The sequence below is a fragment of the Pseudomonas sp. MWU13-3659 genome (assembly GCF_023757525.1).
GTDB classification, from domain to species: Bacteria; Pseudomonadota; Gammaproteobacteria; order Pseudomonadales; family Pseudomonadaceae; genus Aquipseudomonas; species Aquipseudomonas entomophila_E.
Genome location: NZ_JAMSHW010000004.1, coordinates 230686 through 313209 on the forward strand (window position 1 = coordinate 230686; position 82524 = coordinate 313209).

The window sequence follows — 82524 nt, forward strand, 5'->3', positions numbered from 1 at the left end:
CTTCGTCAGCAACCGCGATGCCGGCACCCTGAGCGTGATCGACATCACCGAGATGCGCCTGGCCAAGACCCTCGAGGTGGGCCCGCAGCCCTTGTCGGTGGCTTACTCGCCACTGTCCCAGGCGGTGTACGTGATCGATGGCCAGGAAGGCACGGTGCGGGTGATCGACGCCCGCAGCCACCAGCCACGGCACACGGTCAAGGCCGAGCAGGGCCTGGGGCCGATGCGCTTCAGCGGCGACGGGCGCTTCGGCGTGGTGCTCAACACCCTGGAAAACCAGGCACTGGTGATCGATGCCAGCACCGACCGGTTGATCCACCGTATCCCGGTGGCCGCCGAGCCGTACCAGCTGACCTTCACCAAGGCCTATGCCTATGTGCGCGGCCTGGCTTCGCCGAAGGTGAGCATGATCAACCTGGCCAGCCTCGGCCAGGGCCGCACGCCGATCGTGCAGGGTTTCGAGGCCGGCCCCGCCGCGCCGCGCCAGGCGGGTGACTTGCCGCTGGCCCAGGGGCTGAGCGTGTCCCGGGACGACAATGCGGTGTTCGTGGTCAACCCGGTGGACAACACCACCTACTTCTACGCCGAGGGCATGAACGCGCCGATGTCCGGCTACAACAACCGTGGCCACCAGGCCCGCGCGGCGATCGTCATCGACCGCAGCCTGCGCGAGGTGGCGCCCGGGGTGTATGGCTCGACGGTGAGGCTGCCGGCGGCTGGCACCTTCGACGTGGCGTTCCTGCTCAACCAGCCGCAGATCATCCATTGCTTCAGCACCGTGGTGGCGGCACTGCCCCAGGCCAGCGGGCACAAGGCCGTGCGCGCCGAGTTCATCGGTATCGACCGGCCGTTGCTGCAGCACAGCCCGTTCATGGCGCGGGTGCGCATCCTGGGTGAGGACGGCAAGCCGCGCACCGGGCTCGGCGACTTGAGCCTGCGCTACTTCCTGGCGCCCTCGTCGCTGCCGCGCAACCTGCCGCTCGACGAAGTGGGCGAGGGCGAGTACCAGGCCGCGTTGACACTGCCCGAGGCCGGCGCCTGGTACCTGCATGTGCAGTCGCCGAGCCTGGGGCGCAAGTTCGCCGAAGAAAACTACACCAGCCTGCGGGTCCTGCCGGCCACCGCGGCGCCTACCGCTTCCCAAGGGGAACCCAGGAGTGTGCGATGAATACCCAGCTGATTGCCCTGAGCCTGCTGCTGGCCAGCCAGTTGACCCTGGCCCACGGTGGGCACGATCACGGTGGACAGCCCGCGCCACCGCCAGCAGCCCACCAGGAAAAGGCCAGCGTGCGCTTTGCCGATGTGTCGCTGCTCGACCAGGACGGCATGCCGGTGCGCCTGGAGAAGGACCTGGTGGGCGACCGCCTGGTGGTGATGGGCTTCATCTACACCAGTTGCACCACGGTGTGCCCGGTAGTCTCCTCGATCATGGGCAAGGTCCAGCAGCAGTTGGGCGGGCGGGTGGGCGAGGAAATCCGCCTGGTGTCGATCAGCGTCGACCCGCAGCGTGACGACACCAAGCGCCTGGCCAGCTATGCCCGGGCCTTCCAGCACGGGCCGGGCTGGAGCTGGCTGACTGGCTCGCCCTATGCGATCAGCGAGACGCTCAAGGGCCTGGGCAGCTTCAGCGCCAACCTCAGCGAGCACCCGCCGCTGATCCTGGTGGGTGATGGCCGCACTGGGCACTGGACGCGCTATTACGGCTTTACCGACCCCAATGTGCTGATCACCGAGCTCAACCGCCTCAGTGCACGGCGGGTGCACGCCAAGACCACGGCCATCGCCGGCCAGGAGGTGCAGCCATGAGCAGCTTGAGCCCACGCCCTGCGGGCATGCGCAGCTTCGACTGGGTGGTGCTGGTGGCCTGTCTGTGGATCCTCGCCTCGGTGGCCTATGCCCACGAAGGCCATGCCCCGACGCCGCAACCCGCGCCCCAGGCCATGGTCAGCGGCGGCGGTACGCGTGATGCGCAGGCCTGGTTCACCGACACCGTGCTCAAGGACCAGAACGGCCGCGAGCTGCGCTTCTACAGCGATGTGCTCAAGGACAAGGTGGTGATGCTCAATGTGATGTTCACCCACTGCAACGATGCCTGCCCGCTGATCACCCGCAAGTTGCGTGAAGTGCGCGAGGCCATGGGCGCGGAACTGGCGGCGCAGGTGACCTTCGTCTCGGTGAGCAGCGACCCGCTCAACGACACCCCCGAAGCGCTCAAGGCCTTTGCCGTGAAGCAGGGCGTGGACGGGCCCAACTGGGTGTTCCTGACCGGCGACAAGGCCAGCGTCGACCTGGTACTGGGGCGCCTGGGGCAGTTCCTGCCCAGCCCGGAGCAGCACTCGACGCAACTGATTGCCGGGGATGTGGCGGGCAAGCGCTGGAGCAAGATTCGCCCCGACGCGCCGCCTGCGGCCATTGCCCAGCGCATGCAACTTCTGACGCAACCCCTGGCCGGGCGGTAGCTTCGTCATGAACGCACATCTCCTTGTAGGAGCGGGCTTGTCCCGCGATCGGCCGCAAGGCGGCCGCAAACCAGGCGACACCGACCCGTCAGCGGGAACGCACGTGCCGCCTTCGCGGGGCAAGCCCGCTCCTACAGGGGGCTTGTGTGGGCTGCTGATAGGGTTGTGCCTGTGCTTCCCGGCACTGGCACTGGAACTGACCGAACAGGAACAGGCCGGCAAACGCCTCTATCGCGAAGGCGTGTCCAGCAGCGACGCCCAATTGCTGGCCCGGGTCGGTGCCAGCGGCATGACGGTGCCCGCCAGCGTGCTGCCTTGTTCCAGTTGCCATGGCAACGACGGGCGTGGCCGCAGCGAAGGCGGGGTGCGACCGCCGAGCCTTGACTGGCAGCGCCTAGCCCTCGGGCCTGGCGTGCGCGAAACCAACAGCCGACGTTACCCGGCCTACACCGAGGCCAGCCTGGCACGGGTCATCCACAGTGGCATCGACCCCGCCGGCAACCGCCTGGACCCGGCCATGCCGCGCTTCGACCTGAGCATGGCCGACCAGCGCAACCTCACCGCCTATCTCAAACGTCTGGGTGAGGAGCGCGACCCTGGCGTGGAAGAGGGCGTCCTGCGCTTGGGCACGCTACTGCCCGAAAGCGGCCCCCTGGCCGAGGCTGGTCGGGTGGTACGGGCGGTGCTGGAAGATGGTGTCGCGCAGATCAACCAGCAGGGTGGCGTGCATGGGCGGCGCTTGCAGCTGGTTGCGCTGGACCCGGGGTACGATCCGGCCAGCACCGGGCAGGCCTTGAACACGCTGTTGCGCCAGGAGCAGGTGTTCGCCTTGATCGCGCCACTGGCACCTCAGCTCGACAGTGCCACGCTGGCCCGGGAAGGCATGCCCCTGGTGGGCAGCACGCCGCGTGACGGCGGTGGTGCGCAGGTGTTCGACCCGCTGCCTTCGCTGCCCGAGCAGTTGCTCAGCCTGGCGGTGCATGCCCGTGATGGGCTCGGCATGCCCACCGATGCCTTGCAGGTGGTCTATGCCGGTGAGGACCAGGCGGCGGCTGCCACTGCGTTGCTGATGCGCTTGCGCAGCCTGGGTTTTGCCGTGCCTGAGGCGCAAGTATTCAACGGTCAGGCACCGAGCGGTGAGGGCATTCTTTTCCTCGGTCGTGCTGCGGCTTTTGCCGAACTGGCCGAGGCCCTACAAAAGCAGGGGCGAACACCGTACTTGTTCGCCGCTTCCAGCCAGGTGGCCAGTGTTGTGCCGACGTTTTCGGTGCAGTGGTCGCAGCAGCTGTTGCTGGCGTATCCGTTCGTCCCAGGTGATTGGACGGACACCGGCCGGGCGACGCTGGCCGGCGTTCGGCAACGCCAAGGGCTGGATGCCAGGCAGGCATCGTTGCAGGTCGGCACTCTGTGTGCCTGGCGGTTGCTGACCGAAGCGTTGAAGCGCATCGGGCGGGACGCCAGCCGTGAGCAATTGATCGCCGCCCTGGAGCAATTGCACACGGTCGAAACCGGCCTCACGCCACCCCTGGGCTTTGGCCCGGGGCGGCGCCAGGGCATGGCCGGTGCCCATGTGGTGGCGGTGAGTTTGCCGGGGCCCGGGTTCACCGAGGTTGCGCCATATCGTCCTGTGCCGGAGGCGCCATGAATGGGGCCTGTAGGAGCGGCTTCAGCCGCGATGAATCCAACACGGTGCAGGGCACCCGCTGCGCGGGTGATCGCGGCTGAAGCCGCTCCTACAAGGGCCGTACAGATCAATGGGTTGAGAGGAGGCTGCCATGCGTATCCTGCTGCTGTGCCTGCTGTTGGGCGTCACCCCGGCCATTCTCGCCGACGTCCCTGTGGCCCGGGTGAATGGCGTGGAGATCGGCGCGCTGCGCCTGGAGCGCTATTTCACCGAATACCTGCAAGCCCAGGGGCGGGCGGTGGCGAGCATCCGCAACCCCAACCTGTACCAGCGCCTGCGCGAGCAGGCCCTGGACGAGTTGATCGACAAGGAACTGCTGTGGCAGGAAGCGCGCCGGCAAGGCATCGTCATCGACGATGAGCAGGTGAGGGCGCGGCTCGCCGAAGTCGAGACTGCTTTCGGCAGCCCGGCGGTGTTCGCCCGCCGCCTGGAAGACGCAGGCTTCGATCGCGACAGCTTCGCTGACTACACTCGACATGAGATGGCCGCCCAGGAAGCGTTCGCACGGCTGACCGTGGTCGACGAGCCCAGTGCCGCCGAGATCGATGCCTTCCAGCAAAGACTGCAAGGGACGCAGAACCAAAGTGATAATACTTCTGTCTTACCGGAACAGGGCCAGCGCCAGGCCAGGGACGCGCTCGTCGCGCAACTGCAGGCCCAGGCCCGCCAGGCCGTGCGCCAACGTTTGCGCGAATCCGCTACAGTGGAGCGCGCTGACTGAGCGATCTGCCAAGGCGTTGCCCCAACAGTGGGGAAAGCGGGCTTGGCCAAATGCCATCACTTCCCCGGTTATGGGGGAGTGCGCGCCCGCAGGCCTTGGGCGATATAAAAATTTCGATAAGAAACAGTTAGTTGGATGTGGTGCGCATTAACCCTTCATGCCTGGCACGAAGCCTGCTCAAGCCTCTACAAGGCCGCACTTCGCAGACCGGGAGACCGGGCAGTTCATGGGAGTGGACCTTGGTGAACAGAGTATTGGTAGTCGATGACGAACAGACCCTTGCGCAGAACCTGCAGGCGTATCTGCAAGCGCAAGGCCTGGAAGTCCACGTCGCCCACGACGGTGCCAGTGGTATCGGCCAGGCTGAAACCCTGGCACCGGATGTGATCGTGCTGGACTATCGCTTGCCCGACATGGAGGGGTTTCAGGTCCTGGAGACCGTGCGCAGGAACAGGCCGTGCCATTTCGTGCTGATCACCGCCCACCCGACCGTCGAGGTCCGTGAGCGGGCCGCCGAGCTGGGTGTAAGCCACGTCCTGTTCAAGCCGTTCCCGCTGATGGAACTGGCCCGCGCGATCTTCGACCTGATGGGCATCGAGCGCCAGCGCAGGGCCACGGACCGCCCGGCCGAGGGTTTCGTCGAACGACGCCAGAACAGGAACGAGTCGTTCCCCTTGCAGTTGTACGATGGCAGCTGGGTCCTGGCCGACCGCCGACGCAACGGTGGCCAGCCCCCCGAACCTGACGACGACCAACTGCTCACCGGGGAATAGCGGCGCCCGCGGCCACTCCCCCGGCCTGCGACGCGCCCCTGAGCGGAGTCGCAGGCCATGTCCCAGGCATTCGATACAGAGGCACAGCAAGCGCAGGGCTACGCCCGCGATCTCCTGAACCAGGCCCGCGCCCAGGCAGGTGAAGACCGCCTGCTGACCCACCTCGAACGCCTTGCCGGCGAACCGCCCGCCACCTTCACCCAACGCCTGGCCGCCACCCTGCATTACCCGGTACTCGACACCCAGGCCCTGTTCGCCAGCAAGCCAGCCTTTGATCGGGTCAGCCTGGCCCAGTGCCTGAAACACGAATGCGCTCTGGTCGAACACGAAGGGCAACTGGTCGGTGTGTTCGCCGACCCCTTCGACAGTGCCCGCCTGGCCTGGATCGACGACTGCCTGCAGGGCGCGCCGCTGTACCTGGCCCATGCCGCCGACCTGGCGGCGTTCCTGGCGCGTCACGAAGAGAGCTTCCACGCCGTCGATACCCTCGACAGCAACGCTGAGGCCGGCACTGACGCCGACCCGCTGCAACGCCTGTCGCTGACCAGCATCAGCGAAGACCAGAGCCGGGTGGTCAAGCTGGTCAACGCGACCCTCTACGACGCCCTCAAGCAGCACGCCAGCGACATCCACCTGGGCATGACCGGCCAGGGCCTGACCATCAAGTACCGCATCGACGGCGTGCTCAACGGCGCCGGCAAGGCCAGCGGCAGCGCCTTCGCCGAGCAGGTGATCTCGCGGATCAAGGTGATGGCCGAGCTGGATATCGGCGAGAAGCGCATCCCCCAGGACGGCCGCTTCAAGGTGGCCATCGGCGAGCGCCAGATCGACTTCCGCGTGTCGATCATGCCGAGCATCTTCGGCGAGGACGCGGTGCTGCGGGTGCTCGACAAGCAGGACCTTTCGGACAAGGTCAGCGGCGTGCAGTTGCAGGCCCTGGGCTTCGAGGAACACACCTTGCGCGCGCTGCGCCGCCTGGCCAGCGAGCCCTACGGCATGATCCTGGTCACCGGCCCCACCGGCAGCGGCAAGACCACCACGCTGTACGCCATGCTCAGCGAGATCAACCGCGGCGTCGACAAGATCATCACCATCGAGGACCCGGTCGAGTACCAGTTACCCGGGGTGCTGCAGATCCCGGTCAACGAGAAGAAGGGCCTGACCTTCGCCCGCGGCCTGCGCTCGATCCTGCGCCACGACCCGGACAAGATCCTGGTCGGCGAGATCCGCGACCCGGACACCGCGCAGATTGCCGTGCAGTCGGCGCTCACCGGGCACCTGGTGTTCACCACCATCCACGCCAACAACGTGTTCGACGTGATCGGCCGCTTCAGCCAGATGCAGGTCGACCCCTACAGCTTCGTCTCGGCGCTCAACGCCGTGCTGGCCCAGCGCCTGGTGCGCCTGGCCTGCCCGCACTGCGCGGTGGCCTGCGTGCCGGACGACGAACTGCTCGCGGCCTCGGGGCTGAGCCGTGACGCGGTGGAGGGTTGGCGGTTCATGCGCGCCCAGGGCTGCGGCCAGTGCCGCGGCAGCGGTTACCGTGGGCGCAGCGCCATCGCCGAACTGCTGCACCTGGACGACGACCTGCGGCAGACGATCGTCGAACGCCGACCCCTGGCGCAGATCCGCCAGCTGGCCTGCCAGCGCGGCCTGCGCCTGCTGCGGGCCTCGGCCCTGGACCTGGTCCGTGCGGGCCGCACCACGCTTGAGGAGATCAACCGTGTCACATTCATTGCCTGATCACTATTGCGCCGTGCTCGGCGCCGAGGGTGTCGGCCTGGGCGGCTGGCACGGTCGCCATCATCACTGGCTGGGCAGCCGCCCGTTCGACTGCCAGGCGGCGCAACCGGCCTGGGGTGCGGCGCTCGCCGCCCTCGACGAACTGCTCGCCGCGCACCCGGTAAAAGGGGGGCAACTGCGGGTGTTGCTGTCGGCGCGCTTCAGCCGCTTCTGCCTGGTGCCCTGGAGCGCTGCCATCGCCACGCCCCGTGAGCTGGACACCTATGCCAGGGCTTGTTTCGAACAGCTCTACGGGCAGCCACTGGATGACTGGCGCATCGTGCTGTCGCCGGAGCCTGCCGGTGCCGCACGGATCGCCACGGCACTGCCTGAGGCGCTGTTGCAGGGCTTGCGCGAACTGGGCCGGGAGCGCCGCTTGAGCGTGCGTTCGGTACAGCCTTACCTGATGGCCGCCTACAACCGCTGCGCGGCACAGATGGCGCAGGGGGATTTCCTCTTCGTGCTCGCCGAGCCACGCCGCAGCGTGCTGTTGCTGGCCGCCGACGGCGTCTGGCAACAGGTGCTGGCCCAGGGCTGCGCCGACACCGACCAGGCCCTGCAAGCGTTGATCGCGCGTACCTGCGAGCTGTACGGCGGGCAACCGCCACGGGTCTACCTGCATGCGCCCGGGCGGCAGGCGGTCGCGGATATCGGTGCGGTGCAGCTGTGCCCGCCGGCCGCCGAGGCCGATCCGCTGTGCGCCATGTGGCGGGCGGTGGCCTGACATGCGCCGCCTCGACCTGGAATTCCAACCCCGGCGCAACGGTTCGCTGGCCTGGGCGCTGCTGGCCCTGGGGGGCGCCGCGCTGGCGGTACTGGTGCTGGCCCAGCAACAGCTGGTGAGCGAGCAGACGGGCCTGGAAGCCCGTGTGCACCAGCTGGAACTGCAACTCGGCCGCCGCCCGGCCAGCGCCGCGCCACACAGCAGCGCGGTGGTCCGCGAGCAGGCCGAGCGCCTGGCGCAGATGCGCAGCGTATCGCAGCAGCTGCAACGGCCCTGGCAGCAGCTGTTCGCCATGCTCGAGGCGATGCCTCAGGAGGATGTGGCGTTGCTCAGCCTCACCCCCGATGCGCGCAAGGGGCAGGTGCGTATCACCGCCGAGGCCCGCGACCTGGAGGCCATGTTGCAGTACCACCAGCGCCTGGAGCGCAGCGAAGAGCTGTCGGATGTGTCGCTGCTCAACCACGAGATCGTCGCCGGCCAGGCCGAGCATCCGGTGCGTTTCAACCTTACCGCCACCTGGGAGACCGGCCATGCGCGTCCCTAGCCTGATCCTGCATGAGGCCGTCCAGCGCCTGGGGCGCGTGGGGCTGGCCGCGATCTTGATGGCCCTGCTGGTCGTGGCAGTGGCCCTGGCCTGGGTGCTGCCGCTGTGGCAGCAGGTGCGCGAGCTGCGCGCCAGTGAGGCGGACGCCAGCGTCCAGGTGCTGCGCCTGGCGCGTGGCGAGCTGAAGGTCCAGGTGCAGCCTGAGCAACAGGCGCTGGACGATCTGCGCCAGCAACTGCCTGGCCAGCCCCAGGCCAGCGAGTTGATCGAACGCCTGTACCGGCTGGCCGAGGCCGAGCGCATCAGCCTGGCGCGTGGTGAATACGCTTTGGGCGTCGACCCCAAGACCCAGCTGGCGCGTTACCAGATCGTCCTGCCGGTGCGCGGCAGCTACCCGCAGATCCGCGGGTTTCTCAAGGCGTTGCTGGGCCAGTTGCCGACCCTGGTGCTGGAAGACCTGGAGCTGCAACGCAAGCGGATCGGCGAGCGTGAACTCACTGGCCGGGTACGCATGACCCTTTACCTGTCGAGGTCGTGATGAACATTCAGCGCGTGGTGTCGTGGGGTGGGTTTCTTGGCTTGAGCGCGGTATTGGCTTGGGCGCCGGGGCATTGGTTCGATCTTGAGGGCGAGGTGGCGCCGTTCGCCGGCAAGCCGGCTCCTACAGGGAGCATGCAGCCTCTTGTAGGAGCCGGCTTGCCGGCGAACAAACCTCAACCCCCTTCGAAAGACCTGTTCCCGGCCCAGCAATGGACCCCTCCGCAAACCCTGGCCACCGTCACCGAACAACCCGTGGTCACCGCCCCCGTGGTAGCCGCCCCCACGGCGCCTGCGCTGCCGTTCCAGTTCGTCGGCCGCCTGGGCGACCGCGACGACCTGCAGGTGTTTCTGCAGAACGGCGAGAAGCTCTACGTCGTGCGCCAGGGCGACGTGATCGAAGACACCTACCGCCTCGACCGGGTCTCGGCCAGCGAGCTGAGCCTGGTCTACCTGCCACTGCACCAGCCACAGACCTTGTCTGTAGGGAGCGCACCATGAAGCCTTCGAAGTCTCCGTTCCTGCTGCTGGCCCTGTGCGTGGCCATCGGCGGATGTGGCTCCAGCGCCGTGCGCAAGGACAGCGCGGAACTGATGAAGGAGGGCCAGTACGAAGCCGGCATCGCCCGGCTCGAAGAGGCCCTGCGCGAGAACCCGCGCGACACCGAGCTGAACATCGCCCTGGCCCATGGCCGCCAGGCGGCGGTCGAGGCGCTGCTGGGCCAGGCTGACAGTGACCGTATCCGCCATGACTTCGCCGCGGCGCGCATGGGCTATGGGCGGGTGCTGACGATCGAGCCGAACAACCGCCGCGCGCAGGAGGGCATCCGCCAGTTGGAGCTGATCCGCACCCTCGACGAGCGTGTCGCCCTGGGCCAGGCGGCGTTGCGCCAGGGCGACCTGTTCGGCGCCGAGCGCTACATGCGCGAAGTGCTGCGCCTGGACCCGCAGAACCAGAAGGGGATCATGCTGCGCAGCGACATCGAAAACGTCCAGGCCCGCACCGCCCAGCCGTTCCCGCAGTTGCGCAGCAAACTGGAGCGCCCGGTCACCCTGGAGTTTCGCGACGCCAACCTGAAGACCATCTTCGAGGTGCTGGCCCAGGTCGCCGGGATCAACTTCATCTTCGACCGCGACCTGCGCCCGGACATGAAGGCCACCATCTTCGTGCGCGAAGTGCGCATCGAGGACGCTGTGGCGCTGCTGCTGGAGCAGAACCAGCTGCGCCAGAAGATCGTCAACGACAACACCCTGCTGGTCTACCCGGATTCGCCGCAGAAGACCAAGGACTACCAGGAACTGGTCATGCGCACCTTCTACCTGACCAGCATCGACGCCAACACCGCGATGAACATGCTCAAGACCATGCTCAAGACCCGTGATGTGTTCGTCGACGAGCGCCTCAACACCCTGACCATGCGCGACACCCCCGACGCGGTGCACATGGCCGAGAAGCTGCTGCAGTCCCAGGACCAGTCCAACCCCGAGGTGGTGCTGGAGGTGGAGGTGATGGAGGTGGCCACCTCGCGCATACTCGACCTGGGCCTGCAATGGCCCAACACCTTCGGCGTGCTGACCAGCGACGGCAAGTCGGTCAGCGTGCTCGACCAGTTGCGCGGCATCGACTCCAGCCGCATCAGCATCTCGCCGGCGCCGCAAGCCAAGATCAACGCCCAGGACAAGGACATCAACACCCTGGCCAGCCCGGTGATCCGGGTCAGCAACCGCGAGCAGGCGCGCATCCACATCGGCCAGCGGGTGCCGATCATCAGCGCAACCTCCGTGCCTTCCACCCAAGGGCCGGTGATCACCGAAAGCGTCACCTACCTCGATGTCGGCCTGAAGCTCGAAGTGCAGCCCACCGTGCACCTGAACAACGAGGTGGCGATCAAGGTGGCGCTGGAGGTGAGCAATGCCACGCCGCTGGAGGCCACCCGCCAGGGCACCATCCCGGTCCAGGTCGACACCCGCAACGCCCAGACCAGCCTGCGCCTGCACGACGGCGAGACCCAGGTGCTGGCCGGGCTGGTGCGCAACGACCACAACGCCAGCGGCAACAAGATCCCGGGGCTGGGGGACATTCCCGGCCTGGGCCGGCTGTTCGGCAGCAACAAGGACGACATGAGCAAGTCCGAGCTGGTGCTGGCGATCACCCCGCGCATCGTGCGCAACCTGCCGTACCAGAGCCCATCGGACATGGAGTTCGGCACCGGCACCGAGTCGAGCATGCAGGTCCGGCAGATGGCCCGGCCGTTGCCCGCGAGCGATGGCGATGCCCAACCGGGTAGCGTGCCCATGGTCGAGGGCCAGATGGCCGTGGTACCGCGGCCATGAAACGCCAGCAGGGCTTCAGCCTGATCGAGGTGGTGCTCACCCTGGCGCTGCTGGGCTTGCTCGCCAGCATGGCCGCGCCACTGACTGAGACCGTGGTGCGCCGCGGCAAGGAACAGCAGTTGCGCGAGGCCCTGTACCAGATCCGCGACGCCATCGACGCCTACAAGCGCGCCTTCGACGCCGGCTACATCGAGAAGCGCCTGAACGCCAGCGGCTATCCGCCGAGCCTGCAGGTGCTGGTCGAGGGCGTGCGCGACGTGCGCAGCGCCAAGGGCGCGCGGTTCTACTTCCTGCGGCGCATCCCCCACGACCCGCTGCGCCCGGCCAAGGCCGACGACCAGGGCGCCTGGGGGCTGCGCGCCTATGACAGCAGCGCCGACAACCCGCGCCAAGGCGAGGACGTGTTCGACGTGTATTCCACGGCCACGGGCAAAGGCCTGAATGGCATCCCCTACGGGCAATGGTGACAGTGATGAAACGCAACCAAGGTTTCACCCTGATCGAGCTGCTGGTGGTGATGGCGATCATCGCGACCCTGATGACCATCGCCTTGCCGCGCTACTTCAACAGCCTGGAGGCGTCCCGCGAGGCCACCTTGCGCCAGAGCCTGGCGGTGCTGCGCGAGGCCCTGGACCACTACTACGGCGACACCGGGCATTACCCCGATTCCCTCGAGCAACTGGTGGAGCAGCGCTACCTGCGCAACACCCCGGTCGATCCGATCAGCGAACGCCGCGATGGCTGGCAACTGGTGCCGCCGCCCGAAGGCGTGGCGGGCGGCGTGGCCGACATCAAGAGCGGAGCCAGCGGGAGGGCGCGCGATGGCAGCCTCTATGCCGAATGGTGAAGCCGGCTTCACCTACCTGGGCGTGCTGCTGCTGATCGCGGTCAGCAGCGTGGCCCTGGCCGCCACCGGCACGCTGTGGGCCACCAGCGCCCAGCGTGAGCACGAGCGCCAGCTGCTGTGGGTGGGCGGCCAGTACGCCCAGGCCCTGCGCAGCTACTACCGCGCCTCGCCGGGGCTGGCCCAGTACCCGCAGGACCTGGGCGAACTGGTCGAGGACAACCGCTTCCCGACGCCACGCCGGCATATCCGCAGGCTGTACCCCGACCCGCTGACCGGCAGCAACGACTGGGGCCTGCTGCGCGCGGTCGATGGCCGCATCACTGGTGTGCACAGCCGCTCCGATGCACTGCCGCTCAAGCGCAGCGGTTTCGATACCCAATGGAGCGGCTTCGAGGGGCTGGAGCACTACAGCGACTGGCAGTTCGTCGCCGAGCAAGCCTTCGCCGAAGGCGCCGGTGGCGCGCGCCGGCACAACGGCCCGGGAGACGCGCCATGAGCCGCCTGGCCATCGCGCTGTGCCTGTGCCTGTTGTTGCAGGGCCATGCACGCGCCGGCGACGAGGACGAGATGATGGGGTTCATCGTCGACAACACCATCTCGCACATCGGCCACGACTTCTACTACGCCTTCAGCGACCGGCTGCGCGCCACCAGCCGGCTGGATTTCAACCTGGTGGTGCGTGAGCGCCCGGATGCCCGCTGGGGCAGCCTGGTGACGGTGGAATACGAACGCGAGGTGGTGTACCGGCGCTTCCTGCCACCCAACACCACGCAACTGCACGACGAGGCCATCGAGGCCGCGGACCTGGTCCGCCAGCAGATCGTCCAGCGCAAGCTGCAACGGCTGTTGCAGGACACAACCGACCTGGAGAGGGACGAGCTATGAGCACCCACACCCCCCTGCGTATCGCCGCCTGCCTGCTGGCTGCCAGCCTCGCCGGCCAGGCCCTGGCCACGGAGCTGGTGTACACACCGGTCAACCCGGCGTTCGGCGGCAACCCGCTGAACGGCACCTGGCTGCTCAACAATGCCCAGGCGCAGAACGACCACGACGACCCGGACCTCAAGGACCGCGCCTCGGCGTTCAGCGGCACCAGCGCCCTGGAGCGTTTCAGCAACCAGCTGGAGTCGCGGTTGCTGGGGCAGTTGCTGGACAACATCGGCAATGGCCAGGGCGGCAGCATGGCCACCGACGCCTTCCTCATCGATGTGCTCGATGACTCGGGGGCCCTGAGCATCAGGGTCACCGACCGGGCCACGGGAGAAGTCTCGATCATCGACGTGAGCGGCCTGAACCCCTGAGAGGGACAGGATCATTACCGGGGAGAGAACACCATGAAACGCCTGCTGAGCACGTTGCTGATCCTCGCCGCCCTGCAAGGTTGCGGCCTGCGCGAACCGATGCCCGCCGAACAGGACGCCGAGACCCCGACCCTGACGCCACGGGCCTCGACCTACTACGACCTGATCAACATGCCCCGGCCGCGCGGGCGGCTGATGGCGGTGGTGTACGGTTTCCGCGACCAGACCGGGCAGTACAAGCCGACCCCGGCCAGCTCGTTCTCCACCAGTGTCACCCAGGGCGCGGCGAGCATGCTGATGGACGCGCTCAACGCCAGCGGCTGGTTCGTGGTGCTCGAACGCGAGGGCCTGCAGAACTTGCTGACCGAGCGCAAGATCATCCGCGCCTCGCAGAAGAAGCCCGATGTGGCCGAGAACATCCAGGGCGAATTGCCGCCGTTGCAGGCCGCCAACCTGATGCTCGAAGGCGGCATCATCGCCTACGACACCAACGTGCGCAGCGGCGGCGAGGGCGCCCGCTACCTGGGTATCGACATCTCCCGCGAGTACCGGGTCGACCAGGTGACGGTGAACCTGCGCGCGGTGGACGTGCGCACCGGGCAGGTGCTGGCCAACGTGATGACCAGCAAGACCATCTATTCGGTCGGGCGCAGTGCCGGGGTGTTCAAGTTCATCGAGTTCAAGAAGCTGCTCGAGGCCGAAGTGGGCTACACCACCAACGAGCCGGCGCAGCTGTGCGTGTTGTCGGCGATCGAGGCGGCAGTGGGGCATTTGCTGGCGCAGGGCATCGAGCGGCGGTTGTGGCAGGTGGCAGGGGACGGGGCAGGGGACAAGGCGGTGCTGGACAAGTACCTGAGCCAGTATCAGCAGCCGTAGGCGGCATGGCCGGTAACCGGGTTTCGCGCCGGACCTGTCATTTCTGCCAGTGGCGCCTGGCTTGGGTGTATGGGCAAATACCCCAGACATTCCAATGCCAGGGGTATCCCCATGTACAAGCTGTGCTTGCTGCTGGTGATGGTCATCAGTGGTTGTGCCACCTATCCACCACCGCACATCAGCCTGGACAGGCGCGGGCAGCTGGCGGTCTTCGAGCTCAGGCAATGGTATGAAAGCACGGTCCAGGATTGCGGGGGCGCGGACAGCCCAAGCTATCGGTGCAGCGGCGTCGCGCTGCGTACCACCGCCAGCAACCCTGGTATCCAGCCTTGGGAACCGAGCGCCGGGCAGCTTGAAAAAGGTAGCGTCGCGTTCTCGTGGTTACGCCACGACAGCACGTTCGGCAAACCCTTCGGCAACCTCAACGGGTTGATCCTGTACCCGCCCCTGAAGGCGCCGGAGGGCAAGCTAGATGATCTCGACGTGCTGTGCACCTTTCCGATCAACGCCAACACCAATCAACGGCCGACCTTGCAGGGCTGTGGCCCGATCACCGGTTATGAAACCACCACCGATACCTGCCAGGCACTCGGTGTGGACTCGGCACGGCACTGGTTGGACAAGTATCCCGAGGCGGGCAACTACCGAGTATGTGGCTGGGACCTGCGCGCGGAGCCTGTGATTTCGGCCAGCGCCTTCCATTCGGCGGTGGAGGCGCGTGGGGGGCTGTCGGACGCACTCTGGCCCATCAACAACGAAGTGCTGCTGCGTGTCTGGGAACCGGGGCAGGGTGGGCGGTTACCCTTGCACTCGTTCTTCTACGTCGAAGGGGAGCGGGACGCGCTGGCGAAGGCGCAGTTCGACCAGATTCGCTATGCGTACCAGTACGGCCCGCCGATACCCGTGATGCGGGTGAAGTTTCCCAGCGACAGGACTGAGCGCGTGGCCTTCAGCTATGAGCCGGGTGACCAGGCGCTGGGCCAGCCGACGCCCACACCGACAGTGGATTTCGAGGAGCAGGATGTAGGGGCGTACGCCAGGGTCGAGTCGAAGGGTGTCGAGTTCATCTTGAACCGTGAAAACCGGGGGGTGAGCGACAAACCCCACGGGGGGATCAACTGCAAGATCGAGGGCAAGCACATCGAGGCGAATTCAACGGTGCGGTTCGTCCTGACGGGTGCCGGGCCTCGGGTGGTGAGTTTTTCATGGGGGTGCAGCAGCTATTGCGGGGTGCAAACGGTGATAGCGGGCAAATACTACGACTTGCGTGAGGATGAGGAGCCTGCCGGCATGCAATACGGCACCCATACATTCACTATCGATGGCCCGGAGGTGGTGATCGTCACGGTCGACACGGAGGAAGACGACAGCCAGTTGGTGCTGGACAACCTGGTCGTGCGGGCGTTGCCTTGACGAGAATGTCGCCAGAGAACGCCGCATACCTGTAGGAGCCAGCCTTGCTGGCGAAGCAGCCAACGCCGATACCACCCCGAGCCACGGTCTGCCCAGCGTCAGCATGGCCGTGTTCGCAAGGTACTGCGTTGAGGTACTATCGCCACCTCGCAATGGCGCCCGAAAGCGCCAGACAAAGGACTGTATGCCCGCCACCTTTTCCCTGCGCCGCCTGTTTGCCTGTGTCGTCCTCGGGGCACTCGCCGGCTGCCAGCCCGAACCCACGTCGCCCCTCGACCAGCAGCTCTACATCTGGCAGCGCCAATGGCGGCCTGCCCATGCGCAGGCCCTGGCCGAAAGCCGGGCGGATTTCTCGACCTTGCGGGTATTGGCATTGCAGGCCCAGCCGAAGGCCGGGTGGAGCAGGGCGCTGGTCGACCTGGAGCAATTGAAGGCCGATGGCCGGCCGGTGATCGCGGTCGTGCGCCTGGACGGCCAACTCCCTGCGTTGGACCTGGAGGCAGCACGCACCCAGGTCGCGCAACTGCTGGCCGACTGGCAGGCTGTCGGCGTGCCCCTGAGTGGGCTCGAAATCGACCACGACAGTGGCAACGCCCGCCTGCCGGGCTACACCGACTTTCTCTTGAACCTGCGTGAACAGCTGCCGCCCGGCCTGAAACTGAGCATCACCGCATTGCCCGCCTGGCTAGACAGCCCGCAGCTGCCTGCGCTGCTGCAGGCCGTGGACAGCAGTGTGCTGCAGGTGCATGCGGTGAGCGACCCACGGCGGGGCCTGTTCGATCCGCTCCTGGCCAGACAATGGGCCGAACGATGGAGCCGTGTCAGCGAAAAGCCGTTCTACCTTGCCTTGCCCGCCTATGGCGTCGCACTGCTGGCAGATGCCGGCGGTGCACCCGTGGTGGAAAGCGAAGTGCCCTTGGGCCTTGCCGGCGAGCGTCGAGAGCTGCTGGCCGATCCGCAACAACTGCTGGACCTTGGGCGGCAACTGCGCAACCAGCCGCCCGCGCACCTGGCCGGGCTGATCTGGTTCCGCCTGCCGTTGCCCGGCGACCGCCGCGCCTGGAGCCTGACCACCCTGAAGGCGGTGGCGCGCGGCGAAGCGCTGGCCAGCCAGTGGCAGGTCGAGACGACTGGGCGCGAGGGGCTCTACGACATCACGTTGGCCAACGTCGGCAATCTTGACCTGCCACTACCTGCGCGCGTGGAACTGAAGACCGGCGCGTGCGACGCAGCGGACGGTCTCAACGGTTACCGCTTGCAGCAATCACTTCAACATCTCGTCTTCAACCGCCAGTCCAGCGCGCGTGTCGCGGCTGGCGGCCGGCGCGTGCTCGGCTGGGCACGCTGTCCTGGAATCGACCAAGGAGCATGGAATGTCTACCCGTAACTGGCCTCGGCACCTGTTGTGCCTGTCGCTGAGCGTGCCCTTTGGCCCGGCGCTGGCCTGTGGCCCCGATTTCCCGATGCAGTTGCTCAGGGACCGGGCACAGGCACTGGCCGAGCTGCCGGAAGGTAATTTCGCTTTCGAAGTGAACCGCCTCGGCCAGCAACTGGCAGGCCTGAAGCCCACCACGGAGGCCACCCTGACGCCTTACTGGGACGGTGACGACAACGACCGCCCTTACCGTGCGCAGCGCAGCCAGGTCGAAGCCAGCGAGCTGCCGCAAAACCTGCGGGAGAAGGTCGCGCGGCTGCGCACCTTGCAGGATCCGCAACAGGTGGAGGCGCAGGGCGTCGACCTGCCGGATGAACTGCGCCTCTACATCGCCGGTGCGGTGGCATTCGAGGCCGGCGACAATGCCCAGGCGGTGGATTACTTCAACCAGGTGCTGGCGCTGCCCGCCGAACAACGCAAGCTGCGCAGCACCTGGGCGGCCTATTCCCTGGGGCGGGCCCTGGCGGCCCAGAGCCTTGAAGCCGGCGACACTTCGCAGCCAGCACCCGAACCGTTGCGGGCCCAGGCACGACAGGCTTTCCAGCAGGCCCGTGCCCTCAGCGCCGAAGGCTTCAGCGACCCGCTCGAGCTGGGCGTGGCCAGCCTTGGCGAGGAGGCCCGCCTGGCCAAGCTCGCCGGCGACTGGGACAGCGCCGTACAGCTGTACGCCAGCCAGAGCCGCCTGGGCTCGGGCAATGGCTACAGCTCGCTCAGGCAGCTCGCCGACGAACTGGTGGCCATGCCGGACGAGCCACTGAAAACCCTGTTGCAGCAACCCATGGCACGCAAGCTGCTCACCGCCTACCTGCTGAGCCATATCGGCTGGGACTACGACAGGCAGCAGCCGGCTGAAGAACGGCGCCTGCCCCGGCTGCTGCAGGCCAGTGTCGGCGACCAGCTCGATGATGCCGACCGGCTGGCTGCGCTGAGCTATCAAGCGGGCGACTTCGCCACTGCCCAAGGGTATCTGCGCCATGCCGGCGATACCGGCCTTGCCTGGTGGCTGCACGCCAAGCTGGCCCTGCGCGAGGGGGACAAGGCCCAGGCGGCGACTGCCTACGCCAAGGCTGCCGCCGCGTTTCCCCGTGACGAATCCTGGGGTTCGCGGCAAACGCCCGACTGGGACTACGAAAGCGTGAAACCCGGCTGCCGGGTCGAAGGCGAGGGCGCGATCCTGGCCCTGGAGCGCGGCGATTACCTGCAGGCGTTCGACCAGCTGTACCGTAGCCAGGAAGTCTACTGGCAGGATGCGGCGAACGTGGCCGAGCGGGTACTGACCCTCGATGAACTCAAGGGCTATGTCGATGCCCACGTGCCGGCGCCGCCGGCCGCCAAGGCAGAGGAAGGCAGCTACGTGCCGCGACCGGTGGCGACGCAGTTGCGTGAACTGCTCGGCCGTCGCCTGCTACGTGAAGGGCGTTACGACGAGGCCCCCAGCTATTTCGACACGCCACAACTGCAAGTCGATGCCAAGGCCTACGTACAGAACCGCAAGGACGCCGTCTCGCGCTGGACGGCCACCGGTCGGGCCGAGGCACTGTATGCCGCGGCGACATTGGCGCGCACGTCCGGCATGGAGATCCTGGGCTACGAGATGGCGCCGGACTATGCCTGGCTGGGCGGCGGCTTCAGCCTGGGAAGCGCCGAAGTACAGCCAGGGCCGTTGATCGGTGCCGGCGAGCTGCAGCGTCAGCAAGCCACCGAAGCCAAGCCCGACCTGCGCTATCACTATCGCTATGTCGCCGCCGACCTGGCCAACCAGGCCGCGGACAACCTGCCGCACAGCAGCCAGGCCTTCGCCGCAGTGTTGTGCACGGCGGCCGGCTGGGTGCCCGGTAGCGATCAGGAAAGTGCCCTGTACAAACGCTATGTCGAGCAAGGGCCTTTCGTCGAGTGGGCGGAGGATTTCGGCAAACAGTGCGAAGCGCCACGGTTCGACCAAGCCAACAAGCGCTATGTGACTGAGGCGTTGGATACCGCGCGTGACGTGCTGCGGCCGTATAAAGCGCAAATCTTGCCGCTGGGGTTGGCGGCATTGGCTGGCGTTGCCTGGCTGTGGATCAGACGGCGCAAGACGAAGGCCTGAACGAGGGGTAATGTGTTGTCAAATGACTGTCGTCGAGGCCTCTATCATGCGTAGCTTGACGTTGTTGTTGGCAATCACCACCCTCGCGGGTTGCCAGGCCCCCATGCCGGCCGCCAACCCGCAGATGGCCTGGGTCGATTTCTCGATGCCATTCCCCAATGACCGTGTGCTGCTGGCCGAGCGCCTGGACAAACAGCGCCTGAGCGACGGCCGGTTCTTCCAGGTCAACCCCGGCAGCCATGAGCTGGTGGTCCGGTTCGACTATGAAGTGAATGGGGGTGGAGGGATGAGCATGATGGGTGGCCCCACTGTGCGGCAGTGCTATCTGACTGTGAGCTACGCGCACTTCAAGGCGGGGCAACGCTATGTGCTCGAGGCGCGCTCCATGGCCATGACACCGGAGGCGAGGCTGTATGATGCTGGAGGGAAGATCGTGGCAGAGGTCAGTGAGTTCTACTGCCTGATGTAACGACGCCACCTCCGTGCCAAAACTGTAACTGTAGGAGCGGCTTCAGCCGCGATCACCCGCGAAGCGGGTGCCTGCCACTTCATCGCGGCTGAAGCCGCTCCTACAGAGGCCTCACACATCAATGAGTTGTCTGAAACATGAATCGTTCGCTGTTCATTTCCCTTGACGGGCCCAAGGGTACCGGCAAGACCACGTTACTGGAGTCCGTCACCAAAGCCCTCAGGGCCGACAACCAGAAGGTGGTGCGGATTTCCGAGAAGAAGAGCGATCCCTACCGGGGTGAAACCATGGCCCTGGTCAACCAGTTCGTCAGGAACCCCTGCCGGGATCTCGAATGGCGGGTGTGTGAGCGCTTTGCCGAAAGCCGCAAGTGGATGTCGCAGCATGTACTGGCCAAGCAGCCAGCGGACAGCATCATCCTGATTGATCGCTGGTACCCCTCCGACGCCGCGTTTCGTCGGCTGGTGTCGTTTGCAGAGATTCTGCGCTTGAATATCGAGCGTAACGTGCGGGTACCAGACCTGCACATCGGGGTAGTCACCAAGCCTGAGATTTCCTGGGCGAGGGCAGCGGCACGCTCGCGCGGGCTGAGCAGTACGGTGATGCATGAACTGGAAGAGCATGTCGCAAGCACCGAGGCATTCCAACGGGCAGTTGCAGACAACGGCTGGGTCATGTGCCGAAATGAAGGAACGCTCGAAGAGGCGACGAATCAGTTGGTATCAGAGATCCATGGTTTGCTCTGATGCACGCTGACGGCTGATCGACGTCTCATTTTCACTCCTGAAGTGAAAGTGTTCGCGGGTGCAGCCCGTTTTTCCCAGGCGTCAGGCACGCCAGACTGAATGGCGAACCAACCCCTTCAGCAGCGAGCAACCATGAAAGCCATCGGTTTCATCCACAACGCCTTGCCCATCGAAGACCCAGCGTCTCTTCAGGACATCGAAATCCCCAGGCCTAGCCCAGGGCTCAAGGACCTTCTGGTCGAGGTCAAGGCCGTGTCGGTCAACCCCGTCGACACCAAGGTGCGCGCCGGCACTGTCACGCGTGAGCCGAAAGTACTCGGCTGGGACGCGGCCGGCATTGTCCGTGAAGTCGGGCCCCAGGTGACCCTGTTCAAGCCAGGTGACCAGGTGTATTACGCCGGCTCCATCGCCAGGCCCGGCAGCAACAGCGAGTACCACCTGGTGGACGAGCGCATCGTCGGGCACCAGCCTCGCAGCCTGGGAGCGGCCCAGGCCGCAGCGCTGCCGCTGACGGCCATTACCGCCTGGGAACTGTTGTTCGACCGCTTAGGTTTAGTCGAAGGCGGCGGGGAGGGCGACACCTTGCTGATCGTCGGCGCCGCCGGTGGCGTCGGTTCGATGCTGGTGCAGCTGGCCCGACAACTGACCCGCCTGACGGTCATCGGCACCGCCTCCCGCGCTGAAACCGCCAACTGGGTGCGCGAGCTGGGGGCTCATCATGTCATCGATCACAGCGCGCCGTTGCAAGGGCAACTTCAGGCCCTGGGGATCGAGTCGGTCAGCCATGTCGCCAGCCTTACCCACACCGAGCAGCACTTCTCGCAACTGGTCGAGGTGCTGCGGCCACAAGGTCGCCTGGGAGTAATCGATGATCCGCAGACACTGGATGTCATGCCGCTCAAGCGCAAGTCGCTGTCATTGCACTGGGAACTGATGTTCACCCGCTCGCTGTACGAAACCTGCGACATGATCCAGCAGCATCGTTTGCTCGAGCGGGTGGCCGGGCTGATCGACCAGGGCATCCTGCGCACCACCCTGGGCGAGCATTTCGGTGCCATCAATGCCGCCAACCTGCGTCGCGCCCATGCGTTGGTGGAAAGCGGCAAGGCGCGCGGCAAGATTGTCCTGGAAGGCTTCTAAAACCCATTACCCCTCTGGGACAGGCGGTACCGCGCCTGCCTCAGGCCTCTGAGCAGGAGTCAGATATGAACCGACAGGATAACCCCCTCGTTTCCCTTGCAATCCTCAAGGCCAAGCCCGGCCAGGCACAGGCGCTGAAAGCAGCCTTGATGGCCTTGATCGAACCGACCCGGGCGGAGCCCGGCAACCGCGACTACATGCTGTTCGAGCGCAGCGACGAGCCCGGCACGTTCTACATGCGGGAGGCGTTCGACCATCAACAGGCCCTGGACACCCACCTGGCCACTGCACACTTCCGACACTTTGCCGAGCAGGCCGACAAGCTGTTGGCGGAGCCCTTGCAACTGATCTTCCTCGACCCGGTGTCCACCGCCGTTGCTCCTCACCCCTGATGAGCGCCCGCGGCTCACCAGGAAATAAACTTTTTTGCCGTTTTGGCTGCAGGAAGGCCAATGTGTGAAAAGGTGGTAGGCTTCAGCCGTGTTCAACAAGCGTGTGGCCGCTTCAAGCGTCCACTCAAGCGCCGGGAAACAGCGTCGCAGATCAATATCAACCAAGGAGGGTAGTGGATGAAACTTGTTGGCATGCTGGATTCGCCTTATGTGCGCCGGGTGGCGATTTCCCTGGACCTGTTGGGCGTCGAGTTCGAGCACGATCCGTTGTCGGTCTTCCGCACGTTCGAGGCGTTCTCCCGGATCAACCCGGTGGTCAAGGCGCCGACGCTGGTGCTGGATGATGGTTCGGTGCTCATGGACTCGACGCTGATCATCGATTACTTCGAGACCTTCAGCGCCCCCGACCGCAAGTTGTTGCCGCAGCAGCCACAGGCCCTGGCCAAGGCTTTGCGTACGTTGGGCCTGGCGCTGGCAGCCTGCGAGAAGGCCGTCCAGATCGTCTATGAGCGTAACCTGCGGCCGGAGGAAAAGCGCCATTCGCCCTGGGTCGAGCGCGTCAGCCACCAGTTGTTGGCTGCGTGCACCGAGCTGGACGGGCTGTGCGCCGCGCAACCGTCGCCAGGCGAACGGCCAGATCAGGCCGCGCTCACCACTGCCGTAGCCTGGTCGTTCATGCAACTGATGTTGCCCGACGTGGTCAAGGCCGACGACTTCCCGGCCCTCCAGGCCCATGCAGTGCGCCTGGAGCAGACTGACCTGTTCAAGCGTTATCCGATCACCTGATGCCGGGTGCGGCTCGAGCGTTGCTCGACCGCACCCGTTTACTGAATAACCAGGTTGAATAGGGGAGAGGTGCAGTCCCTATTCGTTCAACTCACGGGCGAACGCGTCAGGGTCCGAGAAAATAGCACTGGCATGCAGCAAGCGCGGGGCAGCGTTCGCTTGTTGCAGGACGAATGTCGGCACACCTCGGGCGCCAAACCTGTGCATCATGGTGCGGCCCTCGGCGACACGGTCTCGGTTGGACTGGAACAGGGCATCGTCCGGATGCGCGAGACGCTCGGCGGCGGCATCCAGGCCGAGGTGACCCAGCACCTGTAACAGGGTGTCCAGCTGGGTCACATCCAGGCCATCTACATAACGCGCCGCCTGGATCGCCTTGAGCGCGTCGAACTCGCGCTCGGGTGCCGTCAGGTTCACGGCGGACAGCGCCAGGGTAAAGGGGCCGCTATCAAACGCCTGGCTCCGGTCGGCGAGCACATGATCACGGTACCGTTCGCTGAAAACCTGCCCAGTCAAACGCGCAATACGTTGGTCGTTGCTCCAGGCATACGCCGCGAAGCCATCGTCCATGGGGCGGGCGCCGTCGCCTGCGAACAACCCGGTCGGTAGCAAGTGCAAGGGGATACCTGTGGACGCCAGGATCCGCGGCAAAGGTCCACCAGCGCCATAGCACCATCCGCACAGCGGATCGAAGAGGTAAACGAGGGTCTTGCTCATGAAGGAACTCCGTCAGCGATATGGCTGAAATTCTATCGTGCGCTTATTGATGTTTAAATGAATACAAAACAAACGTATTGTGTTCTAAAAGCATACAATCAAGAGGCCAGGATGACGGGCACTTCCAACCTCAACCGGCTTGCCTACTTTACGGCGGTGGTCGAGACCGGCTCTTTCACCGCGGCCGCCGAGCGGCTCGGTATCACCAAGGCCGTGGTCAGCCAGCAGGTCGCACGCCTGGAGCGAGAGTTTCGCACCACGTTGCTGGTGCGCAGCACGCGGCGAGTCCGCACCACCGAGGCAGGCCAATCGTTCTACTACCGCTGCGCATCGATCCTCAAGGAGGCCGAAGAGGCCTTTGAGGAACTGTCGGCATCGGCCAGCGAGCCAACGGGAACCCTGCGCCTGACCGCGCCCTTCGATTACGGCATCGGTGTCGTGGTCCCTGTGATAACCGAGTTCTCACAGCGCTATCCGCAGTGCAAGGTCGAAGCGCATTTCAGCGATCAGACATTGGATCTGGGTACTCACGACCTGGACCTTTCCATTCGTGTGGGGTGGATCACCGAGCAACATCTGCAAGCCCGTCGAATCGGCCACTTCGAGCAGCGGCTGGTGGCCGGGCCACAGTGGCGAGCGCATGTAGAGGCGCTGCAGGCCCCCACGGACCTGGCTGAACTGCCGCTGGTGGCGAACACCGCGCTGCGGGAACCGACCCGATGGGCGTTTTCCAGACGCGAGTCAGAGCGGGTGGTGGTCGAGATGAAATCCAGCGTGTCGCTCGATGCGACTTTGGCGGTACGTGAGGCGACTCTTCAGGGGGCCGGGTTGTCTGTACTGCCTGACTATGTGGCGGCGCCCGACCTGGAGGCGGGTCGGCTGATCGAGGTGTTGCCGGGATGGGCGTTGCCACGCGGGGAAATTCATGTGGTGTTTCCGACGGCGCGCTTTCGGCCGGTCAAGGTAAGGGTGTTTACCGAGTTGTTGGCGAGGAAAACCCTTCAGGCATGATCCGTCACCAGGGCACCGACTGGCCATCCCAGGCCCAGAACGTACCGGTCTGCAACGGCCCATGCCGGCCGACCAGTTCGAGGATGCAGTCGGCGGCGAACGCAGGTGAGAACAGCTTGCCAACTGGCACGTTGCCCTGGAAGGGGCGTGAAAGCCGGGTATCGGTGGTGCCGGGGTGCAAGGCAAGGACTGTCGAGGCGGGGTTGAGCCGCTTGAGTTCGATGCTGGCCGTTCGCAACAGCTGGTTGAGCGCGGCCTTGCTGGCACGATAGCTGTACCAGCCGCCCAGGTGGTTGTCGGCGATCGACCCGACCCGTGCCGACAACGCAGCGAAGCTGACGGGCTGCTGGCGCAGCAACGGCAACAGGTGTTTGAGCAGCAGGACAGGGGCGAAGCAGTTGGTGGCGAAACTCGCCTGCAATCCCGCCAGGTCCAGTTGCATCAGCGACTTCTCGGCACGCGCTGGCGCTTCTTGCAGAACGCCGAGGGTACACAAGACCAAATTCAGCTGATCGCAGCAGGCACGGGCCTTGCCTGCCAGAGCCTGGAGTGCCTGTTCGTCCCGGGCGTCGCAGTCGAGGCAAATCAGCCGGTGGCCGTGCTCCCGGGCCAAGGCATCCAGAACCGGGCTGCTGGTTGCCCGTCGCGAGACAGCAAGCAACAGCCCGACGTCATCGCGTGCCAGCAGCTGCGAGCACAGGGCAAGACCGATCCCCTGGCTGGCGCCACAGACCAACACGTTGGCGGGTGTGTGAAGGTTGGGGATGAGGCTCATCGGACGATCCTCCTGTTTTTGCAGGATTTGATTAAACCTGTACAAAAATCTAGTCTTGTACAAGTTATAGCTTCCTGCAGATTCGTCATGGCACTCCTTGCTCGCTGGGTCTGTTTCTGCCTGCTGCTGCTGACGCCACCAGCGGTCGTTGCGGACTGGCGTGTGGCGCTGCCAGCGGTCCACCCGTTGGGCGGTGGCGACTTCACCTGGTTCGGCCTGCGGTTGTATACCGCACGCTTGTGGACCGAAGGCCCGCGTCATGACTGGAACCAGCCTTTCGCTCTGGAACTGACCTACCACCGCGCCTTGTCCCGGGACACGCTGGTGCAAGCCAGCCTCGAGGAAATGCATCGCCTGGGTGCCGACCGCGTGACGCCGCAACAACTCGAAGCCTGGGCCAAGGTACTGCAGGAGGCGTTCGTGGATGTGCGCCCCGGCATGCGCATCACCGGGGTGTACCTGCCGCAGCAGGGCTGTCGCTTCTACGTCGATGGCAAGCCCAGCCGTGACATAGCCGACCCGGCCTTTGCCCGGGCGTTCTTTGCCATCTGGCTGGACCCACGGGCCCGGGATCCGCAGTTGCGCCAGCAGCTGCTCGGCCTGGCCGACAAGCACCGAGGAGGCACATGACCATGTACAGAGTGCTGTTGCTGGCGGCCTTCCTGGTTCTGGGCAGTTGTGGCAATGTTGAAGTCGGGCGGTACGCCGCGGAGCAACCCCGTTTCGACCTGGTGGCCTTCTTCTCGCGCCCGGTTCAGGCCTGGGGCATGTTCCAGAAACGTTCCGGAGAAGTGGTGAAGCGCTTCCACGTTCGCATCGACAGCCGTCGGGACGGCGAGCGGCTGATCCTCGACGAGCATTTTCTCTACAGCGACGGCACACGGCAGCGGCGCACCTGGACGCTGGTGCCGGACGGGCCCGGCCACTGGCGGGGCACCGCCGGGGATGTGATCGGCGAGGCTCGCGGTGAACTGGCCGGGAATGCGCTGCGCTGGCGCTACCAGTTGGATCTGCCTGTGGACGGGCGCCACTGGCAGGTGGATCTGGACGACTGGATGTACCTGATGGATGACGACACCCTGATCAACCGCTCGAAAATGACCAAGCTGGGCGTGGAGGTTGGTCAGATCACTCTGTTCTTCCGCCGCCTTCCGGAGCGGGCGCCATGACCCTGAACACAGCGCCGGAGCTGTTGTCGGTAGCCCGCCAATGGTAGCTCGAGCGATGCGCCTGGGCTTGGTGCTGGGCGACCAGTTAGCGTTCGACCTGGCAAGCCTCGCGGCACTGGACCCTGCCCACGACGCGATCCTGATGGCGGAAGTGGAGGGCGAGGCCCGCTACGTGCCGCATCATCCGCAAAAGATCGTGCTCATCTTCAGCGCCATGCGCCATTTCGCCCGCGCACTGCGTGAGCGAGGCTGGACGGTGCACTATGTCCAGCTTGATGAGGACGGCAACAGCGGCAGCATTGCCGGTGAGCTGCGGCGCTGGCGGCAGGCACTGGGCGCCAGTGAGATCCACCTCACCGAGTGCGGCGAGTGGCGCCTGGAGCAGGCGCTGCGCGATGCCGGCCTGCCGCTGGTGTGGCACCGCGACACACGTTTCCTGTGCTCACGCGAGGCGTTCGCCCGCTGGGCACAAGGGCGCGGCCACCTGCGCATGGAGCACTTCTACCGCGGCATGCGCAAGCGTTGTGGCTTGCTGCTCGAGCCCGACGGCAGCCTGGCTGGGGGCGCCTGGAATTTCGACAGCGACAACCGCAAACCCTTGCCACGCGGCCTGCGCGGGCCGTTTCCCGCACACTTCGAGCAGGACACGCTCACGGCGACAGTGGTGGCGCTGGTGCGTCAGCGCTTCAGCGACCACTACGGGGACATTGACGGTTTCGACTACCCCGTGACCCATGCCGAGGCGCAACAGCTGTGGCAGCATTTTCTCGACTTCGGCCTGGCGGCGTTCGGTGACTACCAGGACGCCATGGCCGAAGGCGAGCCGTACCTGTTCCATGCGCGCATCAGCGCGGCGCTGAACATCGGGCTGCTGGATGTGCGGCGCCTGTGCGAGGACGTGGACACGGCCTGGCGCGAGGGGCGGGTGCCGCTCAACGCCGCCGAGGGTTTCATCCGCCAATTGATCGGCTGGCGCGAGTATGTGCGCGGCATCTACTGGCTGCGCATGCCCGAGTACGCCGGGCTCAACCATCTGGGCAACCACCGCGCCCTGCCAGGGTTCTACTGGACCGGGCAGACCCGCATGCGCTGCATGGCGCAGGCCATCGGGCAGACCCTGCGCCTGGGCTACGCGCACCATATCCAGCGCCTGATGGTCACGGGCAACTTTGCCCTGCTGGCCGGCATCGCGCCTGCGGCGATCTGCGAGTGGTACCTGGCGGTCTACATCGACGCGTTCGACTGGGTCGAGCTGCCCAATACCCTGGGCATGGTGATGCATGCCGACGGCGGCTACCTGGGGTCGAAACCTTACTGTGCCAGCGGCCGCTACATCCAGCGCATGTCCGACCATTGCAAGGCCTGCAGCTACAGGGTCGACAGGGTGGTCGAGGACGATGCCTGCCCATTCAATGCGCTGTACTGGCACTTTCTCATCCGCCATCGCGCCGCGCTGTCGGGCAACCCGCGGCTGGCATTGGTGTATCGCAGCCTGGATGGGATGGCGCCGGAGCGGCGTGATGCGGTATGGCGGCGTGGCCAGGCACTGTTGGCGCGGCTCGATGCCGAGCAGGATTTATGAAGAAGGGCCAGTTGCCGTGCAAGATCTGCGCGGTTTGCGCAAGGCCGTTCACCTGGCGCAAGCGCTGGGCGCGGTGTTGGGAGCAGGTGAAATATTGTTCGCAGCGCTGCCGCCGCCTGGCGGCACGGCGCGGGGCACAGGCTCGCGGATGATTTGAGGTCCGCGCGCAACGCTCCCGAAAAGCCATGCAGTCCGATGGCCGCATCCCCTGATGCAGATGTGGCTCATTCGATGGAAGAAGTCGGGCAGGGGGGGCAAGGCTGGCGATTGCGGTGTGCCGGATGCATCTTGTCATTTGCAATCGCTTAGGGCAGGGTCGATGCCATGGACATCTCTGCCAAAGGAGCCACATCATGTCGAAGATATATCCCGGTATCGATCCCGAGGGGCTGGTCGAGTACTCGGTGGTCTACACGGACCGCTCGCTCAACCACATGTCCCAGTCGTTTCAAGGTGTGATGAGGAACATTTCAACCACCCTGAAACAGGTCTATAACGCCCAGGCGGTTGCGGTGGTCCCGGGCAGTGGCACGTTCGGCATGGAAGCGGTGGCCCGGCAGTTTGCCACCGGCCAGCAATGCCTGGTGATCCGCAACGGCTGGTTCAGTTATCGCTGGAGCCAGATCCTCGAGATGGGCAACATCCCGGCGGCCACGACGGTGCTCAAAGCCCGGCCGGTTGAAACGGGGCGCCAGGCGGCCTACGCCCCGGCCCCTCTGGACGAAGTGTTGGCAGCCATTGCGGCGCAGAAGCCACAGATTGTCTTCGCCCCCCACGTCGAAACGTCATCAGGGATCATGCTGCCCGACGAGTACCTGCGGGCCGTGGGTGACGCCGTGCATGCGGTGGGTGGCCTGTTCGTGCTGGACTGCATCGCCTCAGGCGCGATTTGGGTCGATATGCACAAATGCGCAGTCGACCTGCTGATCAGCGCACCGCAGAAAGGCTGGAGCGCCTCACCTTGCTGCGCCCTGGTGATGCTCAGCGCGTTGGCCCTCGAGCGCATCGAATCGACGCAAAGCACCAGCTTCGCCTGCGACTTGAAGAAGTGGCTGCAGATCATGCAGGCCTATGAGCAAGGGGGCCACGCCTACCATGCGACCATGCCCAGCGATGCCCTCGCGCGGTTCAACGAAGTGATGAAAGAGACACAAGCCTACGGTTTCGACAAGGTCTGCGACGAACAACAGGCCCTGGGTGATCGGGTGCGCGCAATGATGGCCCGCAAAGGTATCAAGAGCGTTGCCGCAGTGGGCTTTCAGGCCCCTGGCGTAGTAGTGAGCTACACCGATGATGCCGATATCAAGAGTGGCAAGAAGTTTGTCAGCCACGGCCTGCAGATTGCCGCCGGGGTGCCGTTGCAATGCGACGAGCCGGCCGACTTCCAGACCTTCCGCATCGGCCTGTTCGGGCTCGAAAAGCTGCACAATCTCGAGCGCACGGTCAGCACCCTGGAGCAGGCACTGGACGAGGTGATGGTTAACTGAACGGTCGGTTGGAGGACTTGCAATGGCAACGAACGATGCGAGGTCACGATTTGAAGCCAAGCTTCTTCGTCCGGCAAAGCCCGGTGATGACGGGCCGTGGGCGTTTGCAGTTCTTCCAAGGGAGGCGAGTGAACGGCTTCCAAGGCGGGGAAGGACGACCGTTGAAGGCACAATCAATGGGCATCCTTTCCAGGCAACCCTGGAACCCGATGGTCAGCTGAGCCATTGGCTGAAGGTCGGTCGCGATTTACTCGACGCAGCAGGTGTGGCCGTTGGCGATATCGTTACCCTCGAACTCATGCCGGTGAAGCAGGAGCCCGAACCTGAAATCCCTGCAGATTTCGAGGAAGCCCTGGCAGCCACGCCTGAGGCTCAAGAGGTTTGGAACAGTACGACGACCCTCGCACGGGTGGACTGGATCCACTGGATTACTTCAGCGAAGCAACTCAAGACGCGCGAAAAGCGAATGGCTGATGCCTGCGATATGCTTGCAACCGGCAAGAAGCAGGTTTGCTGTTTCGACCCGTCGGGCTATTACAGCAAAGCCTTCCGGGCGCCCGAGGCAGAAAATTAACTTTGGGCTGACCATATCCAGCGCCTGATGGTCGCGGGCAGCTTTGTCCTGCTGGTCGGCATCGTGCCTGCGACATGTCGCTGCTATTGCCGCGAACAGTTGCACGCCAATGCGTTCCTCCAGCTCCCGGAACGGGTGCAAAAACGCCGACTGTGTCAGGTGCAGGCGCTCGGCGGCTTCATGCAGGCTGTGCGTTTCGCGCAGGCATGGATCGTGCGCAGGTGTCTCAGGTCGATCATGAAAAAAACTAAATTTGCGTGCAAAAAAAATGAGTTTGTCTCATTGTTGCCTGGTCCCTGACAATCCCTTTCATTGAACTCTCCGGTAGGGCAAGGCACTTGGCACGGGTACATCATCTACCTCGCGCTGGGTGACATTCAGTCAGGTATTTTGGCGGCCGCTAGGGAACGTGAGCCCAGCGTTAGCCTCGGGATTAAGGGTGCCAGAGCAAAATGAGTAAAGATTTCACGTTCGCCATCAAACGTGTTCGCTTCGCTGAACATTATCACCCAGCAGACAACACGCGGATCACCACCAACTTTGCCAACCTGGCCAGGGGCGAAAGCCGTCAGCAGAACCTGCGTAACACGCTGGCGATGATCGACAATCGCTTCAATGCCCTGGCGCATTGGGACAACCCCAAGGGTGACCGTTATTCCGTAGAGCTCGATATCATTTCCGTCGAGATGAGTATCGTCGGTGAACAGGCGGGGGATGCCCTGCCGTTAATTGAAATTCTGAAAACCAACATTGTCGATCGCCAAACCAACGAGCGCATTGAGGGCATTGTCGGGAACAACTTCTCCTCGTATGTCCGGGACTATGACTTCAGCGTGCTGTTGCTGGAGCACAATAAAGGACAGTCGGGTTTCAGCACGCCGAAAGCGTTTGGCGAACTGCATGGGAAACTGTTCAAGTGCTTCGTCAACTCAAGCGCGTTCAAGGCGCACTTCGGCAAGCCGCCGGTCATCTGCCTGAGCGTTTCGAGCAGCAAGACCTACCACCGCACTGAAAACCAGCACCCGGTCCTCGGTCACGAATACCAGCAGGATGAATACTCATTGACCGATGAGTACTTCGCCAAGATGGGCCTGAAGGTGCGCTATTTCATGCCGTCGAACAGTGTCGCGCCGCTGGCCTTCTACTTTGCCGGCGACTTGCTGGGCGACTACACCAACCTCGAGCTGATCAGCACCATCAGCACCATGGACACCTTCCAGAAGATTTACCGGCCCGAGATCTACAACGCGAACTCCGCGGCAGGCAAATCCTATCAACCAAGCCTGAAGCACCAGGATTACTCGCTGACTCGAATTGTCTACGACCGCGAAGAACGCAGCCGTCTAGCCATTGAACAGGGCAAGTATGCAGAAGCGCAATTCATCAAACCGTTCCACGCTGTGCTGCAGCAGTGGTCCGCTAATTACGCTGTTTGATTGACCGAATACACAAGGCCTTGCGTGATGAAAAAACTACTCCCCACTTCGACTGCCGGCAGCCTGCCCAAACCTTCCTGGCTGGCACAGCCGGAAACCCTCTGGTCGCCCTGGAAGCTGCAAGACGAGACGCTGATCGAAGGCAAGCAGGATGCGTTGCGTCTGTCGTTGCACGAGCAACAACTGGCCGGTATCGATATCGTCAGTGACGGTGAACAGACCCGTCAGCATTTTGTGACGACCTTCATCGAACACCTGAGAGGCGTTGATTTTGAAAAGCGCGAAACCGTGCGGATTCGCGACCGCTACGATGCCAGCGTGCCAACGGTGGTCGGTGCGGTTTCTCGTCAGAGGCCCGTGTTCGTCGAAGATGCCAAATTCCTGCGCCAGCAGACCCGGCAGCCGATCAAATGGGCGCTGCCAGGCCCCATGACCATGATCGACACCCTGTACGACAGCCACTACAAGAGCCGCGAAAAGCTGGCCTGGGAATTCGCCAGGATCCTCAACGAGGAAGCCCGCGAGCTTGAGGCTGCCGGCGTTGACATCATCCAGTTCGATGAACCGGCCTTCAACGTGTTCTTCGACGAGGTGAACGACTGGGGCGTTGCCACCCTGGAGCGGGCCATCGAAGGCCTCAAGTGTGAAACGGCGGTGCACATCTGCTACGGCTATGGCATCAAGGCCAATACCGACTGGAAAAAGACCCTGGGTACGGAGTGGCGCCAGTATGAGGAGGCGTTCCCCAAACTGCAGAAATCCAAGATCGACATCGTCTCGGTGGAGTGCCACAACTCCCACGTACCCATGGACCTGATCGAGCTGATCCGCGGCAAGAAGGTGATGGTCGGCGCTATAGACGTGGCCAACCATGCCATCGAAACCCCGGAAGAAGTGGCCAACACCCTGCGCAAGGCCCTTCAGTTCGTGGATGCCGACAAACTCTATCCGTGCACCAACTGCGGCATGGCACCGTTGCCGCGCGCCGTGGCACGCGGCAAGCTCAATGCATTGAGTGCAGGTGCAGAGATCGTGCGCCGAGAACTCACGAAGTAAGACCGAGCGCGAGGTGGGAGGGCGGGGCGTGCAGCTTCGCCTTTGGGTAATCCGATCATCGCCGGCAGCCTGCACTGGCTCGATTGCGAGATTCACGCTGCCATTGCTCTACTACAAGGAGCAGTATTGCAACCTCATGCAATCAGCGTAACGGTTGCTTGCAAGCCCTACGCAAACGCCGCCAGCCCAGCACGACACCGCTAAGGGCGATCACCAGGCCACCGACGCTCATGGCGATGAGCAGGCTTTCGCGCAGCAGCGGCCTGGCCAGTAGGGGTTGCCAATCCCAGCTGTGCAGCAGGTTGAACAACCAGCGGCCAACCCGTTGCGTGCGGTCGAAGCTGGCCACCACCTCGCCGCTGGCCGGGTCCAGGTAAACCCACGTGCGCGCGGGGTCATCGAAGTGCAGGCCCAGCACGGGCAGTGGGCGCGTCTGGAAGCCGTACATGCTTTGCGGATCACGGGCAAAGTAGTGGAAGTCGTAGGCGGTCTGCCAGTGATCCTCGACCGCTCGTCCCGGCGCGATGGCCTGGGCGGCGGCCAGCAGCCGCTGCTTGGACAAGGCTCGCATCGGTGCCATGCCGGCTTCGACCAGGCGGCTGTCGCCGTTGGCGCTGCGTGCGACCACGAACGTGACGCCAGCGAGCCGCTGCCATTGCAGCTCCACCGGGACGAATCCATCCTCCTCGGCCAGGCGCGCCATGACCTGGCGCAGCGGCATGGCGAAATCGTCGGGGCGCAATGGCCCTTGGCGCAGGGCCGACAGGTCGAGGCGCGAATGGCTGTCGGTCAGGCCCCAGGGGCGCATGGACATCAGCCCACTGAACACCCACAGCACCAGCACCACGCCGAACAACAGCCCGCCGATGTGATGCCAGCGCAACCAGCCAGCGGGGTAGGGGCTGCAGGAGCCGCTGCGATAGCGTTTGCGCAGCCGCAGGCGCAGGACCCCCACCGCCATGCCCAGGACCGCCATGAGCGTACCGAGCAGGGAGAGACCAATCACCAGCGTGCGCCAGCCATTGTCGAAACCGAAGCCCCCGCGCAGGGGATACAACCAATGAAGCCAGGCACCCACCCAGTTCCAGGCGCGCTCCTGGGCGGTGGCGTCGCGCACCACCTCGCCGGTGCGTCCGGACAGGTACAGCCAGGTACCGGCAGCATCCGCTACCCGCACCTTGTGCAAGGGCCGGTCGCTGTCCAGGGCGCGCGAGTGGGTCCACATGTCCTCATCCACGGCCCCCAGATAAGCCAATGCCGCGTCGCCGGCATACTGCCGAGCATTGGCCAGCGCCCAAGCGGCATCGCTGCTGGCCAGCGGCTCACCGCTGGCAGCCTCGAGGGTGACGCGGCGGCCGTCGGCCAGCTCCAGTAGATAATGCGGTCGCCCGCCCAGGCTGGTCAGGCGCAGGGTTTTCATTGGCTGCTGCGCCCAACTGGCCGGCAACTCGGCGCAGCAGCCTGCCGGCAACGCCGGCAGGTGGCCCAGGCGCTCGGCTGGGGTCAGCTTGGGGTAGCCGACATACAGCATCACCACCCCGGAGACGAACCACAGCGCCATGAACAGGCAGGCGACGATGCCCAGCCAGCGGTGCCAGAGGTACAGCTGGCGCTTCAGGCCCATCAGTAGCGCCACTGCACAGCGACTTCCAGGCTGCGCGGCTCACCCAGGTAATACTGGGTGTTGGTCTGGTGGATGAAGCGTGCGTAGACCTCGTCGGTGAGGTTGCGCAGGCGCGCGCTGACTTGCACGTGCTTGTCCAGGTCGTGGGTCATGGACAGCCCGTAGACGGTGTACGACGGCACCCAGGCGGTGTTGGCGGTGTTGGCGTAGACCGACGACACATAGCGGGCGTCGGCGCCGACCTGCCAGCCCGGCGCCAGGTCGTAGGTCAGCCACAGGTTGGCGACCCGGTCGGGCATGTTCACCGGGTTCTTGCCCTTGCGCGAGTACACCACGCCGCCGATGGTTTCGTTGAACTCGTCGTACTCGGCGTTGACCCAGCTGAAGTTGCCCGCCGCCAGCAGCTTGGGCGTGACCTTGAACGAGGCGGCCAGCTCGATGCCGGTGGAGGTCTGCTGGCCGGCCTGCTCGGTGGTATTGGGCACGGTCGAGGAGGGCACCGAGATGTTCTTGCGCACGATGCGGTAAGCCGCAGCGGTGGCGGTGCCGCGTCCGTCGAGGAAGTCGAGCTTGCTGCCCACTTCCACCTGGCGCCCGGTGCTCAGGTCGAAGTCACCAACCTGGCTGAGCGAGGCGCCGGTGAGCGAGCCTCCCGGCGGTTCGGCCGAGGTGCTGTATTGGGTGTACAGGCTGACGTTGGGCGTCAGGTCGTAGACCAGGCCCAGGCGGCCGGTGAAGGCGTCCCAGCGTCGGTCCAGCTTGGCCCGGCTCACGTAATCGACCACGTCGAAGTCGATATGGTCGTAACGCAGCGCGGTGATCAGCGACAGCTGGTCGGTCAGGCGGGTGCGGTTCTCGACAAAGCCCGCAGTGGTGTCGGTGGTGGTGCTGCGGCCTTTGGCGCGCGGCGCGTCCATGCCGGGGATGTCGAGGAAGTGGCCGGGCTGGAAACCGTTCGGGTCGAGGGTGTCGAAGGCACCTTTGGACAGCGGGTAGGCGGTCTGCTGGTTGCGGCTGTAGTCCACGCCGAACGCCCAATCGCTGGCCAGGCCGAACAACTGGCCTTGATGGGTCAGTTCGGTGCGGTTGCCGTTGACCTCCTGGTCGTGGCGCTGGCGGTAGCCGCCGGAGCGGGCGATGCTGGTGTTGCCGGCGTTGTAGCGGTACACCTCGAGGTTGCGGTAATCGCGCTGGCCGTTGTAGTGGTAGAAGGTGTTGCGCAGCTGGTTGCTGTCGTCGATGCGGTAGTCGGTGATCGAGCGCAGCCAGCGGGTGCGCTGCTCGTAGCGACCGTCCTCGACGTTGTAGTTGTTGAAACGGTTGTGCTTGTCGATGTGCAGGGTGCCCACCAGTGGCTGCAACACCGGCGTGCCCCAGTACGGGCTGTCTTCTTTTTCTTCCAGGTATTCGATGGCCAGGGTGTGCGAGAGCTGGTCGTTGATATCGCTGAGCAGCGAGAAGGCCAGGTTGCCGGCACCGTTCTCCTGGCGGTCGATGTAGCCGTTGCTGCTGGTGCGGCTGTAGTCGAGCCGCGCGTAGTGGCGTGGGCCGTCGCCGCTGTTGAGCGCCTTGTTGAAGCCGACCGAGGTTTCCATCGTGTCGTAGCGCCCGTAGCTGACGCGGCCTTCGACGGTGTCCTCGTCGCGGTTGGCCAGCTTGGTGATCATGTTAAGGCTGCCGCCGACGGCGCCGCTGCCGTTGAGGAACGACGAGGGGCCGCCGAGCAGTTCGACGCGGTCGTAGATCCAGGTGCCAACCGGGCGCGCCGTGGCGCCGTATTGCAGGTTGATGCCGTTGAACAGCTGGCTGACCTGGGCGCCGTTGAAGCCGCGGTACGCCACGTAGCCGCCCCAGCCGGGCGGTGCCGAGGCGTTGACCCCGGGCAGGGCGTTGGCGGCGTCCTGGAAGTTGCGCGCGCCGACGCGCGCCATGGTCTTGCGGTCGGCGACGCTGACCGAGGCGGGGTTTTCGCGGGCGCTGAGGTTGAGCCGCGAGCCGCTTTCAATGGGCCGGTCGAGGTCGAGGCGGGTAGCCTCCTGGGGTTGGTCGGCGGTGGCCGTGACGTTGCTGGCGGGCAGGGTCAGGGTATCGTCCTGCGCCCAGGCACAGGTTGCGCCGCCAACGAGCAGCGCCAAAGTGGTCATGCGGAACATGCAAGGCTTCCTGGCTGAATGCGATAAGCGCACGCCCGCAACCATTGAGGCTGCGAACGGGCATGGCAAGGTCAGAACACGGGAAGCGCTGAGGGGGAGGCTCGGGGGTTGACCAGCGGCCAGCGCTGCTTGGGCAGGCGCGGCGCGGGTTGCCTGGGTAAGGGCACGTTCGATGCCCCCGCGAGCAGGCTCAGCAGGCCGAAGAACACCGCCAGCAATGTGGCGCTGAACAGACTGGCAATCACGCAATCGCCGCCGGCGGGCAACACTGGGTCGGTGACGTCCTGGTCGCCCTTGAACACGCCGCTGCTGTCGGCCGCGCACCAGGCGGCATCGTCCAGGCCGGCCAGGCGCAGCCCGGCCATCTGTCCATGGCCCATGGCGCACAGCAACGCGCCGAACAGGATGCTGAAGTACAGCAGCCAGGCAACGTGCGCTCTTTGGTGGCGGGCCAGCGTCATGGGCAAAGCTCGGGCGGTGAATGGGGCTGATGGGCGACGGATTCTACAGGTTTTGCGGTATCTGAAAAGCAGGTTGGCGCGCCATCGCTCACGCGCATGGATACATGAGGCGGAGTGTGTTGATTGGGCAGGGTACGCACGGCCTGATGTGGAGGGGGAGGCGTATGGGCGATCTTCCCTGCCCGGGCCCATTGTCCGATGGCATGCGCTGACTTCAGATTCCATTCAGATTCGCGCCTGATAATTCCCCCGTCGAGCCCAATCGGGGGAGTTTCATGAGCCAGATTCAGTGGAGCAGCCTGCTCCCTTTAGCGATCGGTAGCCATACCGACCACCATGCGCACCTGTCGCTTCACCGCGCAGGCGACGCCTCCCGCGCAGACCTGGAACACTTCATCCACCAGCGCTTTGCCACGGCACACCATGCCGATGTGCAACATTACTTGCCGGAACTGCTGGCGCTCAATGACAGCCGCGGGCGTCTGGTCGCAGCGGCTGGTGTGCGCCTGGCGAGCGAGGGGCCGCTGTTCCTCGAGCGTTATCTGGACCAGCCGCTTGAAAGTGAAGTGTCTCGCATAGCCGGCACTGACCTTGAGCGTACCGGCATGGTCGAGGTCGGCAACCTTGCCTCGCTCAGCGCCGGCAGCGCCCGCATCATGATCATCGCCGTCACTTGGTTGCTGGCTGCGCGCGGCCTGCAATGGGTAGCGTTTACCGGGGCCGCGACATTGATCAACAGCTTCCAGCGGCTGGGACTGGTGCCTACGGTATTGGCGCCGGCCAGTCCCGAGCGTCTTCAAGGTCAAGTTGATCAATGGGGGACATACTACGACCAGCGTCCCCAGGTGTATGCCGGGAACATCGGCTACGGCTTTGATGCCCTGACCCAAGCGGGCGTGTTCCAGCGCCTGGGGTTTCCTGCGCTTGTCGAGGAGGCCGGACATGCCGCGTGAGCTGGATCGTTTCCATGAGCGGTTGTCAGCCTATGCACGTGATCATGCTGAAGCCGTGGCGGTGCAGGGGCAGACTCGGCGCTACACCTATCAGCAATTGCTCGGTGAGATAGGCCTGCGGACCCATGTCCTGCGTCGGCAACCGGCAGGTACTTTGGTACTGGCCCTGGACAACGGCCCTGAGCTGTTGTTCTGGGATTTGGCCGCCCTGTTCGCTGAACGCCCCTGCGTGATCGTGCCGTCGTTCTTCAGCGCGGCGCAGTTCGATCACTGTATTGCCCAGAGCGGTGCATCGACCGTGCTGTGCTCGGCGCAGTGGGCAGCGCAGTTGGCGCGGATGGGATTTGCCCAGGAAGGTGAGTTCTGGGTGCGCGAGAGGCCGACTGGCCCTCGATTGCCAGAGGGTACGGCCAAGATCACTTACACCTCTGGCAGTACCGGGAACCCTAAAGGTGTATGCCTGAGCGCTGAAGCCATGCTGCGTGTGGCACGTGAACTGGAGATCGCCAGCCGGCCCACCGAGCCACAGCAGTACCTGGTGGTACTGCCTGTGGGGGTATTGCTGGAGAACCTGGGCGTATACGCCGCGCTGATGGCGGGTGCCTGCGTACAGCTTTACCCGCAGCAACAACTGGGCATGGTCGGCGCCAGCCAGGTGGATTTCAAGCGTTTGCTGGCCGCGATTGCCCTCAGCGGCGCCCAGAGCCTGATCCTCGTGCCGCAACTGTTGATGGGGCTGGTCACGGCCATCGAGCGCGGGTTGATGCGCGTTGGCCCGTTGCGTTTCGTGGCGGTGGGCGGTGCCCGGGTGGCGCCCAGCCTGCTGGCACGGGCCGAGGCGCTCGGTCTGCCTGTGTTCGAAGGCTACGGTTTGTCCGAGTGTGCTTCGGTGGTGGCCTTGAATCGCCCGGGGGCCATACGCCGTGGAAGCGTCGGGAAACCATTGCCCCATGTGCAAGTACGCATTGCCGAGGACGGCGAGGTACTGGTGGCCGGCTCGACGTTGCTGGGTTACCTGGAAGACACGCCTGTCACGGACGGGTGGTGGGCGACGGGCGATCTCGGTCACCTCGACGAAGAGGGCTACCTGTACCTCGATGGACGCAAGAAACACCAGTTCATCACCAGCTTCGGGCGCAACGTCAACCCGGAGTGGGTAGAAGCCGAACTCACCCAGAGCGGCGTCATCGCCCAGGCATTCGTGCATGGCGAAGCCTTGGCGCACAACCTGGCACTGCTTTGGCCTCTTGACCCTGCCACCAGCAACGAGACCATCGAGCAGGCCGTGCAGCAGTGCAACGCGCAGCTGCCTGATTACGCCCGGGTACATACCTGGCGGCGCTTGCCGGCTCCCTTCAGCACCCGTGACGAAACCCTGACCGCCAACGGCCGCCCGCGACGCGAGGCGATCTTGCAGCTCTACCAAACCCTGTTATCCGACATCTCGTTGTGAGGTTCCCCATGTCCTTTTTCGACACCCTGCAACTTCAAACGGCCCAAGAGCGTCAGGCGTTGTTCGCCGTACCGGTGATCCGTGAAGCCTTGGCCGGCCAGGTCAGCCTGGACAGTTACGTTGCCTTCCTGACCCAGGCCTACCACCATGTCCGCCACACGGTTCCGCTGATGATGGCCTGTGGCGCGCGCTTGCCGTCGCGCCTGGAGTGGCTGCGCGGCGCGGTGTGCGAGTACATCGATGAGGAGTACGGCCACGAGCAGTGGATCCTCAACGATATCAACGCCTGTGGGGGTGATTGGGAGGCGGTGCGCGATGGTCGGCCGGCGCGGTCGATCGAGCTAATGGTCGCCTACCTCTACGATCTGATCGCCCGCGGCAACCCGGTCGGGCTCTTCGGCATGGTCAACGTGCTCGAAGGCACCAGCATCGCCCTGGCCACCCAAGCGGCGGGCACGATCAAAACCACACTGAACCTGCCTGACAAGGCGTTCAGCTACCTGAGCTCCCATGGTGCGCTCGACCAGGACCACATGGTGACCTACAAGCAACTGATGGACCGCCTCGACGATGGCGCAGACCAGCAGGCCGTCATCCATGCGGCAAAGGTCGTCTACCACTTGTACACCGAAATGTTCCAAGGCTTGCCGCGCGCGGGCCAGCTAGAGGTGCATCATGCGCTTGCCTGAGTCCGTGGTGATCCTCACCGGTGCCAGTGGTGGCATCGGCCTGGAACTGGCCGAACAGTTGTGCGCTGCCGGTGCCCAGGTACTGGCTGTCAGTCGGCACATGGGCAAGCTGGCAGGCTTGATGAATCGCTACCCGGATCGCCTGCGTTGGCAGGAAGCCGACTTGCGCAGCCAGGCGGGGCGCGAACAGGTCGTGAGCCGAGCCCGCGAGATGGGCAATGTCAACGTGCTGATCAACGCGGCCGGCGTGAATCGCTTCGCCTTGCTCGACCAGTTGGACGAGCACGCGCTCGACGAGCTGCTGGACATCAACCTGAAGGCTCCTTTGCAACTGACACGCGCCTGCCTGCCGCTGCTGCGTGCTCAGCCCAGGGCACTGGTGGTCAATGTCGGCTCCACCTATGGCTCGATCGGCTACCCAGGCTATGCCACCTATTGCGCCAGCAAGTTCGCCCTGCGCGGTTTCTCCGAAGCGCTGCGGCGCGAGCTGGCCGACACCACGGTCAATGTTCTGTATGCCGCCCCCCGCGCCACCCGCACCGCCATGAACAGCACCGCCGCGACAGCGCTCAACCAAGCACTGAAAGTCGGCATGGACGACCCGGCGGATGTCGCCCGCGCAGTGCTCGAGGCGGTGCAATCCGAGCGCAGCGAGCTTTATCTCGGCTGGCCGGAAAAACTCTTCGTGCGGATCAACGGCATGTTGCCGGGCGTGGTCGACCGCGCACTGCGCAAGCAACTGCCTGTCATTCGCCGCTACATCGGCAGCCACTCCAAGGAGTCGATCAAATGAAACGCCTGCTCATTACCAGCTTGCTGGCATTCGCCCCCTGCACCTGGGCATTGGACCCGGCAGGCACTCAGCACCTGAGCGAGCTGCAGCAGCGCTGGGCGCAGATCCAGTATCAACTGCCCAAGGATAAACGTGCCGACGCCTTTGAAAAGCTGTCAGGCGACGCGGCTGCATTCGTTCATCAGTACCCCGGCACACCTGAGCCGTTGATCTGGGAGGGCATCATCAACAGCAGTTGGGCGGGGGCCACCGGTGGCCTTGGAGCACTGGGCAAGGTCAAGGCGGCGAAAGCCAGCCTGGAGCAGGCCATGAAACTGGACCCCAACGCGCTGCAGGGTTCGGCCTACACCAGCCTGGGCACGCTGTACGACCAGGTTCCCGGCTGGCCAATCGGTTTCGGCGACGCCGACAAGGCTGACGCTCTGCTGCGCAAGGCCCTGCAGATCAACCCCAACGGTATCGACAGCAACTATTTCTGGGCCGATCATCTGTACCGGCAAAAGCGCTACCCGGAGGCTACCGCGGCGTTGCACAAAGCCCTGCAAGCCCCACCGCGGCCAGGGCGTGAACTGGCAGACCAGGGTCGGCGCACCGATATCGATGCTTTACTCAAGGCGATCAAGGACAAACAGGACTGAACATGCGGCTGCTGCTGGTTGAGGACGACATCGCACTGGGTGAAGGGATCTGTGACGGCTTGCGCCAGGAGGGCTACACCCTCGACTGGCTGCGCGACGGTGTCAGCGGCTTGCATGCGCTGCAGCATGAAACCTTCGATCTGGTGATTCTGGACCTTGGGTTGCCGCGCATGGACGGCATCGAACTGCTACGGCGGGTACGTGCTGGCGGCGATAGCCTGCCGGTGCTGATTTTAACCGCACGGGACGCGCTGGACGACCGCATCAGCGGCCTCGATGCCGGCGCCGACGATTACTTGGTGAAGCCCTTCGATCTCAACGAGCTCAAGGCACGCTTGCGCGCCTTGCTGCGGCGCAGCGCGGGACGCGCCAAGGTGCTGATCGAACATGCCGGGGTCAGTCTCGACCCCGCTACCCAGCAAGTGCACTACAACGGCATGGAGATCGTGCTGACCCCGAAGGAGTACAGGCTGTTGCACGAGTTGTTGGCGCAACCTGGCAAGGTATTCACCCGTGAGCGCCTGACCCAGCTGCTGTATGGCTGGGACGAGGAGCCCGAGAGCAATACGCTGGAGGTGAACATCTACCACCTGCGCAAGAAGCTGTTCAACGGCTTGATCCGCACGGTGCGCGGCATCGGCTACCTGGTAGAGGCCAAGGCATGAGCTCGCTGCGCCAACGCACACTGTGGCGCGTGATGCTGTTGCTGCTGCTCGGCACAGGCCTGCTGGTGCTTTACAACTACCACGACAGCCGCCACGAAATTAACGAGGTGTATGACGCCCACCTTGCCCAGAATGCCCGCCTGCTACAGGGCGTCATGAGCCTGCCGGTACAGGACGGCTCGCGCGAGGCGCTGTACCAGGCCTTCAACGAAGCCTTGGGGAGGGCAGGGCGACATCAGGTGGGGCACCCCTACGAAAGCAAGCTGGCGTTTCAGGTCTGGCAGGATGGCGGGGCGCTCCTGGTGCATACACCCAGTGCGCCGACACTCGACCCGCTACCGACGACGCCAGGCTTCTACGATTTCACCAGCGCCGGCAAACAATGGCGTGGTTTCGTCCTGCCGGTGCCGGAAAAGCACTGGATGATCTGGGTCGGCGAACGGGATGATGTGCGCTACGACCTGATCGACCGCATTGTTCGCCATACCCTGTTTCCGTTTCTGCTCGGCAGCCTGGCGTTGGCGCTGCTGGTCTGGGCCGCGATTGGTTGGGGGCTGCGGCCGTTGCAGAACATGGCCAATGTCATCCGCGGGCGCCACGCCGACTCCCTTGAGCCTTTGCAGCTGGTGCCGCTTCCCTCGGAACTTGAGCCGATGCAGGCCGCCATCAATCGCCTGTTGGCACAGATCGACGACCTGCTACGGCGTGAGCACCGGTTCATTGCCGATGCCGCTCACGAAATGCGCACGCCGCTGGCCGTCCTGCGCCTGCATGCACAAAACGCCCTGGCTGCCAGCAACGACATGGAGCGGCAAAAAGCGTTGGGGTTCCTGATGGACGGGGTCGACCGGCTGACCCGGGTGGTCAACCAGTTGCTGACCCTGGCCCGCGTCGAGCCACGACTGGGGCAGCGCGGCAGTACCCTTGTCGATCTGGCTGAAGTGGTCACCGACACCCTGGCCGACCTGGCACCGTGGATACTTGCCCGTGGCCTGGAGCCCTCGCTGGACATCGACGAGGGTGACCATCACCTGGCGATCAATGCCGGCACCCTGGGCATCGCAATCCAGAACCTGGTGTCCAACGCGGTTGAGCATTCACCGCCTGCAGGCCGTATAACGGTGTCACTCCGGCGTCTGGACAATGCTTTCGAGCTGGTGGTAGAGGACGAGGGGCCGGGTATCGATGAGGCAAGCCTTTCCCGCGTGTTCGAACGTTTCTACAGCCGCAATAACCCAAATGGTGCGGGCCTTGGGCTGTCGATCGTTGCGACCATTGTCGATCGTCTTGGCGGGCAGGTACGCCTGGCTAATCGAGCCGGCGGGGGGTTGGCCGCCACCTTGCTGCTGCCAATGGATTGAGCCCAGCGGCCGCGAAGCACCTTGCAGGCGCTCAGTCGGGCGCTGGCTAGCGCCTGAATATCTACAAGAGTAATCCCAGCCATACCGCCCCAAGAATGACCAACTGACCGGGAATGAGGTATCGCGCGAAGCTGAAACCGCCGTTACTCAACGCCAGGCCGCATTTGGTCAACGTGTTCGCGGTCAATGCGAGTAATCCCGCTATCACCAGATCATCAGTACCGAGCTTTCCAGCGATGACCAGCGAGGCGATCGAGGCAGTGGCGGCATGCACATCGGCCAAGCCGCTGACGAACGCCGCGACGCTCACGCCGTTGTGGCCCAGGTGCTGAAGCAGAAATGCCGAGAGCAATGAGATGCCGGTTATGGCAGCGGTGACGGCCAGCGCTGTCCACAGACTGAACGCGCCAGCCCCCGGAGTCGCCGTCGCCCCGCCATGAGCCGTACGCCAAGGTGCCAGTAGAAACACGCCATAGACGAGCGTGACCAGCACACCGAGCCAGATTGATGGCCAAAAAGGTTCGAGCAAGCGACGGTCAACGATGCTCAGCACGAGGGCAAATTGCGTGAGAGTGGCGAGATTGGACAACACGGCAGCCCCGGCAAATGGCCTGGCAGCGGCGCTTTGCTGGCGAGCGCGGTGTGCAAGCACGGCAATGGTGGCAGAGCCTGAGGCAAAGCCTGAGGCGATCGCGCTCAAGGGTAATCCGTACCGAGGCCCCATCAGGCGCATGGCTATGTGCCCCAAAGCGCCCACGGCCATCAGCAAGACCACCAGGTTACAAATCGTGCGCGGGTTGAGCACGTTGTAAGGGCCTAGAAACTGGTCCGGGGTCAACGGCAGCACCACCAATGCCACCGTTGACAGCAGCAAACCATCGCGCAGTTCTTGCTCGCTCAACTGCTGCAGCACGAAATGGTGCAATTCGCGTCGCAGCGCCAACAGCACGGTCAGTACAACGCCGGCAGCTGCGGCAAGCTCAGGTTCCTTCAGGCTCAGCGCGCCCAGTGTCAGCACCAGAAGCAGCGCAATTTCACTGGTAATGTCAGGATCGTTGTCGGCATGGTCGCGGTAATGCGTGCACAGCATCAGTACCAGGCCGAGACTCGCCACCGCGACCAGCACCACACCTGCCAACACCATGCTGAGGTAGCCCAGCAACGTGGTGATGGCAAAGGTGCGCAGCCCAGCGGCAGCCTGGTTTTCGTTACGGCCCTTCCTGCGCTCGCGCTCAAGCCCCACCAGCATGCCGATGCCCAACGCCACGGCACCGTGGCCAACATTCACGGCGTCGAGCATGGCGCCTTCAGGGTGACCTTGGCCTCCCATTCACTGCCGCCTTGCTGGAGCGCCATCAGTGCAGGCATGTCGAGAATTTCCACCAGCCTGCCATGGAGGTCGACGATACCCAGCGCGCGCAGGTGGGCGACGGACCGGCACACGGTCTCCAAGCGCAAGCCCAGGTACGAGGCCATGTCTTCCCGGGACATCCGCAACATGAAGCCGTGGGCGGAGTAGCCGCGGCTGACGAAGCGCCCGGACAGCTCCACCAGGAAGCCCGCCAAGCGCTGTTCCGCAGTAAGATTGCACAGCATCAGCACGCGCTTGTGTTCACGCACGATCTCCCGGCTCATCAAGCGATTCAGGCTTTGTTGCAGGAACGGAAAGTCGCGGGCCAGGGCTTGCAAGCGGTGATAGGGGACGGGGCAGACTTCGCTGTCTTCCAGGGCAATGGCGTCGCAGACATGGTGCTCTGTGGCAATGGCATCGAGGCCGAGCACGTCACCTGGCATCCAGAAGTTGATCACCACCCCTTGGCCCTCGGCGGTGTTCAGGCTGGTCTTGAAACTGCCGCAGCGTACGGCATAGAGCAGGGTCAGCGGATCGTTGGCATTGAACAGCGCGGCGCCCTTTCGAATGCGCAGGCGTGGACCTATCAATGCGCCCAGGCAGCTGTTGTCGTGAATGGGCAGGCCGGTGGGCAGGCACAGGCCGCTGACCCGGCAATCCCGGCACAGGGCCGCCGACGGCTTCAGGTGAATGGGGTTTGCCGAGCGTGATGGCTTGGGCGAGTCGAGCTGCGTGACCTTCAGCTGGCTGGACATTTTCAGGCCTCCTTCGCACTTCGGAGGCCGCCTTGGGCCCTTATGCCAGTGTGGGGCAACCCTGCAGCCAGCCGGTCAAGCGAGTGGGGGGCATTGAGGCGGGTTGTGAGCCGCTCTACAAACTGCTCGGCTTCGGCAGCCGTGTTGAAACTCACCCGCCAGTCATCCATATGCACCCACCAGCGTTCCCGCTCAGTGTTCCTCTCGACGTAGACGTTCATCAGCGCCTCCAAAGCATGGGTAGGTCAACAATGCACAATGAAAGCATCCATGCCGGTAGCGCAGGTGAAACTCAGGGCGTGATCGCCACTTTCATCACGTGTCGACGAATACGGCTGCCTTCATGAGCGCCGCGACACACCTGCAGAGCCTGAAATGGGTGTTGCTATGGGGATAAGGTGCGCCAGCGAAGTCTCTAAGCATTGATCCGCGTCAAGTTCCTGCGCCAAGGGCAATGCCATTTGTCCGAAGGGGGCTCCCGTTGGTAAACATCATGCGTGCAAGGCGTGGTTGGGGGATGCGCCGAACCGGCCGCTATTTGGCTTTCCAGTACTTCTGCATTTCCAGGAACAGGAATGAAGCGGTCCAGGTAATCAGCACCAGGCCGGTCAAACCCTGCAGGCCCGTGAGGTACTTGAGGTGCCCGCTAGGGGCGACATCACCGAAGCCGATGGTGGTGTAGGTGGTGAAGGAAAAGTACACGCAGTCCAGTAAACTGCCGTCGAAATTGCCGCTGAGCGTGCCCCAGCCCTCGGCATGGACCATCAGGTAGTAGGCCAGGGCAAAGCACCAGACCTCCAGGGCATGGGCCAGCAGGGCGCCGAATACGCCCGCCACGATGCGAAACCGGCTCCAGAGCTTGAGGCGGGGTAGCCAGTCATTCAGGCGCAGCAGGCACTCGTAGTGAATGATCACCACCAGGATCACGACCAGCATGTTGATCAGCGTGACGGTAAGCATCGCCGGTACTCTTGCCATGACTGGCGGTTCACTTCGTGGTGTCGATCAACGCATAGCTGGCAGGTTGATTGGCTTGCGGCAATAGCGCCGGAAACTCTTCGGGAGTGATCGTTTCCTTGGCCAACAACAGGCGCGCCCCCGCATCCAGGTCGTCGCGGCGCTGCTCGAGCAGTATCCGTGCGCGGCCATAGGCCTCTTCCAGCAAGCTGCGAATACCAAGGTCGACCTCGCGCGCGGTCTGTTCAGAGTAGTCCCTTCGCTCCTGACGCAACACGGATTCGCCCAGATAACCGGTTGGCTGGCGCTCCAACACCGCCTGGCCCAGCTCCGGGCTCATGCCGAAGCGGGTGATCAACTGCCGGGCGATGTCGGTGGCACGCCCCAGATCGTCGGCGGCGCCCGTGGAAACCTGGCCGAACGCCAGGCTTTCGGCGGCACGCCCGGCCATCAGCACGACAATGCGGTCGCGCAGCATCTGCGCGCTGATCAGGAAGCGGTCATCGGTCGGCCGTTGCAGGGTGTACCCTAGCGAGCCTGCGGCACGGGGAATGATCGACACTTTGTGCACCAGGTCCATGGCCGGCAAGCTGCTGGCGGCCAGGGCATGCCCCATTTCGTGGTACGCCACCACCTGGCGCTCGTCGCTGCGCAACACACTGCCTTTGCGCTCGACACCGGCCACCAGGCGCTCGATCGCGGCGGTGAAGTCCTGCAGTTCCACCCATTGGCTGGCACGCCGAGTGGCGACGATGGCTGCCTCGTTGACCAGGTTGGCCAGGTCGGCACCGGTCAGGCCCGGCGTGATCTGCGCAATGCGCTCGCAGTCCAGATCGTTCTTGTAGATGATCTTGTGCAGGTGCACCTTCAGGATCGCCAGGCGGCCCTTGCGGTCGGGCCGGTCGATGAGGATCTGCCGGTCAAAGCGCCCCGCGCGTAGCAGCGCCGGGTCCAGTACTTCGGGCCGGTTGGTGGCGGCCAGCAGCACCACGCCTTCGCGCGGGTCGAAGCCGTCCAGTTCCGCCAGCAGTTGGTTGAGGGTTTGTTCTTTTTCGTCATTGCCACCAAAACTACCGATGCCGCGCATCTTGCCAAGGGCGTCCAGTTCATCGATGAAGATGATGCAAGGCGCTGCCTGGCGGGCCTGGTCGAACAAGTCACGAACCCGCGCGGCGCCCACCCCCACGAACATCTCCACGAACTCCGAGCCGGAAATCGAGAAAAAGGGCACCGCCGCTTCCCCAGCGATGGCTTTGGCGACCAGGGTCTTGCCGGTGCCGGGTGGGCCAACCAGCAAGGTGCCCTTGGGCACATGAGCGCCCAGGCGCGCGTACCATGCCTTGTTTTTCAGGAAGGACACGATTTCGGTAAGCTCATCCTTGACGTCGTCGATACCGGCCACATCGGCAAAGGTCACCTTGGTGTCATGCTCGACATAGACGCGGGCGCGTGATTTTCCCACGCCCATCAACCCGCCCAGGCCTTGTTTCCCACTCAGGCCATGGAACAGGAAATACCACAGCACCAGCATCATCAGCAGTGGCATGAACCAGCCCACCACCGTGGCCACCGTGCTGTTTTCGGCGATACCGGTAAATGCCACGCCCGAGCGCCCCAACTGCTCGCTCAGCGCCGGGTCGATACGCACCGTGGAAAACACCGAATGGCCGTCGATGGGTTCCTGCAGCCGGCCCAGGATGCGGTCATGCTCGATGCGCAGGTCGCTGACCTTCTGCTGCTCCAGCAATTGCAGGAACTGGCTGTAAGGGATGGCCTGCACCGCGGGCGTGTTGAACAGGCCAAACTGCACCGCGGCCAGCACGGACAGCCCGACGGCCAGGAAATATAACTTCCAGGGCTGATCCTTGTTCATGCCTGTTCCTCCCAACGCTGCAACACTGCTTTGTTTCTACCCTTGCACCGGGTGTTGCGATTGATAAAGGTCAAACTCGGTGAACGGACCGAGCCGGCTCACGCGCCTGGGAGCCTTGATAATTATCAAGAACGAAGCAGCACCTGATTCGATAATCACAAGCGCATGCAACCCAACAGCCGCGCCGGGGAGGTGCTCGATGAACCCGTATCGCCGGATTCTGCTTATCATGACCGAGGTCCAAGCCAGTGCCGCGCTGTCCCGGGCCCTGGCATTGGCTGCGGCATCGGGTGCGACTTTGCACGTGCTGGGCATGCATGAGCCGGGTGAACTGAGCCTGCGTCATGGAATGCAGGAAGCCTCGCTGCCTTCGCTTTCTTTCTTGCACTTCAGCACCGAGCTCAAGGCGCTGCTCGATGAACAGCCAGTAATCGGGGCTCGGCCAAGTTTCGAGGCCGTGGAAGCCTTCAATCTACGTGATCTGCTGCCGACCCGCATTGCCCGCTATGCACCTGATCTGGTGATCAAAGACTGCCCGGGCTGTTCCTTGTTCGATCAGATCGCCCGTACCTCGCCAGACCAAGTGCTGTTGCATGCGAGCGAGGTGCCGTTGTTGTTGGTGCCGGCGAATGCCCCGGCCATTCCACGCAGCATCCTGGTGGCAGTGGATGTTGCCAACCCGTCACCACAAAACGACGCGCTCAACCACGTTCTGGTCGCGGCAGGCCAGCAGCTGGCGGCTCAATGCAAAGGGCAGTTGCACCTGCTGTCGGCCTACGACCTGCCCCTCGCCATGGCGGCCAACCCTGATCTTGCCGGCCCTTGGGCGGACGAAGTGCGCGAGTCGCTGCAGTTGCCGTTCGATGCGCTGGCCGATGCACATGGCATCGCCCATACGCATCGGCATTTCAGCGAGGGTGCGCCCTTGCGCGTCATCAAGTCCCACATTGCCGCGCTGAAGATCGATGTGGTGGTGGTCGGCGTCGTGCAGGCCAGGCATTGGGCCAAGCTGATCGGCGATACCACCGAGCGGCTGGTCAGCCATGCGCCGTGCAGCATTCTGACGGTCAGGTCCGCGCCTGCTCGTCATGGGACTTGAATCTTTGTTGCCGTTCGTCCGCGCAGTGGTTCAGTTGATAAACATCAAATCCACGAAGCTCGGCTGATGGATGATCCAGGGACACTTGCCAATCGCTGAGGTGCGCCATGGACAACCCGCAAAGACTCTTGCTGATCGCTTCGCCTCTGATGCGTCGCACCCCGGTTTACGACCGCGCGGCTGCGCTGGCCAAGGCCAAGGGCATGGCCTTGCACATTGTGGCCTTCGACTACCTCGAAGGCCTGGCCACGGCGGGCCTGGTCAATGATCAGGCGCTGGCGGTGATGCGTGAAGGCTACGTGCAGCAGCACCGTGAATGGCTTGAAACCCAAGCGTTGTCGATGCGCCGCAACGGTGTGACGGTCACCACCGAAGTGGTGTGGGTGCAACATCCGCTGGACGAGATCCTGGTGCACTTGCGCGAGCAGCCGTTTGCCATGCTGATCAAGGCGTTCGAGCATGAACCCTGGTGGATGCGGGCGATGTTCACCTCGCTCGACATCCAGCTGCTGCGGGAAACCCGCATTCCTCTGCACCTGGTGAATCAGGCCAGCCATGCGCTGCCACGCAAGATTCTGGCCGCCGTGGACCTGTCCCGCCCTGAGGACCAGTTCGAGGGGTTCAACGACCAGATCATCAGCGAGGCACTGAAACTGGCATTACAGTGCAATGCCCAGGTCGAGTTGCTGTATGCCTACGACGTCGGCTCCATGTACCTGGACGCAGGCGGCAGCCGCGAGCATTCGTTCCTGTTTGACTCCAGCCTCGCCCAGACACTGCATGAGGCGCAAAGCGCTGCCTTCCAGGCGCTTGCCGAGCGCAATGGTATCGCCGCCGAACACCGCCATCTGCGCATGGGAGACCCCGCCAAGGTGCTGGCGTTGTTCATGGAGCACAATGATATCGATGTTCTGGTCATGGGCAGTTACCACCATCACGGCATTGGCTGGTTCATCGGTAGCACTGCCGAACGGGTATTGCACCGGTTGTCCAGCAGCGTGCTGGTGATTTCACCGGAGCATTCCCAAGGCTGAGAGACAAGGCCCGAAAGGGCCTTGTTTTTAGTTGCGAAGGTCAAGTTCGTGAATGATTTCGCTGACATCGCCACCCAGGTAGCGGGAGCTGAACCCCAGGCCTTTGGTCAGCCGATGCATGCCGTAGTTGTTCGCCAGGTCTCTGGAGATCATGCAGTGAAAGCCATTGCGCCTCGCGGCTGTGATCAGGTGCTGCATCAGCAACCGACCCAACCCCTTGCGTTGCCATGCTTCATGCACCGCCACGGCGCATTCGCAGAGGCGGCTGCCTGGAACACCGGCATAGCGGCAGACCCCAATCTGGCGTAACTGGCCATCTGCATGGATCAAGGCAACATAGGCCTCGCGTTGATGATGTTCTACTGGCATGCAACGGGCATCCAAGCTCGGCAAGCCGCTGCTGAGTCCGGCGATGAGGCGGAAACGACGCGCCTCGTAAGCGATAGTGCTGACAAAACGGCGGTCCCTTTCATGATCTTCCTCGCGCAGCGGGCGGATCAGTACGGCAGAACCGTCCGAAAGCTTTTCGATCCAATGCTCGCCCGCGTTTGGCGGGTCAGTCTGCTGCTTGCTCATGGCGCCTCCATCTGGTCGATGCTTGCCAGAGCTGTTGTACCGTGCCGGGAGGCGCCGGTTCTGACAATCGTCAAGTTCAGGTTCGCCGGGTGGGTTTTCTGATCTGCATCAAGCGCGAACCGACTTGCCTGCGGACAATCGCCTACATCATCACGCCAGCCGCGCAAGCCTGGAGGTTCACCATGGGTCAATATCGACAATTGCTGGTGCTGCTCACCGAGGTCGACCCGCATTCCCCCGCGCTGCGCAGGGCGTTGGCCCTGGCGCATGTCAGTGGCGCCAGTGTGCATGTATTGGGTTTGTTCGAACCGAAACAGGAGCACCTGCTGCGTGAAGAGCGATTGAACGAGGCCGCTATCCAGTGCCAGTTCGACCACTACCGGGTGCAGCTGGCGGGGTTGGTCGAGCGTCACCGTGGCAGCGGTATCGCCCTGACGGTCGACAGCCTGCAGGCAGAGGACATCCGCAGCCAGGCCATCGATTACATCAGCGAACTGCAGCCCGATATGGTCATCAAGGACAGCGAGGCGACGCCAGCGCTGGCGCGCCTGTTCAGCACGCCTCTGGATTGTGCGCTGATGCGAGGCTTGAAGGGCATCACGCATTTCGTACCGACGGCCTCGGCGTCGCTGCCCCGGCGTGTGCTGGTCGCCGTGGACACCTCCTTCAGCGAAACCCCCGAGGTCCAGGCCAGCTTCAACCGTGGGCTGATCCGTGCCGCACAGGCGCTGGCACTGCAATGCGATGCACAGTTGCACCTGCTCTCGGCCTACAACCTGGCTGGCGTGTTCGCCTCGGACATCAACGTCACCCAGGCCTGGATTGAAGAGATGCGCGATGCGCTCAAGGAACCGTTCGACACCTTGGCGGACGCCGAGGGGGTCGCGCCGGATCGCCGCCACTTCCTGGAAGGCGGCCCGGTGCAGGTGATTCGCGAGCAGGTTGCCGCACTAGACATCGACGCGGTGGTCATGGGCGTCGTGCAGCCCAAGGGCCTGGACAAGCTGCTCGGTGACACCACCGAACGCATCGTCAGCCACCCGCCGTGCAGCGTTCTGGCGGTTCACCCTCAAACGGCCGACACCCTGGAGCCCTAGCCATGCAACTGACATTCTTCGGTGGTACCGGGACCGTGACCGGCAGCAAGTTCCTGTTGACCTACGATGGCAGACGGGTGCTGATCGACTGCGGGTTGTTCCAAGGCTACAAGCAACTGCGCCTGCGCAACTGGGACCCGCTGCCGGCGGCACTGCGCGCGCTCGATGCCGTGGTGTTGACCCATGCCCATCTCGACCACAGCGGTTATCTTCCGGTGCTTGCGCGCGAAGGCTATACCGGCCCGGTCTACGCAACGCCGGCCACCTGTGCCTTGGCCGAGATCCTGTTGCTCGACAGTGCAAGGCTGCAGGAAGAGCAGGCCGAGCATGCCAACCGGCACGGCTACTCCAAGCATTCGCCGGCACGCCCGCTATATACCGAACAGGATGCAAAGCGCGCCTTGACGCTATTGCGCCCTGTGGCGTTGCATCAGCCAACCCTGATAGCGCCGGGCATGGAACTGATGTTGCGCATGGCAGGGCATATCCTTGGTGCGGCGACGGTTCAGATCAAGGTCGATGACCAGACCTTGGTCTTCTCCGGCGACCTGGGCCGGCCACAAGACCCGATCATGCGCGCGCCGGAGCTGATCAGGACGGCAGACGTGCTGCTGGTGGAGTCCACCTATGGCGATCGCCAGCATCCAACCGAATCAACCGAGCAATTTCTGGCCCAGGTCATCAACCAGACCCTCCTGCGCCACGGCATTACCCTGGTGCCATCATTCGCCGTTGGCCGTGCCCAGTTGCTGATGTATTACCTCTACAAACTCAAGCGCGATGGCCTGATACCCGACATCCCGGTCTATCTCAACAGCCCGATGGCCACAGACGCAACCACCCTGTACCAACAGTTCAGAAGCGAGCATCGCTTGACGCCGGCGGAGTGCGCCGCAATGTGCAAGAGCACCCAGATCATCCGTACGGTCGATGAATCCCGGCATCTGGATCAACTGCGTGAACCTGCGGTCATCATCGCCGCCAGCGGCATGGCGACCGGTGGACGGGTTCTGCACCATCTCAAAACGTTGGCCCCCAACCCACGTAACAGCATCCTGTTCTCGGGTTTCCAGGCCGGTGGTACCCGCGGCGCCGACATCGTCGGCGGTGCGCGCAGTGTCCGCCTGCATGGCGAAGACGTGCCCATCCGGGCCCAGGTGCATGCCATGGAGAACCTCTCAGCGCATGCCGATGCCGACGAGATCATGGAGTGGTTGCGTGGCTTCGCCCGCCCACCACGCCAGACCTACGTCATCCATGGCGAGCCGCACGCCGCCGATACGTTGCGGCGGCGAATCAGCATCGAGCTCGGTTGGCAGGTGTACGTACCCGAGTACCAGGAAACCGTTGCCATTGACCCAGTGCGCTAGCCTGGGCCGGGAGGCTGTCATGGAAACACAAGCAAGGGCGAAACTGCGGGCCTGGATGCATCGACCACGGGGTAGCCTGGGGTGGATCGTGGTCATTCTCGCGTTGCTCGTCGTGGCCTTCGCCTATCAGTGGTTGAGCCCGAGCTGGCGCCTGCCCATGCAACACCCACTCGTGCTGTTGGCCTTGCTGGCCTTGTGCTTGGCGTTGGGGTGGGTTGTGCAGCGTGGCGTTAAGCGCACGGTCGGCAAGGCCATTTTCAATGGTCAGTCCACGGGCTGGCAGGCTCGGCTTGCCTTTCTGCGCTCGATCATCCAGGAGTCGAACGTCCTCTTGGGCCTGTTACTGTTCCTGGCGTTGCTGGGCGGCGGTACCCTTTGGCTGGCGGGGCGCTCGGTGGACAGTATCGTGGAACGTTGTGCCGCCAACCTGCAGGCTCAGGTGGCCTCATCCGAGGATGAGCAGCTCACGGCATTGCTCGGCAAGCCGGTGTGTACCTGCATGGCGCAAACATTCCTTGATCGAAATGGGTTGATTCGCCTGGCCTTGTTCGAAACGCCGATGCGGGAAGTGAGCGCATACAAGGCGTTGACGGCGGACGACGAGCAGCGTTGCCTCGAGCAGTTCGACTTGCTGCCTGAAGCAGCCCCGGCGACGGCGCCTTGAATGGCGGGAGTGCCTGATAGCGATCTAAACGACAGGCGCACGTCGTGCACGGGAGGTTCCCATGTCACAGACGCCGAACGGAGGTCGTGAGGCGAAAAGCGGGTGGGGCAGCGCGGTGGCTGCCCCCGGTGCTGGCGCAACGGCGCTTCAGGTCAGGTTGTAGCGATGGATGACTTGCGTCGGGTCATCCGGGTCGGTGCTGGTGGTGAACCCCGCCGCCTTGGCCAGGCCGTGCATTGCCTGGTTGGCGGCTGAGTCGATCGAGTACATCTGCCGCAGGCCTTTGGCCCTGGCATGATCAGTCAGGTGCTTGAGCAACAGGCGACCCAGCCCATGGTGCTGCCAGCTGTCGAGCACCGTCACGGCGCATTCGCATTCATCCTTGCCGGTAATGGAGGCGTAACGGGAAATGCCCACTTCTTGCAGCTCGCCGTCCACATGGGCGAGGGCGACGTAAGCGGCTTGTCGGTCCTGGTCGACCGCCATCAACTGGTCGAGCATCGCCTCGCCAGGCTCCTTGATCTGGCACAGGAAGCGAAAGTGCCGCGATTGCGGTGACAGCCGTTCGATGAAGGCCCTTTCCCGCTCCCGGTCCTTGGCTTGCAGCGGCCTGATCAGTACATGGGTGCCATTGTCGAGCGCTTCGATCCAATGCTCGCCCTCAGGCTTGGGAAACGAGGGGGCGGCGTATTGGCGGGAAGGTTCTGTGGGTGCCATTGAAGTAATCCTCGTGTGTGGGGAACGAACTAGGGAGGTTCAGTTTCGACGCTCGGCCCTGCGCGCACTTGATCGTTGTCAATTCCCCGGTCGCCAGCCGCTGTCATTGGTCAGGCGGGGACCCACAGCGGATCGTCCAGGCTCCTCAATGACATGGGCATTCAATGCCCGTTCGTCGGGGTTTTCGCCGCTCGCAGGGGCGACCACGAACAGCTTTCCAGGCCGGGCGTTCCCAGCTCGCGAGCGACGGGGCAAGCAGCGCTGCAAGTGGCGTGACCCTTGGTCGGAGTGCTCTGAGAGGCCTGGTCGAACCGGCTAATTTGTATGGATACCCGCGCGCGGAACAGCGGAGGCATGTCCATGTCAAGCTCACTGGATACGGGGGCAAGGCCCCAGGTGAAGTGCCTTGCGTGTTCGTTGAGTCGGCTTTGCCTGCCCGCCAGTCTCAGTGCCGACGAGGTGGACAAGCTGGAGCGAATCGTGCGCCGTAACCGCCCTTTGAAGAAGGGCGAGTATCTGTTCAAGGCCGATGAGCCAATGGAGCATGTGTTCGCTCTGCGCTCAGGGGCCATCAAGAGTTTCCTGCTCGCTACCGACGGCAACGAGCGGGTCACCGGTTTCGTTTTGCCAGGGGAGATGCTGGGGCTGGACGCCATCGGTGCAAAGTATTACCGGAGCTATGCAGTGGCGATGGAGGTTTCGCTGGTGTGCTCCATCAGGTTGGATCAGCTCGTCGAGCTGTCTGGGCAGATCCCCGGTTTGCGCTACCAACTGTTGCATATGCTGAGCATGGGAATCCAAGGCAAGGACGAGCACTTGCGTTGCTGTCACGGGCGAGCCGAGCAGCGGCTTGCGATCTTCCTGCTCGGCATGTCGGCGCGTTATCACGAACGCGGCCTGCGCGCGGACGTCTTCAACCTGCCGATGTCCCGTGGCGATATCGCCAACTACCTGGACCTTACCCTGGAAACCGTCAGCCGGCTGTTCAGCCGCTTCACCCAGGCAGGGTTGGTGCAGTGCGGCGGGCGGGAAGTCCGGCTGGTCGACTTTCAAGGCTTATTGAAACTTAGCCAGGTGGAGGAACCCACTTGAGCGCTGCCAAAACCCTGTTGTAGCGTTGAACCGGCCCACCCAGAGAACATTGATCCATCGAGTTTGGCCGAGGCATATGGTCAGTGCGCAGCCAGATGCGCTGTGGTGCGACTCCTTTTTGCCAACAGATGCGCGCCGCTTGCCGGGCTATCTGCACCGGCGCGCAGCAGTAGACCGTGTCTGGTCTGAACGCCTGCAGTTGATGTGTCAGTTGCATCCACCCGCTGAGGCAGTTGCGCGGCGCCGTCGTTTGCCCGCGAAGCATCGGTCGGCATTCAGAGGGCAGGAGCTCCAGCGGCAAGCCGTCGTGCAGTAAGCGCACCTGTACCCAAGGCAGCCAGCAGTGGATCTCATCGAGCATGCACAGCAACGCCAATACCCCTTCGCCACGGGTGATCGCCAGCAGCCGTGCGCTCTGCAAGGGCACTGGCCAGGCGCTGCCGAGGGGGCCTGAATACCCCAGTAGTTCGCCTGGCTGCCCCAAGGGGTGTGCGCTGTGGGTAGCCACCATGAACCGACCGTCCACCCCAGGCAGGCTGACGTAGTTGCATGCCCAGCGCTCGCTACGGTTGGCCAGCAGGCAGTACTGGCCTGGCATCGCCTCGCTCAATTGTGCGCCGCACAGTGCCAGGCGCAGGCATTGCTGAATGCCCGGGCCGGGTAAGGTTTCCAGCAAGCGGACACTTTTGCTGTCGTCCCGCTCCATAGTTGCCTCGATCTTGTGTGGATTGACCGTGCTGTTTCAGGCTAAGCGTCCGCCAGAGCGGGACTTTGATCAGGGTCAAACCGACAAGCGATGGCGGCAGGCCACTGACTGATTTACGGTGACGCGCAGACCTTCGGCCTGAACCTCTGTGCTGCGCTTGACGGCCTGATCGCACGCTGGGCGAGCTTGATAAATGTCAGGCTGCGGTAAGTGGCGATGTCGATACTGGGGGTGTCCAAGACATGTACGAGGGCACCAATATGCAACGCTATCTGCTTGCCGGACTGTTCAGCCTGCTGCTGGCATCGGCTTTGGGCTGTACCCCTTGGCACGCTGAGCAATATGACGCGCGCCTGGAGTCAGCCGAAAACAACGCGGCTACCGCTCGGTTGCGGGCCGACCAGGTGTGCTACCGCATCGACCTGGTGGAGCAGACCGCCAACGAGGCGCTGCGCAGAGCGACCCAGGCCCAGGAACAGGTCCAGCGTTTGCTCCAGCAGGCCAAACGACAGCAACCGTTGTTTTCTGCTCTGGCCTGAACGGGAGGGCATACCATGTCCCATGGCAAAATCCTGTTTTGCTCCGCAGCGCGGGAGAAAATCCTCAGTGGTGCTACCCAGCTCGCCAATTCCATATCCTGGTGGTGTAAGTCCATGCGCCGGGGTCACGGGCCAGAGCCCCTGTATGCAAGCAAATCAGCGACCAAGGTGCTGGTATCGACAATCTCCAGCTGCGCCATGCAGCGCAAGGGCAGGCGAAAGGGCGCGATGCTGTCGGCCACCAGTACCCGTTCGAACGCACCGCTGTCGAACAGCTCACCACCGGTGGTGAACAGGCCGTGGGTAGCAGCGGCCAGCATGCGGCTGACTCCAGCCTGCCGGCAGGCTTGGGCCGCGCGTAGCAGCGTCTGCCCCGTGCTGATCAGGTCGTCGAAGACGATGGCGGTGCGGCCAGCCACGTTACCGACCAGATGGTCGCCGCTCAGGCCCGCCTGCTGGCGGTGCTTTTCCATCATGGCCACCGATACCGGGCGCCCCAGCAAGTCCGCCAAGACCAGGCGAAACCGCTCGGCGCGCTTGATGCCACCGACATCCGGCGAGACGACCGTGACCGACTGCTCGCCGAGCAACGGGGCCAGCTGTTGGGCGAACAACTGGGTGCATTGCAGATTCCAACTCGGGATCCGGTAGGCGTTGTCAAAAGCGCTGGGGTTGTGCACGTCCAGCGCCACTATGCGGTCGACGCCGCAGCTTTCCATCAGCCGCGCTACATACCGGGTGATGGTAGCGTCCTGAAACTCCACCTTGCGGTCCTTGCGGCCATAACACAGGTAAGGCGTGACTGCGGTCACCCGGTTGGCGCCGGCGTCCTTGAGCGCAGCACAGAAGAACAACAAGCGGCACAGCTTGTCGTGAGCGCTGTGGTGCGCGTCACCAAAGAGCGAGTGAAAGACGATGACCGATCTCCCGTCGACCGATTCGCCAGGCCAGCATTTGTGCTCGCCGTCCTCGTAGTCGCGCTCTTCATGGGCCGACAGTTTCCAGCCCAGGCGTTGCGCGACGGCATTTCCATAGGCCTGGCTGCCTTGCAAGGCGAACAGCATCGGCGGTGTGTCATTCATGCCCGGCGCTCCCGAGGTCGTTCACAGCAACCGTTCAACCGTGGATGGCCAGAATGCTGGAGTGAACCTTGTACAGGGTTTGCTCGGTCGTACTTCCGACGACCTTGCTCACTCCCCCGTGGTAGAGCGTGCCCATCACCACCACATCGAAGCCATGCTGGTTCGCGTATTCGCTGACCACGTTACGGGCAGCGCCTCGCACCAGGTGCAGGTGATCTGGCTTGATGCCGTAGTGGCCGCCGAACGTCGCCATGCGCTCGCGCGCGCGACCGGACATTTCCTCGACCAGCTTGTCAGTCCAGGCCACGGGGGCGGCGGCATAGGCAACGAAGCTGGCGCTGGGTTCATAGGCCTGCAGCAGATGCAGTTGTGCCTTGCATCGTTGTGCCAGTGCCTGTGCCGATTGCAGGATTTGGCCGTTGAGCTTGTCGATCACAGGGTCGTGCTCGATCAGATCGACGGCGACGAGTATGCGCGCTGGCAGCGCGGTTTCAGCCAGGGCCACCAGGTGCAGCGGGATCGGGCAACGGCGCAGCAATTGCCAGTCCAAGGGTGTGAGCAAGGCACGGCTCAAGGCGGTTTCGTGCTTGATGTCCTTGATCACCATCTCCACCCGGTGCAGTTGGGCCAACCGGATCAAGTCCTTGAGCGGGTCTTCATCGTCCAGTGTCTCGGCGTAGGCGGTAATGCCCAGTTCGCCCAGCGCCTTCACCTGGTCGGCGAGCCAAGCCTTGCGGTGCTCGGCGTCCTGCTTGCGGGCATTGCTGCGCAGCACCTGGTCCAGTGTGGCCAGGCGTGAGGGCAGCTGGCTGAGCACCACCAGGTGCAAGGTGGCGCCTGCGGTGCTGGCCAGCGCCTGAGCACGCGTCAACGCAGGCGAGGGGTGCAGGTCTGGATGGCAGATCAGTAGCAGTCGCGGGTAAGCGTTCATGATGGCCTCCACGGCAATGGCAGCCTCGATGAAGGCCCACCGGTTCAGGCCAAGGGTGACGCAGTGGGGCTTGATGGCCTTGATATTTATCAAGATTGGCTGAGCGGCAGCTTCGATGACCTTCCCTACGGGCAACGCTACTTCATCGAGTCGAATCAGGCGGTGTCACGGCGCGGCCGTGGCGAATCACTTCCACGCAGAAATCCGCTTCGAAAGGCGGCACATGGCATGAACGCCAGGGCCTGATGCGCCATGGTACGCAGCACGCTATCGAGATCTTGTTCGTCATACAGGCGAACGCCTGAGGGAGCGGGGCGGTTCACGATTCTTTTCCATGGCAGGCCAATAGACATTGGCAAATTACGCCGCCGTCGGCAGCTCGACTTGATAAAAGCCAAGTACAGGTCAATTCCACTATCAATTCGCACCGTCTCATTCTGGGGCCGTATTCATCTAGAGCACATCCGCTAAGATAAAATTTGTTCTTGTCTGTAGTTCGAAAATGGAGCGCTGAGATGCTCGTTGATATGGCTGTCTTCACGCCGTGGTCGGCATTGGCAGGCGGGGCACTGATCGGTTTGGCCGCTGGGCTGTTCGCCGTGGCGAACGGGCGCATCGCGGGTATCAGCGGTTTGCTCGGCTCGCTGCTGCAAAGTGGTGGAGAAGGGCGCGACGAAAAAGTGTGCTTTTTGCTGGGGCTTACTGCCGCGCCACTTTTATGGCAAGTGTTCTTGGCAATGCCCCAGGTTCATTTCAGTACGGCGCCCTGGTCGCTGATGGTTGCGGGACTGCTGGTAGGCCTGGGTACCCGCTATGGCGGTGGCTGCACCAGTGGCCATGGTGTTTGTGGCCTGTCGCGCCTGTCGCCCCGTTCGGCGGTGGCGACGCTGTGCTTCATGGCGGCTGGTTTTGCCACGGTCTTCGTAGTTCGGCACCTTCTGGCGGGAACGTGAAATGAAACGGATCAGCGGTTTCATCGCGGGGGTGCTGTTCGGTATGGGGTTATTGCTGTCCGGGATGACGAACCCCGCCAAGGTGCTGGGTTTTCTCGACCTTGCCGGGCAGTGGGACCCATCGCTGGCGCTGGTCATGGTAGGTGCCATAGGTGCCGCGCTGTTGCCTATGACCTGGGCGCGGCGACGGACCTCGGCCTTGCTGGGGGGAACGATGCAGCTGCCTGCCAGGCGCGATATCGACCGTCGACTCGTCGGCGGGAGCCTGGTCTTCGGCGTCGGTTGGGGACTTGCCGGCGTGTGTCCGGGCCCGGCGCTGGTGTTGCTCGTTGGCGGGTACTGGCAAGCCTGGCTATTTGTGGCCGCGATGCTTGCCGGTATGGGGTTGTTCAATGCCTTGGAAGCGATTCGCAGCAGTCCTCAGGGCGGCAGGTGAACCAGATGTCAGTCCACCTTAATCCCGAGCGCCTGGTGCCGGAAAAGATCCCCGACTTCGGTGGGCATACACCGACGAAGCGCCCGGGCCAGCCCGTCGAGTGCGCCCCGTTGTACGTGCTGCTGGCCAGCCAGGAGTCGAGCTACATCACCGGGGAGGTGTTCGGCGTCACAGGGGGGAATCCACTGCCATAGGGCAAAGTCGAATAAACCTTGGCCGCGCCGCGCAGTCAGTCCTTGTAAGAGCCCCAAATATAGGCGGGCCAGGGAGGTGGCTGATGAAACTCGTCTGCCTGCTGCGCGGCTGCCAGTGGCGTAGCTTGCTGGCCCGGGAAATCGCCGGGCTTCACTGCCAGTGCTGCGAACGCTGCGGCGCGCTGCGCTATAGCCAGCCTGGCCAACCGTTCGACGCGTAGGAGCCGACCATGGCCCGGGCAATCTGGAAAGGCGCGATCAGCTTCGGCCTCGTGCACATCCCCGTCTCCCTCAACACCGCCGTGCGTACCGAGCGCGTGGATTTCGACTGGCTCGACAAGCGCAGCATGGAGCCGGTGGGCTACAAGCGGGTGAACAAGGTGACCGGCAAGGAGATCGACAAGGAGCACATCGTCAAAGGCGTGGAGTACGAGAAGGGCCGCTATGTGGTGATCAGCGAGGAGGAAATTCGCAAGGCGCGGCCTGGGGCGACCCAGACCATCGATATCTTCTCGTTCGTCGAGGCCGGGGAGATCCCGCTGCAACAGTTCGACACCCCTTATTACCTGAGCCCCGACCGGCGTGGCGGCAAAGTGTACGCCTTGCTGCGCGAGACCTTGCATAGCACTGGCAAGGTGGCCCTGGCCACAGTCGTCCTGCACACCCGCCAGCACCTGGCCCTGCTGCGCCCCCTGGAGGATGCGCTGGTGATGATCACCCTGCGCTGGCCCGAGGAGGTGCGTGGCCTGGAGTCGCTGGAACTGGACAAGAGCGTGACCGACAGCAAGCTGGACAAGCGTGAACTGGACATGGCCAGGAAGCTGGTGCAAGACATGAGCGGGCCATGGACACCCGACGAGTACCATGACGCGTTTCGCCAGACCATCCTCGACCTGGTGCAAGAGAAGGCCAGCAAGGGCAAGATCGAGACCGTGGACAAAGGCGAGGGTGCGCCAGCAGAGAAGGGCGCGGACATCATCGACCTTACCGAACTGCTCAAGCGCAGCCTTGGTGGCAAGGCCAAGGCGAAGAAACCGGCGGCCAAGCGACCGCGCAAAGCGTCATAGTGTATTGCCCTGTCATGATGGCAATTGCCCCTCCAGTCCCCTCAGGTAATCCCCGAAGCCCTGGCGAACCCGGCTGTCCCGGCGACTGCTGGTGGCCACGCTGTGCGCCGCGGTCCAGACGATCTGCGCGCCACTGGCCTCGAGGGCCAGCACCAGTTGTACATCTTCGTGGGCCGGCAATGGCTGGAAGCCGCCGACGCGCTCATAGGCCTTGGCGCACACGCCCAGGTTGGCGCCGTGGATATGCCGATGCCCCTCCTGAGCCTGGTATCGGCTACGGTACAACCGGCGCAGGGCGGCGCCCTGCCAGGGCTGCCAGCGCTCGATGTGCACGGTGCCGCAGACCGCGTCGGCGTGCCCAGTGACAGGCCAACAGGCCGCCGTCATGGCTCAGGCAGGCCACCGATTGCTCGATCACCTGCAGCCACTCGGTGGGGGCCAGGTAGTAGCCGATCTCGCTCAGCACGATCAGGTCGAACTGTCCGCCCGGCCAGTCGCCCGGCAGGTGCCCCTGTTCGACGCGGGCATGGCTCACGCCCGCCAGCCGCTGACGGGCCAGGGCCACGGCGGTGGCGTCGATGTCCCGACACACCAGGTCGGCGCAGCGCTCGGCCAGCAGGACGCTCAGTTCACCGTTGGCGCAGCCCGGCTCGAACACGCGTTCGTAGCCCTGGCGAGGCAGGCTGGCCAGGGCCAGGTCGCGCTTGCGTCGTTCGTACCAGCGAGTACGAAAGGCCCACGGGTCATCGTTGCCGACATACAGGTCGGCGAAATACTGCGCGTCGAGGCTCATGGCGACTCCATTGACAGGAAGACCAGTTCGAAGGGTTGCAGCAAGCAGGCCTGCAGCTGTTCGGGCAGTACCGGCGGATGATCGCCATCAGGCTGCAACTGGCTGGCATGGGCGGCCAGGGCCTCACGCTTGCGCGCCAGGCGCGCTTCGTCGAGCGGCAGGCGATGGGCACGGGACCAGGGCAGGCGCGGATCGTCGGGAGCGGCCCAGTGCCAGGCCCACACCGGCACCTCGGCCAGCTGCGCGCGGCGCGCCTGGGCCGCCCTGGCGCAGGCGCGGCCGGCCGCTTCATGATCGCAGTGCCCATCGCCGCGCCAGGTGGTCAGCAGCAGGTCATCGGGCTGGAGCAACTGCTCCAGGTGCGTGACCAGGAAGGCTTCATCGCGGGGCAGGGCGCCGTCCTTGAGGTTGAGTCGTCGCCACTCGATCCGGTTGAGGTCCAACTCCAGCGTTTGCAGGGCATGGCGGCTCTCCAAAGGGCGCTGATGGCGCAGACGGTGCTCTGTCCATTGGCTGGAATGCGGATGGCTGGCCTCGCCGTTGGTGGCGGAAATCAGCACCAGGTCCTGTTCCCGGCCGTGGAAGCTGGCCAACAGGCCGCCGGCCATGAGGATTTCATCGTCCGGGTGCGGGGCCAACAGCACCAGCCGCCTGCCGGGCGGGCACAGCCGAGCGGGCGTCAGCCAGGTGGCACGGGCCAGATGCGCGGACTGCTGCCAGGCGCTCCATGGTGTGCCGGTGGCGGCCTGTATCAGGTTCTGGCTCATAGCTGCCATGCGCCTGTTGGCCTGGCGGACAGTTGCCGGCCCAGCTCGGCCAGGTCGCGCTCAGCGTGACTTTGCCGCAGGTACACCGGCAGGTCGGCGCTGAGCCGGGCGAAATGGCTGCTGCGGCAGAACGGCGTGGCGCCCAGCGCCCGGCCGACATGCTGGATGACCAATTCGACCGCCTGCTCGACCTGGGCGCGGGTGCGACGTACCTCGAAACTGGCATCGTCCTGAGGGTGCCGGTCGATCCATGCGGCGCATTCACGCAGGGCGGCGCGGGCCCCGAGCAGGGCGGCATCGACAGCGCCCAGGTGGGCATCGGCGTGCGGGTCGGGCCGGGGTTTGCGGCAGTGGTCGCGCAGGTAGTCCGCTAGGGCTTCGGCCGCGCCGTACCAACAGGCGGCGATGCCCGCGCCACCGTGCCAGAAGCCTGGGCGGGCCAGGTACTGGCCGGGCTCGCCGATGGCCAGCCCCGGCGAGTCGTCGAACGCGATGGCGACACTGGTGGTCGCGGCCATGCCAACGGCCTGCCAGTGGTCGGCCTGGACACACTGGCTGGGGTGGGGCAGCTCGATGGCCACCAACTGCGGCTGGTCGTCAGCCCAGGCGGTCAGCAGCGCGCGGTCGATCTGCAACGCCCCGGAACACCAGGCCTTGCGGCCTTGCAGGCGGACCTGCTCGCCGTCCCGGGCGACGATGCGGGTGCGGGCATCCGGTGGCTCCGCCGCCCACACGCCCCAGATCCCTTCGCCGGTATGGTGGACGGCGCCGCATTCGGCGAGGATCGCCAGGGCGTCGGTATGACCTTCATAGAGTTTGGCCAGGCTGAGATCGTAACCGGCGACCCGCGCCAGGGCCCGCCAGCGTTCGAGGGTGCGGCCCTGGCCCGGCAGGGGCAGCAGGTCGAGGTGATCGGCGTGCAGCGCATGCAGTAATTCCGGCAGCAGGGTGTCGAGGTTAATGGTCAGCGGTCGCGCGCCGAAACGGCGCAACAGGCGGTCGAGGCGGGTCAGGTCAAAGTCCTGGGCGATGCTCATGGGCCAGGCGCTCCTTGGGTATTCTTCCTCCAGCCACGCAGGTTCATGGCGCACAGGCAGAACTGCAGGATGATCAGCGCCCAGGCCTGCACCTGCCAGCCCCAGGCCACCCACAACACATTGCTGCCGATGAAGCAGCAGAAGCCGATGCGTCTTCGGCGCGGGAGGCGCGAGCCGATACACCATGCTGCCGCGACGGTCAGCAGCATGGCGGGCCATTGCAGCAGATCCACCACGCGTTCCATCAGTCGATCCCCAGCTGCTTGCGCATGCGCACGGTGATCGATTGGCGGGTTCCGGCCATTTCGGCCCACGGGTCGTCCACCTCGGCAAGCCGCGTCAGTAGATTGCCCATGTTCCATTGGTTGGCGCCTTTGAGCTGGGTCAGTTCCTCGCGCCAGATCGGCACGGACACCGGCAGGCCCTCACGGGCGCGCAGCGAGTAGGCAGCGACGGTGGTGGCACCCCTGCCGTTGCGCAGGTAGTCGATGAAGATCCGCCCGACCCGGTTCTTCGGCCCGGACACGGCACTGAGGCGATCGGGGAACAGCCCGGCCATGTGCTCGACCAAGGCATGGCTGAAGTCCTTCACCTCGTCCCAGCCGGCGCGCCGGGTCAAGGGCACGACGAGGTGCATGCCCTTGCCGCCGCTGGTCTTGAGAAACACCTTCAGGCGCAGCTCGTCGAGCAGGGTGAGGGTCAGCTGGGTGGCCTCGAGCATGGCTTTCCACGGCAGCGCCGGATCAGGGTCGAGGTCGAGGACGAAACGGTCGGGCCTGTCGAAGTCCTTGTCGGTAGCATTCCAGGTGTGCAGTTCGAGCATATTCATCTGCACCGCGCCCAGCAGGCTGTCGGCGCGGTTGAGCACCATGGCCGCCTGGCCGGCCTGAGCCTTGCTGTAGCTGAGCATGTGGGGGATATGCAGCTGGCCGGCGTTTTTCTGGAAGAACAGTTCGCCGCCCAGGCCGTCCGGCGCCCGGACCAGGGCTACAGGCCGATTCTTGAGCTGTGGCAGCAGCCAGTCGGCAACCTGGGCGTAGTACTGTGCGACCTCGCGTTTAGTGGTACCGGTGGTTGCGTCGATCACGCGGTCGGGGTGGGTCAGGCGCAAGCTGCCCAGGCCCTCGGGTTGAGCCTGTACTGCGCGCTTGATGGGCATCGCTCGTTCCAGGTCGATGGCGGAGGCGGGTTTGTCGTCGCGCAGGCCATGGAACACCGCGTGGCGCAGGATGCCTTCGCGGGTCATCTGGGCATAGGCGACTTCCGCCAGCAGTTGCGGCTTGAGCCAGTGCACGCCGCGGGCTTCGGCCCCGGTGGGGGGGCTGGCCAAGGGAGGCTTGGCGGTCTGCAACGGCTTCAAGCGGGCGAGAATGCTGTCCAGCGTGGCGGCGCTGAAGCCGGTGCCGACCTTGCCGGCGTAGCGCAACTGGCCGCTGTCGTGATCGTGCAGGGCCAGCAGCAGGGCGCCGAAGCCATGACGGCTGCCCTTGGGGTCGGTGTAGCCGACGATCACGAATTCCTGGCGCTGCTTGCACTTGAGCTTGATCCAGTCGCTGCTGCGCCGGCCGATGTAGGGGCTGTCGGATCGTTTGCCGATCAGCCCCTCGAGCTCCAGACGGCAGGCGCTGTCGAGCAGCGAGTCGACTGGCTCCGTGAAGTCGGCGGAATACCTCAGCAGCGGCGAAGCGTTGTCTTCCAGCAGCTTGGCCAGGGTGGCGCGACGCGCCAGCAGCGGCAGCTCGCGCAAGTCCTCGTCTCCCAGCCAGGGCAAGTCGAACAGGTAATAGGTGATGCGTTCGTCGTGCTCGGTGTCGAAGGCGTTCTGCAAGGCCTGGAAGTCGGCCACACCGTTATCGCCGAGCACCACCATTTCGCCGTCCAGCCATGCCGCGTCGAGCCCCAGTGCCCTGAGCGCCTTGACCTGACGGGGCATCTTCGCGCTCCAGTCGTGGCCATTGCGGGTGAACAGGCGCACGTCGTCACCGTCGATGCGCGCCAGGACCCGGTAGCCATCGAACTTGACTTCGTAGCGCCAGTCGCCGCTGGGCGGGGAGTCGACCAACGTGGCCAGTTGCGGCTGCAGCAGCTCCGGCAGGGGCTTGCGGCCGGCCTTGCGCCTGGCGGCGGGTGCCTTGGCCGGGCGCCGTGGCGGCAGGGTGCGCTCGCTCAGCACGCTGTCCGGCAGGGCCTCGACGACGCTGTAGTCGGTTTCACTGCGTGCTTGTCCGTCATGGGATTTGACCAGCATCCATTGCTCTTTCTTGCCGGCCAGGTGGGTGCGGAACAGGTTCCAGACCCCCGATAGTTTCTCGCCCTGCAGGCGAAAGCGCAGTTTGCCCTTGGCATAGGCTTCGCGCGGGTCGCCTTCGGGTTCCCAGACACCCCGGTCCCAGACGATGACATCGCCGGCGCCGTAATGGCCTTCGGGGATGTGCCCTTCGAAGTTGGCGTAATCCAGCGGGTGATCCTCCACATGCACCGCCAGGCGTCGGACCTTGGGATCAAGGGAGGGCCCTTTGGGGATCGCCCAGCTCTTGAGGGTGCCGTCGAGTTCCAGGCGGAAGTCGTAGTGCAGGTGACTGGCATCGTGCTTCTGGATGCAGTACTGCAGCGCATGGGCCGAGCGGGGGCAGGCGCGCTTGCCGGCTGGCTCGGGCGTGGCATTGAAGTCGCGCTTGCGCTGGTACTCCTGCAGGGGCTTGGCCATGGCGGGCTCCGGGAGGGTTCGCGGGTCTCAAGATTGTGAGGCGGCGGTGCTGCGCGGAGTTCAAAAAAAGGCGGGGAGGGGGCTGAAAGAAACTCTGAATCATTATGGGCAGTTATTTCCCCGGCCGCGTGCGGTGTTACCGGGGGCTCAAAGCGCGCTCCCCATTGTAATTGGCACGACCGGGCCAAGACGTGGATCAACAACATTCAACCCGCCAGTGCCTTGATCAACTGCTCATTGAAGGCCGGGATATCTTTTCGCCGGGATCGTGCGGCACTTCATCGATATAAGGGTCCGGGTGGTTGGGGTCGATCATGGGCTGTTACCTCGTCAGAGAGTTCGCGGCCTTGTATCCCGCCAGTACCGGAATTGTTCAATACGATCCCCAGGGCGAACGCTGTCGCCCTGGTTGGACTCCCGTCGTAATTAACGTTCCTTATCCATGCCCTGGTCTTGGTCGCGTTGTTGACCACCGACTTTTCCCGTATCGGAAAGGTTATCCCTGTCGTCAGGCTGCTCCATCGATTGCCCACCTTGCCGCCCGGTGTCCTGAGACTGTGCCCAATCCTTGTCGGTCTTGTCTTCAGGGCGCTGGCCGCTCTGCTGACCGCCTCTCTGCCGATCGGTCATGTCGCCTGCCGAGCCGTGGCCCCCTTGCTGGCCGGCGTTGCCCACGTTGGTATCGGCGTTACGGTCGCCGCCCTTGTCTTGATTGTTAGCCATGATGGCTTACCTCTGGTCGAACACAGGAAGGTCTGTGTTCAGTTGTGACTGGGCCGTCAGTCATCGCACTGCAAAGATTCTCGGATTTTCGGACCAGTTGCCTGAAGTTCCGCGGGGCAAACATTTAGTGGGTGAACAACAGCAGTGCAGAGTGTGGCTTGTGCGGCCGTACCTGGGGGCCGCCTTACCCAATAAGGCATGAGCCGGGGGGAAGTCGGCACAGTGGTCGATTGGTGCAATAACCTTCATCATTGCCCGGAGCATGAAGGCAATGCCGATGGAGAAACGCATGACCCGCCTCGAGTCCCCCCGCGACGACGTTGAGTCAGGCCTTCCAGGCTTGAGCGCCTTGATCGCCCGGCACGTCCCAAGCGCAGGGGACCTGGTCACCCGGCTACCGGCCCTGAGCCTGCACCGTCGCGCCTCACCCACCGAGCCGATGCCCTGCATCTACGGTTTGGGCCTGGGCGTGGTGGCGCAGGGCAGCAAGCAGGTCATGCAGCAGCGCGCCGTGCTGCATTACCAGGCGGGGCAGGGCATGTTGACCAGCATCGACCAGCCCGTGGTGTCCCAAGTCGCGCTGGCGTCACCTGCCAAGCCCTTCCTGGGGCTGATGCTGACCCTCGACCCCAGCCAGGTCATGCGCACGGTTGAAGACCTGCAACTGCCAGCGCCACCGAAGGCCGGCACTCACCAGGCCATCGTCATCGCCGAACTCGACAGCGGCGTGGTGCGTGCGCTGGAGCGCTTGCTCGGGTTGCTGGACGAGCCTGCGTTGTTCGACCATCTCGCCCCGCTGGTACAGCAGGAGATCATCGTCAGGCTGCTGGTCGGCGAGCAGGGTGTCGCCCTACGTCACCTGGTTACCGCCGGCTCGCCGATGCAGCAGATCGCCAAGGTGGTCGCCTGGCTGAAGCAGCACCTGGCCGAGCCGATGCGTATCGACGACCTGGCCGAGCGGGTGCATATGAGCCCCTCGACCTTCCGCCAGCATTTCCGCGAACTGACCGGCGTCAGCCCGTTGCAGTTCCACAAGCAACTGCGCTTGCAGGAGGCCCGGCAATTGATGCTCAACCAGCACATGGACGCAGGCCAGGCCGCGGGACGGGTGGGCTACGAGAGTGCCTCGCAGTTCAGTCGCGAGTACAGCCGAGCCTTTGGCGCACCGCCGCAGCGGGATGTGCGGCGCATGCGCCAGCAAGGTTGAATGCCTCGCATAACCGCCAGTGCGCCTGATGCTGGGGCGCGATGCCTACTCGACCTGGGAGTCGGCCCTCGCCAGGCGGGGCTGGCCAGTTGACCAAGGGCTGCAAGGTGTTCGCCGCAACCCTTATAGCGCCTATCAGATCGAGCGCCGCGCGGGCGGCGCATCGCGGATGAATCCGCTCCTACACCTATTGCAACGTGACCATGCCTGGCCTGACAGGTTCGGTACATGTAGGAGCGGATTCATCCGCGATGATCTCACAGGCGCTACTGGACCATCGTAGCCCTGCGTAATAGGCAATGTGTCGAGGGCGTTGGCGTAAGTCTTTCAGCATATTGATGGCACTAAAATTATTGTTGTACGCGGTCTGGCGGGGACGGTTGCTGGTCCTTGTTACTTTCAACTCTCCTTGAAACGTGCAAGCAAGGAGTTGGATTAGGCAAAAATCCCCGCCACCACATTCCTATACTGGCCTCCAACGAACGGCAAACCCTCGTGGAGGCAACACCATGCAAGACGTCCAGTTCAACAACCGCAACATCGTGATGGCCGGCCACCTTTACCTGCCGAGCGCATTCGATAAAAGCCAGCAGTACCCTGCGATCATCACCGTCCACCCAGGTGGCGGCGTCAAGGAGCAGACCGCTGGCACCTATGCCCGTTTGCTGGCCGAACAGGGCTTCGTCACCCTGGCCTTCGATGCCTCCTACCAGGGTGCCAGCGGCGGCGAGCCGCACTTCCTCGATGAGCCAATGAACCGCGTGGCCGATGTGTACAGCGCCGTCGACTACCTGACCACCCTTGGCTTCGTCGACGCCCAGCGCATCGGTGTACTGGGGATCTGCGCCGGTGGCGGCTTCGCGGCCAAGGCGGCTTCGGTAGACCGCCGCATCAAGGCGCTGGCCACCGCCAGCGCGGTCAACGTCGGCACCGCCACCCGCAAAGGCTGGGAGGGCAAGGGCTCGATCAACGACCTGCTGCCGGTGCTCGACGCTCTGGCCGGCCAGCGCACGGCTGAAGCGGCCGGTGCCGCGCCGGTCTACGCGCCTTATGTGCCGCAACTGGGCGACACCAGCGCGCCCCGCGACCTGCAGGAAGCCGCCGACTACTACCTGACGCCCCGCGCCCAGCACCCCAACGCGCAGAACAAGATGCTGATGAACGGCCTGGGCGCCTGGGTCGCCTTCGATGCCTTCGACCTGGTCGAGCAGTTGCTGACCCAGCCCACGCTGGTCATCGCCGGCAGCGAGGCCGGTTCGCTGTGGCACAGCCAGGAGCTGCACGCCAAGGCGCAGGGTAAGAAAGAGCTGGTGGTACTGGACGGCCTGGCGCACATGGACCTGTACGACGGTCCTGGGGTCTACGGCCATGGAACACCTTGTGCCGTTCTTCCAGGCCAACCTCTGATCACTCGCTACGCCCTGTGCATACGATCTATCTGGAGAAACCCATGAGCGATATCACCATCAAGCACGTCCGTTACCAGAACCTGGGCTGGGAGACCGCTGCAGACCTGTACCTGCCGCCAGGCTTCGACCCTGCCAAACAGTACCCGGCCATCGTCAGCACTCATCCGATCGGCAGCTGCAAGGAGCAGACCTCGGGCAATGTCTATGGCGCAGGCCTGGCCAGGGAGGGCTTCGTGGTGATCGCCTTCGACGCCAGCTTCCAGGGCGCCAGCGGCGGTGAGCCGCGCTTCATGGAAGACCCGTCGATCCGCGTGTCCGACATCCGCTACGCCATCGACTACCTGGTGACGCTGCCCTACGTCGACCCGGCACGCATCGGTGCCATCGGCATCTGTGGCGGTGGTGCCTACACCGTGCATGCCGCCATCACCGACCACCGCATCAAGGCACTGGTCTCGATCACCGGGGTCAACTTCGGCCGCCTGATCCGCGAAGGCTTCAGCAATTTCCAGCCGGTTGCGGCGCTGCAGGCCATGGCCGCCCAGCGCATCGCCGAAGCCCAGGGTGGCGCGCGCAACGTGATCAACTACCTGCCGAACTCGGTCGAGGAGGGGCGCCAGGCGGGCATCACCGATATCGACGTGCTCGAAGCGACCGACTACTACAAGACGCCGCGCGGGCAGCAGCCCAACGGTGCCACCAGCGGCCTGTTCTCGTTCAACAGCGCGGCGTTCGGCTGGGATGCCTTCCTCAACGCCGAATCGCTGCTGACCCAGCCGCTGCTGGTGGTCATCGGCGACAAGCCAGGCGCTTTCGGCGCGTACCGCGATGGCTGGGAAATCTATGGCCGGGCGGCCTCCACCGACAAGCAGATCTACGTGGCCGAAGGCTGGTCGCACTACGACCTGTACGACAAGCCCGAACCCGTCGCGTTGGCCATGGCGCAAGCCGTACCTTTCCTGCGCAAGCATCTGCAGTGATGCCCTCGGCTGACCAGCGCTCCCTGCGCTGGTTCGCCCGTCTAGCGAGTTAGCCCATGAACGCGCCTTTCGAACCGTTGCGGCCGTCTTTTGCCGACAGCCGCGCACTGGCCCAGGCCATCGCCCGCATCGCGCCCTCGGACGGCGACTACGAGACGGCCATACCCGGCCTGACCCTGCACCGCCGCCGCGCCGTCACCCAACCCATGCACTGCATCTACGGCCTGGGGTTGGGGATCACCGCCCAGGGTCAGAAACAGGTCGTGCTTGGCGAGCAGGTCCTGCGTTTCGGGCCGGGCCAGTCATTGCTGAGCGCCGTCGACCTGCCCGTGGTGTCCACGGTGGTGGAGGGCAGCCACACCGAGCCGTTTCTTGGCTTGATGCTGCACCTGGCGCCCCAGGAGATCCTGCACCTGGCCACCGAGCTGCGCCTGCCATCGCCCACCCGCGACTGCGGTTTCTGCTCGCTGGCCGTGGAGCCCGTGACCGAGGGGTTGCTGGATGCCGTGCTACGCCTGGTGCAGTTGCTGTCCGACCCGGTGCTGCTGCCGTACCTGGCCCCGCTGATCCAGCGCGAGATCGCCTACCGCCTGCTGACCCGGGCCCCATGGCGCGCAGCTGCGCCACCTGATCAACCAGGGCGCGCCCAGCCAGCAAATCGCCGGCGCCATCAACTGGCTCAAGCGCCACTTCGCCGAGCCGCTGAACATCGAGCAACTGGCCGCCAGTTGCCACATGAGCCCTTCGACATTCCGCCAGCACTTTCGCACGATCACAGGCTCCAGCCCGCTGCAGTACCAGAAGCAACTGCGTCTGCAGGAAGCCCGCCAGCTGATGCTCACGCAGAACCTCGATGCCAGCGTGACCGCCGCGCGGGTCGGCTACGAAAGCGCCTCGCAGTTCAGCCGTGAATACGCCCGGCTGTTTGGCGAGCCGCCCCAGCGGGATATCCGCCGCCTGCGCCTGAACTGAACCACTGCCTTTGCCGACATGCACGAAATCGACAGCGCCCCAGCCCTGGTGGAGGTGGCGCTGGGTCGCGTGCAGTCCCGGCATTGATCTGGCGAGCTGATGCTCGTTTTTGATGTTCACCGATCAGGCCCCGCGCCATTCGCGGGGCCGCAGGAGGATTGGTATGGATAAGGAATTGCAAACCCCGTGCATCACAAGCCCCGCAACCACAGGCGTCGGACATTTCGCTGATGCCTGTAGAGGAGGGCAGCCTTCTGGTGGATTCAGATAGCCCTCTGTGGATGCACGAGGAGGTGCTGAAGCGGGCCCGGGCATTTCGCTTCGAATTTGGTTACGACCGAGTACAGTGGGAGGGCTCCGCATCCAAAGCCGGGCCTCCAGAATGGCGTGGCCACTTGTTCATAAGCGATGACGGAGCCATCGCCGGCGCCTGTGGCTTTTATGCCGAGGATGAAGTTTCCTGGGAGCTGCATTGGATCTGGCTGGCCCCGCCTTATCGACGACACGGTCTCGTAAAAGCTGCCTGGCCGGCACTGATTTCCCGTTATGGCGACTTTGATCTTGAGCGCCCGATCCAGGATGCGATGTATGCGTTCATTGCCAAGCATGGTTCGCCGCGGCAGGTCGAGCGGCATCGCAAACCGATTCAGTAGTAGCGAGGCCACTGCCCCCAGATTTGGTGCCTTCATTTTGGCTTGCCCAGGAGTCAGCAATCATTACTCTCGGCTGTGAACCCAGCTGGCGCTGGGCTTCTAATCGATTAGGTCAATGACGAGGGACTGGTAATGGTTGATGAAGTAATTTCATCCCAGGCGGAGATTACTGCCCTCAAGGAGGAGCTCAATCGCTACAAGTCGCTCAACCCTTCGGAGCTCCTGGCTGAGACCGCCGGCCATTACCTGGTTCAGCACGGCATCAAGAACTACTTTGGACATGTGTTCGACATGACGCTTGATGCCAGTGGTGAGCAGCTCGAGGTCGTTGTGACGACACGAAGGGTCGGCGCAAAGTCGCCTCAAGACATGCATAAGGAAGCGGAAGCCGAGTGCCGACGACTCAAGACCTTGCTCGAAGAGCACCATGAGGCTTCCCACCAAGCTGCAGGATGTGAATCGACCCTGAAGCAGCTTTTGGAGCACGCCCGGGCAGGATCAATCAGCTCGGCCGTTTCCATCGGATTGATTGAGGAGGCCTTGTGTCGCGATAGGGCTGCGCCGTCCTGCAGAATTGCCGGGGCCGCTTTGCGGCCCTTTCGCGGCACGAGGCCGCTCCTACAGGGAGCGCGCCAGACTTCAAGTTGCCACACCGTTACAGCAAGAACGTCTCACGCCGCTCTTCGAACCCTTGCAGCTCGCCATGCTCGAGCAACTGCCTGATCCACGGCCCAAGCAAATCCTGGGGGCTGTCCAGCGGTGCCTGGCGCAGCGCCAGCGCGGCGAAGCGCTGGCGGTTGGCGCTGAGGTTTTCCAGAATCGCCCGGTCCTGCTTGAGGATCACCTTGAACAGCGCCTGCAGCACCCCGCGCTTGAGCCAGGCCGGGGCCCGCCCACGGGCGGTGGCGATGCGCGCGAACAGCCGCAGTTCGCCCTCGGCGGCGGGGCTCAGCCAGGCGCTGACCAGCAGGTTCAGACGCCCCTGGCGGTCGCGGTACTCGATTTCGGCCAGCCCCGGTAAACGGAAACGGCCCATGCTCAAGCCGCGCTCGCCTTCGAGCAGGCGCGAAATCAGCCCTGACTGGGTACTTTCATCGCTGTACTGCGCCTCGACGCCATCCTCCAGCCGGTGCACCCAGGTGCTGATGCGCTGGCGTTTGCGGTCGTGGCGAATCCAGCCGGCATGCACGAACGGGGTGTGAAAGCCGTCGAGGAAGTTCTCGGCGGCGTCCTGCAAGGTGCAGCGCACCTGGTCGCTCATCCAGAACAGGTCCAGCGCCTGGGCCTGCTCGGCGGGCGCCACCGGCGCTGCTGCCGGGGGCTCGGCGTCAAGGCTCGCCCACACCAGCCCGTGGGCTTCGCAGCTGTGCAGGGCTTGCAGCAACGGCTGGCTGCAGGCCTGCTGCTCACGCCCGGGCAGGTGGCTTAAGCGGCCTTGCGGGTCGAAGCGCCAACCGTGGTAGGGGCACTGGATCTGCCCGTCACACACGCGGCCGGCGCTCAGTGCGGCGAAGCGGTGCGGGCAGCGGTCGGGCAGCACCGCAGGGGCGCCGGTGGCGCCTCGGAACAGCACCAGCGGCACGCCGTGCAGGGTGCAGGCCAGGGGCTGGCGGCGCAGTTGCCGGTTCAGGGCGACGGGCCACCAGCCTGCTTGAATGTTCACAGTTTGAGCTTCCTCATCAGGGGCACGCCGAGGCGTTGCAGCAGCACCGCCAGTACCCGCCACACCAGGCGCCGGCCGAACGGCAGGTGGGCCACGTACACCAGGCTGTACTCGATCTGCGGCTGGCCGCCACGCAGGCGTTTGAACGCCGCGGCGCCAGAGCTGAAGTTGAGCACCTGGCGGCGGTTAACCGCCTCTTGCAGGCACAGCCGGGTCAGCTGCCGGTACAGGCCGGCGCGCTGGGGCAGGGCGGTGTCGTAGCCGACGATCGGCGTGCTCAGCAGCGCGCTGTTGGCGAACCAGCCCAGGGCGCCGTCGATGCGCCCCTCGGGGCTGCGCAGGGCGCGCAGCTGCAACCAGCCTTCACGGTGCCCGCGTTGCAGCCAGGCTGCGCTGTAGTGCGGGTTGAGGGTGCTGTATTTTTCCAGGTACAGCAGGTTGTAAAGCTGCTCGATGCGCGTGAAGTCGGCGTCGGCCAAGGCTTCGCCCGGCACCACGGTATACGGGCTGCGCCGCAGCAAGGTGGCGTCCAGGCGGGTGTTGTGGTGGCGCAGGAAGGCCGACTGGTCGCCGGCCCGGCCGTCGAACAGGTACACCTGGCGGCTGGGGATGGCCAGGTAGCCCAGCTTTTGCAGGCGCAGGCGCAGGGCGGGGTTGCTGAAGTCGTTCAGCGAACGAAAGCCAAAGCCATGGTCGGGGAAGGTGCGCCGCAGCAGCGCGGTGATCGCCGGCAGGTCGGCGCCGTCCCAGTCCGGTGGGTACAGGTTGGTGGACAGCAGCCAGTTGTTCACCTGCACCAGCCGGTCTACCTGCGCCGCGCTCAGCAGCTTATCGACAGCTTGGGTCAGGTATTTGAGCGGCCAGGCCAGCCACGGGCGGCGCAGGCGCTGCAGCTCTTCGCGGGCATAGCCGCTGTAGGCGGTCTGCGGCGACACCACGTAGCAGTTGCCTGCCGGGTCGTTGCCGTGGTTGATGCTCACCGGGAACTGCTGGCTGCCGGTATCGAGCAGCGCCAGGGCGGTGCTGACATTGCCGATCAATGCGCCACCGGCGCAGCTGCGCACGTACTGCCGGGCGCTGCTGTCGTCGGGTGTGGGCGGCTGTTGCGTCAATTGCTCAGGCATCAACAGCTTCATGGGCGCGGCGCCCCGAGCGGCTGGCCGTTTCACTCGATATCGGCGGTGGAGGCGGCCAGCAGGCCGCAGCGCCGGCTCGCGGCGCGGCCGATGATCTCGGCCAGGCTCAGCACCTGGGCCGTCAGCGGGCCACGGTCGGCGCCCTGCACGATCACATCCCGGGCCTGGCGGTAGTCGTGCCAGAAGCCAGGCTTCAGTGCCCGCCGCGGCGCAGCCAGCAGCAGCATCGCCAGGGCGATCATGCGCGGTTGCAGGGTGGCGTGCAGGGTTGGCGCCTGGGGTGCATCCAGCGCCGCCACCAGTTGCCGGCGCTGGTCGTCGAACAGGTGCACGCCGCTGGTGGCCCTGGGGTTGCATTCGAGTACATGGAAGCGGTCTTGCTGGTCCTCGATGAAATCGAAGCCCACTTGCCCGGTGTAGCCGGTGGCCTGGCCAAACTGCTCGACGAAGGCGGCGATCGGCGCCGGTGCGCAGCTGTGAAAATAGATGCCCGACCCGCGCCCGACCCGGTAGCGCGGCTGGTAACTGGCGTGGGCGGTAAGCTTGCCGCCCACCAGCACGCTGAAGCTGCAGTATTCCTGCCCGGCGACGAACTGCTGGGCCACCCAGGGCGCCTGGGCGCTGGGCTTGAGCCGGGCCAGTTGCGCAGCGCCCGGGCGGATCAGCGTGTGCGAGGCGAAGCGCGAGTAGGCCGGCTTGAACACCAGGCTGTCGCGCTCGCCGGCCAGCGCCTGCAGTGCCTGGACGTCGTGCAGCACGCGGGTGGGCGGTGCGGCCACCGCCCAGCCCTGGGTCATGGCGGCGAAGTCGCCCTTGTGGTGCAGGCGGTGCAGCAGCGCGAAGTCGCTGGTGAACACCCGGCACAGCGGGCGCAGGCGCTCCAGGCCGTGGGCCAGGTAGAACACCTCTTCACAGGTGGGCAGCAACAGGTCGATGTGCCGCTTGTGCACCACATCGGCCAGCGCCTCAAGCCACGCCTCGGGGTCTTGGCGGGGCTCGGGCAGGCGCACGAAGTGCTCGACCGCGTGGCTGAAGCGGCTCAGTGGCTGGGCCAGCGAGTCTGCCACGTTGACCGACCAGCCGGCCTCGGCAAAGGCGCGGGCCCACTCCAGGCACGCCGGTGCGCGTGCCCCCAGAATCAATACACGCATGGCAAACCCTCGGGCAGTTGCAGCATCAGCAGGCGGCGGCGCTTGCTGTGAGGTGGGGGCGCCTGCCAGTGGCCGAAGCTCAGGCGTGGCGGCTGCAGGCCATGGGCCTGGCAAAGCTCGGCCAGGGCTGTGGCCAGGCGTTGGCAAAGCTGGGTGTGGTCGCCTGCGCCGAGCACATCCACCTGCCAGTCGAGCCCGTGCTGGCGAACCTGGTACTCCTCAAGCGCCGGCCCCAGCATCAGCAGGCTGCGGCGCAGCACATCGGGGTACAGCGGCGCCAGTTGCCGGCCGTCACTGCGCGGCAGCCAGAGCACCTCGTCGGCGCGGCCTTCCACGGCGGCGATGGCCCGCTCGGCGCGGCCACAACGGCAGGGTGCATTGGCAACCCGCAGGATGTCGTTGAGGCGGTAGCGCACGATCAGTTGGGTGCGCCGGGAGAAGTCGGTGATGATCGGCTGAAAGCGAGTGCGCGCAGCGTCCAGCCATTGCGGTTCGATGTGCAGGTGGCTTTCGTTCAGGTGCAGCGTGCCGGCCTCGCAGGTGTAGCCGAGAAAACCCTCGCTGGCCTGGTAGATCTGCTGTGGGCGCCGGCCGAAGGCTTGCTCGACCAGGTCGGCGTCGGGGCTTTCCAGCACTTCGGCCACCGACAGGATGTGCCTGGGGGCCAGCGCCAGGCGCCCGGCCAAGGCGGCCTGGGCCAGCCCGCGCAACACCGTGGCCGGCGCCACCAGCACGTCGGGGTTGTGTTGCGCCAGGCGCGCCAGCGAAGCCTCAAGGCCCAGGGTGAGGTCGTGGAAGGCGAAGTCGATGCGCCGGCTGGCCAGGGTGGTGTACAGGCGGCTGTTGGCGCGCAGGAAGAACGCCACCCGCAACGGTGCCAGCCACGGGCACAGCAGCCGTGGCAGCAATGCCCGCGGCAGGGTGCGGGCCAGAAGAATGCCGGCCCAGCGCTGGCGTTCCTCGCTGCTGACCAGAAACACCCCCTGCGCCCCCGAAGTGCCGCTGGAAAGGCCCACGGTGATATCGCCCAGGGTCGGGCTGAAGTCGCGCGAGCGTTCCGCTTCAAGGGCCACCGGCAGCACCTGCTCAAGGCTCAGGGCGCGGGTGTTGAACCCGGCGAAATCGCCCATCAGGGTGCTTTTGTCCATCAGCGGCAAGGCCTGCAAGTTGGCGTGGCGAACCCCCTCGAAGCGCTGGCTGCGGGGCATCACCCTGGCCATGAAGCCGGCCAGGCATCGGGCCTGCCAGGCTTCCAGCCGGTCACGCCGGCGAAAGCGCAGGGCATAGCGGCTGACGATGAAGGCGCCGAGGCTGCGCAAGGTGCCCATCAGGCGTTCACCGCTCATTAATGAAGGCCTCCCAGGCCTGGGTGCAATGGGACGGCAGCACCGCCAGCGCCGGTTCCCGGCACAGCAGTTGGCCCAAAGCGTGGTAGGTGCGGGTGTACTGCCGGCGCTCGGCGCTGGCGAACCACAGCGCCGGCGCCGCCGGCAGGCGCCCGGCGCGGCAGGCCGGGGCCGACCAGCAGGCATCGGCCACCAGGAACGCCGGCCGGCCCTGGGCGTCGGGGATGAACAACCCCAGCTGCCCGGTGCTGTGCCCCGGCAGCGGCACGCCGATCAGGCTGGCGTCACCGAACAGGTCCAGGCCGTGCTCGAACGGTGCCATCCAGCCCGGCAGCGTGCAGCGCGCACTGGCATCGGCCAGTTGCAGGCGGGCACTGAAATCCTCTGGCAGCAGCCCGGGCAGGTGGCCGCCCAGGGTGGCGCGCCAGCGCTGCCCGCGCAGGCCTTCGAGGTGCCGGTAGTCGGCCTCCAGGGCAATGAAGCGGGCATTGCTGAAGTCGCGCAGCCCGGCGATGTGGTCGGCGTGAAAATGCGAAATGATCACGTAGCGGATATCCGCAACACTCAGCCCCAAGGCATGCAACTGCGCCGAAAGCTGTTGCGCCGCTGGCAGTTGCACCGGCACTGCGCTGCGGTACAGGCGCTCGGGCAATTGGCGGGTAGCGTGGAAGAAATGCTCGGCGTAGCCGGTGTCGTAGAGAATCCAGCCGTGCTCGGGGTGGCGGATCAGCCCGCACAGCGCCGGGAACTGCGCCGGCGCCAGGCGCCCGCCGCGGTCGGCCATGCACGCCAGGTGCTGGCACCAGCCGGCGCGCAGAATGCGCAACTGCACGCTGCGGCTCATTGCGCGCCACCTTGCCGGGCCCGCCACCACTGGGCATAGCGGGCGATGCCCTCGGCCTGGCTGAGCACCTGGCGGTAACCCAGCTCGCGCTCGATGGCGCCGATGTCCAGAGTCTGGCTGAAGGCCAGTACCCCGGCGCCGTAGCGGGTGATCAACGGTTCGCGGCCATCGCCCAGGCGCGCCTTGAGCTCCAGCAGGTGGGCCACGGCGTGCACCAGCGGCCAGGGCAGCCTGCGGGTGCGCAGCGGCAGCTGGAACTGTTCGGCCATCTGTGCAAGCAGCGCGTTGAACGGCAGCGGCGTGCCGTTGCTCAGGTTGTACACGCACAGCGGGCGCGGCAGGGGGCGGGTGAGTGCCAGCCATACCGCATGCACCAGGTTGTCGACGCAGGTCAGGTCCAGTTGCGCCTGGCCGCCGCGCATCAGCGGTATCGCCCCGCGGCGCATCACCCGCAGCAGGCGCGGCATCAGCGTTGCGTCCCACGGCCCGAACACCGCCCGTGGCCGCAGGATCACGCATGCCGGCAGCTCGGCCAGGGCCAGCAGGGCCTCGGCCTGCGCCTTGGTGCGCGCATACTGGTTGACCGGCGCTGGCAACGGCTGGTCTTCGCGGATGCCCAGGCGGTCGCGGTAGTCGAAGTACAGGCTCGGCGTGGAAAGGTGCACCAGCCGGGCGATACCGTTGGCCTGGCAGGCCTGGATCACCTCGGCGGTTGCCTCGAGGTTGGCGTCGCGAAACGCTTGCGCCGAGCCCCACGGCGAGGACAGCGCCGCGCAGTGCACGATGGCGTCGCAGCCTTGGCTGGCCTCGGTCAGTTGGCCCGCCGCCTGGGCGCTGCCGTGGGCCAATGCCAGCCAGCTCACCTGCGCGGGGCTGTGGTCGATGACCTCGGCAGCGGCCTGGGCGTTGCGCCCGCTGAACAGCACCTGCCAACCCTGGGCGGCCAGGTGCCAGACCAGATGCCGGCCAATGAACCCGGTGCCACCGGTAACCAGGACTTTCATCAGAACTCCAGGATCGCACCGCCGAGGGACAAGCCCGCGCCGGTGCCGATCAGCATCAACCGTTGCCCGCGCTGGATGCGCCCGTCGCGCACGGCGATGTCCAGTGCAGTGGGCAGCGAGGCCGCCACCTGGTTGCCATGCCGGGCAAAGATATCGATGACTTTGCCCGGGGCCACCCCCAGGCGCCTGGCCGCATGCGCCATGGCCTGCTGGCTGGCCTGGTGGGGGATGACCCAGTCGATCTGCGCAAGGCCAAGCCCGGCCTGGGCCAGCAGGTCGTCCAGCAGCGCCGGCAGGTGCTGCGCAGCCAGGCGGAACACCCGCTTGCCGTGCATGCTGAAACTGGTCAGCGGCTCGAACGGCTGGTCGATGCGCCTTGGGTGAAAGCGCGAACCGCCGGCCGGTATCTGGCACAGCTCGGCGCCTTCGGCGTAGGTCTTCAGGCGTGAAGCAAGCACCTTGCCGCCGCCGTCCCCCGGGCCCAGCACCACGGCCGCTGCGCCGTCGCCAAAGATGCCGCTGACCTCCACCTGCTGCCAGTCGAGCCCGCACGAGGCGATATCGGCGCACACCAGCAGCACCCGCCGGTACTGCCCGGCCTGGATCGGCCACGACAAGGTGTCGAGCGCGGCAATGAAACCCAGGCAACTGGCGTTGATGTCCAGCGCCGGTATGCCGCTGTGCCCCAGGCCCAGTTCACGCTGCAGCAAGGCGGCGTTGCACGGCATGCCCTGGTCCTGGGTGGCGTTGGCACAGACGATCAGGTCCAGCTCGTCCAGCCCTACGCCGGCTGCCTGCAGGGCCTGGTGCGCGGCACTCGCGCCCAGGCTTGCGGCGTTGTCGGCGGGGCCGGCGACATGGCGTTGGTGCACCCCGCTGATCCGCGCCACGCTGCAGGGCGCCAGGCCCAGCGGGGTGTCCAGTTCGGCACTGGTGAGCACCCGTGACGGCAGGCTGTGACCGGTGCCGAGAATGGCCAGTGCGCGGGCGGGGCGGGGGGAGGGAGCTGAAACGTGCATGGGTGTTCCATCAGTGGTGCGTCGGGGGTGAGTGGAGCATTCAGCGGCTTGTCGGCGGCACCGGGCATTGGCTCAGAAACGCCTGCAAGCCTTGCTGGTAAAGCGCTTGCGGCATCAGCTCGCTGTGCCGGGCGATGTACAAGGCCTTGCCTTTGCGCTCCAGCCGGGCACAGCTTACGGCGTAGAAGTCCGGGGTTTCGCGCAGGTGGGTGACCTGCCCCCAGGCCAGCTTGGCTTTGGCGCCCTTGGCGCGGCTCAAGCTCAAGCCCTGATCGTCGAAGGCCAGGCAGTAATGCCCTTCGCTGGCCTTGAGGGCCTGGCGCAATTGGAATGCGATCAGGCGGTGGTTCAAGCGTTGCAAGGGCTTGCGCGGTTCGCGTGGGGCCAACAGGCGCGCGAGGAACGGAAATAGCCGTCGAAGCCAGGCGCGCTGGCGGTTCTGCCAGGTCTCGACCCGCGCGATCAGCGCGTCATGCTTGCGCGTCTCCAGGGCCAGTTTTGCGGCCAGGCGGGTTTCGGTGTGGGCGGGGGTCACGCTGAAATGCAGTTCCATGGTGCAGGCTGGCCGATGTCCGTGTTCGGTGAGGGCGGCAGCATACCGGATTTGCCTGCGGCAAGTTAATCGAGTATGTATGAAGTGGAGACGTAGTCGTGGAGATCAATACAATTATTAGCCTGTTCGGGCAAAAAGAATCCATGGAGCTGGTACGTTTGTCGGTTGTGTATGTTCATTTATTGGCGTGTTGCATTGTCATTGGCCTGGTGTTCGCCAGCGACGTGACGATGGCCAAGGGCCTGTTCAATGGCCGCGCGGCGGCAGGGCACGATGCCAGCCACCTGGCCGGCCTGCAGAAGTCGGTAGGCAATGCGTTGATCTTCCTGTGGCTGAGCGGCGCCGCGGTGATAGGCATCGATTATATTGAAATAGGCATGTCTGACATAACACATGATTTAACATAATATACATTATGCGCA

General features: G+C 64.6%; 86 protein-coding genes and 7 pseudogenes (1 of these 93 only partly in view). 62 read left to right on the plus strand and 31 right to left on the minus strand.

Going from position 1 to position 82524, the window contains the following annotated elements:
• The 26 genes from NGM28_RS07905 to NGM28_RS08030 form a co-directional block, all read left to right on the plus strand.
• Positions 1-1168: the 3' portion of a cytochrome D1 domain-containing protein gene (locus NGM28_RS07905; protein WP_252089582.1), read on the plus strand. Its footprint begins 812 nt before the window's first position; the window shows 1168 of its 1980 coding nt (coding positions 813-1980); its start codon lies off the left edge, out of view; its stop codon occupies positions 1166-1168.
• Positions 1165-1806, plus strand: coding sequence for an SCO family protein (locus NGM28_RS07910; RefSeq protein WP_252089584.1), 642 nt, complete (start codon positions 1165-1167; stop codon positions 1804-1806). The genes NGM28_RS07905 and NGM28_RS07910 overlap by 4 nt, the downstream gene beginning before the upstream one ends.
• Positions 1803-2459, plus strand: coding sequence for an SCO family protein (locus tag NGM28_RS07915; RefSeq protein ID WP_252089586.1), 657 nt, complete (start codon positions 1803-1805; stop codon positions 2457-2459). Before NGM28_RS07910 ends, NGM28_RS07915 begins: the two co-directional genes overlap by 4 nt.
• A 163-nt stretch (positions 2460-2622) precedes the next feature.
• On the plus strand, positions 2623-4104 hold the full coding sequence (locus tag NGM28_RS07920; protein ID WP_502943840.1) for a cytochrome c/ABC transporter substrate-binding protein: 1482 nt from the start codon (positions 2623-2625) through the stop codon (positions 4102-4104).
• Positions 4105-4234: 130 nt separating this feature from the next.
• Positions 4235-4864 carry a SurA N-terminal domain-containing protein gene (locus NGM28_RS07925; protein WP_252089588.1) on the plus strand — a complete coding sequence of 210 codons (630 nt, stop codon included), beginning with the start codon at positions 4235-4237 and terminating at the stop codon, positions 4862-4864.
• Between the two features lie 239 nt (positions 4865-5103).
• Complete coding sequence (locus NGM28_RS07930; protein ID WP_252089590.1) at positions 5104-5637, plus strand: response regulator; 534 nt, start codon at positions 5104-5106, stop codon at positions 5635-5637.
• Between the two features lie 57 nt (positions 5638-5694).
• Complete coding sequence (locus NGM28_RS07935) at positions 5695-7380, plus strand: GspE/PulE family protein (RefSeq protein WP_252089591.1); 1686 nt, start codon at positions 5695-5697, stop codon at positions 7378-7380.
• A complete protein-coding gene (locus tag NGM28_RS07940) occupies positions 7361-8143 on the plus strand; it encodes a hypothetical protein (RefSeq protein ID WP_252089593.1) in 783 nt (260 codons plus the stop codon). Before NGM28_RS07935 ends, NGM28_RS07940 begins: the two co-directional genes overlap by 20 nt.
• Before the next feature lies 1 nt (position 8144).
• A complete protein-coding gene (locus tag NGM28_RS07945; RefSeq protein ID WP_240062930.1) occupies positions 8145-8687 on the plus strand; it encodes a PilN domain-containing protein in 543 nt (180 codons plus the stop codon).
• Positions 8674-9225 carry a GspMb/PilO family protein gene (locus NGM28_RS07950; RefSeq protein ID WP_240062929.1) on the plus strand — a complete coding sequence of 184 codons (552 nt, stop codon included), beginning with the start codon at positions 8674-8676 and terminating at the stop codon, positions 9223-9225. The genes NGM28_RS07945 and NGM28_RS07950 overlap by 14 nt, the downstream gene beginning before the upstream one ends.
• The gene (locus NGM28_RS07955) at positions 9225-9725 is read left to right on the plus strand and encodes a hypothetical protein (RefSeq protein ID WP_240062928.1); all 501 of its coding nucleotides are present in this window, start codon (positions 9225-9227) and stop codon (positions 9723-9725) included. The genes NGM28_RS07950 and NGM28_RS07955 overlap by 1 nt, the downstream gene beginning before the upstream one ends.
• The gene (locus NGM28_RS07960; RefSeq protein ID WP_252089595.1) at positions 9722-11557 is read left to right on the plus strand and encodes a secretin GspD/PilQ domain-containing protein; all 1836 of its coding nucleotides are present in this window, start codon (positions 9722-9724) and stop codon (positions 11555-11557) included. The genes NGM28_RS07955 and NGM28_RS07960 overlap by 4 nt, the downstream gene beginning before the upstream one ends.
• A complete protein-coding gene (locus NGM28_RS07965) occupies positions 11554-12024 on the plus strand; it encodes a type II secretion system protein (protein ID WP_240062926.1) in 471 nt (156 codons plus the stop codon). The genes NGM28_RS07960 and NGM28_RS07965 overlap by 4 nt, the downstream gene beginning before the upstream one ends.
• Before the next feature lie 5 nt (positions 12025-12029).
• The gene (locus NGM28_RS07970) at positions 12030-12404 is read left to right on the plus strand and encodes a type II secretion system protein (RefSeq protein ID WP_240062925.1); all 375 of its coding nucleotides are present in this window, start codon (positions 12030-12032) and stop codon (positions 12402-12404) included.
• Positions 12379-12900, plus strand: coding sequence for a type II secretion system protein (locus NGM28_RS07975; protein ID WP_252089597.1), 522 nt, complete (start codon positions 12379-12381; stop codon positions 12898-12900). Before NGM28_RS07970 ends, NGM28_RS07975 begins: the two co-directional genes overlap by 26 nt.
• Positions 12897-13289 (plus strand): curli production assembly/transport protein CsgE, encoded by a 393-nt coding sequence (gene csgE, locus NGM28_RS07980; protein WP_252089599.1) that lies wholly within the window; start codon positions 12897-12899, stop codon positions 13287-13289. Before NGM28_RS07975 ends, csgE begins: the two co-directional genes overlap by 4 nt.
• Positions 13286-13705 carry a curli assembly protein CsgF gene (locus NGM28_RS07985; RefSeq protein WP_240062922.1) on the plus strand — a complete coding sequence of 140 codons (420 nt, stop codon included), beginning with the start codon at positions 13286-13288 and terminating at the stop codon, positions 13703-13705. Before csgE ends, NGM28_RS07985 begins: the two co-directional genes overlap by 4 nt.
• Before the next feature lie 33 nt (positions 13706-13738).
• A complete protein-coding gene (locus NGM28_RS07990) occupies positions 13739-14581 on the plus strand; it encodes a CsgG/HfaB family protein (protein ID WP_252089602.1) in 843 nt (280 codons plus the stop codon).
• A 111-nt stretch (positions 14582-14692) separates the two neighbouring features.
• Positions 14693-15994: a hypothetical protein gene (locus NGM28_RS07995; RefSeq protein ID WP_252089604.1), complete on the plus strand. Its 1302-nt coding sequence runs from the start codon at positions 14693-14695 to the stop codon at positions 15992-15994.
• A gap of 184 nt (positions 15995-16178) precedes the next feature.
• On the plus strand, positions 16179-17381 hold the full coding sequence (locus NGM28_RS08000) for a DUF3142 domain-containing protein (protein ID WP_252089606.1): 1203 nt from the start codon (positions 16179-16181) through the stop codon (positions 17379-17381).
• A complete protein-coding gene (locus NGM28_RS08005; protein ID WP_252089607.1) occupies positions 17368-19515 on the plus strand; it encodes a hypothetical protein in 2148 nt (715 codons plus the stop codon). Before NGM28_RS08000 ends, NGM28_RS08005 begins: the two co-directional genes overlap by 14 nt.
• A gap of 46 nt (positions 19516-19561) precedes the next feature.
• Positions 19562-19984 carry a PA0061/PA0062 family lipoprotein gene (locus NGM28_RS08010; protein WP_252089609.1) on the plus strand — a complete coding sequence of 141 codons (423 nt, stop codon included), beginning with the start codon at positions 19562-19564 and terminating at the stop codon, positions 19982-19984.
• Between the two features lie 137 nt (positions 19985-20121).
• Positions 20122-20730, plus strand: a complete 609-nt coding sequence (locus tag NGM28_RS08015; RefSeq protein WP_252089611.1) for a dTMP kinase — start codon at positions 20122-20124, stop codon at positions 20728-20730.
• A 132-nt stretch (positions 20731-20862) separates the two neighbouring features.
• Complete coding sequence (locus NGM28_RS08020; RefSeq protein ID WP_252089612.1) at positions 20863-21870, plus strand: zinc-binding alcohol dehydrogenase family protein; 1008 nt, start codon at positions 20863-20865, stop codon at positions 21868-21870.
• 65 nt (positions 21871-21935) lie between these two features.
• The gene (locus tag NGM28_RS08025) at positions 21936-22262 is read left to right on the plus strand and encodes a putative quinol monooxygenase (RefSeq protein WP_252089614.1); all 327 of its coding nucleotides are present in this window, start codon (positions 21936-21938) and stop codon (positions 22260-22262) included.
• Positions 22263-22439: 177 nt separating this feature from the next.
• A complete protein-coding gene (locus tag NGM28_RS08030) occupies positions 22440-23048 on the plus strand; it encodes a glutathione S-transferase (protein WP_252089616.1) in 609 nt (202 codons plus the stop codon).
• 78 nt (positions 23049-23126) lie between these two features.
• Here NGM28_RS08030 and NGM28_RS08035 read toward each other — a convergent pair whose 3' ends face one another.
• The gene (locus NGM28_RS08035; protein WP_252089630.1) at positions 23127-23765 is read right to left on the minus strand and encodes a DsbA family protein; all 639 of its coding nucleotides are present in this window, start codon (positions 23763-23765) and stop codon (positions 23127-23129) included.
• Positions 23766-23876: 111 nt separating this feature from the next.
• On the opposite strand from NGM28_RS08035, the gene NGM28_RS08040 reads away from it, so the two are divergent.
• On the plus strand, positions 23877-24776 hold the full coding sequence (locus NGM28_RS08040) for a LysR family transcriptional regulator (protein ID WP_252089632.1): 900 nt from the start codon (positions 23877-23879) through the stop codon (positions 24774-24776).
• 4 nt (positions 24777-24780) lie between these two features.
• Here the strand turns inward: NGM28_RS08040 and NGM28_RS08045 are convergent, their stop codons facing one another.
• Positions 24781-25551, minus strand: a complete 771-nt coding sequence (locus NGM28_RS08045; RefSeq protein ID WP_252089634.1) for an SDR family NAD(P)-dependent oxidoreductase — start codon at positions 25549-25551, stop codon at positions 24781-24783.
• An 87-nt stretch (positions 25552-25638) separates the two neighbouring features.
• Between NGM28_RS08045 and NGM28_RS08050 the strand changes: the two genes are divergently transcribed.
• The 6 genes from NGM28_RS08050 (at position 25639) to NGM28_RS08075 (ending at position 30363) form a co-directional block, all read left to right on the plus strand.
• Positions 25639-26181, plus strand: a complete 543-nt coding sequence (locus NGM28_RS08050) for a chalcone isomerase family protein (RefSeq protein ID WP_252089636.1) — start codon at positions 25639-25641, stop codon at positions 26179-26181.
• A gap of 2 nt (positions 26182-26183) precedes the next feature.
• Positions 26184-26720, plus strand: coding sequence for a DUF3833 domain-containing protein (locus tag NGM28_RS08055; protein WP_252089735.1), 537 nt, complete (start codon positions 26184-26186; stop codon positions 26718-26720).
• 55 nt (positions 26721-26775) lie between these two features.
• Entirely contained in the window at positions 26776-28302 is a 1527-nt protein-coding gene (locus NGM28_RS08060; protein ID WP_252089639.1) for a cryptochrome/photolyase family protein, read from the plus strand.
• The gene (locus NGM28_RS08065; RefSeq protein WP_252089641.1) at positions 28299-28454 is read left to right on the plus strand and encodes a DUF2256 domain-containing protein; all 156 of its coding nucleotides are present in this window, start codon (positions 28299-28301) and stop codon (positions 28452-28454) included. The genes NGM28_RS08060 and NGM28_RS08065 overlap by 4 nt, the downstream gene beginning before the upstream one ends.
• A gap of 201 nt (positions 28455-28655) precedes the next feature.
• The gene (locus tag NGM28_RS08070; RefSeq protein WP_252089642.1) at positions 28656-29789 is read left to right on the plus strand and encodes a pyridoxal-phosphate-dependent aminotransferase family protein; all 1134 of its coding nucleotides are present in this window, start codon (positions 28656-28658) and stop codon (positions 29787-29789) included.
• 22 nt (positions 29790-29811) lie between these two features.
• A complete protein-coding gene (locus NGM28_RS08075) occupies positions 29812-30363 on the plus strand; it encodes a YdeI/OmpD-associated family protein (protein ID WP_252089644.1) in 552 nt (183 codons plus the stop codon).
• Positions 30364-30456: 93 nt separating this feature from the next.
• Here the strand turns inward: NGM28_RS08075 and NGM28_RS08080 are convergent.
• Positions 30457-30602, minus strand: a pseudogene (locus NGM28_RS08080) (LysR family transcriptional regulator); the annotation flags it as partial.
• Between the two features lie 213 nt (positions 30603-30815).
• On the opposite strand from NGM28_RS08080, the gene NGM28_RS08085 reads away from it, so the two are divergent.
• From NGM28_RS08085 to NGM28_RS08095, 3 genes and pseudogenes are all read left to right on the plus strand, one after another.
• Complete coding sequence (locus NGM28_RS08085) at positions 30816-31799, plus strand: DUF1852 domain-containing protein (protein ID WP_252089647.1); 984 nt, start codon at positions 30816-30818, stop codon at positions 31797-31799.
• Between the two features lie 27 nt (positions 31800-31826).
• Positions 31827-32855 (plus strand): methionine synthase, encoded by a 1029-nt coding sequence (locus NGM28_RS08090; protein WP_252089649.1) that lies wholly within the window; start codon positions 31827-31829, stop codon positions 32853-32855.
• A gap of 33 nt (positions 32856-32888) precedes the next feature.
• A pseudogene (locus tag NGM28_RS08095) lies at positions 32889-32954 on the plus strand (flavin reductase); the annotation flags it as partial.
• Positions 32955-32997: 43 nt separating this feature from the next.
• On the opposite strand, the gene NGM28_RS08100 reads toward NGM28_RS08095, so the two are convergent.
• From NGM28_RS08100 to NGM28_RS08110, 3 genes are all read right to left on the minus strand, one after another.
• Positions 32998-34479 carry a PepSY domain-containing protein gene (locus tag NGM28_RS08100; protein ID WP_502943838.1) on the minus strand — a complete coding sequence of 494 codons (1482 nt, stop codon included), beginning with the start codon at positions 34477-34479 and terminating at the stop codon, positions 32998-33000.
• Positions 34479-36632: a TonB-dependent receptor gene (locus NGM28_RS08105; RefSeq protein ID WP_252089651.1), complete on the minus strand. Its 2154-nt coding sequence runs from the start codon at positions 36630-36632 to the stop codon at positions 34479-34481. The genes NGM28_RS08100 and NGM28_RS08105 overlap by 1 nt, the downstream gene beginning before the upstream one ends.
• Positions 36633-36703: 71 nt before the next feature.
• Positions 36704-37093: a DUF2946 family protein gene (locus NGM28_RS08110; RefSeq protein ID WP_252089653.1), complete on the minus strand. Its 390-nt coding sequence runs from the start codon at positions 37091-37093 to the stop codon at positions 36704-36706.
• A 275-nt stretch (positions 37094-37368) separates the two neighbouring features.
• Here NGM28_RS08110 and NGM28_RS08115 point away from each other — a divergent pair, with 275 nt between their 5' ends.
• Genes NGM28_RS08115 through NGM28_RS08145 form a run of 7 tightly spaced genes read left to right on the plus strand, consistent with a single transcriptional unit; the run spans position 37369 to position 43645 of the window.
• Positions 37369-38046 (plus strand): thermostable hemolysin, encoded by a 678-nt coding sequence (locus NGM28_RS08115; protein ID WP_252089655.1) that lies wholly within the window; start codon positions 37369-37371, stop codon positions 38044-38046.
• A complete protein-coding gene (locus NGM28_RS08120) occupies positions 38036-39499 on the plus strand; it encodes an AMP-binding protein (protein WP_252089657.1) in 1464 nt (487 codons plus the stop codon). The genes NGM28_RS08115 and NGM28_RS08120 overlap by 11 nt, the downstream gene beginning before the upstream one ends.
• An 8-nt stretch (positions 39500-39507) precedes the next feature.
• Positions 39508-40188: an iron-containing redox enzyme family protein gene (locus NGM28_RS08125; protein WP_252089658.1), complete on the plus strand. Its 681-nt coding sequence runs from the start codon at positions 39508-39510 to the stop codon at positions 40186-40188.
• Positions 40175-40981 carry an SDR family oxidoreductase gene (locus tag NGM28_RS08130; RefSeq protein ID WP_011533932.1) on the plus strand — a complete coding sequence of 269 codons (807 nt, stop codon included), beginning with the start codon at positions 40175-40177 and terminating at the stop codon, positions 40979-40981. The genes NGM28_RS08125 and NGM28_RS08130 overlap by 14 nt, the downstream gene beginning before the upstream one ends.
• Positions 40978-41619, plus strand: coding sequence for a tetratricopeptide repeat protein (locus NGM28_RS08135; RefSeq protein ID WP_252089659.1), 642 nt, complete (start codon positions 40978-40980; stop codon positions 41617-41619). Before NGM28_RS08130 ends, NGM28_RS08135 begins: the two co-directional genes overlap by 4 nt.
• A 2-nt stretch (positions 41620-41621) precedes the next feature.
• Complete coding sequence (locus NGM28_RS08140; RefSeq protein WP_252089661.1) at positions 41622-42284, plus strand: response regulator; 663 nt, start codon at positions 41622-41624, stop codon at positions 42282-42284.
• Entirely contained in the window at positions 42281-43645 is a 1365-nt protein-coding gene (locus NGM28_RS08145) for a sensor histidine kinase (protein ID WP_252089663.1), read from the plus strand. The genes NGM28_RS08140 and NGM28_RS08145 overlap by 4 nt, the downstream gene beginning before the upstream one ends.
• A gap of 61 nt (positions 43646-43706) precedes the next feature.
• Here the strand turns inward: NGM28_RS08145 and NGM28_RS08150 are convergent, their stop codons facing one another.
• The 5 genes from NGM28_RS08150 to ftsH form a co-directional block, all read right to left on the minus strand.
• The gene (locus NGM28_RS08150; RefSeq protein WP_252089665.1) at positions 43707-44945 is read right to left on the minus strand and encodes an MgtC/SapB family protein; all 1239 of its coding nucleotides are present in this window, start codon (positions 44943-44945) and stop codon (positions 43707-43709) included.
• Positions 44930-45751 carry a helix-turn-helix domain-containing protein gene (locus NGM28_RS08155; protein ID WP_252089667.1) on the minus strand — a complete coding sequence of 274 codons (822 nt, stop codon included), beginning with the start codon at positions 45749-45751 and terminating at the stop codon, positions 44930-44932. The genes NGM28_RS08150 and NGM28_RS08155 overlap by 16 nt, the downstream gene beginning before the upstream one ends.
• A 2-nt stretch (positions 45752-45753) precedes the next feature.
• Positions 45754-45972 carry a hypothetical protein gene (locus NGM28_RS08160; RefSeq protein ID WP_252089669.1) on the minus strand — a complete coding sequence of 73 codons (219 nt, stop codon included), beginning with the start codon at positions 45970-45972 and terminating at the stop codon, positions 45754-45756.
• A gap of 313 nt (positions 45973-46285) precedes the next feature.
• The gene (locus NGM28_RS08165) at positions 46286-46711 is read right to left on the minus strand and encodes a potassium channel family protein (RefSeq protein WP_213661178.1); all 426 of its coding nucleotides are present in this window, start codon (positions 46709-46711) and stop codon (positions 46286-46288) included.
• A 28-nt stretch (positions 46712-46739) separates the two neighbouring features.
• Complete coding sequence (gene ftsH / locus NGM28_RS08170; RefSeq protein ID WP_252089670.1) at positions 46740-48581, minus strand: ATP-dependent zinc metalloprotease FtsH; 1842 nt, start codon at positions 48579-48581, stop codon at positions 46740-46742.
• Positions 48582-48780: 199 nt separating this feature from the next.
• On the opposite strand from ftsH, the gene NGM28_RS08175 reads away from it, so the two are divergent.
• Together NGM28_RS08175 and NGM28_RS08180 are read left to right on the plus strand one after the other, a co-directional pair.
• Complete coding sequence (locus tag NGM28_RS08175) at positions 48781-49680, plus strand: universal stress protein (protein ID WP_252089673.1); 900 nt, start codon at positions 48781-48783, stop codon at positions 49678-49680.
• Positions 49681-49787: 107 nt separating this feature from the next.
• A complete protein-coding gene (locus NGM28_RS08180) occupies positions 49788-50714 on the plus strand; it encodes a universal stress protein (RefSeq protein ID WP_252089675.1) in 927 nt (308 codons plus the stop codon).
• Positions 50715-50741: 27 nt separating this feature from the next.
• Here the strand turns inward: NGM28_RS08180 and NGM28_RS08185 are convergent, their stop codons facing one another.
• Complete coding sequence (locus NGM28_RS08185) at positions 50742-51290, minus strand: GNAT family N-acetyltransferase (protein ID WP_252089676.1); 549 nt, start codon at positions 51288-51290, stop codon at positions 50742-50744.
• A 182-nt stretch (positions 51291-51472) separates the two neighbouring features.
• Between NGM28_RS08185 and NGM28_RS08190 the strand changes: the two genes are divergently transcribed.
• The 3 genes from NGM28_RS08190 to NGM28_RS08200 are packed head-to-tail and all read left to right on the plus strand — an operon-like array spanning position 51473 to position 54421.
• Positions 51473-52387, plus strand: a complete 915-nt coding sequence (locus tag NGM28_RS08190) for a universal stress protein (protein ID WP_252089677.1) — start codon at positions 51473-51475, stop codon at positions 52385-52387.
• Between the two features lie 2 nt (positions 52388-52389).
• On the plus strand, positions 52390-53757 hold the full coding sequence (locus NGM28_RS08195; RefSeq protein WP_252089679.1) for an MBL fold metallo-hydrolase RNA specificity domain-containing protein: 1368 nt from the start codon (positions 52390-52392) through the stop codon (positions 53755-53757).
• Positions 53758-53812: 55 nt separating this feature from the next.
• Positions 53813-54421 carry a hypothetical protein gene (locus NGM28_RS08200; protein WP_252089739.1) on the plus strand — a complete coding sequence of 203 codons (609 nt, stop codon included), beginning with the start codon at positions 53813-53815 and terminating at the stop codon, positions 54419-54421.
• A 147-nt stretch (positions 54422-54568) separates the two neighbouring features.
• Here NGM28_RS08200 and NGM28_RS08205 read toward each other — a convergent pair whose 3' ends face one another.
• Complete coding sequence (locus NGM28_RS08205) at positions 54569-55138, minus strand: GNAT family N-acetyltransferase (RefSeq protein ID WP_252089681.1); 570 nt, start codon at positions 55136-55138, stop codon at positions 54569-54571.
• 360 nt (positions 55139-55498) lie between these two features.
• Here NGM28_RS08205 and fnr point away from each other — a divergent pair, with 360 nt between their 5' ends.
• A complete protein-coding gene (gene fnr / locus NGM28_RS08210) occupies positions 55499-56230 on the plus strand; it encodes a fumarate/nitrate reduction transcriptional regulator Fnr (RefSeq protein ID WP_252089741.1) in 732 nt (243 codons plus the stop codon).
• Here fnr and NGM28_RS08215 read toward each other — a convergent pair.
• A complete protein-coding gene (locus tag NGM28_RS08215) occupies positions 56205-56936 on the minus strand; it encodes a ferredoxin reductase domain-containing protein (RefSeq protein ID WP_252089683.1) in 732 nt (243 codons plus the stop codon). The genes fnr and NGM28_RS08215 overlap by 26 nt on opposite strands.
• A gap of 260 nt (positions 56937-57196) precedes the next feature.
• Between NGM28_RS08215 and NGM28_RS08220 the strand changes: the two genes are divergently transcribed.
• Positions 57197-57475 carry a hypothetical protein gene (locus NGM28_RS08220; RefSeq protein WP_252089743.1) on the plus strand — a complete coding sequence of 93 codons (279 nt, stop codon included), beginning with the start codon at positions 57197-57199 and terminating at the stop codon, positions 57473-57475.
• A gap of 125 nt (positions 57476-57600) precedes the next feature.
• Here NGM28_RS08220 and NGM28_RS08225 read toward each other — a convergent pair whose 3' ends face one another.
• Positions 57601-58557: a ribose-phosphate diphosphokinase gene (locus NGM28_RS08225; protein WP_252089685.1), complete on the minus strand. Its 957-nt coding sequence runs from the start codon at positions 58555-58557 to the stop codon at positions 57601-57603.
• A 34-nt stretch (positions 58558-58591) separates the two neighbouring features.
• Positions 58592-59581, minus strand: coding sequence for a universal stress protein (locus tag NGM28_RS08230; protein WP_252089687.1), 990 nt, complete (start codon positions 59579-59581; stop codon positions 58592-58594).
• A gap of 422 nt (positions 59582-60003) precedes the next feature.
• On the opposite strand from NGM28_RS08230, the gene NGM28_RS08235 reads away from it, so the two are divergent.
• From NGM28_RS08235 to ku, 5 genes and pseudogenes are all read left to right on the plus strand, one after another.
• A complete protein-coding gene (locus NGM28_RS08235; protein ID WP_252089688.1) occupies positions 60004-60441 on the plus strand; it encodes a YeeE/YedE family protein in 438 nt (145 codons plus the stop codon).
• A 1-nt stretch (position 60442) separates the two neighbouring features.
• Positions 60443-60877 (plus strand): DUF6691 family protein, encoded by a 435-nt coding sequence (locus NGM28_RS08240; protein ID WP_252089689.1) that lies wholly within the window; start codon positions 60443-60445, stop codon positions 60875-60877.
• 56 nt (positions 60878-60933) lie between these two features.
• Positions 60934-61071: pseudogene (locus tag NGM28_RS08245) on the plus strand (SDR family oxidoreductase); the annotation flags it as partial.
• A gap of 83 nt (positions 61072-61154) precedes the next feature.
• Positions 61155-61292, plus strand: a complete 138-nt coding sequence (locus NGM28_RS08250; protein WP_252089690.1) for a PSPA7_2676 family Cys-rich small protein — start codon at positions 61155-61157, stop codon at positions 61290-61292.
• A gap of 9 nt (positions 61293-61301) precedes the next feature.
• Positions 61302-62138 carry a non-homologous end joining protein Ku gene (gene ku, locus NGM28_RS08255; protein ID WP_252089691.1) on the plus strand — a complete coding sequence of 279 codons (837 nt, stop codon included), beginning with the start codon at positions 61302-61304 and terminating at the stop codon, positions 62136-62138.
• A gap of 12 nt (positions 62139-62150) precedes the next feature.
• Here ku and NGM28_RS08260 read toward each other — a convergent pair.
• From NGM28_RS08260 to NGM28_RS08290, 7 genes and pseudogenes are all read right to left on the minus strand, one after another.
• Positions 62151-62492, minus strand: a pseudogene (locus tag NGM28_RS08260) (glycosyltransferase); the annotation flags it as partial.
• A 4-nt stretch (positions 62493-62496) separates the two neighbouring features.
• Positions 62497-62931: pseudogene (locus NGM28_RS08265) on the minus strand (class I SAM-dependent methyltransferase); the annotation flags it as partial.
• Entirely contained in the window at positions 62928-63698 is a 771-nt protein-coding gene (locus NGM28_RS08270) for a PIG-L deacetylase family protein (RefSeq protein WP_252089692.1), read from the minus strand. The gene NGM28_RS08270 and the pseudogene NGM28_RS08265, both read right to left, overlap by 4 nt.
• The gene (locus tag NGM28_RS08275) at positions 63695-64735 is read right to left on the minus strand and encodes an acyl-CoA dehydrogenase family protein (protein ID WP_252089693.1); all 1041 of its coding nucleotides are present in this window, start codon (positions 64733-64735) and stop codon (positions 63695-63697) included. The genes NGM28_RS08270 and NGM28_RS08275 overlap by 4 nt, the downstream gene beginning before the upstream one ends.
• Positions 64732-64980 carry a hypothetical protein gene (locus NGM28_RS08280; RefSeq protein ID WP_252089694.1) on the minus strand — a complete coding sequence of 83 codons (249 nt, stop codon included), beginning with the start codon at positions 64978-64980 and terminating at the stop codon, positions 64732-64734. The genes NGM28_RS08275 and NGM28_RS08280 overlap by 4 nt, the downstream gene beginning before the upstream one ends.
• Positions 64980-67442 carry a DNA ligase D gene (gene ligD, locus NGM28_RS08285; RefSeq protein WP_252089695.1) on the minus strand — a complete coding sequence of 821 codons (2463 nt, stop codon included), beginning with the start codon at positions 67440-67442 and terminating at the stop codon, positions 64980-64982. Before ligD ends, NGM28_RS08280 begins: the two co-directional genes overlap by 1 nt.
• 426 nt (positions 67443-67868) lie before the next feature.
• A complete protein-coding gene (locus tag NGM28_RS08290) occupies positions 67869-68165 on the minus strand; it encodes a hypothetical protein (RefSeq protein ID WP_252089697.1) in 297 nt (98 codons plus the stop codon).
• Positions 68166-68454: 289 nt separating this feature from the next.
• Between NGM28_RS08290 and NGM28_RS08295 the strand changes: the two genes are divergently transcribed.
• From NGM28_RS08295 to NGM28_RS08320, 6 genes and pseudogenes are all read left to right on the plus strand, one after another.
• Positions 68455-69372, plus strand: coding sequence for an AraC family transcriptional regulator (locus NGM28_RS08295; RefSeq protein WP_252089699.1), 918 nt, complete (start codon positions 68455-68457; stop codon positions 69370-69372).
• A gap of 509 nt (positions 69373-69881) precedes the next feature.
• A complete protein-coding gene (locus NGM28_RS08300) occupies positions 69882-70826 on the plus strand; it encodes an alpha/beta hydrolase (protein WP_252089700.1) in 945 nt (314 codons plus the stop codon).
• Positions 70823-71761, plus strand: a complete 939-nt coding sequence (locus tag NGM28_RS08305) for an alpha/beta hydrolase (RefSeq protein ID WP_252089701.1) — start codon at positions 70823-70825, stop codon at positions 71759-71761. Before NGM28_RS08300 ends, NGM28_RS08305 begins: the two co-directional genes overlap by 4 nt.
• Before the next feature lie 56 nt (positions 71762-71817).
• Positions 71818-72733, plus strand: a pseudogene (locus NGM28_RS08310) (AraC family transcriptional regulator).
• 230 nt (positions 72734-72963) lie between these two features.
• Positions 72964-73386, plus strand: coding sequence for a GNAT family N-acetyltransferase (locus NGM28_RS08315; protein WP_252089703.1), 423 nt, complete (start codon positions 72964-72966; stop codon positions 73384-73386).
• A gap of 132 nt (positions 73387-73518) precedes the next feature.
• The gene (locus NGM28_RS08320; protein WP_252089705.1) at positions 73519-74109 is read left to right on the plus strand and encodes a hypothetical protein; all 591 of its coding nucleotides are present in this window, start codon (positions 73519-73521) and stop codon (positions 74107-74109) included.
• On the opposite strand, the gene NGM28_RS28805 is transcribed toward NGM28_RS08320, so the two are convergent.
• The 8 genes from NGM28_RS28805 to NGM28_RS08360 are packed head-to-tail and all read right to left on the minus strand — an operon-like array spanning position 74042 to position 82102.
• On the minus strand, positions 74042-75049 hold the full coding sequence (locus NGM28_RS28805) for a Rieske 2Fe-2S domain-containing protein (protein ID WP_252089707.1): 1008 nt from the start codon (positions 75047-75049) through the stop codon (positions 74042-74044). The two genes, NGM28_RS08320 and NGM28_RS28805, sit on opposite strands and share 68 nt — an antisense overlap.
• Positions 75046-76185 (minus strand): hypothetical protein, encoded by a 1140-nt coding sequence (locus tag NGM28_RS08330; RefSeq protein WP_252089711.1) that lies wholly within the window; start codon positions 76183-76185, stop codon positions 75046-75048. The genes NGM28_RS28805 and NGM28_RS08330 overlap by 4 nt, the downstream gene beginning before the upstream one ends.
• Positions 76186-76214: 29 nt before the next feature.
• Entirely contained in the window at positions 76215-77336 is a 1122-nt protein-coding gene (locus NGM28_RS08335; RefSeq protein WP_252089712.1) for an ATP-grasp domain-containing protein, read from the minus strand.
• A complete protein-coding gene (locus tag NGM28_RS08340) occupies positions 77324-78682 on the minus strand; it encodes a F390 synthetase-related protein (RefSeq protein WP_252089714.1) in 1359 nt (452 codons plus the stop codon). Before NGM28_RS08340 ends, NGM28_RS08335 begins: the two co-directional genes overlap by 13 nt.
• A complete protein-coding gene (locus tag NGM28_RS08345; RefSeq protein ID WP_252089716.1) occupies positions 78672-79526 on the minus strand; it encodes an MBL fold metallo-hydrolase in 855 nt (284 codons plus the stop codon). The genes NGM28_RS08340 and NGM28_RS08345 overlap by 11 nt, the downstream gene beginning before the upstream one ends.
• Positions 79523-80530: an NAD-dependent epimerase/dehydratase family protein gene (locus NGM28_RS08350; RefSeq protein ID WP_252089718.1), complete on the minus strand. Its 1008-nt coding sequence runs from the start codon at positions 80528-80530 to the stop codon at positions 79523-79525. The genes NGM28_RS08345 and NGM28_RS08350 overlap by 4 nt, the downstream gene beginning before the upstream one ends.
• Positions 80530-81549, minus strand: coding sequence for a beta-ketoacyl-ACP synthase 3 (locus NGM28_RS08355; RefSeq protein WP_252089720.1), 1020 nt, complete (start codon positions 81547-81549; stop codon positions 80530-80532). The genes NGM28_RS08350 and NGM28_RS08355 overlap by 1 nt, the downstream gene beginning before the upstream one ends.
• Positions 81550-81589: 40 nt before the next feature.
• Positions 81590-82102 (minus strand): hypothetical protein, encoded by a 513-nt coding sequence (locus NGM28_RS08360; protein WP_252089722.1) that lies wholly within the window; start codon positions 82100-82102, stop codon positions 81590-81592.
• Positions 82103-82245: 143 nt separating this feature from the next.
• On the opposite strand from NGM28_RS08360, the pseudogene NGM28_RS08365 reads away from it, so the two are divergent.
• Positions 82246-82485, plus strand: a pseudogene (locus NGM28_RS08365) (hypothetical protein); the annotation flags it as partial.
• Positions 82486-82524 lie beyond the last annotated feature (39 nt).

Bases quoted from the DNA above. Each gene is read 5' to 3' on its own strand.
- NGM28_RS07910 (WP_252089584.1), top strand. From the start codon at position 1,165: ATGAATACCCAGCTGATTGCCCTGAGCCTGCTGCTGGCCAGCCAGTTG.
- NGM28_RS07915 (WP_252089586.1), top strand. From the start codon at position 1,803: ATGAGCAGCTTGAGCCCACGCCCTGCGGGCATGCGCAGCTTCGACTGG.
- NGM28_RS07925 (WP_252089588.1), top strand. From the start codon at position 4,235: ATGCGTATCCTGCTGCTGTGCCTGCTGTTGGGCGTCACCCCGGCCATT.
- NGM28_RS07935 (WP_252089591.1), top strand. From the start codon at position 5,695: ATGTCCCAGGCATTCGATACAGAGGCACAGCAAGCGCAGGGCTACGCC.
- NGM28_RS07945 (WP_240062930.1), top strand. From the start codon at position 8,145: ATGCGCCGCCTCGACCTGGAATTCCAACCCCGGCGCAACGGTTCGCTG.
- NGM28_RS07950 (WP_240062929.1), top strand. From the start codon at position 8,674: ATGCGCGTCCCTAGCCTGATCCTGCATGAGGCCGTCCAGCGCCTGGGG.
- NGM28_RS07955 (WP_240062928.1), top strand. From the start codon at position 9,225: ATGAACATTCAGCGCGTGGTGTCGTGGGGTGGGTTTCTTGGCTTGAGC.
- NGM28_RS07960 (WP_252089595.1), top strand. From the start codon at position 9,722: ATGAAGCCTTCGAAGTCTCCGTTCCTGCTGCTGGCCCTGTGCGTGGCC.
- NGM28_RS07965 (WP_240062926.1), top strand. From the start codon at position 11,554: ATGAAACGCCAGCAGGGCTTCAGCCTGATCGAGGTGGTGCTCACCCTG.
- NGM28_RS07970 (WP_240062925.1), top strand. From the start codon at position 12,030: ATGAAACGCAACCAAGGTTTCACCCTGATCGAGCTGCTGGTGGTGATG.
- NGM28_RS07975 (WP_252089597.1), top strand. From the start codon at position 12,379: ATGGCAGCCTCTATGCCGAATGGTGAAGCCGGCTTCACCTACCTGGGC.
- csgE (WP_252089599.1), top strand. From the start codon at position 12,897: ATGAGCCGCCTGGCCATCGCGCTGTGCCTGTGCCTGTTGTTGCAGGGC.
- NGM28_RS07985 (WP_240062922.1), top strand. From the start codon at position 13,286: ATGAGCACCCACACCCCCCTGCGTATCGCCGCCTGCCTGCTGGCTGCC.
- NGM28_RS07990 (WP_252089602.1), top strand. From the start codon at position 13,739: ATGAAACGCCTGCTGAGCACGTTGCTGATCCTCGCCGCCCTGCAAGGT.
- NGM28_RS07995 (WP_252089604.1), top strand. From the start codon at position 14,693: ATGTACAAGCTGTGCTTGCTGCTGGTGATGGTCATCAGTGGTTGTGCC.
- NGM28_RS08000 (WP_252089606.1), top strand. From the start codon at position 16,179: ATGCCCGCCACCTTTTCCCTGCGCCGCCTGTTTGCCTGTGTCGTCCTC.
- NGM28_RS08005 (WP_252089607.1), top strand. From the start codon at position 17,368: ATGTCTACCCGTAACTGGCCTCGGCACCTGTTGTGCCTGTCGCTGAGC.
- NGM28_RS08010 (WP_252089609.1), top strand. From the start codon at position 19,562: ATGCGTAGCTTGACGTTGTTGTTGGCAATCACCACCCTCGCGGGTTGC.
- NGM28_RS08015 (WP_252089611.1), top strand. From the start codon at position 20,122: ATGAATCGTTCGCTGTTCATTTCCCTTGACGGGCCCAAGGGTACCGGC.
- NGM28_RS08020 (WP_252089612.1), top strand. From the start codon at position 20,863: ATGAAAGCCATCGGTTTCATCCACAACGCCTTGCCCATCGAAGACCCA.
- NGM28_RS08025 (WP_252089614.1), top strand. From the start codon at position 21,936: ATGAACCGACAGGATAACCCCCTCGTTTCCCTTGCAATCCTCAAGGCC.
- NGM28_RS08030 (WP_252089616.1), top strand. From the start codon at position 22,440: ATGAAACTTGTTGGCATGCTGGATTCGCCTTATGTGCGCCGGGTGGCG.
- NGM28_RS08035 (WP_252089630.1), bottom strand. From the start codon at position 23,765: ATGAGCAAGACCCTCGTTTACCTCTTCGATCCGCTGTGCGGATGGTGC.
- NGM28_RS08040 (WP_252089632.1), top strand. From the start codon at position 23,877: ATGACGGGCACTTCCAACCTCAACCGGCTTGCCTACTTTACGGCGGTG.
- NGM28_RS08045 (WP_252089634.1), bottom strand. From the start codon at position 25,551: ATGAGCCTCATCCCCAACCTTCACACACCCGCCAACGTGTTGGTCTGT.
- NGM28_RS08050 (WP_252089636.1), top strand. From the start codon at position 25,639: ATGGCACTCCTTGCTCGCTGGGTCTGTTTCTGCCTGCTGCTGCTGACG.
- NGM28_RS08055 (WP_252089735.1), top strand. From the start codon at position 26,184: ATGTACAGAGTGCTGTTGCTGGCGGCCTTCCTGGTTCTGGGCAGTTGT.
- NGM28_RS08060 (WP_252089639.1), top strand. From the start codon at position 26,776: ATGCGCCTGGGCTTGGTGCTGGGCGACCAGTTAGCGTTCGACCTGGCA.
- NGM28_RS08065 (WP_252089641.1), top strand. From the start codon at position 28,299: ATGAAGAAGGGCCAGTTGCCGTGCAAGATCTGCGCGGTTTGCGCAAGG.
- NGM28_RS08070 (WP_252089642.1), top strand. From the start codon at position 28,656: ATGTCGAAGATATATCCCGGTATCGATCCCGAGGGGCTGGTCGAGTAC.
- NGM28_RS08075 (WP_252089644.1), top strand. From the start codon at position 29,812: ATGGCAACGAACGATGCGAGGTCACGATTTGAAGCCAAGCTTCTTCGT.
- NGM28_RS08085 (WP_252089647.1), top strand. From the start codon at position 30,816: ATGAGTAAAGATTTCACGTTCGCCATCAAACGTGTTCGCTTCGCTGAA.
- NGM28_RS08090 (WP_252089649.1), top strand. From the start codon at position 31,827: ATGAAAAAACTACTCCCCACTTCGACTGCCGGCAGCCTGCCCAAACCT.
- NGM28_RS08100 (WP_502943838.1), bottom strand. From the start codon at position 34,479: ATGGGCCTGAAGCGCCAGCTGTACCTCTGGCACCGCTGGCTGGGCATC.
- NGM28_RS08105 (WP_252089651.1), bottom strand. From the start codon at position 36,632: ATGTTCCGCATGACCACTTTGGCGCTGCTCGTTGGCGGCGCAACCTGT.
- NGM28_RS08110 (WP_252089653.1), bottom strand. From the start codon at position 37,093: ATGACGCTGGCCCGCCACCAAAGAGCGCACGTTGCCTGGCTGCTGTAC.
- NGM28_RS08115 (WP_252089655.1), top strand. From the start codon at position 37,369: ATGAGCCAGATTCAGTGGAGCAGCCTGCTCCCTTTAGCGATCGGTAGC.
- NGM28_RS08120 (WP_252089657.1), top strand. From the start codon at position 38,036: ATGCCGCGTGAGCTGGATCGTTTCCATGAGCGGTTGTCAGCCTATGCA.
- NGM28_RS08125 (WP_252089658.1), top strand. From the start codon at position 39,508: ATGTCCTTTTTCGACACCCTGCAACTTCAAACGGCCCAAGAGCGTCAG.
- NGM28_RS08130 (WP_011533932.1), top strand. From the start codon at position 40,175: ATGCGCTTGCCTGAGTCCGTGGTGATCCTCACCGGTGCCAGTGGTGGC.
- NGM28_RS08135 (WP_252089659.1), top strand. From the start codon at position 40,978: ATGAAACGCCTGCTCATTACCAGCTTGCTGGCATTCGCCCCCTGCACC.
- NGM28_RS08140 (WP_252089661.1), top strand. From the start codon at position 41,622: ATGCGGCTGCTGCTGGTTGAGGACGACATCGCACTGGGTGAAGGGATC.
- NGM28_RS08145 (WP_252089663.1), top strand. From the start codon at position 42,281: ATGAGCTCGCTGCGCCAACGCACACTGTGGCGCGTGATGCTGTTGCTG.
- NGM28_RS08150 (WP_252089665.1), bottom strand. From the start codon at position 44,945: ATGCTCGACGCCGTGAATGTTGGCCACGGTGCCGTGGCGTTGGGCATC.
- NGM28_RS08155 (WP_252089667.1), bottom strand. From the start codon at position 45,751: ATGTCCAGCCAGCTGAAGGTCACGCAGCTCGACTCGCCCAAGCCATCA.
- NGM28_RS08160 (WP_252089669.1), bottom strand. From the start codon at position 45,972: ATGAACGTCTACGTCGAGAGGAACACTGAGCGGGAACGCTGGTGGGTG.
- NGM28_RS08165 (WP_213661178.1), bottom strand. From the start codon at position 46,711: ATGCTTACCGTCACGCTGATCAACATGCTGGTCGTGATCCTGGTGGTG.
- ftsH (WP_252089670.1), bottom strand. From the start codon at position 48,581: ATGAACAAGGATCAGCCCTGGAAGTTATATTTCCTGGCCGTCGGGCTG.
- NGM28_RS08175 (WP_252089673.1), top strand. From the start codon at position 48,781: ATGAACCCGTATCGCCGGATTCTGCTTATCATGACCGAGGTCCAAGCC.
- NGM28_RS08180 (WP_252089675.1), top strand. From the start codon at position 49,788: ATGGACAACCCGCAAAGACTCTTGCTGATCGCTTCGCCTCTGATGCGT.
- NGM28_RS08185 (WP_252089676.1), bottom strand. From the start codon at position 51,290: ATGAGCAAGCAGCAGACTGACCCGCCAAACGCGGGCGAGCATTGGATC.
- NGM28_RS08190 (WP_252089677.1), top strand. From the start codon at position 51,473: ATGGGTCAATATCGACAATTGCTGGTGCTGCTCACCGAGGTCGACCCG.
- NGM28_RS08195 (WP_252089679.1), top strand. From the start codon at position 52,390: ATGCAACTGACATTCTTCGGTGGTACCGGGACCGTGACCGGCAGCAAG.
- NGM28_RS08200 (WP_252089739.1), top strand. From the start codon at position 53,813: ATGCATCGACCACGGGGTAGCCTGGGGTGGATCGTGGTCATTCTCGCG.
- NGM28_RS08205 (WP_252089681.1), bottom strand. From the start codon at position 55,138: ATGGCACCCACAGAACCTTCCCGCCAATACGCCGCCCCCTCGTTTCCC.
- fnr (WP_252089741.1), top strand. From the start codon at position 55,499: ATGTCAAGCTCACTGGATACGGGGGCAAGGCCCCAGGTGAAGTGCCTT.
- NGM28_RS08215 (WP_252089683.1), bottom strand. From the start codon at position 56,936: ATGGAGCGGGACGACAGCAAAAGTGTCCGCTTGCTGGAAACCTTACCC.
- NGM28_RS08220 (WP_252089743.1), top strand. From the start codon at position 57,197: ATGCAACGCTATCTGCTTGCCGGACTGTTCAGCCTGCTGCTGGCATCG.
- NGM28_RS08225 (WP_252089685.1), bottom strand. From the start codon at position 58,557: ATGAATGACACACCGCCGATGCTGTTCGCCTTGCAAGGCAGCCAGGCC.
- NGM28_RS08235 (WP_252089688.1), top strand. From the start codon at position 60,004: ATGCTCGTTGATATGGCTGTCTTCACGCCGTGGTCGGCATTGGCAGGC.
- NGM28_RS08240 (WP_252089689.1), top strand. From the start codon at position 60,443: ATGAAACGGATCAGCGGTTTCATCGCGGGGGTGCTGTTCGGTATGGGG.
- NGM28_RS08250 (WP_252089690.1), top strand. From the start codon at position 61,155: ATGAAACTCGTCTGCCTGCTGCGCGGCTGCCAGTGGCGTAGCTTGCTG.
- ku (WP_252089691.1), top strand. From the start codon at position 61,302: ATGGCCCGGGCAATCTGGAAAGGCGCGATCAGCTTCGGCCTCGTGCAC.
- NGM28_RS08270 (WP_252089692.1), bottom strand. From the start codon at position 63,698: ATGAGCCAGAACCTGATACAGGCCGCCACCGGCACACCATGGAGCGCC.
- NGM28_RS08275 (WP_252089693.1), bottom strand. From the start codon at position 64,735: ATGAGCATCGCCCAGGACTTTGACCTGACCCGCCTCGACCGCCTGTTG.
- NGM28_RS08280 (WP_252089694.1), bottom strand. From the start codon at position 64,980: ATGGAACGCGTGGTGGATCTGCTGCAATGGCCCGCCATGCTGCTGACC.
- ligD (WP_252089695.1), bottom strand. From the start codon at position 67,442: ATGGCCAAGCCCCTGCAGGAGTACCAGCGCAAGCGCGACTTCAATGCC.
- NGM28_RS08290 (WP_252089697.1), bottom strand. From the start codon at position 68,165: ATGGCTAACAATCAAGACAAGGGCGGCGACCGTAACGCCGATACCAAC.
- NGM28_RS08295 (WP_252089699.1), top strand. From the start codon at position 68,455: ATGACCCGCCTCGAGTCCCCCCGCGACGACGTTGAGTCAGGCCTTCCA.
- NGM28_RS08300 (WP_252089700.1), top strand. From the start codon at position 69,882: ATGCAAGACGTCCAGTTCAACAACCGCAACATCGTGATGGCCGGCCAC.
- NGM28_RS08305 (WP_252089701.1), top strand. From the start codon at position 70,823: ATGAGCGATATCACCATCAAGCACGTCCGTTACCAGAACCTGGGCTGG.
- NGM28_RS08315 (WP_252089703.1), top strand. From the start codon at position 72,964: ATGCCTGTAGAGGAGGGCAGCCTTCTGGTGGATTCAGATAGCCCTCTG.
- NGM28_RS08320 (WP_252089705.1), top strand. From the start codon at position 73,519: ATGGTTGATGAAGTAATTTCATCCCAGGCGGAGATTACTGCCCTCAAG.
- NGM28_RS08330 (WP_252089711.1), bottom strand. From the start codon at position 76,185: ATGAAGCTGTTGATGCCTGAGCAATTGACGCAACAGCCGCCCACACCC.
- NGM28_RS08335 (WP_252089712.1), bottom strand. From the start codon at position 77,336: ATGCGTGTATTGATTCTGGGGGCACGCGCACCGGCGTGCCTGGAGTGG.
- NGM28_RS08340 (WP_252089714.1), bottom strand. From the start codon at position 78,682: ATGAGCGGTGAACGCCTGATGGGCACCTTGCGCAGCCTCGGCGCCTTC.
- NGM28_RS08345 (WP_252089716.1), bottom strand. From the start codon at position 79,526: ATGAGCCGCAGCGTGCAGTTGCGCATTCTGCGCGCCGGCTGGTGCCAG.
- NGM28_RS08350 (WP_252089718.1), bottom strand. From the start codon at position 80,530: ATGAAAGTCCTGGTTACCGGTGGCACCGGGTTCATTGGCCGGCATCTG.
- NGM28_RS08355 (WP_252089720.1), bottom strand. From the start codon at position 81,549: ATGCACGTTTCAGCTCCCTCCCCCCGCCCCGCCCGCGCACTGGCCATT.
- NGM28_RS08360 (WP_252089722.1), bottom strand. From the start codon at position 82,102: ATGGAACTGCATTTCAGCGTGACCCCCGCCCACACCGAAACCCGCCTG.